The 114093-nt window shown below is 39.7% G+C and carries 133 protein-coding genes and 2 pseudogenes (2 of these 135 cut by a window edge); 128 read left to right on the top strand and 7 right to left on the bottom strand.

The window, feature by feature from the left end; all coding sequences use genetic code 11:
• The 57 genes and pseudogenes from ACI3ES_RS08295 to ACI3ES_RS08015 form a co-directional block, all read left to right on the top strand.
• Nucleotides 1–20: the 3' portion of a DNA N-6-adenine-methyltransferase gene (locus ACI3ES_RS08295; RefSeq protein WP_142511410.1), read on the top strand. It extends 439 nt beyond the left edge of the window; 20 of the gene's 459 nt are visible here — the last part of the coding sequence; its start codon lies beyond the left edge, outside the window; its stop codon occupies nucleotides 18–20.
• Nucleotides 21–176: a hypothetical protein gene (locus tag ACI3ES_RS08290; protein ID WP_407631968.1), complete on the top strand. Its 156-nt coding sequence runs from the start codon at nucleotides 21–23 to the stop codon at nucleotides 174–176.
• Nucleotides 177–257: 81 nt separating this feature from the next.
• Nucleotides 258–500 (top strand): hypothetical protein, encoded by a 243-nt coding sequence (locus ACI3ES_RS08285; protein WP_114667506.1) that lies wholly within the window; start codon nucleotides 258–260, stop codon nucleotides 498–500.
• A gap of 5 nt (nucleotides 501–505) precedes the next feature.
• Nucleotides 506–1237 (top strand): phage antirepressor KilAC domain-containing protein, encoded by a 732-nt coding sequence (locus ACI3ES_RS08280; RefSeq protein ID WP_142511411.1) that lies wholly within the window; start codon nucleotides 506–508, stop codon nucleotides 1235–1237.
• Nucleotides 1238–1246: 9 nt separating this feature from the next.
• Nucleotides 1247–1414: a hypothetical protein gene (locus tag ACI3ES_RS08275; RefSeq protein WP_181809871.1), complete on the top strand. Its 168-nt coding sequence runs from the start codon at nucleotides 1247–1249 to the stop codon at nucleotides 1412–1414.
• 1 nt (nucleotide 1415) lies between these two features.
• On the top strand, nucleotides 1416–1571 hold the full coding sequence (locus ACI3ES_RS08270) for a hypothetical protein (protein WP_181809872.1): 156 nt from the start codon (nucleotides 1416–1418) through the stop codon (nucleotides 1569–1571).
• A 108-nt stretch (nucleotides 1572–1679) separates the two neighbouring features.
• A complete protein-coding gene (locus ACI3ES_RS08265; RefSeq protein WP_114667510.1) occupies nucleotides 1680–1877 on the top strand; it encodes a helix-turn-helix transcriptional regulator in 198 nt (65 codons plus the stop codon).
• Nucleotides 1874–2083 (top strand): hypothetical protein, encoded by a 210-nt coding sequence (locus ACI3ES_RS08260; protein WP_142511412.1) that lies wholly within the window; start codon nucleotides 1874–1876, stop codon nucleotides 2081–2083. The genes ACI3ES_RS08265 and ACI3ES_RS08260 overlap by 4 nt, the downstream gene beginning before the upstream one ends.
• Nucleotides 2084–2085: 2 nt before the next feature.
• Nucleotides 2086–2991: pseudogene (locus ACI3ES_RS08255) on the top strand (DUF1351 domain-containing protein).
• The gene (locus ACI3ES_RS08250) at nucleotides 2991–3620 is read left to right on the top strand and encodes an ERF family protein (protein ID WP_242029681.1); all 630 of its coding nucleotides are present in this window, start codon (nucleotides 2991–2993) and stop codon (nucleotides 3618–3620) included. Before ACI3ES_RS08255 ends, ACI3ES_RS08250 begins: the two are co-directional and overlap by 1 nt.
• Nucleotides 3620–4066, top strand: coding sequence for a single-stranded DNA-binding protein (gene ssb / locus ACI3ES_RS08245; protein ID WP_114667516.1), 447 nt, complete (start codon nucleotides 3620–3622; stop codon nucleotides 4064–4066). Before ACI3ES_RS08250 ends, ssb begins: the two co-directional genes overlap by 1 nt.
• Before the next feature lie 11 nt (nucleotides 4067–4077).
• Complete coding sequence (locus ACI3ES_RS08240; protein ID WP_114667517.1) at nucleotides 4078–4383, top strand: hypothetical protein; 306 nt, start codon at nucleotides 4078–4080, stop codon at nucleotides 4381–4383.
• Between the two features lie 15 nt (nucleotides 4384–4398).
• Nucleotides 4399–5199, top strand: coding sequence for a helix-turn-helix domain-containing protein (locus ACI3ES_RS08235; protein WP_142511414.1), 801 nt, complete (start codon nucleotides 4399–4401; stop codon nucleotides 5197–5199).
• Nucleotides 5169–5435 carry a hypothetical protein gene (locus ACI3ES_RS08230; protein ID WP_142511415.1) on the top strand — a complete coding sequence of 89 codons (267 nt, stop codon included), beginning with the start codon at nucleotides 5169–5171 and terminating at the stop codon, nucleotides 5433–5435. The genes ACI3ES_RS08235 and ACI3ES_RS08230 overlap by 31 nt, the downstream gene beginning before the upstream one ends.
• A gap of 436 nt (nucleotides 5436–5871) precedes the next feature.
• Nucleotides 5872–6057 (top strand): helix-turn-helix domain-containing protein, encoded by a 186-nt coding sequence (locus ACI3ES_RS08225; protein ID WP_114667519.1) that lies wholly within the window; start codon nucleotides 5872–5874, stop codon nucleotides 6055–6057.
• A gap of 4 nt (nucleotides 6058–6061) precedes the next feature.
• Entirely contained in the window at nucleotides 6062–6763 is a 702-nt protein-coding gene (locus tag ACI3ES_RS08220) for a putative HNHc nuclease (RefSeq protein WP_114667520.1), read from the top strand.
• Nucleotides 6764–6765: 2 nt separating this feature from the next.
• Nucleotides 6766–6969, top strand: coding sequence for a hypothetical protein (locus tag ACI3ES_RS08215; RefSeq protein WP_114667522.1), 204 nt, complete (start codon nucleotides 6766–6768; stop codon nucleotides 6967–6969).
• Nucleotides 6970–7078: 109 nt separating this feature from the next.
• Nucleotides 7079–7492 carry a hypothetical protein gene (locus tag ACI3ES_RS08210; RefSeq protein WP_142511416.1) on the top strand — a complete coding sequence of 138 codons (414 nt, stop codon included), beginning with the start codon at nucleotides 7079–7081 and terminating at the stop codon, nucleotides 7490–7492.
• Complete coding sequence (locus ACI3ES_RS08205; RefSeq protein WP_114667523.1) at nucleotides 7489–7950, top strand: RusA family crossover junction endodeoxyribonuclease; 462 nt, start codon at nucleotides 7489–7491, stop codon at nucleotides 7948–7950. The genes ACI3ES_RS08210 and ACI3ES_RS08205 overlap by 4 nt, the downstream gene beginning before the upstream one ends.
• Nucleotides 7919–8077: a hypothetical protein gene (locus tag ACI3ES_RS08200; RefSeq protein ID WP_188353843.1), complete on the top strand. Its 159-nt coding sequence runs from the start codon at nucleotides 7919–7921 to the stop codon at nucleotides 8075–8077. The genes ACI3ES_RS08205 and ACI3ES_RS08200 overlap by 32 nt, the downstream gene beginning before the upstream one ends.
• Before the next feature lie 4 nt (nucleotides 8078–8081).
• A complete protein-coding gene (locus tag ACI3ES_RS08195; protein WP_114667525.1) occupies nucleotides 8082–8363 on the top strand; it encodes a hypothetical protein in 282 nt (93 codons plus the stop codon).
• Nucleotides 8360–8560, top strand: a complete 201-nt coding sequence (locus tag ACI3ES_RS08190; RefSeq protein ID WP_114667526.1) for a hypothetical protein — start codon at nucleotides 8360–8362, stop codon at nucleotides 8558–8560. The genes ACI3ES_RS08195 and ACI3ES_RS08190 overlap by 4 nt, the downstream gene beginning before the upstream one ends.
• Nucleotides 8557–8844 carry a hypothetical protein gene (locus ACI3ES_RS08185; protein WP_114667527.1) on the top strand — a complete coding sequence of 96 codons (288 nt, stop codon included), beginning with the start codon at nucleotides 8557–8559 and terminating at the stop codon, nucleotides 8842–8844. Before ACI3ES_RS08190 ends, ACI3ES_RS08185 begins: the two co-directional genes overlap by 4 nt.
• Nucleotides 8845–8846: 2 nt before the next feature.
• Nucleotides 8847–9209, top strand: a complete 363-nt coding sequence (locus ACI3ES_RS08180; RefSeq protein WP_242029683.1) for a YopX family protein — start codon at nucleotides 8847–8849, stop codon at nucleotides 9207–9209.
• Between the two features lie 378 nt (nucleotides 9210–9587).
• Nucleotides 9588–9986 carry a hypothetical protein gene (locus ACI3ES_RS08175; RefSeq protein ID WP_407631967.1) on the top strand — a complete coding sequence of 133 codons (399 nt, stop codon included), beginning with the start codon at nucleotides 9588–9590 and terminating at the stop codon, nucleotides 9984–9986.
• Between the two features lie 350 nt (nucleotides 9987–10336).
• The gene (locus tag ACI3ES_RS08170) at nucleotides 10337–10786 is read left to right on the top strand and encodes a hypothetical protein (RefSeq protein WP_242029685.1); all 450 of its coding nucleotides are present in this window, start codon (nucleotides 10337–10339) and stop codon (nucleotides 10784–10786) included.
• A gap of 360 nt (nucleotides 10787–11146) precedes the next feature.
• On the top strand, nucleotides 11147–11335 hold the full coding sequence (locus ACI3ES_RS08165) for a hypothetical protein (RefSeq protein ID WP_114667531.1): 189 nt from the start codon (nucleotides 11147–11149) through the stop codon (nucleotides 11333–11335).
• A 320-nt stretch (nucleotides 11336–11655) separates the two neighbouring features.
• The gene (locus ACI3ES_RS08160) at nucleotides 11656–11826 is read left to right on the top strand and encodes a hypothetical protein (protein ID WP_185912988.1); all 171 of its coding nucleotides are present in this window, start codon (nucleotides 11656–11658) and stop codon (nucleotides 11824–11826) included.
• A complete protein-coding gene (locus tag ACI3ES_RS08155) occupies nucleotides 11826–13037 on the top strand; it encodes a helix-turn-helix domain-containing protein (protein WP_142511770.1) in 1212 nt (403 codons plus the stop codon). Before ACI3ES_RS08160 ends, ACI3ES_RS08155 begins: the two co-directional genes overlap by 1 nt.
• A gap of 10 nt (nucleotides 13038–13047) precedes the next feature.
• The gene (locus tag ACI3ES_RS08150; RefSeq protein ID WP_114667533.1) at nucleotides 13048–13254 is read left to right on the top strand and encodes a hypothetical protein; all 207 of its coding nucleotides are present in this window, start codon (nucleotides 13048–13050) and stop codon (nucleotides 13252–13254) included.
• Nucleotides 13251–13430: a hypothetical protein gene (locus ACI3ES_RS08145; RefSeq protein ID WP_114667534.1), complete on the top strand. Its 180-nt coding sequence runs from the start codon at nucleotides 13251–13253 to the stop codon at nucleotides 13428–13430. The genes ACI3ES_RS08150 and ACI3ES_RS08145 overlap by 4 nt, the downstream gene beginning before the upstream one ends.
• Nucleotides 13431–13482: 52 nt before the next feature.
• Nucleotides 13483–14118 (top strand): hypothetical protein, encoded by a 636-nt coding sequence (locus tag ACI3ES_RS08140; protein ID WP_114667535.1) that lies wholly within the window; start codon nucleotides 13483–13485, stop codon nucleotides 14116–14118.
• A gap of 130 nt (nucleotides 14119–14248) precedes the next feature.
• Nucleotides 14249–14644: a hypothetical protein gene (locus tag ACI3ES_RS08135; RefSeq protein ID WP_114667536.1), complete on the top strand. Its 396-nt coding sequence runs from the start codon at nucleotides 14249–14251 to the stop codon at nucleotides 14642–14644.
• Nucleotides 14645–14679: 35 nt separating this feature from the next.
• Complete coding sequence (locus ACI3ES_RS08130; protein ID WP_114667537.1) at nucleotides 14680–15441, top strand: terminase small subunit; 762 nt, start codon at nucleotides 14680–14682, stop codon at nucleotides 15439–15441.
• Nucleotides 15431–16723: a PBSX family phage terminase large subunit gene (locus tag ACI3ES_RS08125; RefSeq protein ID WP_142511771.1), complete on the top strand. Its 1293-nt coding sequence runs from the start codon at nucleotides 15431–15433 to the stop codon at nucleotides 16721–16723. Before ACI3ES_RS08130 ends, ACI3ES_RS08125 begins: the two co-directional genes overlap by 11 nt.
• Before the next feature lie 10 nt (nucleotides 16724–16733).
• Nucleotides 16734–18239, top strand: a complete 1506-nt coding sequence (locus tag ACI3ES_RS08120) for a phage portal protein (RefSeq protein ID WP_188353844.1) — start codon at nucleotides 16734–16736, stop codon at nucleotides 18237–18239.
• Nucleotides 18220–19158, top strand: coding sequence for a minor capsid protein (locus ACI3ES_RS08115; RefSeq protein WP_142511773.1), 939 nt, complete (start codon nucleotides 18220–18222; stop codon nucleotides 19156–19158). Before ACI3ES_RS08120 ends, ACI3ES_RS08115 begins: the two co-directional genes overlap by 20 nt.
• Before the next feature lie 168 nt (nucleotides 19159–19326).
• Nucleotides 19327–19920: a DUF4355 domain-containing protein gene (locus tag ACI3ES_RS08110; RefSeq protein ID WP_142511774.1), complete on the top strand. Its 594-nt coding sequence runs from the start codon at nucleotides 19327–19329 to the stop codon at nucleotides 19918–19920.
• A gap of 4 nt (nucleotides 19921–19924) precedes the next feature.
• Nucleotides 19925–20755 carry a N4-gp56 family major capsid protein gene (locus ACI3ES_RS08105; protein ID WP_142511775.1) on the top strand — a complete coding sequence of 277 codons (831 nt, stop codon included), beginning with the start codon at nucleotides 19925–19927 and terminating at the stop codon, nucleotides 20753–20755.
• The gene (locus tag ACI3ES_RS08100) at nucleotides 20748–21008 is read left to right on the top strand and encodes an Ig-like domain-containing protein (RefSeq protein ID WP_242029688.1); all 261 of its coding nucleotides are present in this window, start codon (nucleotides 20748–20750) and stop codon (nucleotides 21006–21008) included. Before ACI3ES_RS08105 ends, ACI3ES_RS08100 begins: the two co-directional genes overlap by 8 nt.
• 63 nt (nucleotides 21009–21071) lie before the next feature.
• Nucleotides 21072–21410, top strand: a complete 339-nt coding sequence (locus ACI3ES_RS08095) for a phage head-tail connector protein (protein WP_114667753.1) — start codon at nucleotides 21072–21074, stop codon at nucleotides 21408–21410.
• Between the two features lie 8 nt (nucleotides 21411–21418).
• Nucleotides 21419–21730 (top strand): hypothetical protein, encoded by a 312-nt coding sequence (locus ACI3ES_RS08090; protein ID WP_142511776.1) that lies wholly within the window; start codon nucleotides 21419–21421, stop codon nucleotides 21728–21730.
• The gene (locus tag ACI3ES_RS08085; RefSeq protein WP_188353845.1) at nucleotides 21723–22082 is read left to right on the top strand and encodes an HK97-gp10 family putative phage morphogenesis protein; all 360 of its coding nucleotides are present in this window, start codon (nucleotides 21723–21725) and stop codon (nucleotides 22080–22082) included. Before ACI3ES_RS08090 ends, ACI3ES_RS08085 begins: the two co-directional genes overlap by 8 nt.
• A complete protein-coding gene (locus ACI3ES_RS08080) occupies nucleotides 22079–22474 on the top strand; it encodes a DUF3168 domain-containing protein (RefSeq protein ID WP_142511778.1) in 396 nt (131 codons plus the stop codon). The genes ACI3ES_RS08085 and ACI3ES_RS08080 overlap by 4 nt, the downstream gene beginning before the upstream one ends.
• A gap of 13 nt (nucleotides 22475–22487) precedes the next feature.
• Nucleotides 22488–23072: a phage major tail protein, TP901-1 family gene (locus ACI3ES_RS08075; protein WP_188353846.1), complete on the top strand. Its 585-nt coding sequence runs from the start codon at nucleotides 22488–22490 to the stop codon at nucleotides 23070–23072.
• A 53-nt stretch (nucleotides 23073–23125) separates the two neighbouring features.
• Entirely contained in the window at nucleotides 23126–23464 is a 339-nt protein-coding gene (locus ACI3ES_RS08070; protein WP_004912507.1) for a tail assembly chaperone, read from the top strand.
• A 95-nt stretch (nucleotides 23465–23559) separates the two neighbouring features.
• Nucleotides 23560–23892, top strand: coding sequence for a hypothetical protein (locus ACI3ES_RS08065; RefSeq protein WP_242029689.1), 333 nt, complete (start codon nucleotides 23560–23562; stop codon nucleotides 23890–23892).
• Nucleotides 23893–25701 (top strand): tape measure protein, encoded by a 1809-nt coding sequence (locus ACI3ES_RS08060; RefSeq protein ID WP_242029690.1) that lies wholly within the window; start codon nucleotides 23893–23895, stop codon nucleotides 25699–25701. It abuts the gene before it with no gap.
• A gap of 41 nt (nucleotides 25702–25742) precedes the next feature.
• Nucleotides 25743–27167, top strand: coding sequence for a hypothetical protein (locus ACI3ES_RS08055; protein ID WP_407631966.1), 1425 nt, complete (start codon nucleotides 25743–25745; stop codon nucleotides 27165–27167).
• A gap of 18 nt (nucleotides 27168–27185) precedes the next feature.
• Complete coding sequence (locus ACI3ES_RS08050; RefSeq protein WP_317211282.1) at nucleotides 27186–27992, top strand: distal tail protein Dit; 807 nt, start codon at nucleotides 27186–27188, stop codon at nucleotides 27990–27992.
• A complete protein-coding gene (locus ACI3ES_RS08045) occupies nucleotides 27989–33586 on the top strand; it encodes a phage tail spike protein (protein WP_407631965.1) in 5598 nt (1865 codons plus the stop codon). Before ACI3ES_RS08050 ends, ACI3ES_RS08045 begins: the two co-directional genes overlap by 4 nt.
• Before the next feature lies 1 nt (nucleotide 33587).
• Nucleotides 33588–33716 carry a hypothetical protein gene (locus ACI3ES_RS08040; RefSeq protein ID WP_258552057.1) on the top strand — a complete coding sequence of 43 codons (129 nt, stop codon included), beginning with the start codon at nucleotides 33588–33590 and terminating at the stop codon, nucleotides 33714–33716.
• Between the two features lie 2 nt (nucleotides 33717–33718).
• Nucleotides 33719–33955, top strand: coding sequence for a hypothetical protein (locus ACI3ES_RS08035; RefSeq protein ID WP_142511782.1), 237 nt, complete (start codon nucleotides 33719–33721; stop codon nucleotides 33953–33955).
• 4 nt (nucleotides 33956–33959) lie between these two features.
• Nucleotides 33960–34424: a phage holin family protein gene (locus ACI3ES_RS08030; RefSeq protein WP_114667106.1), complete on the top strand. Its 465-nt coding sequence runs from the start codon at nucleotides 33960–33962 to the stop codon at nucleotides 34422–34424.
• A complete protein-coding gene (locus ACI3ES_RS08025) occupies nucleotides 34421–35320 on the top strand; it encodes an N-acetylmuramoyl-L-alanine amidase (RefSeq protein ID WP_142511783.1) in 900 nt (299 codons plus the stop codon). The genes ACI3ES_RS08030 and ACI3ES_RS08025 overlap by 4 nt, the downstream gene beginning before the upstream one ends.
• Before the next feature lie 9 nt (nucleotides 35321–35329).
• The gene (locus ACI3ES_RS08020) at nucleotides 35330–35485 is read left to right on the top strand and encodes a hypothetical protein (RefSeq protein ID WP_181809846.1); all 156 of its coding nucleotides are present in this window, start codon (nucleotides 35330–35332) and stop codon (nucleotides 35483–35485) included.
• A gap of 270 nt (nucleotides 35486–35755) precedes the next feature.
• Nucleotides 35756–35956, top strand: coding sequence for a cold-shock protein (locus tag ACI3ES_RS08015; RefSeq protein ID WP_114667104.1), 201 nt, complete (start codon nucleotides 35756–35758; stop codon nucleotides 35954–35956).
• A gap of 977 nt (nucleotides 35957–36933) precedes the next feature.
• On the opposite strand, the gene rnjA is transcribed toward ACI3ES_RS08015, so the two are convergent.
• Together rnjA and ACI3ES_RS08005 are read right to left on the bottom strand one after the other, a co-directional pair.
• Nucleotides 36934–38616, bottom strand: a complete 1683-nt coding sequence (rnjA, locus tag ACI3ES_RS08010; protein WP_114667103.1) for a ribonuclease J1 — start codon at nucleotides 38614–38616, stop codon at nucleotides 36934–36936.
• Nucleotides 38616–38828, bottom strand: a complete 213-nt coding sequence (locus ACI3ES_RS08005) for a DNA-dependent RNA polymerase subunit epsilon (protein WP_010275590.1) — start codon at nucleotides 38826–38828, stop codon at nucleotides 38616–38618. Before ACI3ES_RS08005 ends, rnjA begins: the two co-directional genes overlap by 1 nt.
• A gap of 137 nt (nucleotides 38829–38965) precedes the next feature.
• Here ACI3ES_RS08005 and ACI3ES_RS08000 point away from each other — a divergent pair, with 137 nt between their 5' ends.
• The 15 genes from ACI3ES_RS08000 to ACI3ES_RS07930 all read left to right on the top strand — a co-directional run bounded on the left by ACI3ES_RS08000 (nucleotide 38966) and on the right by ACI3ES_RS07930 (nucleotide 49747).
• Nucleotides 38966–39511: a TIGR00730 family Rossman fold protein gene (locus tag ACI3ES_RS08000; RefSeq protein WP_114667102.1), complete on the top strand. Its 546-nt coding sequence runs from the start codon at nucleotides 38966–38968 to the stop codon at nucleotides 39509–39511.
• Nucleotides 39512–39520: 9 nt separating this feature from the next.
• On the top strand, nucleotides 39521–39979 hold the full coding sequence (locus tag ACI3ES_RS07995) for a MarR family winged helix-turn-helix transcriptional regulator (protein WP_080519501.1): 459 nt from the start codon (nucleotides 39521–39523) through the stop codon (nucleotides 39977–39979).
• A 106-nt stretch (nucleotides 39980–40085) separates the two neighbouring features.
• On the top strand, nucleotides 40086–40646 hold the full coding sequence (gene efp, locus ACI3ES_RS07990; RefSeq protein ID WP_036068044.1) for an elongation factor P: 561 nt from the start codon (nucleotides 40086–40088) through the stop codon (nucleotides 40644–40646).
• A 154-nt stretch (nucleotides 40647–40800) separates the two neighbouring features.
• Nucleotides 40801–41250 (top strand): Asp23/Gls24 family envelope stress response protein, encoded by a 450-nt coding sequence (locus ACI3ES_RS07985; RefSeq protein ID WP_114667101.1) that lies wholly within the window; start codon nucleotides 40801–40803, stop codon nucleotides 41248–41250.
• The gene (gene nusB / locus ACI3ES_RS07980) at nucleotides 41250–41654 is read left to right on the top strand and encodes a transcription antitermination factor NusB (RefSeq protein WP_010275609.1); all 405 of its coding nucleotides are present in this window, start codon (nucleotides 41250–41252) and stop codon (nucleotides 41652–41654) included. Before ACI3ES_RS07985 ends, nusB begins: the two co-directional genes overlap by 1 nt.
• A gap of 79 nt (nucleotides 41655–41733) precedes the next feature.
• Nucleotides 41734–42531: a TatD family hydrolase gene (locus tag ACI3ES_RS07975; protein WP_080519500.1), complete on the top strand. Its 798-nt coding sequence runs from the start codon at nucleotides 41734–41736 to the stop codon at nucleotides 42529–42531.
• A complete protein-coding gene (rnmV, locus tag ACI3ES_RS07970; RefSeq protein WP_114667100.1) occupies nucleotides 42524–43105 on the top strand; it encodes a ribonuclease M5 in 582 nt (193 codons plus the stop codon). The genes ACI3ES_RS07975 and rnmV overlap by 8 nt, the downstream gene beginning before the upstream one ends.
• Complete coding sequence (rsmA, locus tag ACI3ES_RS07965; protein WP_036068031.1) at nucleotides 43089–43976, top strand: 16S rRNA (adenine(1518)-N(6)/adenine(1519)-N(6))-dimethyltransferase RsmA; 888 nt, start codon at nucleotides 43089–43091, stop codon at nucleotides 43974–43976. The genes rnmV and rsmA overlap by 17 nt, the downstream gene beginning before the upstream one ends.
• Nucleotides 43977–44080: 104 nt before the next feature.
• Complete coding sequence (locus tag ACI3ES_RS07960) at nucleotides 44081–44314, top strand: Veg family protein (RefSeq protein WP_010275621.1); 234 nt, start codon at nucleotides 44081–44083, stop codon at nucleotides 44312–44314.
• 136 nt (nucleotides 44315–44450) lie between these two features.
• Nucleotides 44451–45290 carry a metal ABC transporter solute-binding protein, Zn/Mn family gene (locus tag ACI3ES_RS07955; RefSeq protein ID WP_114667099.1) on the top strand — a complete coding sequence of 280 codons (840 nt, stop codon included), beginning with the start codon at nucleotides 44451–44453 and terminating at the stop codon, nucleotides 45288–45290.
• Nucleotides 45287–45991: an ATP-binding cassette domain-containing protein gene (locus ACI3ES_RS07950; protein WP_114667098.1), complete on the top strand. Its 705-nt coding sequence runs from the start codon at nucleotides 45287–45289 to the stop codon at nucleotides 45989–45991. The genes ACI3ES_RS07955 and ACI3ES_RS07950 overlap by 4 nt, the downstream gene beginning before the upstream one ends.
• The gene (locus ACI3ES_RS07945; protein WP_407631964.1) at nucleotides 45984–46775 is read left to right on the top strand and encodes a metal ABC transporter permease; all 792 of its coding nucleotides are present in this window, start codon (nucleotides 45984–45986) and stop codon (nucleotides 46773–46775) included. The genes ACI3ES_RS07950 and ACI3ES_RS07945 overlap by 8 nt, the downstream gene beginning before the upstream one ends.
• Nucleotides 46776–46877: 102 nt before the next feature.
• Nucleotides 46878–47711 carry a pur operon repressor gene (gene purR, locus ACI3ES_RS07940; RefSeq protein ID WP_010275630.1) on the top strand — a complete coding sequence of 278 codons (834 nt, stop codon included), beginning with the start codon at nucleotides 46878–46880 and terminating at the stop codon, nucleotides 47709–47711.
• Between the two features lie 7 nt (nucleotides 47712–47718).
• Entirely contained in the window at nucleotides 47719–49098 is a 1380-nt protein-coding gene (gene glmU / locus ACI3ES_RS07935) for a bifunctional UDP-N-acetylglucosamine diphosphorylase/glucosamine-1-phosphate N-acetyltransferase GlmU (RefSeq protein ID WP_114667096.1), read from the top strand.
• 166 nt (nucleotides 49099–49264) lie between these two features.
• A complete protein-coding gene (locus ACI3ES_RS07930) occupies nucleotides 49265–49747 on the top strand; it encodes a hypothetical protein (RefSeq protein ID WP_114667095.1) in 483 nt (160 codons plus the stop codon).
• Between the two features lie 6 nt (nucleotides 49748–49753).
• On the opposite strand, the gene ACI3ES_RS07925 is transcribed toward ACI3ES_RS07930, so the two are convergent.
• Entirely contained in the window at nucleotides 49754–50011 is a 258-nt protein-coding gene (locus ACI3ES_RS07925; RefSeq protein WP_114667094.1) for a hypothetical protein, read from the bottom strand.
• Between the two features lie 406 nt (nucleotides 50012–50417).
• Between ACI3ES_RS07925 and xseA the strand changes: the two genes are divergently transcribed.
• From xseA to recN, 6 genes are read left to right on the top strand one after another with little or no spacing between them, the layout of a single operon-like run.
• Nucleotides 50418–51695, top strand: coding sequence for an exodeoxyribonuclease VII large subunit (xseA, locus tag ACI3ES_RS07920; RefSeq protein ID WP_114667093.1), 1278 nt, complete (start codon nucleotides 50418–50420; stop codon nucleotides 51693–51695).
• Entirely contained in the window at nucleotides 51688–51912 is a 225-nt protein-coding gene (locus tag ACI3ES_RS07915; protein ID WP_036068013.1) for an exodeoxyribonuclease VII small subunit, read from the top strand. Before xseA ends, ACI3ES_RS07915 begins: the two co-directional genes overlap by 8 nt.
• Complete coding sequence (locus ACI3ES_RS07910) at nucleotides 51905–52813, top strand: polyprenyl synthetase family protein (RefSeq protein ID WP_114667092.1); 909 nt, start codon at nucleotides 51905–51907, stop codon at nucleotides 52811–52813. Before ACI3ES_RS07915 ends, ACI3ES_RS07910 begins: the two co-directional genes overlap by 8 nt.
• Nucleotides 52810–53646, top strand: a complete 837-nt coding sequence (locus ACI3ES_RS07905) for a TlyA family RNA methyltransferase (RefSeq protein WP_181809845.1) — start codon at nucleotides 52810–52812, stop codon at nucleotides 53644–53646. The genes ACI3ES_RS07910 and ACI3ES_RS07905 overlap by 4 nt, the downstream gene beginning before the upstream one ends.
• Nucleotides 53639–54094 carry an arginine repressor gene (locus tag ACI3ES_RS07900; RefSeq protein ID WP_036068007.1) on the top strand — a complete coding sequence of 152 codons (456 nt, stop codon included), beginning with the start codon at nucleotides 53639–53641 and terminating at the stop codon, nucleotides 54092–54094. The genes ACI3ES_RS07905 and ACI3ES_RS07900 overlap by 8 nt, the downstream gene beginning before the upstream one ends.
• Nucleotides 54095–54129: 35 nt before the next feature.
• Nucleotides 54130–55803, top strand: coding sequence for a DNA repair protein RecN (recN, locus tag ACI3ES_RS07895; protein ID WP_114667091.1), 1674 nt, complete (start codon nucleotides 54130–54132; stop codon nucleotides 55801–55803).
• Nucleotides 55804–55897: 94 nt separating this feature from the next.
• On the opposite strand, the gene ACI3ES_RS07890 is transcribed toward recN, so the two are convergent.
• Both ACI3ES_RS07890 and ACI3ES_RS07885 read right to left on the bottom strand, forming a co-directional pair.
• Nucleotides 55898–57205, bottom strand: coding sequence for an NCS2 family permease (locus ACI3ES_RS07890; protein ID WP_114667090.1), 1308 nt, complete (start codon nucleotides 57203–57205; stop codon nucleotides 55898–55900).
• Nucleotides 57206–57362: 157 nt separating this feature from the next.
• Nucleotides 57363–58715, bottom strand: a complete 1353-nt coding sequence (locus ACI3ES_RS07885) for an MATE family efflux transporter (RefSeq protein WP_080519109.1) — start codon at nucleotides 58713–58715, stop codon at nucleotides 57363–57365.
• Between the two features lie 225 nt (nucleotides 58716–58940).
• Between ACI3ES_RS07885 and ACI3ES_RS07880 the strand changes: the two genes are divergently transcribed.
• The 13 genes from ACI3ES_RS07880 to ACI3ES_RS07820 all read left to right on the top strand — a co-directional run bounded on the left by ACI3ES_RS07880 (nucleotide 58941) and on the right by ACI3ES_RS07820 (nucleotide 71779).
• A complete protein-coding gene (locus ACI3ES_RS07880; RefSeq protein ID WP_114667089.1) occupies nucleotides 58941–59603 on the top strand; it encodes a 2,3-diphosphoglycerate-dependent phosphoglycerate mutase in 663 nt (220 codons plus the stop codon).
• A complete protein-coding gene (pepA, locus tag ACI3ES_RS07875) occupies nucleotides 59600–60667 on the top strand; it encodes a glutamyl aminopeptidase (protein ID WP_114667088.1) in 1068 nt (355 codons plus the stop codon). The genes ACI3ES_RS07880 and pepA overlap by 4 nt, the downstream gene beginning before the upstream one ends.
• Complete coding sequence (locus tag ACI3ES_RS07870; RefSeq protein ID WP_114667087.1) at nucleotides 60667–61839, top strand: FtsW/RodA/SpoVE family cell cycle protein; 1173 nt, start codon at nucleotides 60667–60669, stop codon at nucleotides 61837–61839. The genes pepA and ACI3ES_RS07870 overlap by 1 nt, the downstream gene beginning before the upstream one ends.
• Nucleotides 61836–62147, top strand: a complete 312-nt coding sequence (locus ACI3ES_RS07865; RefSeq protein ID WP_080519110.1) for a YlbG family protein — start codon at nucleotides 61836–61838, stop codon at nucleotides 62145–62147. Before ACI3ES_RS07870 ends, ACI3ES_RS07865 begins: the two co-directional genes overlap by 4 nt.
• Nucleotides 62148–62153: 6 nt before the next feature.
• Nucleotides 62154–62708 carry a 16S rRNA (guanine(966)-N(2))-methyltransferase RsmD gene (rsmD, locus tag ACI3ES_RS07860; protein WP_114667086.1) on the top strand — a complete coding sequence of 185 codons (555 nt, stop codon included), beginning with the start codon at nucleotides 62154–62156 and terminating at the stop codon, nucleotides 62706–62708.
• 3 nt (nucleotides 62709–62711) lie between these two features.
• A complete protein-coding gene (coaD, locus tag ACI3ES_RS07855) occupies nucleotides 62712–63200 on the top strand; it encodes a pantetheine-phosphate adenylyltransferase (protein WP_036067981.1) in 489 nt (162 codons plus the stop codon).
• The gene (locus ACI3ES_RS07850; RefSeq protein WP_080519111.1) at nucleotides 63184–64275 is read left to right on the top strand and encodes a SepM family pheromone-processing serine protease; all 1092 of its coding nucleotides are present in this window, start codon (nucleotides 63184–63186) and stop codon (nucleotides 64273–64275) included. The genes coaD and ACI3ES_RS07850 overlap by 17 nt, the downstream gene beginning before the upstream one ends.
• Nucleotides 64276–64355: 80 nt before the next feature.
• Nucleotides 64356–65000 (top strand): helix-hairpin-helix domain-containing protein, encoded by a 645-nt coding sequence (locus ACI3ES_RS07845; protein WP_114667085.1) that lies wholly within the window; start codon nucleotides 64356–64358, stop codon nucleotides 64998–65000.
• Entirely contained in the window at nucleotides 65000–67264 is a 2265-nt protein-coding gene (locus ACI3ES_RS07840) for a DNA internalization-related competence protein ComEC/Rec2 (protein WP_114667084.1), read from the top strand. The genes ACI3ES_RS07845 and ACI3ES_RS07840 overlap by 1 nt, the downstream gene beginning before the upstream one ends.
• Entirely contained in the window at nucleotides 67254–68246 is a 993-nt protein-coding gene (holA, locus tag ACI3ES_RS07835; RefSeq protein ID WP_114667083.1) for a DNA polymerase III subunit delta, read from the top strand. Before ACI3ES_RS07840 ends, holA begins: the two co-directional genes overlap by 11 nt.
• Nucleotides 68247–68305: 59 nt before the next feature.
• The gene (dinB, locus tag ACI3ES_RS07830) at nucleotides 68306–69391 is read left to right on the top strand and encodes a DNA polymerase IV (RefSeq protein WP_114667082.1); all 1086 of its coding nucleotides are present in this window, start codon (nucleotides 68306–68308) and stop codon (nucleotides 69389–69391) included.
• A 40-nt stretch (nucleotides 69392–69431) separates the two neighbouring features.
• Entirely contained in the window at nucleotides 69432–70412 is a 981-nt protein-coding gene (locus tag ACI3ES_RS07825; protein ID WP_114667081.1) for a bifunctional oligoribonuclease/PAP phosphatase NrnA, read from the top strand.
• Nucleotides 70412–71779 carry a DEAD/DEAH box helicase gene (locus ACI3ES_RS07820; protein ID WP_114667080.1) on the top strand — a complete coding sequence of 456 codons (1368 nt, stop codon included), beginning with the start codon at nucleotides 70412–70414 and terminating at the stop codon, nucleotides 71777–71779. The genes ACI3ES_RS07825 and ACI3ES_RS07820 overlap by 1 nt, the downstream gene beginning before the upstream one ends.
• 58 nt (nucleotides 71780–71837) lie before the next feature.
• Here ACI3ES_RS07820 and rpsT read toward each other — a convergent pair whose 3' ends face one another.
• Both rpsT and rpsO read right to left on the bottom strand, forming a co-directional pair.
• Nucleotides 71838–72089: a 30S ribosomal protein S20 gene (rpsT, locus tag ACI3ES_RS07815; protein ID WP_004910538.1), complete on the bottom strand. Its 252-nt coding sequence runs from the start codon at nucleotides 72087–72089 to the stop codon at nucleotides 71838–71840.
• Between the two features lie 49 nt (nucleotides 72090–72138).
• Complete coding sequence (rpsO, locus tag ACI3ES_RS07810) at nucleotides 72139–72408, bottom strand: 30S ribosomal protein S15 (protein ID WP_004902545.1); 270 nt, start codon at nucleotides 72406–72408, stop codon at nucleotides 72139–72141.
• 194 nt (nucleotides 72409–72602) lie between these two features.
• On the opposite strand from rpsO, the gene gatC reads away from it, so the two are divergent.
• From gatC to ACI3ES_RS07625, 37 genes and pseudogenes are all read left to right on the top strand, one after another.
• Entirely contained in the window at nucleotides 72603–72911 is a 309-nt protein-coding gene (gene gatC / locus ACI3ES_RS07805) for an Asp-tRNA(Asn)/Glu-tRNA(Gln) amidotransferase subunit GatC (RefSeq protein ID WP_080519115.1), read from the top strand.
• Nucleotides 72912–72913: 2 nt separating this feature from the next.
• Nucleotides 72914–74380 (top strand): Asp-tRNA(Asn)/Glu-tRNA(Gln) amidotransferase subunit GatA, encoded by a 1467-nt coding sequence (gene gatA, locus ACI3ES_RS07800; RefSeq protein WP_114667079.1) that lies wholly within the window; start codon nucleotides 72914–72916, stop codon nucleotides 74378–74380.
• A gap of 17 nt (nucleotides 74381–74397) precedes the next feature.
• Nucleotides 74398–75837, top strand: a complete 1440-nt coding sequence (gene gatB, locus ACI3ES_RS07795) for an Asp-tRNA(Asn)/Glu-tRNA(Gln) amidotransferase subunit GatB (protein ID WP_036067968.1) — start codon at nucleotides 74398–74400, stop codon at nucleotides 75835–75837.
• 104 nt (nucleotides 75838–75941) lie between these two features.
• Complete coding sequence (locus tag ACI3ES_RS07790) at nucleotides 75942–76925, top strand: diacylglycerol kinase family lipid kinase (protein ID WP_114667078.1); 984 nt, start codon at nucleotides 75942–75944, stop codon at nucleotides 76923–76925.
• A 75-nt stretch (nucleotides 76926–77000) separates the two neighbouring features.
• The gene (gene rlmD, locus ACI3ES_RS07785; RefSeq protein WP_114667077.1) at nucleotides 77001–78398 is read left to right on the top strand and encodes a 23S rRNA (uracil(1939)-C(5))-methyltransferase RlmD; all 1398 of its coding nucleotides are present in this window, start codon (nucleotides 77001–77003) and stop codon (nucleotides 78396–78398) included.
• Between the two features lie 116 nt (nucleotides 78399–78514).
• Nucleotides 78515–81079 carry a DNA mismatch repair protein MutS gene (gene mutS, locus ACI3ES_RS07780; RefSeq protein ID WP_407631963.1) on the top strand — a complete coding sequence of 855 codons (2565 nt, stop codon included), beginning with the start codon at nucleotides 78515–78517 and terminating at the stop codon, nucleotides 81077–81079.
• A gap of 3 nt (nucleotides 81080–81082) precedes the next feature.
• Complete coding sequence (gene mutL, locus ACI3ES_RS07775) at nucleotides 81083–83035, top strand: DNA mismatch repair endonuclease MutL (protein WP_114667075.1); 1953 nt, start codon at nucleotides 81083–81085, stop codon at nucleotides 83033–83035.
• A 12-nt stretch (nucleotides 83036–83047) separates the two neighbouring features.
• The gene (locus ACI3ES_RS07770) at nucleotides 83048–83566 is read left to right on the top strand and encodes a DUF1456 family protein (protein ID WP_114667074.1); all 519 of its coding nucleotides are present in this window, start codon (nucleotides 83048–83050) and stop codon (nucleotides 83564–83566) included.
• A 60-nt stretch (nucleotides 83567–83626) separates the two neighbouring features.
• Nucleotides 83627–84046: a nucleoside-diphosphate kinase gene (gene ndk / locus ACI3ES_RS07765; protein ID WP_407631962.1), complete on the top strand. Its 420-nt coding sequence runs from the start codon at nucleotides 83627–83629 to the stop codon at nucleotides 84044–84046.
• Nucleotides 84047–84076: 30 nt separating this feature from the next.
• Nucleotides 84077–84316 carry a CsbD family protein gene (locus ACI3ES_RS07760; protein ID WP_004910520.1) on the top strand — a complete coding sequence of 80 codons (240 nt, stop codon included), beginning with the start codon at nucleotides 84077–84079 and terminating at the stop codon, nucleotides 84314–84316.
• Nucleotides 84317–84485: 169 nt separating this feature from the next.
• Entirely contained in the window at nucleotides 84486–85364 is an 879-nt protein-coding gene (gene murB / locus ACI3ES_RS07755; protein WP_114667072.1) for a UDP-N-acetylmuramate dehydrogenase, read from the top strand.
• Between the two features lie 3 nt (nucleotides 85365–85367).
• The gene (locus tag ACI3ES_RS07750; RefSeq protein ID WP_114667071.1) at nucleotides 85368–87461 is read left to right on the top strand and encodes a Na+/H+ antiporter; all 2094 of its coding nucleotides are present in this window, start codon (nucleotides 85368–85370) and stop codon (nucleotides 87459–87461) included.
• Nucleotides 87462–87466: 5 nt separating this feature from the next.
• Nucleotides 87467–88291 carry a diadenylate cyclase CdaA gene (gene cdaA / locus ACI3ES_RS07745; RefSeq protein ID WP_004910513.1) on the top strand — a complete coding sequence of 275 codons (825 nt, stop codon included), beginning with the start codon at nucleotides 87467–87469 and terminating at the stop codon, nucleotides 88289–88291.
• Entirely contained in the window at nucleotides 88288–89352 is a 1065-nt protein-coding gene (locus ACI3ES_RS07740) for a YbbR-like domain-containing protein (RefSeq protein ID WP_114667070.1), read from the top strand. The genes cdaA and ACI3ES_RS07740 overlap by 4 nt, the downstream gene beginning before the upstream one ends.
• 18 nt (nucleotides 89353–89370) lie before the next feature.
• The gene (gene glmM / locus ACI3ES_RS07735; protein ID WP_114667069.1) at nucleotides 89371–90738 is read left to right on the top strand and encodes a phosphoglucosamine mutase; all 1368 of its coding nucleotides are present in this window, start codon (nucleotides 89371–89373) and stop codon (nucleotides 90736–90738) included.
• A 111-nt stretch (nucleotides 90739–90849) separates the two neighbouring features.
• Nucleotides 90850–91560, top strand: coding sequence for a ribonuclease III (rnc, locus tag ACI3ES_RS07730; RefSeq protein ID WP_080519121.1), 711 nt, complete (start codon nucleotides 90850–90852; stop codon nucleotides 91558–91560).
• Complete coding sequence (gene smc / locus ACI3ES_RS07725) at nucleotides 91557–95111, top strand: chromosome segregation protein SMC (protein ID WP_142511789.1); 3555 nt, start codon at nucleotides 91557–91559, stop codon at nucleotides 95109–95111. The genes rnc and smc overlap by 4 nt, the downstream gene beginning before the upstream one ends.
• Before the next feature lie 47 nt (nucleotides 95112–95158).
• Complete coding sequence (ftsY, locus tag ACI3ES_RS07720; RefSeq protein ID WP_407631961.1) at nucleotides 95159–96394, top strand: signal recognition particle-docking protein FtsY; 1236 nt, start codon at nucleotides 95159–95161, stop codon at nucleotides 96392–96394.
• Nucleotides 96394–96738, top strand: a complete 345-nt coding sequence (ylxM, locus tag ACI3ES_RS07715) for a YlxM family DNA-binding protein (protein ID WP_004910500.1) — start codon at nucleotides 96394–96396, stop codon at nucleotides 96736–96738. The genes ftsY and ylxM overlap by 1 nt, the downstream gene beginning before the upstream one ends.
• Nucleotides 96739–96791: 53 nt before the next feature.
• On the top strand, nucleotides 96792–98267 hold the full coding sequence (gene ffh / locus ACI3ES_RS07710; protein ID WP_142511791.1) for a signal recognition particle protein: 1476 nt from the start codon (nucleotides 96792–96794) through the stop codon (nucleotides 98265–98267).
• On the top strand, nucleotides 98267–98446 hold the full coding sequence (locus tag ACI3ES_RS07705) for a hypothetical protein (protein WP_114667065.1): 180 nt from the start codon (nucleotides 98267–98269) through the stop codon (nucleotides 98444–98446). Before ffh ends, ACI3ES_RS07705 begins: the two co-directional genes overlap by 1 nt.
• A 46-nt stretch (nucleotides 98447–98492) precedes the next feature.
• Nucleotides 98493–99302, top strand: a complete 810-nt coding sequence (locus ACI3ES_RS07700) for a Cof-type HAD-IIB family hydrolase (RefSeq protein ID WP_114667064.1) — start codon at nucleotides 98493–98495, stop codon at nucleotides 99300–99302.
• Between the two features lie 67 nt (nucleotides 99303–99369).
• The gene (gene hisJ / locus ACI3ES_RS07695; RefSeq protein ID WP_114667063.1) at nucleotides 99370–100221 is read left to right on the top strand and encodes a histidinol-phosphatase HisJ; all 852 of its coding nucleotides are present in this window, start codon (nucleotides 99370–99372) and stop codon (nucleotides 100219–100221) included.
• A gap of 322 nt (nucleotides 100222–100543) precedes the next feature.
• A complete protein-coding gene (gene hisG / locus ACI3ES_RS07690) occupies nucleotides 100544–102151 on the top strand; it encodes an ATP phosphoribosyltransferase (protein WP_114667062.1) in 1608 nt (535 codons plus the stop codon).
• Complete coding sequence (hisD, locus tag ACI3ES_RS07685) at nucleotides 102148–103425, top strand: histidinol dehydrogenase (protein WP_114667061.1); 1278 nt, start codon at nucleotides 102148–102150, stop codon at nucleotides 103423–103425. Before hisG ends, hisD begins: the two co-directional genes overlap by 4 nt.
• Before the next feature lies 1 nt (nucleotide 103426).
• A complete protein-coding gene (gene hisB, locus ACI3ES_RS07680) occupies nucleotides 103427–104014 on the top strand; it encodes an imidazoleglycerol-phosphate dehydratase HisB (protein ID WP_114667060.1) in 588 nt (195 codons plus the stop codon).
• Nucleotides 104015–104052: 38 nt separating this feature from the next.
• Complete coding sequence (hisH, locus tag ACI3ES_RS07675; protein WP_114667059.1) at nucleotides 104053–104676, top strand: imidazole glycerol phosphate synthase subunit HisH; 624 nt, start codon at nucleotides 104053–104055, stop codon at nucleotides 104674–104676.
• Nucleotides 104673–105389 carry a 1-(5-phosphoribosyl)-5-[(5-phosphoribosylamino)methylideneamino]imidazole-4-carboxamide isomerase gene (gene hisA, locus ACI3ES_RS07670; RefSeq protein ID WP_080519129.1) on the top strand — a complete coding sequence of 239 codons (717 nt, stop codon included), beginning with the start codon at nucleotides 104673–104675 and terminating at the stop codon, nucleotides 105387–105389. The genes hisH and hisA overlap by 4 nt, the downstream gene beginning before the upstream one ends.
• On the top strand, nucleotides 105386–106150 hold the full coding sequence (gene hisF, locus ACI3ES_RS07665) for an imidazole glycerol phosphate synthase subunit HisF (protein ID WP_407631960.1): 765 nt from the start codon (nucleotides 105386–105388) through the stop codon (nucleotides 106148–106150). The genes hisA and hisF overlap by 4 nt, the downstream gene beginning before the upstream one ends.
• Nucleotides 106147–106485, top strand: a complete 339-nt coding sequence (gene hisI, locus ACI3ES_RS07660; RefSeq protein ID WP_114667057.1) for a phosphoribosyl-AMP cyclohydrolase — start codon at nucleotides 106147–106149, stop codon at nucleotides 106483–106485. The genes hisF and hisI overlap by 4 nt, the downstream gene beginning before the upstream one ends.
• Nucleotides 106486–106502: 17 nt before the next feature.
• Nucleotides 106503–106835: a phosphoribosyl-ATP diphosphatase gene (hisE, locus tag ACI3ES_RS07655; RefSeq protein WP_004910475.1), complete on the top strand. Its 333-nt coding sequence runs from the start codon at nucleotides 106503–106505 to the stop codon at nucleotides 106833–106835.
• Nucleotides 106832–107905 carry a histidinol-phosphate transaminase gene (gene hisC / locus ACI3ES_RS07650; RefSeq protein ID WP_114667056.1) on the top strand — a complete coding sequence of 358 codons (1074 nt, stop codon included), beginning with the start codon at nucleotides 106832–106834 and terminating at the stop codon, nucleotides 107903–107905. The genes hisE and hisC overlap by 4 nt, the downstream gene beginning before the upstream one ends.
• 116 nt (nucleotides 107906–108021) lie before the next feature.
• Nucleotides 108022–109488 (top strand): 6-phospho-beta-glucosidase, encoded by a 1467-nt coding sequence (locus ACI3ES_RS07645; RefSeq protein WP_188353855.1) that lies wholly within the window; start codon nucleotides 108022–108024, stop codon nucleotides 109486–109488.
• Complete coding sequence (locus ACI3ES_RS07640; protein ID WP_114667054.1) at nucleotides 109485–110840, top strand: glycoside hydrolase family 1 protein; 1356 nt, start codon at nucleotides 109485–109487, stop codon at nucleotides 110838–110840. The genes ACI3ES_RS07645 and ACI3ES_RS07640 overlap by 4 nt, the downstream gene beginning before the upstream one ends.
• A 106-nt stretch (nucleotides 110841–110946) precedes the next feature.
• Nucleotides 110947–112274, top strand: a pseudogene (locus tag ACI3ES_RS07635) (PTS sugar transporter subunit IIC).
• A 53-nt stretch (nucleotides 112275–112327) separates the two neighbouring features.
• The gene (locus ACI3ES_RS07630; RefSeq protein WP_114667053.1) at nucleotides 112328–113218 is read left to right on the top strand and encodes an ROK family protein; all 891 of its coding nucleotides are present in this window, start codon (nucleotides 112328–112330) and stop codon (nucleotides 113216–113218) included.
• A 282-nt stretch (nucleotides 113219–113500) separates the two neighbouring features.
• Nucleotides 113501–114093 carry the beginning of a PTS sugar transporter subunit IIC gene (locus ACI3ES_RS07625; RefSeq protein ID WP_114667052.1) on the top strand. 796 nt of this gene lie beyond the right edge of the window, so only the first 593 of its 1389 coding nucleotides appear in the window; the start codon lies at nucleotides 113501–113503; its stop codon lies beyond the right edge, outside the window.

The following is a 114093-nucleotide window of genomic DNA, read 5'->3' as shown; positions in this document are numbered from 1 at the left end:
TCGGAAAGGAGGCGAGATAGATGGAAATGATTGATGAAGGTAATTCATTAATAATCGATGACAAGAAGTTTGCTTATGATGAACAACACGTTATAGATGTTCAGCCAATTAAAAACTCCCACGGTTACATGGAAGTTCAAGTTACTTTCTTGGTTGAAACATTTATCAAGAAATAGTTTTGCAATAGTTCTCGTGAGGTTCGATCAAAGGTTAGACAGTTGCTAGACATTCAGGATATTTAGAAAGGAGGCAAGCTAATGGTAAAACAGCTACTTGAAAAGTTAGATGAACTGATCAGGATATTCAAACGAAGTGAATTGCCAGAGGTGATGGATAAAACGGAGTTGGCTCGGTTTCTAGGGGTCGGCATAAACAGTGTCAATAATTACATCTACGCTGACGGGTTTCCTTATATCAAACAGCCAAACATGAAGAATGGTTATCCAAAAAAGGCGGTCCAACAGTGGTTAGATGAACAAACGAAATTTTACGGAAGGTAAGCAATATGCAAGAAATTATCAAGATTAATCAAAACGAGCAAGGCGAAACACGGGTCAGTGCTCGAGAGTTGCACAAGGAATTAGGCGTTAAGAAACGTTTCAGCGCATGGTTTGAACAATATCGGGAAATGTACGTTGAAGGCACAGATTTTACAGGCGTACCCGGAGGTACACCTGTTATTGGTGGAAATGGTAACGTTCAATATCTTCAAGATTATTCTCTCACAGTCGACATGGCAAAGAACGTAGCTATGATGTCGAAGACTGAAAAGAGTCAACAAATCAGAGATTACTTTATCCAAGTCGAAGACCGTTACAAGAAGTTAGCCAATGATCCATCTTATCAAATGGCGCTCGGTTTGAAAGCGTCACAGTTACTGCTTGAGCAGAAAGACCAAATCATTGCCGAAATGAAACCGAAAGCATTGTTTGCTGACGCAGTAGCAACCAGCCATACAAGTGTTCTGGTTGGTGAACTAGCTAAGATACTCAAACAAAACGGTGTCGATACAGGGGCTACACGGTTGTTCAGTTGGCTACGTGATAACGGCTACTTAATCCGGCGCAGGGGTACAGACTACAACATGCCAACACAGAAAAGCATGGAATTGGGACTGTTTGAAATCAAGGAAACATCAATCGCACGTAGTAACGGTAGTGTCACGGTATCCAAGACACCTAAAGTTACCGGAAAAGGTCAGCAATACTTTATTAACAAGTTTTTGCAAGCAGCATAGGAGGTCAACATGTCAAAGAGTGCAGATTTAGAAGACATCAGGCAGTCGTTGCTTGATTACGCACAGGCAGCAATTAGTAAAGGTCGTGAAGCAATCGAGAATGATACGACATTGAATTTTAATCCAATAGCACAAGCAAACGGCGCTTTGGATTTATTTGAAAGGGTAAGTAAATAACATGTGGTTTTTACAAGTAATAGCAACAATCGTAATTTTAGTTTTAGTTTTCGCACTAGGCTTATCACAAGGTGAAGCACAAGAACGTGAACGAATCGAAAAGCAACGCAGACTTGAAGCAATGGGCGGTAAGAATAGCTCAAACAAGTATTTCTAACAAAAGAAAAACGCTTAGCACAATTGGAGTTGGCTAAGCGCAGTAGGTATAAATTGTCTCTCAAAATAATTTATACCTCGATTATATCAAGAAATGAGGTAAAAGCAAATGAACAGATTACGTGAGCTTCGTAAAGAGCGCAACGTGACGCAACAAGAATTAGCAGATGAAATGTTGGTAACACAACGAACATTGGCTAGATACGAATCAGGAGAACACGAACCACGATTGCCAATCGTATTCGATCTAGCTGATTATTTCGAAGTCTCAATTGATTATCTGGTCGGAAGGAGTGATGTTAGATGATTGAACCGATAGACGCATTACACTTCGGAAGACCAGACGTTGAAGACGAACGTTGGCGTTACAAGCAAGAGCTATTGGATAAGTTGCATAGCGAACGTGACGATTGGTACACGAAGCGTGATGACCTCGAAAATCAAATGTTAGAGGTTGACAACGAAATATCGGAGTTAGATGCAACGATTAACAAGATTAAAAACGGAGATTAAACATGGCAAACGAAATAACACAACCAGAAATTGGTGTAAAAGACGGTCAAATCAACTTTAAGAATGTTGAACAGTTCAAATCAGACTTTGAACAAATCATCAGCCGCAACAGCAATTTTGTTGTCACTGATGAGACATTAAGTGGCTCGAAAAAAGCACGTGCAGAACTACGGAACGCAGCTAAAGAGTCAGCAGCATGACGAAGCAAAGTCAAAGCTCAACTGTTGAGACCGTTTGAAGAGGTATCAGAAATGGCAGTTAGCTTTGAAAAGAAAGCAAAAGCAGCCGCTGATGAAATTGATACTGATGTCAAGGTGTTTGATGAGGAAGAAAAGCAAAAGCGCCGTGACGGATTGAATGAGTATTTAGCGCAACGCTCATCTGAACTTGATATTGAACCAGACATTGAAATTAATGATAAATGGTTTATCAAAGGTAATTTTAATGGCACAAAGCCCAAGCAAACATTTATTGAGGAACACATTGAACCACAACTGAACCATTTAGTTGAATCGAAGCAACAACGAGTAGCCGACACAATAGCCGTTCGCAATTATGCAGAGAGTAAAGAATTTGATCCAGAGGGATATACTCACAGTCTCGACTTCAAATCATTAGCACAAATTATGGCGGATATTGACGGAGATGTCATCAAACGCCAAAAACGCGAAGAAGCAGAAAAAGCAATCGCGGAAATGCAAGCAAAGCAAGAACAGGAAAAAACCGTTACACATGTTGGCGAAAAAACCGTCACCGAAGATGGTGAAATCGTTGAACCTGTTAAGCCGGTTGGACCAGAACAACCTAAGACTTATACCAGAAAGCTAGTTGTCACTGGTACGTTGAAACAACTTCAATCGGTCGCTGATTTTATGAGAAACAATGGTATTCAATTTGGAGGAGAGTGATGACTGAATTTAAAACTCTATACGAAGCCTTGGCTGAGACGCAAAACAACATTGAACAGCCCAAAAAAGAAGCCAGCAACCCGATGTTCAAATCAAGTTATGTAACACTCGACGCAGTTATCAATTCGATTGTTAAAGCACGTAAGGCGGCAGGGGCAAAGTTTTTCTTCACAAATATTGTTAATGACGGTCTGATGATAACTAGAGTGATTGGATATGGTGAAACGCTGGATTTAACAGGCTCAAAGGTTGCCAATGATTTAGGCAATCGCGGTACAAATTCAGCACAAGCGGAGGGATCAGCTCTCACATACGCGCGCAGATATAGTTTATCGATGGCGTTTGGAATTGCCAGTGATGTTGACGATGATGGTAACGCAGCAAATAATGAGCAGCACGCTCAAACAAATTCAACCGGTGGCAAGCCAAAAGACGCTTTGAATAGTGAGTTCGGTAAATTGTCAAAGCAAATTCAAACAAAAAGAAATATAGACGAAGTAGCTTTCTTTCAAGGATTGTCAGGTTCAGTTGGATTAAATCTAAAACAGTTTATGGACTTCGCAAAGCTTAATCAGACACAAAAACAAATGATAGTAGAAACCCTTAGGGGTTGGGTAGGAGACAAATAATGATTAACAGAGTAGTGCTCATTGGTCGATTGACCAAAGATGTTGAAGTTAGATACACACAATCAGGTGTGGCAGTTGGAACATTAAGTTTAGCGGTTAATCGTCCATTTACGAATGCTAGTGGCGAACGTGAAGCGGACTTTATCAACGGTGTTATCTGGCGCAAAGCAGCCGAAAACTTCGCTAACTTCACACACAAAGGTGCGCTAGTGGCGATTGAGGGACGGTTGCAAACACGCAACTACGAAGACGGAAACGGCAAGCGTGTTTATGTCACAGAGGTTGTAGCTGATAATTTCAGTTTGTTGGAAAAGAAGAGTGATGGTCAGCAATCAGCACCGAAGTCACAGGCACCTGATCCATTCGCAAATCAAGGCAATCAAAATAAATTTGCTGGTAGTGGCAACACTGAAATTGACATTTCAGATGACGATTTACCATTTTAGGAGAAAAAGACATGACAGTAGAACATAAAATTTATAGTCCTTGGGCGTTTAAAACAGATGAAGATGAAAAAGCACGAATGAATATTCAAATTTACAACGAACTGTTTGATAAGTTCAAAATTTATTCACCAAGTCGTAGTAATTGCGAAAAAGACGAAGCACAAGTAGTTATCGTTGCAAAAGCACCAACCTACAATGAAATTCATTTCAGCGTTGAAAAGAATGAGGTCGAATTAACGTCAGATGAACTAGCGTTAATTTACGATCATGGCAACCTATGTTTCGGACACATGGGAACGACGATATTTACAGATTAGTTGATGAGGTGAGCTATGGAAAAAGAACAAGACATCAAGTATTTTACACAGATACCCGCATGGGTTGATGAACTTGATAACATCAGCGACTTTCAAGCCAGACTAATCGGGTACATCTACACTTTTGAAAACATCACAGGTACCGTGTTCACGAGCAATCAACGTTTAGCAAAGAGGTTTCACAAAAGTTCTAAGACCGTGCAAACTGCTTTAAGCGATTTGTACAACAAAGGTATCGTTCACAGCACTCTAGTTTATAAAGAAGATTCAAAGTTAGTTGATAAGCGTTATTTGGAAGTAGTGAAACCAACTGGCATACCTACCCCCAAAAACGAGGGTACCCTATACCAGAAAACGAGCATACCCTACCCTCAAAAACGAGCATACCCTATACCCGAAAACGGCGTAGATAATAAATCAATTAATAAATCAGTTAATAGATTAGTTAATAATAACGTCGCTTTTGATGAAATTTGGAAGTTATATCCAAAAAAGTCTGGCAAGACAAATGCGATGAAAGATTTCAATAAAGCGTTAAAAGCTGGTGTTAGTCCTGAATTGATTAAGTCAAAGCTGGAAGAGTATTTGAAACAAATCAAAATCAAGGGCACACCAAAGCAGTATATCAAGAACGGTTCAACATGGTTTCATCAAAAAGGTTGGGAAGATGAGTACGACTTCACACCTGATGTACAGCGTGGCTATGGCAACAAGAAACAGATTGTCGAGCCACAGTTAGCGAGCGTTTCAGAACCGGTTGATGAGCCAGAAAGGGAGTTACCAGAATGGCTGACGGACGCGGCAAGGGACCTTTAGATTTTGTACTCCTAGCAATCAGATTAAAGTCAATGGGCATATCGACATCTAGTAATAGTAAATCATTCCCAGCGGTTAATTTTGAAGAGCTAGGCAGACGATTAAAAGAAAATGGATCACTCACAAAAATGGTTAAATGCGCTAGTGCTAATTACGTTTCGATTTTAGAGGTTTGGCAGAGTGCACCAGAAGCGATTGCGGTATTGCAAGAGATGAGAAAGGAAGCAACAAAATGAAAAAGCAACCATCTCAACTTTATTGGTTCAAAGTCTTTGATAATTGCTTAGTACAGCTGATGAAAGATTACTTCAATTCTCTCATCTGCCTAATTCCGTTGTCTCAAGTTGAAGTGATTCTTGTTAGATGCTCTGCGATAGGCACTCGCTGATTATATCTGGGCATCTATGATAAACGATTCATAAAAACGTTCCGAAAATTAATCCACATCCATTGAATTTTCCGAGTTCCAAGCTGCCAACTCACAACTCACCCAAATCTCTGGAAACAGATTAATCTTGGCTATCGTAATAGTAAAAATGTCTCAGTCAATCTTCAACGCAGAAAAGTTCAACATTTGGGTCAAAATACAGCCCCCCATTGTTGATTTATTTGTACCCGAAAGTACACAAATATTTTATAACCTTTCAAGGACATAATCAAGGAGTCTAATTTATGAATACAGAATTGGTCAAAGAAATAATCAGTAAAGAAAACCACACTTTATATTGGCTATCGAAGCAGTCGGGAATACCATACACAACACTTCATCCAATTGTGGCAGGAAAACGAAAACCGATGTTTGAAACGGTCATTAAGATAGCTGCGGCGCTTGATGTAACAACTGATAGTTTGAGGTAATTAATTGACAGAGCTATTCGCAAAACTGAATAAGGTTGACCCAAACAAAGGTCTAATCACGTTGCAGTTGAGCACTGATGATATTCACACGCTAGAAAAGTATCACGCCAACGGACAGCAACAGATGGTGTCATTGATAGCGAGTGATGAAAACGGTGTATCAGCACAACAGCGAAAGTTTGCGTTTGCATTGTTGCATGACATCTGGTGGTCACAGGTTGGTGGCCTATGGATTGAAACCCCTGAAACGGTGAAACAGCACTTCTATGCCATGTATGAGTATTACAACAGCTTAGACTTTGGAGAATTTAGTTTGAGTGCTGCTAAAGGTACTAAGACTGATACAAACCAGTTCATCAACATGTTGCTAGATTATGCAGCGATACATGACATTAGTTTGAGTGTGAAGCCGTTGAACGAGTTAGAGCCGCAGGAAATTGCACGGTGGGAGTACAGGTGTCTCATGGAAAAGATGTGTGTTGTTTGTGGCAAGAAGCCAAGCGATCTACACCATTTAGATACAGTTGGGTCAGGAATGAACCGCCAGCATACCAATCATTTGGGACACAGAGCGGTGCAACTATGTAGGGAACACCACAATTTGGCTCATTCACTTGGTATCGAAACATTCATGCAGCGTTTCAAGATTAACGGCATCAAGATTGACGAAAAAATAGCCATGGCACATGGACTGAATATGAGGTAATTATGGAAAAGTCACACGAAGAACGAGTGAAGGAAGCATGCGCAATTTACATGACGTATAGCTTAGCACTTTATTACGACACTATTTTTGACATTGAGAACTTTCAACTACATGATGATGTGTTTGCTTTCTTAGATGAGTTCCAAAAAGAATTCAATATTACGAGCGAAGAAATCAATAATGAAATTGAAAGCTCTAGCAAGTGATTTAAGCGTTTAAAAACAGTTTTTGTGTTAATTATACCAAACTGATGTTTGCACAGCAAAAACAGGCGTTTTGGTACGAATAAGAGCAAATTAGCAGAAAGGAAACGATATGGATTTAGTGGCAGGTTTGGTAGCACGAGAAAGACAGTATGGCTATATGTCCGACGAGGCGATTTCTTGGTTCAGGAAAGAAATGTCTAAAAGCACATACAATGACGGCAATGTTGAGTATGATTCAACAGGTCGTAGGCTACCAGCAATTGAACAGTTTCCCAAAGGCGTACAGGAAGATATTGTCGAGATGTATCGGTTGGGCTATACACAGACTGAGGTGGCTAACTATTTTGATTTATCAACTAGAAAACTATCGACGTTTTATAACAAGATGTTCAAGACTGGTGTTTTGGTTAAAAATACAGCAAAAGAGCGGTTTCAAATGCACGAAGAGTTGATACGTCAAGAAGACAGAGGACGTTTCAACAGCGCAAAGTTAAGTATCGCTCACGGTCGAAGAAAAGCATGACGATATTTAAATTTGACATTGAACCAGTGGCACAAGCCAGACCGAGAGCTGCACGTATTGGTAACAGCATCAGAATGTATGACCCGAAAAAGACAGCGAATTTCAAAACAGATCTACGCATGATGGCGCAAATAGCTGCAAGAGGAAAGCACTACAAATTATTAGATGGTGGATTAGATGTCAGCATTAACGTGTTCAGACCTATTCCAAAATCGTGGTCACTCAAAAAGCGCACAGAGGCGGCTAGTGGTTTGATTTTACCCACAACAAAGCCAGACATTAGCAATTACATCAAAAGTATCGAAGACGCATTGAACGGCGTTTTATGGCATGACGACAACGCCACTGTTGATATACACGGTAAAAAAAGATATGCAGAAACAGGTTATTTGACAGTTGAAATTAAAAAAATAGAGGTATCAAACAATGAAAACATATTACAACATTTATGTGAATGATGATTTCTGGAGAGCTTTTGATACAGAACGTGAAGCTAAGAAATATTTATATGAATTTAAAAAGACACATCATGTTAAGACAGAAATTATTGCAACAGGTGGCAAGAAAAGCAATGTCAGTAGGTGAATAAATGACAATCGAAGAATACAAAAGACAGTCAATTGACCGTGTCAATAAGCAAGCAGCAGTTTCAGGAGCGTTTACACATTGTTTTGACACACGCGCGCAATCAGAACGTCAACGAACGTCAGAACGCAAGCGCAGGTTAAAAGCGTTGGTAAGAAGTAACATCATTGATGTTGATGTGCTTGCACAGTATTTTATGATCAGCGCGAACACGATTATAAAGATAGCCTATTCTGCTGGTTATCATATCAGCAATGGTCGAGTTGTGGAAAGTGTGATGAGATGAAAATAGTTAGCTTTGATTGGTTAGTAGATTCAAATGGCAGGCAAGCAGGTATTTTGGTCAAAGAATACCCAGACGGCTATGAATTAAAAATGATTAGTGCAATGCACGCAGGACAAGTTGCAATATTTCTAAAAAACTGCATGAAAAATATTGAAGTCAAAGAATTGAAGTTTGTACTACCAGAGGTAAAAAAATGAAAATAGTTAGCTTACAGAGCGTTGGATTGGGAGCATTTTATGTTGAACGTACTATCGATGAGGCTGTATATGTACCCTACTATATTGGTGTTGGTGCAATGGTAGACGATTTGCGAGGCGGTTATGAAGGTGTAATTGGCGAAGACAAGATTACTGTTACTGAAATAAATTATCAACAGGGTGACTTTGATGCGTATGGTTTTGAAATATACACCGTCCACACATCAGACGGACACATCAGAGTGTTGCCGGCAGATAAGTACATTGCAGAATGGAGCGAATAGTTATGCGAGATATTAAGTTTAGAGTTTGGGATAACGATGAGAACAATTTTTGGGGAGAAGGTAGAAACCTATCAATGATTTCGCTTGTATCAGACAGTGTGGTTAATGACGATAGTACAGTCCTTGAACAGTACACAGGTCTCAAAGACAAAAACGGTGTTGATGTGTATGAAAATGATATTGTCAGATGTTCCAGAGGTTGTCCTCATAAAGTAGTTTGGGATGAAGAAAGAGGCGGTATGTTCGGCGGTGGTATGCCCGGTTGGTACTTGTCTGGATTGGACGAGGGATATGCTTGGACGAACAGTGAAGAAGTCGTTGGAAACATTCACGAGAACGCAGATTTATTGGAGGGACAGTCATGAAATACCAGAAAAAACCAGTAACAGTTGAGGCGTGGAAATCATATGATTTTAATTTAGATGACAAGTTGCCTGTCTGGGTTACTAATGCATTCATTAGTCGAGAAGTTGACGAATAGTTAAAGGAGCAAAGCGTGACTCAACTCAATAATGATTTATAAAGACAAGTATCAACACTTGTACAGTTATACCAAAAATAGAAATTACTTTCGTGCCACGGCTATGTATTAAAAAGCCGATTAGAAGAGTGATCAGCAATAGAAAAATCATAAAGTAAATTAAAGCGTGAAGTAGTAATAAGGTCATAATACCTCCTAACGTTTTTAATATTATAACATGTAGAAAGAAGAGCGGAAATTAGCGGATAGAGTTGATAAACTGTTGTACGATTATTATTCTGGTCGATTACAACGCAAGGTTAATGACAGGATAAGGGAAATTGAGACGCCAACCAATAATGATGAAAATATTGGAGGTGGTCGTGCTCAAAACAAACACACTCGACCTGTTGACGATATGATTATCAGAAAAGAGCAGGACGTTGTGCTCAATAAATGTCGTGCAGATCTAACCTATGCCACGAGATTAGTTACAAGAATTGAAAGGTCTTTCGAGGCGGAAATATGTAATGTCGTTAAATTACATTTTGATAAACGGTTAGGTCAAGACTGGTTGGCAATTGAGTCCGTGACTGGAATTAGCACGAGGCAGGGACAACGATATGTAAACTGGTTTAAAAGAGAAGTTGGCAACATATTCTGGTACGACAAAGGTAAGTAACAAACCACAAATTTTATCAAGAAAGAGGCAACGATAAATGATTTAGCTGAAATAACATCGCTCATCAAGCAAAGACTAGAAACTGTGGATAACTAAGAACATCAAAATGGTGTCGCTTTTATGTCGTAAAATGACTTAAAAACGGTGCTATATTTGTATCATCAGATAATTGATAAGTCAATGATGTGGTATCATCTTTCTTGTAAAAGGAGAGATGGTTTATGAGCGAAAAAGAAAAAATGTGGCCTAAAGTTGTAACGTGGATTTTATCAATTTTTTCGATAATTATATCTGTTGCCGTATTTTGATATCAATTGAATCAAAGCGACAGGTACAGTGATAACACAAAAATGATTCTGATTAATTCAGCAAAACTGGCTGAATATGATTTGAATTTGATGATTTATAAAATTGACAATGGTACAGATGAAACACTCGATTATGGACAATTTAGATTTCAACTTGATAGTCTTCAGCAAAACTTCAAAACTATTGAAGCTATAAATCCGACTAGTTTGCCTAAAAATCAAGCTATGAATTATCAAGTTTATCGTCAAAACCTTAACGCTGTGATTTACAAGGCAACGTCATATGTGAATGCGTTGAGGGTGAACCAAGCAGAAGCTCCAAAAGACATAGACAAGCTTCACGTAGATTTGGGAGTGAGACAAAATTTTTACCAAGGTGTTGGTAGTTCGTTGGATGTAATTAAAGGAGATTTAAGTGCGCTAGAAAATAATACATCATTGTATGATCAAGACTATAAGAAAAATTCTAAAATTTTGGAGGAACATAAATGAGTGAAATTTATATATATGGGCCAATAGTTCTATCTTTAATTACGTTGGTGATATCAACTTTTCAAATTGGCTATACAATTGGTAAAAACAAAAGAACTAAATAATTAACAAACAGGGTTATTGCTCATCCATTAAAAGAAACGTTGCACACGCTTTGGAAAAAGCCACTGTGTATGTAAAAATACGATAGGTTGGGATATCTATCATTATGACAGGTCGCGGAACAGACCGCTCCAGTACCTTACATGAGCAACTGGGTTAGAAATATCGTTTGTAAGGTGCAAATCCTTACCCTGTCAATTAGTTTGGTGGTATTATTTAGTTAGGCTATGTGCCAAAAAATAAGGACGGTAACTGACCATGAATAAAGATGAGATTGTTGAAAAAGTAAAGTCATTGCTGAGTGAAGGTAATCTCGACAAAGCTAAAGATTTTATAGAAGAACACAAAGAAGATTTGGGCGAAAACTTTGATAAGCTGAAAGACATGATTGGTGATAATGCTGAAGGTATAATTGGTAAAATCAAAGGGTTATTTGATAAGAAGTAACACGATGTGTTATAAAGCTGTTTGATGAAATAAACAGCTATGAAAAAATCCAACACGAAATTGTCAATGAAAATTATCTTACCTTTGCAATGAAAGCAGTCGCTTGCCTGTGATTGCGTACATAGTGTTGTATGGCGTTGTTATAGTGAATATGATAACATGTTACATGGTGGTTACATGAAAACCGTTTGCTCAGTTTTTCTTTACAAAACATCACAGTAGCCACTGTACATAAATTCTAAACTGGTCGAAATCGACCTGTTTTACATATGTGACATACACGCACCTTAACGGGTGCTTTTTTATTGAAAAGAGAAACTATGAAAATAGATCGCGATTATGGACTTGTCGCCAGTGATGATGAATTAAACATCTACCGCAGGCTAGACAGGCAACAAAAATATAACAAGAAGCACAGCAAGGCATCTAAACGTAAGTCGAATACAGACAAGCGCAAAGATGCCTTTTATGATGATAGGAAGTGGCGATAATGGGCTACACAAAATGGACTGATGAATTAAAGAAGCGTGTTCAAGAATTGAGTGAGCAAGGACTTGATTCAAGAAATATAGTTGAAAAACTTTATGAAGAAACAGGTGTTTACTATGCGCAACGCTCCGTTCAACGATATGCAAGTGTAAAAACGCCACAAAACCACAATAGTGAAAACGACCATTTTAGTATCGAGCCTAAATATAGCTATGGTAGTGACGGTAAGGTTGATGATATTAAAATCACAGCCAAGTATCTATTACTGAATGAGCAGACACAAAAGACACCAGAAGATATTCTTGAGTATCTTAATCTTGATGTCAACGAATGGCGCATCGTGTCAGCAATTCCAAACCAATGGACGACACCGACAGATAATGGGCCAAAGTGGAACTTCCAGTTAAAGGTCAATGTTAAGCCAAAGTCAGATGATGAATTAACGTTTGAAGATATTACCGAAATACTAAAGCAGGAAATTGAACCGTACACGGTGAAGCAAGTAGCGCACAGCGCTCACAATTTAGTGATTCCACTTCCCGATTTGCACTTTGGTGTGACTAAGAGGCAAGACGTTCAAAACCACTTAGACAGAATGCTAGATGTCATTAACAAGGGTTACAAAACGATTGTGATTGAACAGTTGGGCGATCTATTCCATTCTAGTCAGATGTGGTCGTCACAAACGCTTAAATCAACAATACTCCAAGATGTCGATATGGTAGCTGCTTGGAATGATGCCAAATGGTTGTTTGATGTGTTAGTTACAGCGACACTAAAAAACAGCACCAAAGTATACGTTAAGCAAATGGCAGGTAACCATTCCGGCAACATGGAGTTTGCGTTTATGGAGTACCTACAAGCTAAATATCCACAGGTAGTCGTTCATAACAATATCAAGTTCCGTGACGCCTATTTATTGGATAATGTTGGTATCATGTTGGCTCATGGTGACTTAGCACCTAAGAACTTGCCTATGCTATTTGCTAATGAGTTCGGTGGTGTCTGGTCACTATCGCACAGTCGTGAAATCCATAAAGGTCACTTCCACAAGGAAAAGATAGTTGATGAGGGTGGTGTGATTAGTCGACAGCTTGGAACAGTCAAACCAAATGACAATTATGAAATCATGAACGGTTGGACATTATCCAAGAAAGAACTATATGCACTTGAATATGATAGCGATAAGTTAGTTGCCGAGTGGCACGTTTAGGAGAAGGATTATGAAAACAGCAGTCTTCATTATTGTATATTCAATAGTAAATGCCCTTATTATTTCTAATGGCGGTGACAACTTCTGGGCTGGTTGGTACATGGGACTGTCAGTTATTTTTGTCTATCGAACCTTAGATATAATTTCTGAAAGAAAAGCCAAACACGATAAATACAAAGATTGGGCTGATAAGTTGAACCGAGGAGAAAAATTATGATTAACACATTATTGATTATTGGAATTATTTTTGGGTTGCTTTGGTTGTTTGCGCTCGTGTTCTTAATTACCTTTGTAATTAGATATATGATGAGAATGAATGATCGTCGCAAGAAGTTTGAAAAAGATTTCGACAAGGAATTTGATAAGATGTCTAAGCGTTTCAATAATTTCTAATCCAACCTACGTCTCTCTAGTAGTATAATTACTGCTATTGGAGGAGATAACATTGAAGGAAAAGACTAAGCAAGTAGGCATAGGTGTATGCTATGGATTAGTAGGCGGTGGAGTTGGATTAATAATCTTAGCCGTGGCATCAAAGAATCAAAATGTCTATGGTACAGTTGCGGATTGGGTTAGTGGAATTGGTACAATTGCAACTGTTGTAGCTGCAATAATTATAGCCAAGAAAACAACGCAGGATAATATGGCGCAGGCCATGTTAAACAAAAGCATTGAATTATATATAGAGGATTTGAGGGCAATTGTTGGATGTCTGTCTGAGTTAGAACACAATTCATTACTCGATACAATTTATAGAGGAGATGTTCTTGAGCTCACCGAAACTGAAAGGGAAGAGGCAGAAAAGGGCATAATTGAAAGAAACAAAAGTTATGTAGAAATAATTGGTTATCACAAAATGAGTACTATTATCTATCGTATGCCTGAAAAAAAGCAAGAATTATTCAAGCCGTTTATGGATGAAATTAGCAAAGACTTAAACGTTGTAATGAGAATGAATCTTGAAGATGAAAAATTCAACGTTAAAATGTTCTTGAATTTGCTGAAAAAATCAGTAGATAATTACAGTAAAATAAGGGACAAAGTTTCTAGTGAAATATCAGAGTATTCAGTTTTCGAGTAAGCGCATAGGCGCTTTTTATTTTGCAGTGAATGAGGAGAAAAAATATTTAAACTTGAGACTTTTTTGAGACTCATAATATTGAATATAGTGAGATAATAATATTATTATAAACTGATAGGAAAAATTAATTATGACAGAAAAGCTTCAAAATATAGGATTTGATATGGGACCTATGGAATTTGACACCTATCTATACCCAAAAGAATATTTAGTTAATCGAATTGAATGGTACATCAGCCAGGCAGACGAGTCTGACAAAATAGCTAATTCATCCGATAAGAAAAAGGCTTTACCATTCTTTAGACATTTCAACGATATTTTGAGAAAAGAATATCATGAATATTCATTAAAAAGAGTACAAACAATTTTTTCGAAACGTTCAAAAGATGAACAAATAATGGCGGAATACGAATACTACTTATGGGTGCGCGATGTCGTAGAAAACCAAACTCATAGGACTACGTTGGATAATTTGCACAGTCGTACGTTTGATTATCGCAATTATAGAATCTATAGAGATATTTAAAGTGTTTAATGTTTGAAAGGAGGTGACACAATGACATGAAGAAATACGAAGAAGCCGAGCAGGATTATTTGTCTGGTTTGAAGTATAAAGATATTGCTGATAAGTACGATGTTTCTTTGTCAACTGTTAAACAGTGGAAGAGACGCTATTGGAATACTGAAAATGTAACCACTGATAAAAAGGTTACAAAAAAAGTTACAAAAGTTACACAGCCAAAACCAATTCAAAAAGCTATTGATGAACTTAGCGATAGTGAATTAACAGATAAGCAAAAAGCCTTTGTACTGGAGTATCTTCGTATTTCTAATGCCACGCAAGCCTACATAAATGTTTATGATGTCACTTATGAAATTGCAAACAAAACAGGTCCACGATTGTTGGTAAATGTTGGTATTCAAAACGAAATAGAACGTCTGCGTAAAGCTAAATTACAAGAGCTTAGCGTGGGCGTTTTTGATTTGATGGAAGATATGGTTGTTGAGGCACGTGCTGATATTGGTGATTACATAGACTTTGGTAAATACGATATGTTACACGTTGATGCGGAAGGTGATGTGAAACTTGATACCGAAGATAATCCGGAAGTATTTAGAAAGTCTTGGGTGCAATTCAAGGATAAAGAAAAGGTTGATACACGACCTATCAAGTCGATAAAAATGGGTAAAGATGGTCCGGTGGTTGAACTGTATGACAGGAACAAGGCTCGTGACAAACTGATTGATATGTTGAAGAGCGAACAAAACAGCAACGTCAATGTGAATATTGTGATACCGCAGGAGGACAACAATGGCGAATGATTTAGTGATTGATGTTCCTGAAATGGTTGATAAGGCATATTACAAGCTGTACACATCAAAACAGCAATACATTGCATTGAAAGGCGCACGTGCCAGTGGTAAGTCCGTAGCGACTGCGTTCAAGGTTGTAATTGATATACTGCGTTATCCGTATGTTAATTGGTTAGTTGTTAGACAATTCCAGAATACACAGAAAGATAGTACGTTTGCCATTATCAAGTGGGCTGTTCATAACATGGGACTTGATGATTACTTCAAATTCACAGTCAGTCCGCTTGAAATAACCTACAAACCAACACAGCAAAAAGTGTTCTTTCGTTCAATGGACGACCCTTTGAAAATCACATCAATTACAACAACGGTTGGCAAGATATGCCGTAGCTGGTGGGAAGAAGCCTATGAGTTAAAAAGTGACGATTCATTCCAGACTGTGATTGAATCTATGCGTGGAGAATTGCCTATTGGTGGATTTTATCAGCATGTCATTACATTTAACCCATGGAGTGACAGACATTGGTTAAAGCGTGAGTTCTTTGATGTTGATACAAGGCGCAACAATACATTAGCGTTCACAACCACATATAAGAATAATCACCACCTGAACGACGACTTTATCGAAGCTATGAAAGAAATGGTGGTGCGCAACCCTAATCGTGCAAAAGTTGCTGTGTTTGGTGACTGGGGTATATCAGAGGGACTTGTGTTCGATGGTTTGTTTGAACAACGAGATTTCAGCATGGAAGAGATTGCTAAGTTTCCTAAGTCAATTGGACTAGACTTTGGATTTAAACACGATCCAACCGCTGGTGAGTTCATGGCAATAGACCAAACAAACAGAGTTGTGTATGTCTATGATGAGTTCTATCAACAAGGTATGCTCACACAAATGATTGCACAGGCATTAGCACAACACAAGGCTTATGGCTTGCCAATCATAGCAGATAGCGCAGAACAGCGTTTAACAACTGAATTAGCCAGTGTCTACGGTGTACCCAATCTACGTACGGCTGGTAAGGGTAAAGACAGTGTGATTCAAGGCGTGCAGTACATGCAGAGCTATCACTATGTTATCCACCCAAGAGTTAAAGGACTATTAAGTGAGATGAACACTTATGTGTATGACAAAGACAAGCTGGGTAACTGGTTGAACAAGCCGAAAGATGAAAATAACCACGCTATTGATGCCCTACGATACGCAATGGAACAATACATGTTCGTTGCAAATAATCACTACATGAGCTATCAAGAACGTGCGCAAGCAGTCAAGAATTTAGGACTATAAAGGAGTTACAATGCAAAAGATTTTTAGTGATAATCAAAAAGCTAATTTAATCTATCAAGACAGCTTGGATAATCTGACGCCACAACGTGTTATGCAGTTTGTCAAACATCATAATCAGTATCAGAGACCGCGACTTGAAAGGTTAGACGAGTATTACAAAGGGTTGAATGTTGGTATTTTAGAACAAGAGAGCCGCCGTGTTGATGAAGACAAGGCAGACCACAGAGCTGTACACTCATTTGGTAAATACATTGCTGATTTCCAAACCTCATTCAGCGTGGGTAATGCCATTTCTGTTCAACATGATGATGACGCGAGACTTGATACAGTTGAAAACATCAACAACTTTGATGAGATTAACAGTGATCTATTCCTAGATATGACACGTTTTGGACGTGCCTATGAGTATGTTTACCGAGGACATGATGACATTGAACATAGTGTGGCACTAAGCCCACTAGAAACGTTTATCATCTACTCACTAGACGTTGAGCCGCAACCAATCATGGCGGTGCGCTATCACTTGATTGATACCATTGATGATGATGTTATCTCAAACGAGTACCGTGTTGAGACGTGGACTTCAACAGAATACACAAGCTACCAACCAACCTCAATTAATGGCACACCTGTACAAGATGAGGCAAGTGAACTGTACGTGTTCCCAATGATTGAGTATAAGAACAATAAGTTTAGAATTGGTGACTTTGAAAACGTTATCCCACTAATTGATTTATATGACGCAGCACAATCAGATACAGCCAACTACATGACTGATTTGAATGACGCTATGCTTGTCATCAAGGGTGATATTGATACATTGTTGCAAGGTTCAAGCATGATGAGTGGTATTGACCCAACAGACGAGAGCGCAGCAATGCAGTTAGCTAAAGACAAGATGGAAATGTTGAAGTCTATGAAGTCAGCTAACATGTTGCTATTGAAGTCTGGCGTATCAATGACAGGACAACAGACGAACGTTGACGCAGGATATATCCACAAAGAATATGATGTAAATGGTACAGAAGCGTACAAGGATAGACTCGCACATGATATTCATAAGTTTTCACACACACCTGATTTAACAGATGAAAACTTTGCAGGTAACGCTAGTGGTGTAGCTATGAAGTATAAGGTTTTGGGAACCATTGAGTTGGCAAGTACCAAACGCAAGGCTTTTGAAGTCGGTTTGTATCAACGCTATAACATCATCAAAGCATTAGAAAATCTGTCAGCAAGTGGCATGAGTGTAGATCCTAACGAGATTAGCTTTGTGTTTACAGATAACATGCCGGTTGATGACGTCGCAACCATTGCACAAGTGGTTAGTGCAGGCGCTAGAGTGCCACAAGAGTATCTGTATCAGTTCCTACCAAACGTGACTGATCCTAGTGAAATTACTGATTTGTTAGCGCAAAAACAGGCTGATATGACTTATCAATCACGAAAAAATAGCGGTGTTTTGACTGATGAAGAATTAGCAAACGAGGCAACAAATGAGACCAAAACAAACTAATAAATATTGGGAAAAGCGTCTCAAACAAGAGCAAGCCTACATGAATAAGGCGACCAACACTGATGATATTGTCAGACGGTATGATTTAGTCATTGATGACATTACACGCAAGATTGAATCCGAATATGCAAGACTTGAATTACGTGGCTTTGAACGTAACATTGTTGAAACTGCCGATATTGAAGCTTATGAACGTGAAGCTAAGGAGTTAGTGGCATACGCTAACAAATTGCGTGATAAGCTAGGTAGAAATGCCGCTAAAACGGACTTTACAGCCGAAGTGAACAGACGAATGAAAATCTATAATGCTACAATGCGTATCAATAGACTGGAATATCTCAAATCACAGGTTGCATTATCGCTGATTAAGGCTGGTGTTGATACTGATGTTGACCTACAACAAGAATTATCAGACAAGTATGTATCTGAAAAGGCACGTCAGGCTGGTATTCTAGCTTCAACAGTCGTACCAATGTCACATACTAAGCTATTTAAGATAGTTGCTGCACAAGTTGATGGCGCTAACTTTAGTCAAAGAATATGGCAGAACACAGACAGTTTAAAAGCTGAATTAGACGTGTTACTGACTAACAATATCATTCAAGGACAGAACTCTAATGTAATTGCAAGGCGTTTGCGAAGTTTGTTAAACGGTCAATACAAAGATAACGCTAGGTATATCACCGAACGGCTAGCACGAACAGAGTTTACACGAGTAATAGGGCAAGCGCAGAAAGACAGCTACCGTGAAAATGACATTGAATATGTCAAGTGGATGGCTGAATCAGGTGCGTGTCGCTATTGTGTCGCTGCGTCAGAGGGTGGTTTACGAGGTGAAGGTATCTACAAAATAGATCATGAACCAAATTACCCAATGCACCCCAATTGCCGCTGCAGTTTAGCAGCTTATTATGAATAACTTGAACACTGACGAAAGTTGGTGTTTTTATTTTGTCCTAAGTATGACATTAAAAGGCTGTTACATAGCGTGTATGGGTTGTTAGCGTGTCGTGTGTGGGTTTAATCGTGCATGGGGCAATATAAGCGCTAATCAACGTGTATGGACTAATACAAAGGAGAAATTATCATGACAGAACCAATCGAATCAACGCAACCAGTTGAGCCAAATCAACCGGAAACTGAAGAGACTAAGACATTAACGCAGAGTGAACTCGACAGCTTGATGGATAAGCACACTGCAAAAGTCTTGGAAAAACAAAAGGCTGACTTTGAAAAACAGTTGGCTGACGCAATTCAACAAGGCAAGACAGAGGGTGAGAAGTTGGCTACAATGTCCGCTAAAGAAAAGGCGGAAGAAGAGGCAAAACAACGCCTTGCAGACCTTGAAGCACGTGAAAAAGAATTAAACCAACGTGAATTAACGGTCAACGTGTCAAGCCTGTTGAAAGAGCGTGAATTGCCTACTGATTTAGCTGAATCGTTGGTTAAACTTGGCAATGCTGATGAAATCTCAACCGTTGTTGACAGCTTACAACAAGCAATTCAACAGGGTATCAACGATGGTGTTAAAGACCGTCTACGTCAAGACCCACCAAAGAATGACGCAACAAAAATCAGCGGTGATATTGGCAATGTGGAATTTAACGCTATGACCGCAGCAGAACGTGTTGCTTTCTCAAAGAGCAACCCAGAACAATTTAAACAGATTACAGGAGAATAAATAAATGGTTAACACATTAACACAACTAGCAGATTTGGTAAACCCAGAAGTATTGGCACCAATCGTATCATACGAATTTAAGCAAGCGATGCGCTTCACACCATTGGCAAGTGTTGACTCAACACTGCAAGGACGTTCAGGTGACACATTGAAGTTCCCAGCATTCACTTACATTGGTGATGCACAAGACGTTGCAGAAGGTGCACCAATTCCATTGGACAAGCTTGGTACAACGACCAAGAGTGTGACTATCAAGAAAGCTGCCAAAGGTACAGAAATTACAGATGAAGCAGTATTGTCTGGATATGGTGACCCTGTTGGCGAATCTACAAAGCAATTAGGCTTGGCAATCGCTAACAAGGTTGATAATGACATCTTGGCGGCAGCATTGACTTCTACACAAACAGTTAACTTCGCTGCAACATCAGACGGTGTTCAAGCAGCGTTGACAGTATTTGCAACTAATAGTGATCAAGACGATTCACCTGTTGTTGGTTTGTTTAACCCAGCAGATGCAGCAGCATTGCGCAAGGCAGCACGTGCAGAGGGTACAGGTTCAGACGTTGCACTAAACGCCTTGGTAAACGGTACTAAGTTTGAAGTGCTTGGCGTGCAAATTATCGAATCTAACAAGGTTACAGCAGGACAAGCTATCTTCATCAAGGTGAACCCAAGTGTTCCAGCTTTGAAATTGGTTATGAAGCGTTCAGCGGAGGTGGAAAACCAACGCAACATCATCAACAAGACTACCGTTTTGACTGCTGATGAACATTACACAGCTTACTTGTACGACCCAACAAAGGTTGTTGTTGCAAAAGCGAGTAGTGGTGTCTAATGGTATTACATTAAGTCAAAAGACAGCAACAATTAAAGTTGGTGCAACTAAGCAAGTGACTGTTTCAGCAAACCCAACCAACGCATCAGACGCTAGTGCTGTGGTTTCAGCAACTACTTTCTCATCAAGCGATGAGGCTGTGGCAACCGTAACAAATGACGGTACTATTACTGGTGTCGCTATTGGTTCGGCAACTATTACAGCTACTAGCGGAACATTCACCGCAGGAGTTGCTGTTACGGTGACAGAATAGTCGCATGGTGTCGCTTAATAAATAAACAATACTGCAAAGGGCGGCTATTAAGGAGGTGATGATTTGGAACTTAGCGATTTAAAAACTATGCTACAAATCAAAGATAATAAGCGTGACGATATTCTCAATCTTATTATCAAAAACACAACGCAAGCATTGTCGTTTAAATTAGGTTTAAAGGCTGGTGTCTCTATCCCTGATGTCTTAGACTATATCGCACTTGAAGTGTCTGTAAAGCGCTACAATCGGCTTGCTAACGAGGGTATGAGTTCGTATACACAAGAGGGACAAAGCATTACATTTAGCGCAAATGATTTTGATGAGTTTGCAAATGATATTGATGCTTGGAAAGATGAAAACGGCGTGAAAGATAATAATTCAGGTCGTTTTTTGTTTTTGTAGGTGACGATATGAGATTTCCAGACAATATTCAATTTTATTCAGAGGTCAAAGAACACTATGACCCAAAGGTTGGTGATTATGTGGGCGGACCCGAATTGGTTGGTGAAGCAATAGCCAATGTTACTGAAACAGGCACAAACACAAGTGTGCAGGACTTTGGCGACATTACCACCAAAAACCTTGTTATACGGCTTGTAAATGATATTGACTATAAGTGGTCATATCTCACTGTAAACGGCTTAGAGCAGAAATATAAGCCTATTACAACGAGGAAACCATTGAAGAATAACACGTTGATTGTAGGTGAGATGAATGAGTAATATAAGTTTTTCTGTTACCGGAGTTGATAAGTTAAGTAAAGCGCTGTTGTCTCGTGCATCGGCTGGTGACATCAAGAGTGTTGTCAAACGTAACACCACACAAATGCAACAACAGGCGATGTCTAATGCTTCAAGCGTATTTACAAAGGGGTATTCTACCGGAGATACAAAGAAAAGCATTGGTGTTTCATTCAAGGATAGCGCCATGAGTGGTGTAACTGGTTTGGGTATGGATTATAACCAATATACCGAATTAGGAACTCGTTTCATGTCAGCTGAACCATTGCTAAAACCTGTTTTCAATAAACAAAAGACGGTATTTAAGTCAGATTTGGAGAAGTTACTCAAATGATTAGTCCGCAAAAAATACTGTTCGATACTTACTACGACTTGTTACAGAGTGACGGCTACAATGTCTATGATTATTTACCGCTTGAAAATGAACCGGTTGATTATCCAATTGTGGTGATAGGTAACATACAACAAACTAGTGCAACAACTAAGTATTCACGCAATGACCATGTGTTCTTAACAATCGACGTATGGGGCAGTAAGAAACAACGCAAAAAAGTTAGTGAAATAGCTGATTACATTTATAATCTGGCGATTGGATATATTCAAACAGACAGCTACACGTTTTATGGGCAAGCAAACCAACAAAACATGCAGATGTCTATTGATACATCAGTGCCAAACACAACGTATCAGCGCGCTAACATACAACTAGAATTTACAGTAGATTAAAGGAGATTATTTAATGGCATTATCAACATTAAAAGGTGTCAACGCAGTAGCGTTCGCACGCAAATTGAGTAACGCTTCAACAAAAGAAGCCGAACTTATCCCATGGCAAACATCATTGTCATTTGACCCATCACGAGACAGTGATTCAACCGTGACTAAAGACGGCAACGTCAATACACAATCAAGTGTTTCAACAGATCTTGAAATTGAGTTTATTAACAACACATCAGCGATTGCAGACGCATTCTATGACAGTTTGCTAGATGGCGACAAGATGGAATTTTGGATCGTACACAAAGACCGCAAGAATGCAGAGGGCAAGTATTTCTCGTGGTATGTACAAACATCTGTATCAGAAGACAGTAACGACAACGATGCTGATGATAACTCAACTCGTGATGTCACATTCTCTGTTGACGGCACACCAAAGCGTGGCTGGACTGCACTATCAGACCAACAGTCAAGTGACGTTGACTATGTATTCCGTGGTTTGGATAAAGTTACAGGAACAGGTAGTACAGAAACCAACGGCGGTACGGCTTGGAATAAAGCGACTGACGGTGGTGCGAATGGCGGCACTGCTCCAGCTGGCGAATAATTAAATAACACAAAGACAGAGACGATTGAAGTGAGACGATAAAAGGAGAAATCATGCAAGTTAAAATCAACAATAAAGAAGTAGAATTGAAGTTCGGTGTGAAGTTTGTTCGTGAATTGGATAAGGTGGCAGGTCTGGACGTGAATGGTGCTTCATTTGGTATGGGACTTACAAAGTCTATCCCAGCACTTAACACAGCAGACCCGGCCGTATTGGCAGATGTTATTTATTCAGCTGCTTCAACTAATAAAGCATTCCGTCCATCACAAGATGATGTCGATAACTTTATTGATGACTATGATGGTGACCTTGAGAAACTGTTTGATGATGTAACTAAAGAAATGTCAGCAGCCAATGCAATCAAGGTGGCTTTAAAAAACGCACAAGCCTAGATGATGAGGACACAGGAGGATACAAAACTAGTGAGCAAACATATCATGAAATTGTATTGAACAGCCTTACTCGTCTAGGCTTTTCTGTGTATCAAATGTACGAAATCGAGACTATGACGTTACCTGATTATCAACTAGCTATGGAAGCATACGCAATTAAACAGGCTTTGAGACGTGAAGACATAGCTTTACACGCTTGGTATAACCAAACTGTACAGGCTACCACAGGGGGCGACAAACACCCTAAACCACGTTATAAAAAGTTTAGTGATTTCTACAATACAGCAGAACAAGAAGATGAAATACGTGCAAGTTTTGAAAGTGATTATACTTCCGAATTGACACGTAAACGAGAAGAAGAGGCGCTTATTCAACAGCGTTTCGCAAAGCTGCAAGAATTAAAACAAAAGAGGAAAGGAGGACAATAAATGGAAAGTTATTCAGTGCAGGCTGTGTTGTCTGCGGTTGATAAGAATTTTAGCAAGACTTTTGAATCAGCGACTAAAGCAGCAGATTCATTTGGTAACAATACAACCAAGTCAACAGGTCTTGGCGGAAAGGGCATGATTAAATTTGGTGCTGTGGCTGGTGCTGCAACGGCCGTCGTTAGCAAAGCGCTGTCTGTGGTTACAAGCAATGTTGGTAATGCTGTAGATCGTTTCGATACCTTAAACAAATATCCTGTCGTGATGAAAGCGTTGGGATATTCGACACAAGATACTGGAAAATCAATGAAGTTGTTGAGTAACGGAATTGATGGACTGCCAACATCATTGAATGAAATTACAAGTGCTGCTCAACAGTTTGCACCATTAACAGGTAGCGCTACATCAGGCGCTAAAGCAGCATTAGCTTTAAATGACGCATTCCTTGCTTCAGGTGCAAGCGTTGCAGACACATCACGTGGAATGCAACAGTACACGCAGATGTTAGCTACTGGCAAGGTTGATATGCAATCATGGCGTACATTACAAGAAACAATGCCTATTGCGCTTAGAAAAACAGCCAACGCATTTGGTTTCACAGGTAAAGCAGCCGAGCAAGACCTATATAAAGCTTTGCAAAGCGGCAGTATCACAATTGATGACTTGAATAAGAAATTTGTTGAGTTGGATAAAGGACAAAATGGGTTCGCAACACTAGCAAGAAAAAACAGTGTTGGAATTAAAACCTCATTCACTAACTTAGGAACGGCTGTCACAAAAGGTTTAGCTGGAACGTTAACAGCTATTGATAACGGGCTAAAAAACGCCAAGCTAGGTGGGATTGCTGATTTAGTCAATAGTATGAAAGGTGGTATCAACACAGCGTTTGACACTATAAACAGCACGATAACTACGTATATACCAATCATTGTAAATGCAATTAAGTCAATGGTCGACTTCGTTAAAAAGAATAAAGGGTGGATTATGCCGCTTACAGCTGGTATATCTGGTTTTGTCGCCTCATTCGTAGCGATGAATAAGGTTATATCAATTGTCAAATCGGTCGGAAGCGCAATGTCTGGTCTGTTTAGTATTCTGACAGCAAACCCATTCGTATTGGTGATTGCTTTAATTGCGGCGTTGGTTGCTGGTTTATATTACTTTTTTACACAAACTAAAACCGGAAAGAAACTTTGGGAAAGTTTTTCAAAGGCTGTTGGTGGTTCTGGCAATGCTATAAAAATCGCAGGACTGGCTGTGGTAGCTTTAGGAACTGGATTGCTTGGATTAGTGTTAGCATTTAAGAAACCATTGGGAATGGTAAAACAATTCACAGGATCAGCTATGGCTGCAGGTAAGTACGCTGGCATATCGGGCGGACAGCTTGCTGGTATGGGTGTTAAAGCAGCGGGAATTGGTATCGGAATAGGTGCCGCCGCTGCTGGTATTGGTGTACTAGCATTTGGTATTGCTGCATTAGCTAAAACAGGCACTCAAGGAATTATTACATTGGTTGCAATTACCGTTGCTGTTGGCGCACTTGCAGGAGTATTTGCATTGTTAGCACCCGCATTGACTGCTGGTTCTGTTGGAATTGGTGTCTTTGGGGCGGCTGTACTCGCAATTGGAATTGCTATCGGAATTGCTTCTGCGGGATTAGCATTATTAGCCACTCAATTGCCAGTGATTTCACAATACGGAACAAGCGCTGCAGTAGGAATATTAGCATTAGCAGGTGCGATAACGGTATTCGGAGGGGCTTCTATATTAGCTAGTGTTGGAGTTATAGCCCTGTCCGCAAGTGTGTTGTAGCATTAGGTATTGCAGTAGGCGTATCAGCTGTAGCTGCTGGTTTGTTAGCAATTAGCATTGGAGCGCTTGGATTAGCAATGGGACTAGTCGCTGTATCAACAACAGCATTTGGAGTTGCGTTAAATATAGTTGCACTGGCTTTGCCCACTATTTCATCTTATGGTCTATCGGCATCAGTTTCGATATTGGCTCTTTCTGGTTCAGCTATTGCTGCCGGTGCTTCGCTAGTTGTCCTAGCTGCTGGATTAACTGCTGCTGGAATTGGAGCCGTAGCTTTTGGAATTGGTGCAACAGGTGCTGCATTGGGATTAGGTCTTCTTTCGGCTGCCGGTTTATTAGCGGGAGTTGCTATTAATTCTATAGCAATTGGGATTGTTATAGCGGCTACCGGTATATCATTGTTTGGTACCGCAGCTACTGGGGCTTCTAAACCAACAGGCACATTAGCTGCTAACTTAGCTAAACTAGCTGCAGCTGGGGTGGCAATGGTCGCCGGTGCGGTTGGTATTGCAGCTGGTACTGTGGCTTTAACGGCATTGGGTATAGCAGTAGCGTTAGTAGGCGGAAAAATTAAATCTTTGTCATCAGCTGTTGTTGCGATGGATAACAATTTTGCAACTATGAGTGGTCATGCTAATTCAGCCAAGAGTTCTGTTTCAAGTTTTGCTTCAACAGCAAGTTCAGCTAGAAGTACAATATCTAGTTTTACATCTAGTGCAAATGCTAGTTTCTCTAGTTTGCAAACCAGAGTATCTTCATCAATGAGCGGCATAAAGTCATCAATTTCTAGTGGCTTCAATAATGTCGGTTCATCTATTAGAAGTTCAATATCCTCTGCGAAATCATCTGTTACAAGTGGCTTTAATAGTATGAAATCTGCAGCATCATCTGCAGCCAGTGGTATGGTTTCGGCTGTTCGTTCAAGAATGGCCAGTTTGCGTTCTGCTGTTAGTTCTGCAATGAGGAGTGCTGCAAGTTCAGCTAGAAGTGCTAGAGGTGAATTTTCATCAGCTGGTGGTTATGCAGCAGCTGGAATGATTAACGGTATCTTGGCACAACGTGGTTCAGTAATGGCTGCCGCTGCATCTGTAGCTGCATCTGCCGCTGCCGCTGTACGTAGAAATTTGAAGATACATTCACCATCACGAGTGTTCTTTGGAATAGGTGGTTATGTAACAGAAGGGTTTGTCAATGGTATTGGATCTATGAATAGGTCTGTTATAAGCGCTGCAAACGGAATTGGTAATTTGGCTACCGATGCAATTAGTGCACCTATTAATTCGTTAAATAGTAATTTATCAGGTTCATACAGCGGTGTAATGACACTAGATCAAACTAACAACACACAACCAGCTAATATCACAATCGCCTTTGATAAGCACGGTTACACTGCTTATGTTGATGACATTAACAATCAACAGGGCAAGACAGCGCTATTAAAGAGAAATAATAGTGTTCAACTATAACAGAAAGGAGGGCACGCATTGAGCTTATATGAATTTACAGACCTGACCGTTGGAACATCTGCTGTTTCATTGCCAAGCGAATCTATCACGTTCAACGGTCATAAATTGGATAGTGAGCTAGTGGGCTACCAAACTCTAAACGTTGAGGGGCGGTCAAGCTTCACAAGGTCATTATCCACAGCTACTGGACTAGCAGACGGTGACTTATTTTTATCGTCAAGGATAGAATCAAACAAAATCAGTGTGAAGTATATGGTTTCAGCTAAAACAAATAGCGATTTCAATACCTTAAACGATACCTTAAACAAGTATCTACAAGGCAATGAAGTCGCTTTTAATTTTGCTGATGAACCTAATTACACGAGATACGGCACGGTAACTGCCAACAATTTGGATAATGCTGGTCAATTATCAACAACTGGCGTGTTTGAGCTAAAAATGTCAGACCCATACAAGTACGGCGCTGCAAAGAATGCGTCTGGTACAACGTCTATAAACGTTTCTGACGCGTCTTTAAGCTTTGCACAAGGCTTTGACACGATTGTCTTAACCAATAGCGCAGATGTCTCTAAAATCGTTCTAACGGTTGATAGTTACACGTTGACATTGGTTGGCTCGTTTAAGGCAGCTAATGTATACACAATCGACTACACAAAAAAGACGGTCACAGAATTTACACCAAGTACTAATGTTAAAAAGTCAGTTAATGCAACAATCGACATCAACAACAGTAATATTTTTGAAGCCAAGATTAAAAATGGTACGAAAATTGCTAGTACACAGGCAAGTTCAATTGTGTTGTCTTATCGGGTGAAAGCACTATGATTTATATTTTTGATAAAAAACAAGCAATTATAAAGGCGCTGACCAATGATGATTTCACGGCAGCACATCTAAACTTTAAAATTAACACGGCAACAACGTTTGAGTTCTCGCTACCTGCAAGCAAGGCGTTGCCAAGCGGTTCAAAGTATGTGGCGACACCTCACCCATTAAACGACAGCAAGTTTATTATGTTGCGTTTGACCGAACGTGTTGATAACACAGAAACAATCGACTATTCAGCCTACGAGTTGGCTTATCAAGAGCTGGCTACTGATGGTTATATTGAAGATAAGCGACCACAAAATCAGAGTGCATTGAATCTGATGAAAATTGCACTTGATGGTTCAAATTGGGGGCTCAACAACGTCAATGTTTCTGGCGCAGCGACAACTAATTTCTATTACGTTGACCGATTAAGCGCAATCAGCAGAGTTGTAGACCTGCTAGGCGGTGAGATTGTATTTTATATTGAGATACAAGGAAACGCCATCAGCGGTCGTTATATGGACTATCTAGCACGTCAGGGGGCAGATACATCAAAGGTATTTGCAAGTGGTTCAAACTTGCTAACAGTTGAACGTCAAAGCGATACATCAAACATTTACACAGCTATATTGCCACGTGGTAAAGGTGAAGAGATTGACAACGGAGAAGCTGATACACCTGATGGCTATGGTCGCAGAATTAACATTGCTGACGTTGAATGGAAAAAGTCCGCAGGTAAACCATTAGATAAGCCAAAAGGCTCAATCGTTCTATCAGACCCAGACGCTACGGCCGAATGGGGACAGATTAACGGAAACGCTAGGCTGTTGCTACAAACGTATGATGATATTGATGATGTCAATGTTTTAATCAATTCAGCATATAAAACTCTGCAATCTGTTAATCACCCACAAATTCAGTATTCGGCTACGGTTGCTGATGTTGGTGGGCTATCACTTGGCGACACGGCCTTAATCATGCACGGTGATAGAGATTTGAGCTATAAGACACGTGTGTTTGAAGTGAAGTATGATCTGTTATCGCCAGACCAAACAGAATTGTCACTTGGTGATGATTTAAGTTCAAACAGTATCACTTCGCAACTCAACAGCTTGAATGCTGTTGCAGACACTACTAGTAGTCAAACACAGTGGACGATTAACCAGATTGGCAGACCGGGAACAACCTATGGCGCAACAGCTCCCAATAGTCCAAAAGTTGGTGACATCTGGTTTAAATACTTAGCAGATGGCGGTACTGAAATATACCGCTGGAATGGTGATATATGGGAGTTGCTCGCTTCACCAACCACCGCTGATGACATAGCCGCCGCTGTCACTGACGCAGTCACACAAGCCAACTCACACACTGACGAAGTGAAGCAAGGCCTTTCAAGTGATATTGCAACAGCAAAGTCACAGGCGGCTTCACAAGCTAGTACAGCAGAGGCGAACGCTAAGAGTGCGGCAACGTCTCAATTCAATCAAGCACAGAGCGCTTTGTCTGCTGCTAAAACAGACTTAACGAACAGCATTGCCAGTGAAGCGTCAGCACGTAACGCTGCGGTAGCTGCTGCTAATTCACAAGCGCAAACTTATGCTAATCAAGCTAAGGCTGACGCACTAAACACAATAGCCAAAGAGGTTACAGACCGACAGAATGCAGTTAGTGCATTAGATACTAAAGCCACTAATGCAGTTAATCAAGCTAAGAGTGATATTAATGATACCATCAAAGCACTTAGCGTTGGTGGCAGAAACCTTTATATAACCGAAACACAAGTAACTGGTTACATCAACGGCTCAAATGGTACTTTAGCTGCCCCAAACAGTATCAACAATGAAATGGCATCTGATTATATTGCTGTGCTACCTAATACGGAATACACGTTCCAAGCATGGGGCTCCTTATTATCAGGGCAAAATTACTGGGCAGGTATAGGACAGTACGATTCAAATAAATCGTTTTTAGATCGATCAGCTAGTATATATGGTCCAATAGCAACCACTGACATACCAAATGACTATGAAAAAAGAACTTTTACAACTTCCGCTAATACTTACTTTGTTCGTGTGTCTAGTAGAACGTACGGTAACTATAGGGTTAAATTTGAACAAGGCAACCTGCCTACTGATTGGACTAATGCACCAGAAGATGTTGTACTAGACTACACAACCAAAGATAACCAAATTAAAGCAACCATTACACAGTATCAAACGACTAACGATGGTAAGGTAAGCAAGGCACAAACGGACGCTACAACTGCTTTGGGGCAAGTTGCAACAAAGGTATCACAGACTGATTATGATACTAAGACAGGTGACTTGACAACAAAATATACAGAGGTTAAACAAACTGCTGATTCACAGGCTGCGGATATTGTTGACATTAAGAAAACAGCCACGAGCCAAGCCTCTAAGATTAACAGTATATCAAGTGATGTTGATGGAACTAAGCAAAGCATAAGTGACATCGAGACAACGCAAGATAGTCAATCTGATAAGATTAACCAAATTACAACTGATGTGAATGGTACAAAACAGTCAATCACTGATATTCAAACTAGAGATGACAAGCAAGACACTAGAATGGGGACTATTGAAACATCTGTGTCTGGAGTAAAGTCTGACTTTAGTAGTTATAAGACCACTAATGATGGTGTTGTTAAAACAGCTCAAGCAACTGCACAAACTGCAGTAGATGGTTTGAAGACTAAAGTTAGCCAAACCGATTATAATACTAAGACTGGTCAACTTCAGACAGACTTAACAACTACAACGCAGACAGCAAATCAAGCGAAGACAGATATTGCATCTATCAAGCAAAAAGATGGTGACCAAGACGCAAAAATGAACACGATTGTGTTTGACGCTAATGGAACTAAACAGACCATCAGTGATTTGCAAACTGCACAAGGCAAGCAGTCTGGGTACATTAGCACACTACAACAGAGGGCTGATGGCTTTGATGCAACAGTTACTAAGGTTGATAGCCTAGGACAAATTAACCAATTGTTCAACACAGAGTTTAGTCCTGATTTTCAGGGTTGGTATGACAGAGGTCTTTATGGAAAAGGCATTACCACTAGCTTAGGAGCTCCTGTGAATGGATCAAATGTATTTATGAAAGTTGATGGTGGACCAACCAGACTTCAATCAGCACCAATTGCAGTCATACCAGGAACTAAAATGTCATATTCTATTCAAAAACTAGCTTCATCTAGTGTATGGTCGTATATCAATAATGTGGACGCTAATGGAAATATGGTTAATGTTCCAGGAACATCATCACCAGAATTTGGTGCCAAAAATTCTGTTGGCTACACAAAAGTAGAAAATATTACAATTCCAAGTGGCGTTGTGTATATATCTTTTGGAATTTTATTAAGCGGTATATCTAACGGAAATGTATTTTCACAGCCTATGCTAGTATTTTCAGACCACGTTGGCACATACGTTCAGGGGAACTACAACAACAACGGTTCCACAGCAAAAGCACAACTAACAGCTGATAATGCAGCATTGGCAATTAGTGATTATAAAACCAATGCAGACGGACGAATCAGTCAAGCGCAGGCTGACATAAAAGCCAATGCTACTGCTATCACTACAAGGGTTAGTCAAACCGACTATGATAAGAAAACCGGTGATTTAACCACAGCTGTTTCAAAAGCCCAAACAACAGCCGATGGTGTAGTTACTACGGTTGGTAATTATCAGACAAGCAATGATAAACGAGTTAAAGCAGCAGAATCAGCAATCTCACAAAATGCTGACGCTATTGCATTAAAAGTTGCGAAGACTGATTATGATAGCAATAACTCACAACTAAATACAAGGTTTACTAAGGTAGAGGCAACGGCTAATGGAACTGCTACGACAGTTAGTGAGTTAAAGTCAACAGTAAATAGTTTGGGACAAATTAACCAGTTGTTCAACACAGAGTTTAGTCCTGATTTTGCTGGTTGGATAAACGGGAATTACGCTCCATTTGTAGTAGATGGTTCTTATAACGGGTCTACTCGCATTAGGAACACCGCAACAGTTTCTGGTAACAGGTTATACTCGGGACTAATATCTGTGCAAGGTGTATCAGTGGTATCAACTTCTGTTTATAATGATGATTGGTCATTTGTTAGAGGGTATGACGAGAACAAGAAGCTGATAGGTGAATTAAAATCACACATCATATCCAGTCAAGGACTAAATGTTATGAATGGTATATCAATACCATCAACTGTTTACTATATCAACTTTGGAGTACAGTCTGGCGTCAACTCTTATGTTTCACAACCAATGTTGGTATTTGCCTCAACCATTGGCACATACGTTCAAGGTAACTACAATAACAACGCAGCACTTGCGCAAGTAAAAATAACCGCAGACAGCATTTCTAACTTCGTACGTGATTCAAGTGGTAACATCTCATCTGAATTCCAAACAGCGTTGAGCAGAACGTCTATCATCACAGGTAGCACATTAGCCACAAGTATTCAGACACAGACGGCGACACAGATAAGTTCAGCTATCACAGACAACAACGGCAAGATTATTAGTTTAATCAATCAGGATAGTTCTGGTATTCAAATTGCTGGTAAGAATATTGTGCTTAACGGTGACACAACGGTCACTGGTGCATTTAAAGTCAGCCAAGCTAATATCGCTAATGGTGCGATTGGAACGGCGCAGATTGGTGATGCATCGATTACCTCTGCAAAGATAGCAACAATTGATGCCGGCAAAATAACCACCGGTGTTTTAAATTCTATCACTGCTAATTCGATGACATTAAACGCTGGGACAATTAACGGTGCTGCTATTTACGTCACGAGTATGCAGAATCAAATCGACGGCACGACGCAGAACGTTCGCTTGGGTATTAACCCAAATTGGCAACATCAGTTGCATATCGAGCCAGTCAACCAATCATCTGGTTGGCATCACTATCTATATGCTGGAAATGACCATCTGTTTTTAGGTGCATGGGACGGAAGTAACTCTAACACATACGATAACAGGGTTGCGTTATTCACCGAGGGCGGTTCATCCGAAATAGATGTCGGTACTATAAGACTACGCTCAAGCGGTTCAGCTATTTATGATAACGGCTGGGGCTCTATTGATGGTGTTACTAGTATATCCATGAAAGGTAGTGACCCGTCATATACAAGTATGTATGTAGGTGTAGGAAATAATGGTACTGGTGAGTTGCGTGTGGTAACGAATGCCACTATTGGAACTTCCAATTTGAACTATGCAGATGCACGAGCAGCACACTGGTATACATCTTCGTTAGCAAAGTATAAGACTAATATTTCAGAGATGGAAGACGGTTCAGCTTTAGAAATGATTAATCGAGCTGGAATTTATAGGTATCAATTCAAGACGGACGCGGAAGCTGGCAACGATAAGTATACATTCGGTCCTGTTATTGGTGCTGATTACCTAAATAATCCAATCGATTTTTTGGATTCTTTGCAAGAGGGAACAGATGACCACTCTGCTTCATGGATAACTATGAAAGCCTTGCAGGAAGAAGATTCTAAGGTCGAAGCACTAATTGCACGCATTGAAGAACTAGAAGAAAAATTAGAAAGTGTAGGTAAATAAAATGAAACCAGATATTAATTCAGTAGTACAAACGTTATTGCAAGAAAATGCTAACTTGACTTTGCAAGTAGCACAGTACAAGTCACTTGTTGAGCAATACGAGAAGCAAGCAAAAGAAGAGGAGAAATAATCATGAATATGACAGTTGGAGATTTACAATTTAGTTTCGTTGATGGTAAGTTGACATTGAAGTACGCGTCGGTTTCATTTAACGCCGGCACGTTCCCAAATAGCCTGAACGGTAATTTGCAGGTGACGCCAGAAGACGGCGTTAGTTTTACATCATCAGAAGATGACATCAAAGCAGCAGCTAAGAAGAAAATTCAAGCGCTTATCGCAGAAGCTCCGGCAGAAACAACGGAGGGATAAGATAGTGGAAGACATCTTAAAATATTTGTTTGCTAATTTAAACGGGGCTACCGAAACGGCAGTCCTATTTATTTTGGTCTTTTTTGACACATTTCTAGGTGCATTATGGCGTAAACGTCAAGGTGTTGCGCGTACGAGCGGTGGCGGATTAGGTGGGTTAATCACATCAATTCCACTAGCTTTAATGCCTGTGGTGATATGGGGCTTCACAATCCTAATTTCAGTTGTGCCTACACATTTAGGAGGACGTGATTTCTATTTTGACCCACTAATCTTTGATGTCATTTCATTTATTGTAACGGTGATTATTGGGGCTTATATGCTCAAGTCTATCTACGCCAACATGCAGTTAGCAGGTATTGAAATTCCGGACTTTCTATCTAAATGGGTTGAAGATGAATACCATGTCAAATTGAAAAAGATTGAAACAGAGCCAGAAGCCGCTAATATAAAGGAGACACAAGAATGACAAAGAACATCAACGGTGATTTATATAGTGATTTAATTACCAGCGCAGACAGTCGTACGATGGCAAGTGGTGTGATTCCGCGAGCAAAAATTGACCGAATCGTGATCCACCACAACGCCACAACAAATAAAGATGTGGCAATCAACACATGGTTAGCCAATGGCAGCGCACAAACATCAGCACATTATGAAGTGGCTGGCAAGCAGATTATTGGGATTGTTGGTGAAGGCACCACAGCTTGGCATGCTGGAAATGGTGATATGAACGCCCGCTCAATCGGGATTGAAAACGTGAACGCCACAGGTGCGCCCAACTGGACGATTAGCAATGATACGTTTGAAAGCTTGTCAAAACTGGTAGCTGATATTGCAAAACGGTATGGCTTTCCAATTGACGCGACACATGTTATCCCACATAAGGCCGTTGTATCAACAGCTTGCCCGGGTGGTATTGATGTCGCAAGGGTGATTAATCGCGCTAATGAAATTGCGGTCGGAAAAGTGACTAATACGTCATCGAAAGCTAGCTCAACATCAAAACTAGCAACTAGTTCATCAGCTATCCAACAATTCAAGAACGCAGGCAATCACTTTACAAATACCAAGACTTTCAAGGTTGATAAAATTGCAAAAGTTAACGGTATCTGGCAGATGATTAACTACGCATTAGCAGGTGGAACTGATGCAAATTGGACGAACAATGGTATTCCATTGGATATTGTCGATAATGTCACACGTGGTATGTCGCCAACACAGGTAGGTGATGTGATGAAATTTAGCCGTGGTTATGACAACGGCACGATTGATAAATACGACACAGCGACCAATGGTGTTGGTATTGTATTTGGTAAGTACGGTATAATCTGGTTCAACGCAGACGCGTTTATCAAATTGTAGGAGCGTAATATGAAAGACAAAATAATTTCATGTGCTAGAACAGGTAGTGATGAGGACAAAATCACCACAGCTAAAATAAATGACTGTCAGATTGAAAGTGGTGTACTTGAGGCTAGTCAAATACCCATGGGAAATCTTACGTCATTAAAGATAACAACTAAATAATAAAAAGCCGCTCAACTAGATTAAATTCCGGTTGAGCCTTTTTTATTTTCCCTCAACCAGCACAAGTGATACCATTAAATAGCCCAACAAACACGGTAGTAAGTAAACATTACCGTTTGTTGGGTTTTTATTTGCTATTCTGAGTGAATGATGTTAGTGTTAAGGAGTAATAAAGTTTTTGATTTTGATTTGTTTTTCTCGGAGGACTCTCAGTACCAATTATTTAAAATTACAAATAAATTGGTGATTGCACCAAAGGAGAAACATATAATGGAAACAGGAACGGTAAAGTGGTTTAATGGCGATAAGGGTTTCGGATTCATCACACGTGAAAGCGGTGAAGATGTATTCGCACACTTCTCAGCTATTCAAGGTGATGGCTTTAAGACACTTGATGAAGGTCAGTCAGTGACTTTCGGTGTTGAAAAGGGCGATCGTGGATTGCAAGCGGTTAATATCGTTAAAGCTTAATAAGATATAAACGCTCACTCGTGTGGGCTTTTTATTTGCTATAAATTAGTAAGTACGTTACACTTGGTGTGTAGTTTTGAGTGAACGAGACTACAGCTATGATGATTAGTGCACACTCCGTGATGATGGTGTGCACTTTTGTTTGCATTAGTATGTGAATAATTGTACAATGTAGATAAATGCAATAGCATTTTCCCCAACAGCACACCAGTGCATTTATATTCTGTAACCTTTGAAGACAAATATACCTGTTGGGGTTTTTATTTGCATTCAAAAAGTAAGAGTGATACCATTAAATAGCCCAACAACATCATGATGAGTTACTCCCAATTTCGAATCTGATATGGTTGTTGGGTTTTAATTTGTGATAAAATAGAGTTGTAGTTCTTTCAAGGGTGGACTACATGCTCGACAGGATAATTCATGTTACACTGTTGAGCTTTTAATTTGCTTTCAAAAAGTAAGAGTGATAACATGTAGTCAGCCCAACAATCGCTATCAGAGTTTAACGTCCATCCTTCTGATATCAGCGCAGATTGTTGGGTTTTTGTTTGCTATTCTAAAGTAAGTGATATACAATAAATACGTGATTAGGTACCCAAATTATACTCACCCCCCAAGTGTACGTCTCCCCAAGATGTGCACTTTTAATTTGCTTTATTTTAGTAAGTGCGTTATGCTTGCACCAAACACGGAATGTGTTTTACCCCAAAGGATCACAATTATTCTTCTCTCACTGTTCATAAGGCAGCAGTTAATCCCTATAATCAAAATCAATCCCTTTGGGGGTTTTTATATTTATAGATAAAAACGCCGACTAGAAATTAATCTGGTCGGCGTTTTTTTGTGTAGCAAATTTGTAGCAAATGTAGCAAATTTTAAGTGAATTTCAGTGAAAAATAGTGAATAATCGTAATTTTCAAAATATTAAAACCGCTAATCAACAATCGTTAAACGTTGATATAAAGCGGTTTTTATTACATCATAATTAACATAGGTAAAATCATTGGCTTTCGAGAAGTCTCTTTGTACAAAAAGCGTGATAATTCATCAATAACAGCTTGACGAATATCTGATTCACTTGCGTTGGCATTGTTCATTACACGACGAATTGTACCGAAAATAACACGACGGCCTTCATTGATTAAGTCGCCAGATTCACGCATATAAACGAACCCACGTGATAAAATATCTGGACCGGAAAGGATTTCCTTTTTGCTGAGATTGATGGTTGCAGTGACGACGACTAACCCATCTTGTGATAGTTTCTGACGATCATGCAAAACAACCGACCCAATATCACCAATTCCAGACCCATCAATATAAGTATCTTCACCTGGAAAATGACCTGCAACACGGGCATTTTCACCATCTAATGCCAGAACGTCACCGTTTTCAAGGATGAAAGTGTGATCATCAGGAATATCTAATTCATGCGCTAAAGAAGCGTGAACTTTTAACATACGATATTCACCGTGAACAGGCATGAAAAACTTGGGCTTCATTAGTGCTAGCATCAGCTTTTCTTCTTCTTGACCACCGTGACCAGAAGTGTGAATGTTATTGACTTTACCATAAATAACATTTGCGCCACCTTCTTCTAATTTATTAATAACAGCGTTGACAGAAGCGGTATTACCAGGAATGGGTGACGATGAAAATATGACATTATCTTTAGGCTTCAGGCGAATTTGTTTATGAGTACCTTCAGCAATTCGCGCTAATGCAGCCATTGGTTCACCTTGAGAACCAGTTGATAAAATCAAAAGCTCGTCATCAGGAATATGTTTAATGTCTGATTGCTCAACGAGCATGTCATCAGGAATATTGAGATAACCCAGTGCACGGCCGTTTGTCACGGCAGATTCCATAGAACGACCAAATACTGCAATTTTGCGACCACGCGCAATAGCGGCATCTGTTGCCATTCGTACACGATTCATATTTGAGGCAAAAGTAGCAAAGATAATACGACCATGTTCAATTTTGTCAAAAATACGATTAACAGACTTTGCTACCCAAGCTTCTGATTTGGTCCATTCTGGACGCTCAGCATTGGTTGAGTCACTCATCATGAGCAAAACACCATTTTCACCAATGCGTGCCATTGACCAAAGGTTAGGTGGCTGCTTAGTAGTTGGGGTGAGATCAAATTTAAAATCACCAGTTTCCACAATTGTGCCAACTGGTGTGTGAACCGCAACACCAAACACATCGGGAATTGAGTGGGTTGTTCGGAAAAATTCGACACTCATTTTATCAAATTCTAATACGGAACCATCGGTAATTTCGTGTAACTCGACACGGTTAAGTAGTTGTTTCTCTTCGAGTTTGTTTTTGATGAGTGCCATGGCTAATGGGCCAGCATAAACTGGTACATTAACAGCTTGTAAAAAGTAGGCGATAGCACCGATATGGTCTTCGTGTCCGTGAGTGATTACCAGTGCCTTAACGCGATCGATATTATCCACTAGGTAAGTATAGTCTGGGATAACATAGTCGATACCAAGTAATTCGTCTTCGGGGAACTTAATGCCTGCGTCGACGACAACGATTTCATCTTGATACTCAATACCGTACGTATTTTTACCGATTTCGCCTAAACCGCCTAGCGCATAAACTGCGACTTCATTAGGTTTAATATCTACTGAATATGTCATTAGAATGTTGTGATTTCGAAGTGAGGGTAGGCCTTTTCGTATGTTACAGCCTTATCTGACAATTCTTCGATATACTCCACGTTGTATTGCGTGTTTTCCTCAATTAACTCACGCGCTTGAGGTAAACTTTCAGCCTCTAAATACAGTGACTGTGTTGTTTCGCGCTTTGGATTGCGCTCAGGGTGTTCTTGATAGTAAACTTTAAAAATCATAAATGCCTCCAAAAAATAGTATTTTAATTTGTCACGAACGAAAACCTTAACTACTAGTTTACCACATGGACTGATTTTAAGATACTTCACTTGATTATTAATACTATAATTGGTAAATTGGTGTAAGGGATAAACAAATGACGATAAAGACAATTGGCGTTTTTTTGGGATCACAATTCGGTAGCAATCCCAAATTTAAGATGCAAACACAAGCGCTTGGTAAACAAATAGCCGATCGTGGGCTGCACCTTGTATATGGTGGCGGAAAAGATGGGCTAATGGGGACCTTGGCGACGAGTGTTATGGCTAATCATGGTGAGGTTTTAGGTATTTCACCACGAAATTTGGCTGAGGATGCCATTGATGCAGATAAAATAACGCAATTGATTGAAGTAGAATCAATGACAGAGCGGAAACAGCTACTAATTGATTATTCAGATGTATTTGTTGTTTTACCAGGTGGTCTTGGTACATTAGAAGAATTAGCGCAAGTTATTAGCTGGGGCAAGTTAGGATTGCACCACAAGCCACTTATTTTGTACAGCATCAACGGTTTTTATGATTATTTTGAAAAGTGGTTGAATCAAATGGTTGACGATCATTTTGTTAACACTAGCGACATGAAATGGGTGCATGTTTACGATAATCTCGAAGAAGTGATGGCCATGATTGACAGCATGTGAGGAAATAAAATGAAAAATTCAGATCTATTGAGTGAGTTTGTAAGTGTTTATATGTCAGCACTTAAAAATCTAGAAAAATTAATTTCACAACCAGCTAATCCGTATGGTGCATCATTTGAACAATGGTTAATCATGGCAGCTGTTTCCCAAAGTGAGGAACCCTTGACTATGACCGAAATCGCTAAAGATCGTGGTGTAACTAAGGGAGCAATTGCCCGGCAACTCAAACCATTGTTTGACCGAGGTTATTTAAACCAAGAAAAAGATCCAGATGACCGGCGCCGTGTGCTGTTAGTCTTAACGCCTAAAGGCGTCGAAGTTGAAGCAATTATTGCACAAAGTGTTCGCCAACGTTTCAATAAGTGGTTAGATATTTTTGGTATATCTGAAGGAAAAGAATTCTTAAAAACGCTTCGTCGCCTAGACGCATTGATTGTGCAGCCGGAGCTAAATAGCAAAAAAGATTGAAAATAACATGTAAATGTGGTAAAATTTTTACCTGTTTGAAATCCCTACTATTAAGAGGGGATTTCTGTTATAATAATCATATTACTGAATAAAGAGGATACTAATCATGGCAATCGGCATGAATGACTTAAAGACGGGTTTGACAATCGAATATTCAAACTCAATTTGGCGCGTTTTGGATTTTCAACACGTTAAGCCTGGAAAAGGTGGTGCCTTTGTACGTTCAAAGTTAAAGAATTTGCGTACTGGTGCAGTTAACGAAGTGACATTCCGACCAGGTGATAAGTTTGAACAAGCAGACATCACGACACGTCCAATGTCATATTTGTACGCTGAAAATGACGGTCGTGTGTTCATGGATGTTGAATCTTACGAACAAGTGAACATTCCTGATGAACATTTGACTAATGCTTTGAAGTTTTTGCTTGAAGGTATGGAAGTTAAGATCACAATGTACGGTAACGAAATTTTGGGAGCTGAATTACCATCAACTGTTCAATTGAAAGTTACTGAAACACAACCAGGTATCAAAGGTGCAACTGCTACCGGTTCAGGTAAGCCTGCAACAGTTGAAACTGGTGCTACAATCACAGTTCCTGACTTCGTTAACGAAGGTGAAACAATTATTGTTAATACTGAAGACGGTTCATATAAGGGCCGCGCGTGATTACAGTTTAGTTCGAATGAATTGTCTTTTGATAGCATTAAGCAAGTGATTAAAGTCAAAACACAGTCATTACGATTAAATGCAACTGTACACGGTAACCCTGAAAGTTCCCTTGTGGAACTTTTTATTTTAAATAGCTTGTCGAGGAGTAACTATGGCCAGAGAAATCAAGCAAGGCAAAACGGCAAATAAAAATTTATTGTTAGCAACTAAAAGTGAGGTGTCAGGTACGACACAAGTAACACCTGAAGTTGTTGAAATTATCGCGCAAATTGCTGCTCAGGAAGTTAGCGGTGTTTATTCGATGCGTGGTAAATTATCTGATCGCTTTACAAGCGTTTTTGGTTCTAATGCGCGTGGTAAAGGTGTTGAATTACAACAAACGACTGATGGATTGGTGATTGATGCCTATGTTTTCGTACAATATGGCGTGGCGGTGCCAAAAGTTGCTTTGAATATTCAGAACGCCATCAAATCACAAATTGCATCTATGACGGATTTGCATGTTGAAAGAATCAATGTTCACGTCAGCGGTATTGTACCAGAAAAAGCGGACAGTGCAATTGATCCCAATAATTTATTTGGTGACGAGGTAACTAATTAATGGCAAGTTTAACGCGACATGAGTCTCGCCAAGCTGCATTTCAAATTCTTTTTGCACTTGAAAAGGATCCGCAAGACAGCAAAATTGATGATTTATACGACATTGTTTTGAATGGTAAAACATTTGATGATTACTTGCCAAGATTAATTAATGGTGTGTTGGGATCAAAAAATGACTTGGATGAGCAAATTTCGGCTCATTTAGCTGATGGTTGGGCAATAAACCGAATCAACAAAGCTGATCTCGTTATACTACGTTTAGCCATTTATGAACTAGTTTCAATCAAAGCAACACCTTATAAGGTTGCCATCGATGAGGCAGTGGAATTAACTAAGACGTTTGCTGATGATGATGATCGTAAGTTTGTTAATGGTGTACTAAAAAACTTTGCACCAACTAATTAAACCGCAAAAAGCGGTTTTTTTATTGACGTAGAACCATGATATACTTAGTATTAGCTTAAATAATAATTTGGAGGCCAAAATGGCAATTTATGATCCAACCAAGACACCGGCAGATAGTTACGATACACATACACATTTAAATGATGACAAATTATATCATGATGTAGACGCCTATATTGGGCGAGCAAACGAATTTCGAGTAATGGAAATGAATATTGTTGGTTATGATGCAGTTGCTAATCAACGTGCTTTGTCAATTGCGCAGTCGCATGAAAATGTATACGCCGTTTTAGGATTTCAACCAGAAGATACAGATGGCTTTGACGAGACAGCAGCCACTACGTTGGCGGAGCAGTTGCAACAGGACAAAGTCGTGGGTGTTGGTGAGACAGGCTTAGATTATTATTGGGAAAGTACTTCTCATGAAACTCAGAAAGAAGCTTTTTTGACGCATTTGGCATTAGCAAAAAAATATGATTTACCTGTTATCATTCATAATCGAGATGCGTTTGAGGATGTTTATCAAATTCTAAAAGCGTCTGGTGTCACAAAAGGTGTGATGCATAGCTTTTCCGGCACACCAGAACAGGCGCTAGCTTTTGTTGATCTGGGGATGTCAATTTCGTTTAGTGGTGTTGTTAGCTTTAAAAAAGCTCAAGAAGTACGAGACGCCGCAAAGGTTGTACCATTAGACCGTATTTTAGTTGAAACTGACGCGCCTTATTTGGCACCTACGCCTTATCGTGGCAAAACTAACGAGCCGGCTTTTGTTAAGTATGTCATTGATAGTTTAGCAGAAACGTTAGACATGTCTCCAAAGGCGTTATCTGATTTAACACGTCAAAATGCGCATCGCTTGTTTTTAAATCATGATTAATAGACAACGCATCAATGAAGTTATTATTGTTGAAGGTCGTTCAGATACGCAAAGCATTGCTCGGGCGGTGATTGCTGATACGATTGAAACTGGCGGGAGTGCCGTTAATCAAGATGCAATTGATAGGGCAAAATTAGCTGCCAAACAGCGAGGCGTCATTATTTTTACCGATCCTGATTTTAATGGACAGCGGATTCGCCATATTATGTCAGAAGCTATTCCAACGGCTAAACAAGCATACATCACACAAGATCAAGCTCGTGCGAGTCATGATAATCCTCACAAATCATTAGGAATTGAACATGCTAGTCCTGACGACATTATAAATGCTTTGCGACATATCATAACACCACGCTTGACTGTATCAAGTGACATCGATCAATCATTTTTATTGCAACAAGGCCTTTTAAGTGGGCCAAATGCGCGTGAACGTCGGGTTGTGGTAGGTGAAAAGCTACACATTGGTTATACAAATGGCAAACAGTTGATTAAACGTTTAAATGCCTTTGGTATCAAACGTACACAGGTCGAAGAAGCGTTGAAAGGACAAATGCAAAGTGGGAAAAACAATTGATATTGCCAATCCAACAAGAACACAAGCAATTTTAAATGAATATGGATTAAGGGCTAAGAAAAAATTTGGGCAAAATTTTTTGACTGATCTAAATGTATTGCATGGTATTGTGGCAGCCTCTGACATTACAGCTGAGGACAATGTGATTGAAATTGGGCCCGGTATCGGGGCCCTAACAGAACAACTAGCTAAATCAGCAAAAAAAGTGGTTGCATTTGAAATTGATCCTCAAATGGTCGCAGTTCTTTCGGATACGTTGTCGCCATATCAGAATATTCACGTCATTGAAAATGACATTTTAAAGGTAGATTTAAAACGTGTAATCGCAGAAGAATTTGGTGAAAATGCCGATGTGAAAATTGTTGCCAATTTACCTTACTATATTACAACACCAATTTTGATGCAGTTATTGCGGGCGGATATTTCTTGGGATAACATCGTGGTCATGATGCAACGTGAGGTGGCAGATCGTTTAAATGCTCAGGTAGGTACAAAAGAATATGGCGTTTTAACTTTGACCATACAGTATTTTGCGACTGCACAGTTAGCAATTAAAGTGCCAGCAACATCGTTCAATCCTGCGCCAAATGTTGATAGTGCGGTTGTTAAATTAACACCCTCGATTCCTGACACACCTGTTGAACAGCCAAATCAACTCTTTGGGGTCATTAAAGGTACTTTTTCGCATAGACGCAAGAGTTTGTGGAACAATTTATTGCAAACTTATGGCAAAGAAGCTGAAACAAAAACCAAATTAGAACAGGCTTTGCTAGAAGCCAATATTGAACCTTCAATCAGAGCGGAACGACTGGATTTAGCTAATTTTACTGAACTATACTTGGCATTACGCACCCAAAAATTAGTGAAATAGCCGAATATTTATACTAAAAAAAGCTGAAATATTCAGTTATCCTTGCAAAAAAGGGTTATTTGTAGTATAATAAAATAAGCTTTTACACGAAAGGTGGTATAAAAATGCCAAGTAGTTTGCAAGAGATTAAGGTTCAACTCGATTCACATGTTGGACAAGAAGTAACCGTAGTTGCCCAAGCTGGTCGAAAAAAAATTACGGAACGGTCAGGCATTTTAAGATCAACATTTCCATCACTATTCGTTGTTGAATTAGATGAAGATGCTAATTTTGAGCGTGCTTCTTATAGCTATACTGACATATTAACAAAAAATATCGACATTACATTTGCTGATTAATTGCCCGATTGTGGGCTTTTTTTGTATCAACAAATGGTTTTTGTCTGTTTTAAATCGTGTTATTATAGTATAGTACGTCCTAAAAAATACAGATTGTCAGCAGATGATAGGCATCTGCAATATGAAATAAATCACTATGAACAAACAAGTAATTTATGCTATTTTAACGATTCTTTTAATTCCAATCGGGATTTTTTTAGTGTTCGCTAATATGGCTGGTGAAACAAGCGTGCCTGATAGTAAGCCGGTTGTAATCACTACTGATAATATCGCATACCAGCAGATTGCAAAGGCTATTGCTGGTAAGCATGGCAAAACCGAGCTGATTTCGAATGTCACTGACACAGCGCAAAAAGCAAAATTCAAAAAGTCCGAATTGATTATCACTGATACTCATGAAAGTCAGTTATTAACACGGGCCAAGCAATGGCGCTTATCTGCGAGATTAGTGATTGCCAGCGACTATATTACTGATGGTAAAAGCTACCGCAATATTTATTTGAGCCCTCAAACGACTTTGAACATGGCGACCAAGATCACGGATCAACTGAGTGATATGGACCCACGTAATCGCAATAGTTATGTTGCCAATAAGCAAAATCTTTTGACAAAAACGGCTAAATTAGCAACAATATTTCAGAATTTGAAGAAAAATAAAAATGTAACCTATTTAGCTACTAATCAATCGCAAGAATTAATGATGACGCAGTTGGGTTATCAATCTGCAAGTAATGATGTTGACAAGCTTGACGATGCTGCCATGACGTCATTAGAGAAAAAAATGAGCGACAAAAAAATTGATTTTGTATTGACGGCGACACAGGATCAGACAAGTCATGATAAACAACTAATCACAGCAGCAAAAAAAGATAATATACCCGTTGTGACATTTAATCAGGTTTTACCGCAAGACACTTATATTTGGTCTTGGCAATTATTACAATTACGACTAATACAAAAGGCGCTTGCACAATGAATGCAATGATAGATACACACCAACTAACAATCCGTTATGGCGATAAGGCCATTGCGTCTGAAATAAACGTTGATGTGCCAGCAGGCAGTTTTTACGCCATTTTGGGCGAAAACGGTGCTGGTAAAACAACGTTTGTGAAAACTCTGATTGGAAAACATCATAATTATGTTGGTAATTTGAAAGTTAATACACAGGCTATTGGCTTCGTACCACAGTTTAGAGATATTTCGAGAGATTATCCACTCAGTATTGCTGAATTTGTTGGTCTGGCTTTTAACCGTGGCTGGCATTTATTTAACAATCAATTAGAAAAATCGGCCATTCATGACGCACTGGAAAAGATGGACTTAGTCGATATTGCTGATCAACGATTGGGTTTGGTATCCGGTGGGCAAAGGCAAAGAGCATTTGTCGCACAAGCCTTAGTTAAGCGGCCAGAACTACTGATATTAGATGAATCAACAGCCAGTTTAGACCATGAACACAAGATACAATTGTTGACAACAATTGTACGGCTACAAAAAGAAACTGGATTAACTGTTTTATTCATCACACATGAGTTGAACTTAGTTGCTGACTTTGCTGATGGCTTTTTACTTTTTGCTAATGGTAGCGTAACGCAAGGAAATGCTCAAGCGTTAAAAAAACTAACTGTTGATATGACAGTTACACATCCTGAGAATGAGGTTCATCATGTTTGAGTATAGTTTTATGCAGAATGCTTTTGTCGCTGGTACAATTGTCAGTATTGTTGCTGGTGTTATTGGCACATTTGTGGTTGCCCGAAATTACGCTTTTTTAACCCATTCTCTCAGTGAAATTGGATTTGCTGGTGCTGCTTTTGGTCTGTGGATTGGATGGCCGGCTTTATTAGGCATGATGTTAACAACAGTTGTCTCGTCAGTTGCTATTGGTGCATTGGAGTCAACATATACTAAACGTGACAATGTGACAAGTGCCATTTCTGCATTAGCGATTGGCTTAGGTATTTTATTTCTAGCATTGGGGCACACGTCATCGAGCGCTGCAACAGGCATTTTATTTGGTTCAGTTTTAGGAATTAGTCATCGTGATTTGTATCTATTGTTGATGCTGGCTGCGGTTGTCTTAGTAACACTGTTATTTAATTACCGAACACTACGTCAGTTGTCTTTTGATGAACAGGGGATGTTCATGCAAACACAACGACAACAAGGGGTACGTTATGTATTTCTTGTCATGATTGCTTTGTCTGTTAGTATTTCATCTCAATTGGTAGGTTCGCTGTTAATATTTGTTTTGGTCACTTTACCAGCCGCCAGTGCAAAATACTATGCCACCACTACCGTACAACTGATGGGAATGGCAATCATTTTTGCATTGTTTGGAACTTGGGTGGGTTTGAGTATCGCCTATCTAACAGAACTGCCCACAAGTTTTTTTATCGCAATTATTGAGGTCTTGATCTATTTAGAATCTGTATGGCAGTTTAAAGGGAAGGCTTAATTTCCGAACTATTACTGGAAAACAATGCTATAATTATAGGTAATTATTAATAAAATTCAAGGAGGAAACGGACTAGTCTAGTACTTGAGTCCGTCACATATTATGAAAACACGTCGCTCAGATCGTTTGGTCGATATGGCGCGCTACATGCTTGAGCGCCCACGCAAGCTAATCTCACTATCTTATTTTGCTAAACGCTATGAATCTGCTAAGTCATCTATTTCTGAGGATTTATCCATCCTTAAAAGGACTTTTCAAGAGCGAGGCACTGGTTTGCTTGAAACAGTGCCTGGTGCTGCCGGAGGAGCACGTTTTGTGCCTTCAATGTCTGAAGCAGAAGCTAAAACATTTATTGAAGAAATAAGACAATTGGTCAACGATGAAACACGTGTTTTGCCTGGTGGGTATGTGTATTTGTCTGATTTGTTGGGAAGACCAGACATTCTACGTCAAGCTGGTCGTTTGATTGCGACACAGTATCTTCGCGATGATATTGATGCTGTTATGACAGCAGCCACAAAGGGTGTGCCACTAGCCCAAGCGGTTGCTGAACAGCTTAATGTACCATTTGTGATTGTGCGTGATGATGCCAAAGTCACGGAAGGACCAACAGTTTCTGTTAATTATTTGACTGGTTCTTCAAAGCGGGTTGAAAAAATGGAATTATCCCGTCGCTCGCTCAGAACTGGTTCGCGTGTTTTGGTGGTTGATGACTTCATGAAAGCCGGTGGAACAATTCAAGGGATGCAGACATTGGTCGGAGAATTCGACGGCACAGTTGTTGGTACAGCTGTTTTTGCTGAAGGTCGCTCAACTACAAGATTGTTAGATCATTTTACGTCACTATTGCATGTTGATACTAATCTAAAAAATGGCGACCCAATTCTAGTAACGGCGGGCAATTATTTAGAAGAAATCTATAGTCATAAGGATTAATTTGAACATGAGTAAAGATGAAATTAACGTACTGATACTAGCTGCTGGACAAGGTTCACGTATGAAATCTACCACGCCCAAAGTATTGCATCAGGTGGCAGGACAGACGATGATTGATTGGGTACTTGAGTCTGTCTCAGGACTGCATGCTAGTCAATTAATAACAGTAATTGGTGTCGGTGCGCAGCGCGTGCAAGAACATGTTGGTAATCGTAGTAAATTTGTTTTGCAAACGGAGCAACTGGGTACGGGTCACGCAGTGCAACAAGCACAAACGGAATTAAAAGATAGTGACGGTGTGACATTAATTATGTCAGGTGATACACCACTGTTTCGTCGCGAAACGCTCTCAGAATTGGTCGTTGAGCATCAGCATAGCAATAATGCCGTGACCGTATTGACGGCAATTGCAGATGATCCAACTGGCTACGGCCGAATCGTGCGTGGTGATGACAATACTGTTGTTAAAATTGTTGAACAAAAAGATGCCAGTGTAACAGAACGACATATTAAAGAAATTAACACTGGTGTTTATGTTTTTAACAATCAATTATTGTTTGATGCTTTGTCAAAAGTAAAAAATAATAACGCCCAGGGGGAATATTATTTACCAGACACATTAGACATTTTGCGACATGATGGTCAGCAAATCGGCGCACACACTTTACATGATTTTACAGAGTCATTGGGTGTGAATGATCGTGTCGCTTTAGCTTCTGCTAATCAAATTATGCATGACCGTATTAATCATGATTTAATGGTTACAGGTGTTGAATTAATTGATCCTACGAGTACTTACATTGATAAAACAGTGAAAATTGCTGCAGATACAGTGATAGAGGGTGGCGTGACAATTCTAGGAGACACAGTTATTGGAACGCGGAACCTAATTACCCAAGGGTCACGAATTGAAAATAGCATTATTGGTGACAGTAATGTCATTACTGCTTCTCATTTGGAATCAGCGCGATTGGCAAATGGTGTTACTATTGGGCCATACGCTCATTTAAGACCACAAGCTGATTTGGCTGACAATGTTCATGTCGGTAACTTCGTTGAAGTGAAAGATGCTAAATTAGGACGCGGTACAAAGTCCGGTCATTTAACGTATATTGGCAATGCCACAGTTGGCGAAGATGTCAACATTGGTGCAGGAACAGTTTTTGTCAACTATGATGGTGTCAATAAGTTCTACACGTCAGTGGGGAATCATGCATTTATTGGATCAAACACAAAAATAGTAGCGCCTGTAACGATAGCCGATGAGGCGATTACTGCAGCGGGTTCAACAATTACAGAAGATGTCCCAAAACATGCAATGGCTATTGCGCGTGAAAGGCAGACGAATAAAGCTGATTTTTGGGCACGCATGCCACACAAACAATAAAAAAGAGCTCATGAGCTCTTTTTTATTTGAAATACTCCCTCAAAATATAAACTTTTGTGATTCTGAGGTAATACATGAAGATAATTAAAGTATCTCGTTTTGACAGAAAATGAATTTTAATCAGTAAATTGAGTAGATATGTTAATATTATACATGAGGAAATTTTATGCAAATAACAGGTGAGCGTGCGTTGGCTAACATTGCTGATGCAACATTTTATAACAAATCAATAACTGTCGAAGATGGACAAACTGTGCCAATTGATGAGCTTATGAGCGAGTTAGCTCAGCATGTAGCTGATGAAAACTTTATGCAAATTACACTTAACATTAATGGCGGGATCGAAGCAGATGGGACAACACTAAGTGTTGAGACAAATGTTATCAACTTACCTTTGCGTTATCAAAATCAGTTACGAAAAATGATTTTGCCAGACAGTGAAGCACTAGGTGTTAATCTATACATGATTGCTGAAAATCCATTTGTTAGTCAATCAAAACTGAAAATTACGTTAGTGAGTTCGGTTTCAACTTATGAGGATGATACTGACAGTGCACAGGCAAAGATTGCAAGTTGGTTTGATGAACAGTTGGCACATATTGTCTCAGAGCAAGCATCTGCAGAAGCCCAAGCTGATGTTGAAATATAAACGGTGTCAGTCCACTATGGCGACTTCAGCCACAACTCGTCCAGTTTGCTCATTGTGACGATAAGTAAAGTCGAGAATGTGATCGGCAACATTAAATTTTACACTGATAAGTTGCCCAAGGCTGTATGTCTCAATCACATAAGCAGCTAATGCTTTTTTGTCTTTCAAATCAGTATTTGAAACGAACAAATCATCTAAACTAGTGTTTTTAGGTGCAATGTGATGGTGGATGAAATGTTGCGTTATTTTAGTTATTTTTATCATGCCTATAAGTATAATGATTTCATAACTAACTGTAAATATTGCAGCATTAAGGACGTAAGATGATCATCTTAAGTTGACTATCATGAACATATTTGGTATCATTAAATTATGCGATGAGTCGAAGCGCTTGAAAAATTAGCGCCGAAGGCGGTCTGCCGTGTTAAGTCACAAATCTCGTATAGATGCAGATGATGAGTGTGTTGTGGAACTATCTCATCTCACCATGACTAACAGTGTTAACACTGAGGTGACGCGACTTTATTATTAGTGTGACAACTAGTAATCGCCCGTCAGAGCGCATCTGGCATGCCAAACTAAACAACTAGCCTTCAGGTTAGTTGTTTTTTTATGCATTTTTTCAGGTATAATTATTATATATAATCACTATGCACAATCGAGAGGTACCATGTCAGAAACAAATAATAAATATTTAACAGTAGCAGCGCTTTCTGCGTATTTAAAACGCAAGTTTGATGCGGATCCTTATCTCGCAAAAGTCTATGTTACAGGTGAGATTTCCAACATGGGACGACGACGTGGCCCGCATCTGTATTTCTCAATCAAAGATTCTGAGGGGAAGGCGGTCATTAGTGCTTCCATGTTTGGCTATCAGAAGCGAATCAAATTTCAACCTGAAGAGGGCATGAAAATTAACGCTGTGGGTCGTGTGGAACTTTATGAACCACGTGGTTCATACTCCTTAATTTTGGAGTCAATGTCGCCAGATGGTGTGGGAGAATTATTTTTAGCCTATGAACAATTGAAAAAGCGGCTGCAGTTAGAGGGATTATTTGATTTACAAAAAAAGAGTATTCCATTATTTCCTAAAAAAATAGCAGTCGTTACATCACCGACTGGTGCAGTTATTGAAGACATTGCCCGTACTGTACAACGTCGATTTCCCACAGCACAAGTTATTTTATTTCCAGCAGTAGTGCAGGGAGATAAAGCTGCGCCAACAATTATTCGGCAGCTTAACAGAATTGATGATATGGCATTTGACACTATTATTGTGGGTCGTGGTGGTGGTTCCATTGAGGATTTGTGGGCCTTTAATGATGAACAGCTAGCACGTACTATTGCCGCACTTAAAACACCGGTTATTAGTTCTGTTGGACACGAGACAGATAATACGCTGGCTGACTTTGTGGCGGATCGCCGTGCGGCAACACCGACAGCGGCGGCTGAACTATCAACGCCCATTACACTTGCACAAATACAATCTCGATTACAAGAATTACAAGTACGCCAGTTGACAAGAATACAGCAAATCATCAACACCCAAAAGCAACGTTTAACTAGAATGACTGATCATGTCATTTTCAAACAACCAGATCGATTATATACAGGACATAATCAACGTGTCGATCAAGCTGCTAGGTCATTAGTGCAACTCACGCATCAACGACTAACTAATGCACAACACGACTACACCACGATTGTGCAAAGACAGCAACAACTTCAAAAACATTTATTGCAACCGGCCCAAGAAAGGTTGCAGCTATTGAGTGCCAAGTTAGATCTTGTAAGCCCATTGAAAATTTTGACGCGTGGCTATACGATTGTGACTCAAAATGAAAAAGTAGTTCGGAGTGTAACGTTATTAGATAAAAACGATGAAATCAATGTACGCTTTGCTGACGGTAGTGTAGTTGCAAATATAACAGGAGTAAAACATGAGTGAACAATTGACATTTGAAGAAAAATTACAACAATTAGAAACAATCGTAAGTCAACTAGAAAAAGGTGATCGACCATTAGAAACTGCCTTGGTTGATTTTCAAACTGGTGTTGGTTTGGTTAAAGATTTGCAAAAAACGCTAAAAAATGCTGAAGAAACATTAGCTAAAGTAATGGATGATAATGGGGAATTATCGGATTTGGAATTAACAAATGACTAATTTAAAGGGATTTCAAAATGAATGGTTGCCAAAAATTAATGCGCAACTGGAAAATGACTTATCTCAAGCTAGCTCAGATGATGATTTAGTTGCGATGATGAAATATGCTGTGTTGAATGGTGGCAAACGTTTGAGACCATTAATAACCTTGATTGTTATAGATAGCTTTGAACAATTGATAACACCTAGCCAACTCAAAATTGCGACGGCAGTGGAATGGGTTCACTCATATTCATTAGTGCATGATGATCTACCGGCAATGGATAATGATTTGATAAGACGAGGTAAACCTAGTGTGCATGCCTTGTATGGCGAGGCAAATGCTATTTTGGTAGGGGATGCTTTGTTAACAGGTGCATTCAGCGTCATTCCGCGGGCGTTGACAGTGTCTGACGCACCCACGATGGCGTCAATTGTGTCAATTACGCAGTATTTATCGGAAGCGGCAGGGGCAGATGGTATGGTGCTTGGCCAAATACATGATATGCAAAATCATGATGGTGCTGAGAGTGATTTTGACCAAGAAAGTCTATTATCATTAATTTATCAACCTAAAACCGCGGCTTTATTGCGTTACGCTGCGCAAGCAGGCGCGCTTTTGGTTAAAGGTAGCGCAAATGATGAGACTTTTAATCCTGACTTGGTAACGAAAATAGCTGACTTTGGAGAAAAGCTTGGATTGGCCTTTCAAATTCAGGATGATCTGGATGATTTTCAGCAAGATACAACTGAATCAGTCAATGCGTTACCACATCTAGTAGGTGTTAACGCAGCTGAGAGAATACGCGATAATTATCTGAATGATGCCCAGACGATTTTGAATGACATTGCACGGGAGAATCATCGTTTTCACCCAGAGTTGTTATCAGAATTAATCACTTTTATTGGAGATAAATCATGAGTGTTGATAAAGAACGTGTCGATGTATTATTAGTCCAACAAGGCCTTTTTGAGTCGCGCGAACAGGCAAAGCGTGCTGTTATGGCTGGCGAAATTCTTGGCGAAAATGAAGAACGTTTAGATAAAGCTGGACAAAAAATACCAGTGACAACTGAATTACATTTTAAGGGTGAGAAACTCAAGTATGTATCCCGAGGTGGTCTAAAATTAGAAAAAGCTTTGAACACCTATGAATTATCTGTAAAAGATAAGATTGTATTGGATATCGGTTCATCAACTGGTGGTTTCACGGATGTTGCGTTGCAAAATGGCGCTAAATTAGTTTATGCTTTGGACGTTGGTACAAATCAGTTGGTGTGGAAATTACGTCGTGATGCGCGTGTTAAAGTAATGGAGAATACCAACTTTCGTTATGCCAAACTAACTGATTTTACATTTGGGCAACCAACTTTTGCTACAATTGACGTTTCCTTTATTTCATTGGGACTCATTTTACCACCTCTTGCTGACATTATTGCGAAGAACGGGCATGTTGTCGCACTCATTAAACCACAATTTGAGGCTGGCCGTGAACATGTGGGCAAAAATGGTATTATCAAGGACCCAGCAGTTCATCGCGAAGTGTTAAACCAGACAATTAACATGATGGTGCGTGAAGGATTTGCAGTTGAACAATTGACTTTTTCACCAATTAAGGGTGGTCAGGGAAATATCGAGTTTTTAGCTGTATTACAACGGGTAGAAGACCCAAAGATAGCTGATGATATTGATGTTGATCAACTGTTGACATCAACCTACCAACAGCTAAATCACACAGGAGATGCCAATGAATAAAAAAGCTCGCCAAAAAGCATTGGTTCAACTCATTCAAGAACATGCTATCGGTCGTCAAGAGGATATTGTTGCTCACTTTGAAACGTTAGGAGAAATGGTCACACAAGCGACTATTTCGCGTGATATTAATGAATTAGGGTTGATTAAGGTGCCAAATTCACATGGTGGTTTTTTATATCACTTGCCGAAACAAGATGATCGTCCTCATTTGCAACGATTACGTCGTATACTACAACAAGCTTTTTTAAGCCAAAGTGCGCAGCGTGGCATGGTCATGATAAAAGTACAACCCGGAAATGGCCAGTTGGTAGCCAATTTATTTGAACAGGTTCAGTTTCCAGAAATATTTGGAACTTTAAGCGATGATGGTTCTGTCCTCGTATTATTAAAGGACGGGGTGCCATCAATCCAAGTTACCAGCATGGTTCAAAAATTATTAGAAAAATAGTAGAAAGGAAATGTATCATCGATACAAATTAACTTATGCTAGAAGATCTTATTATTGAAAATTTTGCCATTATAGAAAAAATTGAATTACAGTTTGAGACTGGTATGAGTGTTTTGACCGGCGAAACAGGCGCCGGAAAATCAATTATTATTGATGCGCTGTCAATGCTAACCGGTGGCCGAGCAAGCTCTGAGATGGTGAGACATGGGAGTAAAAAAGCCACCTTACAAGCTGTATTTAGCTTGCCAAATAACGAACAGCTATACAAACTATTGACTGAAGCGGGCATTGATTTTGATGATAATGAATTAATTATTTATCGAGAATTAACGCAAAATGGTCGTAGCACGATTCGCGTTAACAGTGTTCTTGTCAACTTAAAAACATTGGCAATGATTGGTAGCTTTTTAGTTGATATTCAAGGTCAAAATGATACACAACAGTTGCTCAATCAAGATGAACATTTGCCATTATTGGATGCATTTGGCGGCGAAAAATTGTCTCAAGTACGATCAGATTATCGCCACACTTTTCAGGAGTTCAGAGTAATTACGTCGCGTATTCGAAAAATACAATCATCACAGCGTGAAATTACACAACGACTCGATTTATTAAAATTTCAACAAGATGAACTCCATGAAGCAAATCTACAACCTGATGAAGAAAATCAATTACTTGATTCACGAGGTAAATTGAACAATTTCAAAAAAATAGCCGATCATTTACAAAATGTTCAAACTGCACTTAATGACGAACAAGGTGGTGCAGTTGATTTATTGGCGGAAGCAATGCAACAGTTACAGGCTATTTCAGCGTATGATGCTGTCTATGCAGAGCTATCTGAAACTATTTCAGATGCTTATTATACTGCACAAGAAGTTGCACGAGATGTGACAGAACAATTTAATGATTTAACTTATGATGAGTCTGAATTGATTCGGATAGATGATCGTTTGCAACTCATTCATACACTTGAGCGTAAATATGGTGCTACTGTCAGTGATGTGTTAGCATTTCAAGCTAAAATTGAACAAGAACTAAGTGTTGTGAATGATGACGGTTACAATGTGGAAGAATTGCAGATTAAACAAAATGATTTGCGCCAGGTCTTAAGACAGAAGGCAATAAAGCTTCACGAAGTTCGTCAGCAAACAGCTCGTCGATTAGAGCATGATGTCAACCAACAGTTACAAGATTTATTAATGAATGGGGCAGAATTTGCGGTTCATTTTGAGCCGATTGAAGGTTTTATTGCCTCTGGGAGTGACAAGGTTGCTTTTTATGTTCAAACCAATAAAGGCGAAGGCATGGCACCACTGGTCAAAATTGCATCTGGTGGTGAAGCTGCGCGGTTAATGCTAGCGTTGAAAACAACATTTACAAAACAACAGCGAATTGTTTCGATTGTATTTGACGAAGCTGATACCGGTGTTTCTGGTCGTGTTGCACAAGCCATTGCCAAGAAAATGCAAACAATTGCTCAAGGTTCACAAGTGTTAGCAATTACCCATTTGCCACAGGTAGCAGCGGCTGCAACTCACCATTTTTTGATTGCAAAAACAACAGAACAAGATCGCACGATTACACAGGTGACACCGCTCGATGAAGAGGGACGTATACATGCCATCGCAATGATGCTATCGGGAGATAACGTGACTGATACTGCCTTGGCTAATGCGCGCGACTTACGAGAGAAAATCTCAAATTAATTTTGGTAGCTGTCACATGAATTGAAAATAAAATATGAAAAAAGACCACCCTGTTAGATCTATTCATCTAACAGGGTGGTCTTTTAAATCGTTGTTAACTAGCAATAATAAGTAGGAAAGCAATGAAAATGACTGCTAAAATGTACATTAGTGGGTGAACTTTCTTAGCACGACCAGTTGCGATCATTGTAATAGGGTATAAGATAAATCCTAGTGCAATACCATCTGAAATCGAGTAAGTCAGTGGCATACCAATGACAATCAGAAATGCTGGTGCAGCAATCGCTAAGTCTTCCCAATCAATTTCTCTCAAATTTTCAGCCATTAACACACCGACAACAACCAAGGCTGGCGCAGTGACTTGTGAAGTGACCACAGAAAGCAATGGCGAAAATAGCAATGCAAACAAGAAAAATATGCCTGTAAATACAGATGTCAAACCTGATCGACCGCCTACGGCAATTCCGGCAGACGATTCAACATATGCTGAGGTAGGTGAGGTCCCAATGACTGCACCCACAGTCATACCAACGGCATCCGCCATTAAAGCGCGACCAACGCGAGGCATTTTGTTATTTTCCATAAAACCGGCTTGCGTTGCTAAACCAATCATTGTGCCGGCTGTGTCGAAAAATGTCACGAGTAGAAAAGTGATGACGACAGTAATTAACTGAATTGAATTGATATCACCAATATGCATGACACCTTCACCAAAAGTTGGTGCCAAAGATGGTGCTGGTGAGATAATAGCTGACGGTAATTTGATTAAGCCAGTTAAAATACCTGCAATTGAAGTTATAATCATACCAAAGAAAATTGCCGCAGGTGTTTTGCGACTCATTAAGACAAAAGTGACAATGATGCCAAAAATTGATAGCAATGATGTAGGTGCGGTCAAATGGCCTAAAGCAACCATAGTATCTTTATTGGCAACGATTAATCCAGCGTCATGTAAACCAATAAAGGCAATGAACAGTCCAATACCAGAGGCAATGGCTAATTTTAGGTTTTTGGGAATAATATTAATAATTTTCTCGCGAATCTTGAATAATGTCAAAATAACAAAGATGATTGCTGCAACAAAGACACCTGCCATTGCAGTTTGCCATTTAATGCCCATACCAATTACAACTGAATAAGCAAAGAAGGCATTGACACCTAACCCCGGTGCTATTGCAATTGGATAAAGTGCAACAACACCCATGAAAATAGTTGCCACGGCTGAAGCAATAGCAGTAGCTGTGAAAACTGCGCCTTTATCCATACCTGCAGCCCCCAAAACAGTGGGGTTGACGAATAAAATATATGCCATGGACGCAAAAGTAGTGAGACCTGCGATGAATTCAGTACGGAAACTCGTATTGAGTTCATCAAACTTGAAATAATGTGCAATCGTTGACATGATTGCCTCCCAAATAATTAGTTACGTAAAACGTACTGTCTTATTCTAGCAGTCATTAGCGCACAATTAAAGTGTAAAAGACTATGAAATAATAAAAAAAAGCGAACATTCTAAATAGAAAACGAATGAAAGCGCTTTGAAAACGAATGTTGTCAATTTATTGTTCGGAAATGATGATTTTTGTTTGTTGCTTTAAATTTTTAACGATTTTGCGATAGGCTGGAATCATAACGACCAGTGAACCCACCCAAGCCAAAACGTTTGCGAGACTAGCACCAAAGAAGCCAAATGGTCCTACTAGAACAACGGCGGCTACGGTGCGCATAATTAATTCTGCAATACCAGCGTAGGTGGGGGTTTTTGCATCGTTCAGGCCTTGCAATACATAGCGGATAATAAACAAAGCCGAGAGGATGTAATAAAAGGCACCATTTGCCCAGAAATATTGTTGCGCTAAGTTCAAAACTTCATGCTGCCCTGAACCAACAAACAACATTACTGCGAGATCACCAAATAGAATTTCAATGATACCCATGAACAGACCAAATCCCATACTCATGACTAAAGCTTGTTTAACACCAATTAAAATACGGTCAAACTGTCTAGCGCCGTAATTTTGAGCTGCAAAAGTTGCCATTGTAATACCAAAAGACATGAGCGGCAGCGTGGCTACTTGATCAATGCGCTGTGCGGCAGTTGTTGCGGCAACAGCATCTGTTCCCAAAGTATTGAGAGCACCTTGTAGTACGAGCGCGCCAATTGCAATGATGGAACTTTGAAAGCCCATGGGCAATCCTGCATGAAGATGAATACGAATATCTTTACTGTCCCACTTGAGATCAGAGCGCGTAACTTGTAGTAGTGGTGAGTACTTATAGATATGCCAAAAGCTAAATACCGTAGAAATTAATTGTGCTAAAACGGTTGCTAGTGCTGCGCCACCGACACCTAATTTAAGCCCCAAAATAAACCACAATTCTAAAATAATGTTAGCAACCATGCCAATAATTAGATAGATGAGAGGAGAACGCGAGTCGCCGACAGCGCGCAATGCGTTGGCAGTAACGTTATAGCCCATTGTGGCAAAAATACCTGCCAAAATAATAGCAATAAAAACAAAAGCTTGGTTCAAAATTTCTGCAGGCGTTTGCATTAACTTGAGTAAGGGATAAACAATCACCAAACTAGTAATAGTGACTACCACAGTTGTAATACCTGAAACTAGTAAAGTTGATGCCATGCTTTTTCGTACGCCAGCAATATCACGAGCCCCATAGCGTTGTGCTGTAATAATTGATAAACCAGCTGTGAATCCTTGTACGAATCCTAATATTAAAAACATGATTGAGCCAGTGGCACCAACGGCGGCTAAGGCTTTAACACCAAGTGTTTGACCAACAATTAGTGTGTCAGAAAAATTATAGAGTTGTTGAAACAGATTTCCAATAACCAAAGGAATTGTAAAAAATAAAATTTGTTTAGCTGGTGAGCCCTGTGTTAGATCTCTCATTCTAAATTACTCCAAAAAATTGATATATGTTCTGAATATCTATTCTAACGGAATCATTGTTTATTAGCTAGCATTTTGCACGTTGTTTTTTAATTTTTAACAGTGTTTATTTTGCATTAAAAATAGATATAATATCAAAGGTTGAGCTTGGTAATATGGATAGCTGTGTAGCGACGTCAACTTAAAAACGTTATAATATAGAAAGCGCATAAAAAGGAGTTCAGGATGGTAGCTAAATTAGTGCTGGTACGCCACGGAGAATCAACGGCTAATCGTGATAATGAATTTACCGGTTGGACGGATGTACCACTAACTGAAAAAGGGAAACGTCAGGCACATCAAGTGGGGCATGTTCTGTCTCGTTATGATTTGACATTTGATAGTGTCTATACTTCTTATTTACAGCGAGCAATTATTACAGCTTATATTATCATGGATGAAATGCAGCAGGCGTGGGTACCAATTAACAAAACTTGGCGTTTGAATGAACGCCATTATGGTGCCTTACGTGGACTTAACAAAGACGCTGCGCGTGAAAAGTACGGTGTTAATCAGGTTGCTCTATGGCGGCGAAGTTATACGGCTGTTCCGCCACTATTAGAAAAAGTTAGTCCGAATCGCCGTTATCCAATAAATATCGAACCTCGCGGTGAAAGTTTGAAAATGGCTAGTGACCGCTTAATTCCTTACTGGACTTCCGAAATGTTGCCACAACTTAAAAATGGTGAAAATGTTTTGATGGTAGCGCATGGTAGTACTTTACGAGCGCTGATTAAATATATTGAGCACATTAGTGACGACGATATTGATGGCTTAGAAATTGGTAATGGTGAGCCGATATTATATGAATATGAAACGAATTTTAGTGAAAGGCATTATCTCAAATGAAAACAGCAACATGGGAACGAATTAAAAAGTATACAGAATTACAAGGCACGTCTGGGCAAGAACACGCAATTAGAAAAGCGTTTCGAGCAGAATTGGCACCATTGGTTGACGAAATAGCGCAAGAAGGATTGGGCGGCATATTCGGTGTTAAAAAAGGTGAAGGACCACGAGTTATGTTTGCGGCTCATTTAGATGAAGTCGGATTCATTGTAACTGAAATCCTGCCATCTGGTGCTCTAAAAGTTGCTGCAGTTGGTGGCTGGAATCCAGCAGTGATTAGTTCTCAACGTTTTACGCTGTTTACCATCAAGGGACAATATCCGGTTGTTTCTAGTTCAGTATCGCCACATTTATTGCGTGGCAGTGCCAATGGTCCACAGTTACCAACGATTGATGATATTTTGTTTGATGCTGGGTTTGTTGACGACAATGAAGCATTAGCGTTTGGTGTCCGTCCAGGTGATTTTATCGTACCACGTGTTGAGACAGTTATGGCTGCGAATCATAAACGAGTGATGTCAAAGTCATGGGATAATCGGTTTGGTGTGGTAACAGTTTTGGAGGCCTTGGAAGACTTAAGAAGTGTTCAGACACCAAACACATTAATTATGGGCGCAGATGTACAAGAAGAAGTTGGCCTGCGAGGCGCCCACGGTGCCGTTAATTTGATGAAGCCAGACATTTTCTTTGCAGTTGATTCTAGTGCTGCTGACGATGTAGCAGGTTCATTGGGACATCAGGGTGTATTGGATCAAGGGACTTTGTTACGGGTGTTTGATCCAACAGTTGTTATGCCACTGCGGTTAAAAGAGTTTTTGCTCTCTACTGCTGAAGACAATCACATTCCATATCAGTATTTTGTTTCTAAAGGTGGGACAGATGCAGCAGCTGCACAAAGCGAATTAAGCGGTATACCATCAGTTGCCTTGGGTGTCGCCTCACGATATATTCACACACATCAAACAGTATGGTCAATTAAAGATTTTGAAGCAGCTAAAGCGTTTGTTGTTGCAATAGCTCAAAATCTAGATGCAACTAACATGAAGACAATTATGGGCGATTGATGTTTAAAAAATTAAGACAATTAGATTATTGGATTGCTGTCCCATTTGGTATTTTAAGTGCGTTAGGTGTCGTGATGGTTTTTTCAGCGAGCTTAACTAATTCAGCAATGCTTAATTTTTATAAGCAATTAGTTTTTGTTATTATTGGCTGGATTGGTGCGTTTACATTATTTCATCTTAATCTTAATAATTGGCGTAGACCACAGTGGCTTAAAATACTGATGTATGGCATTATTGCGTTACTTGTCGTAGCTCGTATCATGCCAGCAGTCAATGGTGCGCACGGTTGGATTCCTTTAGGTTTTATGACATTACAACCGGCTGAATTTCTGAAACTGATTTTAATTTTATATTGTGCCCATATTCTGACACGAGTGCCTTGGCAAGCAGGGGTGAAAATTTCACGTCAGCCGTTAGCTCAGCTGAAAATATGGGGGCCACCTGTGCTATCTTTGATTTTGTTATTTTTTATGCCGGATAATGGTAATATGCTCATTGCGATTGCAATCGTTTTTGTAATGGTCTTAGCGTCCGGTGTTTCTCGGAAAATAATGGTTGTCTGGTTCATTGCTATCAGCGCGCTATTTGCACTGTTGCAACCAATTATTAATCTTGTTAATAAAGTATTTCATCTTACTGGTAGCACGCATTACAGTATTTTGCGTTTAATTAATTTCGTAAATCCTTGGGCAGACCCAGATCAGAGTCGACAACTTTTGTATGGTTATTATGCTATTGCTCATGGGGGACTATTTGGCGTAGGATTGGGTAATTCACTCATTAAACCTTACTTACCTGAGTCAAACACCGACTTTATTATGGCTGTGATGACAGAAGAATTAGGGGCTGTTGTTACCGTTATTGTATTGATGTTAATTCTGATATTGGTAACGCGACTGATTCTCTTGGGTATTCGCCAAAAAAATCAGTATCAACGTTTGATTCTTTACGGTGTGGCAATGCTGTTATTTGTACAAGCATTCGTTAATTTAGGTGGTGTGATTGGTGTTTTGCCAATTACCGGAGTGGTTTTTCCTTTCATTTCTGGTGGTGGATCATCTTATATTGCCTTTAGTGCAGCTATCGGACTCACACTTAATATTGCTGCCCATCAGAAAAAGGCAATCGACATTCATCCAAATGATATGGTTGCTAGAAAGGATTATCAATGACATTTCAAATACAAGCTCGACGTGCTGTTTATGTTTATTTAAGCCATGTACGTCACGCACAACAACTTAAAAAGTTTGGCCAAATTACCTATGTTTCGAGAAAGATGTCTTTTGTCGGACTATATTTGAATGAAGAAAATGTTACTGAAGTTGTCAGTAAGTTACAACAATACAAATTTGTGAAGCATGTTGTTACGTCACCACGGCCAGATATTGATCCTGAACTAGGTGATATGCATGATGATATTTTCTTTGAAAATTATGATGAGGGAGGAATCACGGATGACGCACAACCAGTCCGTGACTGATAAATTATGCGAGTAATTTCAGGTAATTTTCGTGGCACACGACTAGATGCGGTTAGTGGTGATAAAACAAGACCCACAACAGATAAAGTCAAAGAGGCGATGTTTAGCATGTTGATGCCTTACCTAAATGAAGGGGAAGTTTTAGATCTGTATGCTGGTACTGGTGGATTAAGTATTGAAGCAGTATCACGTGGGATGACACATGCCACATTAGTTGACCGTCAGTATCAGGCTATCAAGATTATGACTGACAATGTCAAAAAAACACACCATGAAAATCAATTCACAATCTTAAAATTGCCAGCTCAACAAGCGCTGTCAAAATTTGATACTGAAAATAAACAATTTGATTTAGTTTTTTTGGATCCACCTTATGCCAAAGAAACGATTGCGTCTGATATGGCAAAAATGGTTGAGATGGGATTACTTAATACGGGTGCTGTTATTTTAGCTGAAAGCAATGATGCGGCCAACTTGCCAGAAGCAGATAAAAAGTTTAGAATTATTCAACAAAAGCATTATGGTATTACCGTCGTGACAATCTATCAATATGAGGGATAAGATATGAGTATCGCACTGTTTCCAGGTAGTTTTGATCCATTAACGAATGGACATTTGAACATCATTACACGAGCAAGTTATTTATTTGAAAAAGTTGTCGTAGGGGTTGGCAACAATACTAGTAAGTCAGCATTGTTCACACCAGCAGAAAAAAAAGCCTTGATTACCGAGGCGGTCAAAGATTTACCCAATGTTGAAGTGGCTATTATGTCTGGATTAACGGTACAATTTATGGCTGAAATTGGTGCTAAATATATTGTTCGTGGTCTGCGTAATGGTAAGGATTTTGAGTATGAGCGTGACATTGCAGGTGTGAATAGTGCTTTAGCCGATGTTGAAACAGTGCTATTGTTAGCTAAGCCAGAAAACCAAAATATATCCAGCTCAATGGTCAAAGAGATTGGGAGTATGGGTGCCGAAAATATGGCAAAATTTGTGCCACCTGTTGTTGTGGCAGCTTTGAAGGAGCGACTGAATGCGCAAAAAGAATAAAATAATTGTTGCCGTCGTTTCTGTTCTAGTTTTAGCTGGTATTGTTGCTGGTGTGTGGCCATTGAATGGTTATATAGAGTCACCAGGTGAAGCAGATGATTTGTCTCGTTTTGTGACCATTGATGGCAAGAAAGATACAGCCAAAGGACAATATAGAATTACGTCGGTCTTCTTGACTCAAGCTAATGGTTTTAAGTTTTTACAAACCAAAATTAATCCGCATCTGTCATATGCAAGTGAAGCGGATGTGACAGGTGGTGAATCTTCTGCTACTTTCAGTAAAGTTCAGGATTTTTACATGCAAAGTGCGATAGCAAATGCTGAGCAAGTTGCTTTCAATAAAGCAAATAAGCCAATTACTACGCAATACCGTGGTATATATGTTTTGAGTGTATCAGACACATCACATTTCAAAAAAACGATCAAAGTTGGTGACACGATTACGGCAATTGATGGTCACCATTATGAAAATTCAGATGGTTTTATTAAGTATTTGGCTAATAAGAAAAAAGGCACAACCGTCACGGTTTCATATACGCGTGATGATAAAAGTGGTCAGGCAAAAGGCACCACAATCAAGCTTCCAGGTACCAAGACACCAGAATATCCTAACGGACGAGCTGGTATTGGCATTGTCCTAACGGACAACGTAGCTGTCACAACTACACCTAAAGTGAGTGTTGATCCTGGTCAAATCGGTGGACCATCTGGCGGCCTTATGTTCACGCTACAAATTTATGATCAGCTGACAGGTGATAAGTTGGCGAACGGTCGTAATATTTCTGGTACAGGTACAATGAACGCTAATGGTTATGTTGGCGAAATTGGTGGTATTGATAAGAAGATTATGGCTGCTAAGGCAGCAGGCTCAACTGTTTTCTTTGCACCATACGTTAAACCCACTAAAGAATTGCTGAAATATGAAGAACAGCACAAAACCAATTATATGTTAGCACGTGATACAGCGAAAAAGTATGCACCAAAGTTGAAAGTTATTCCGGTTCAAACATTTGATGATGCTGTCAACTATCTTAAATCAGGTACAATTATCAAAACAACAGACAGTACTAATTAAAAGCTTAGTGTTCTTGGATGTTTACCAAGTTCATTAAGCTTTTTTATTTTGATTTCGTACTATAAAGTACGAGGTGAAAAATGTTAGATATATTCGACTTGATTAAGGGAAAAAGCACACTTGTTAAACAAATAGGTGCGGCCATTCTTATTATTATGATAGGAGCAGTTTATTTACTGTGGCCACGGCATGAACAGTCTGAAAAGGGAATTCAGAGCATTCCTAGCACTCAGACATCTCAGTCAATTCTGCACTCTGAGAGTCGAGAAAAATCGACGAGCAAACAAACATCAGCAGTTATTATGGTAGATGTCAAAGGTGCGGTTAATAAACCAGGTGTTTATCAGGTAGACACATCGGAAAGGGTACAAACTGCTATTTTGAAGGCTGGTGGTCAGCGGGCAGAAGCAGATATGAACCAGGTTAATTTGGCACAAAGATTGACTGATGGGCAGGTTTTGTATGTACCTGTTAAAGGAGAGCAAGTGCCGACAAACTATGGTACTGAGGCTTTGAGTTCAGGTCAAACTAAAATAGCTATTAATCTTAACACTGCAACTAAAGAAGAACTTCAAAACTTAGAAGGAATTGGCGAAAAGAAGGCTGATCAGATTCTTGATTATCGTCAGGAACATGGTGGGTTTAAATCGATTGAAGAGCTTAAATCAATTTCTGGTATTGGTGTAAAGCGTTTTGAAGCTATTAAAGATCAGCTGGCGATTTAATGAAAAATGCGAAGCTATTATTATTCTCGCTGATAGTGGCGGCTCTATCTGGGGTTATCTATCGACCATGTTTGGCAAGTTGGTCATTGTTTTTTGGTATTTTGATTATAATATTGTGGCAACGTCATGTACGTTTTTTTCTGATAGGCATTATTTTGATACTGCCTTTTATGATTTACTTTTTCAGTGATGTTACAGATTTGAAAAAGCAAGCAGCAATAGTCGACCAAAAAAACGTGCAATTAACAGGTATGATATTACCGGATAATGTTAGCATTGACGGTGATGGCTTAAGTGCGATTGCTACTTTAGATAGTGGTATTATCGTTAAGTTGTATTGGACACTTCCTACTCAACAAATTAAGTGCGAGTGGCTCAAGCGTGATAATGTTTTTAAGTTTAACGCGACAGGTGACCTTACACGTATTCGCTCAGCAACGAATTTTAATCAATTTGATTCGCAACAATTCTATGCAACAAAAAACATCACACACCAATTTAGTGTGACGTCTTGGCAGGTTGAAAAAATAGTATCACCTGATATATTCAGTTGTATACGATATCAGCTTCACTCTTGGCACAGTCGGGCAATACATAACACTGATTTGTTGCCCAAGCCACTTCGTGAATATTCACAGGCATTGATTTTAGGCGTGACTCCACAAGCATTATATGATGATAACCCTGGTGTACAGACATTGGGATTAATTCATCTATTTAGTGTTTCTGGGTTTCATGTATCATTTTTAATTATGATGATCATAGGTTTAGCAAAGCGGTTATGGATTCCACAAGAAGTTACGATTGTTTCCTTGTCAGGCATTTTAATTATTTATTTTATTTTTGCTGGCGAGCCATCTGTTTTGATACGCGCCATTGTTGCTGGTGAACTAATATTATGGCAAAAAATTCATCATAGTAAATTTAAATCGTATGATATTTGGGCGATTAGTTTATTAATTAGTTTGATTTTTTCACCGCAAATATTATTAACTTTGGGCGGACAACTTTCGTTTTTGCTCACTTTTTGTTTAGCTTTTGCAAAAAAATTATCTTTTTGGCAAACTAATCTTTTGATGAGCATCGTTAGTTTTCCTTTGATTATTCAGCAACAATTTACTTGGCATATATTGCAAACAGTTGTTAACATTTTGGCTATTCCTGTTTTTGGAACCATTATTGTACCATTAGTCATGTTAGGATATTTTGGACAGAGTTTCTCAATAATTGTAGATAGTGCCAATGCAATAATTCATTTTTTTGCAATGTTGATTGATTGGCTGGCAATTTTACCTGGTAATATTGTCATTGGAAAAATGCCAGAATGGATCGCAACATTATTAGTTGTGTTAGGCTTTTGCATGTTTTGTCGAGAGAAAATAATTGTTTCGTATGTGCGAATATTGTGGCTGCTATTATTAATATTGACGATTGTTAGCATCAGGAGACCGTTCACGGGTGAATTTACGACGTTTGATATCGGTCAAGGTGACGCAGCTTTAATTCGAACACCATTTAACCATACGGTGACGATTATTGATACTGGGGGTCAGGTGACATTTGGTTCGAAACAATCTTGGCAAATCAAGCAATATGAAAGAACAAAAGGAGAAACTGTTATTGTTAATTATCTGCATAGCTTAGGAATTAATACGATTGATCATTTAGTATTAACACATCACGATCAAGACCACATTGGTGATGCTAAAGACATTTTACGTCTCATGCATGTCAAAAAAGTTTTGATGCCCGCAGGTATGCAATCGCAGCAAAGTTTTAAAACCCAAATTTTGCCATATCTAAAAAAAGCAGAGGTGATTGAGGTTACTGAAAATAATCAAGTTAATGATTTGCCGTTGAAAATATATCATCCTCTAACAGCAGGACAAGCTGCTAATGAAGATTCAGTTGCACTATACGGCGTTTTAGGTGGTATGAGCGTTCTAACTGCGGGAGATTTGGACAGGGCAGGTGAGCGATTACTTGCAGAAAGACATCCTGAAATGAAGGTTGATTTGATAAAACTAGGACATCATGGTTCCAAAACAGCGACCGATCCAATAACATTTTCCAAATGGCAACCAAGCATTGGCATTATTTCTGCTGGTAGAAATAATCGTTATCATCACCCACATCAGGAAACGTTAGATACATTGCAAAAAAACCAAATGTCAGTTTTTAATACCCAAATACATGGTATGATTAAGTATATTTATAAAGGTGAAAAAGGATATTTTAAGGTGAAATTACCGCATGAATTTTAAGCAGCTGCAACAACAAATTGACAATAACGCTATGGCAAATTTCTATGTTGTCACAGGAGAAGAAGAAATTCTGTTACGCAGGACGGCTTTTGCTTTTAAACAATTGGTAGTACCTGAAGATCGCGATATGAATTATTCACAATTTGATTTATCTGATCAACCACTCGATATGGTTATCAATGACGCGATGTCGGCGCCTTTTTTTGGTGAACGTCGTGTTATTATTGTGAGTAAACCATTGTTTTTAACAGCAACAGGAAAAATATCTGATCATGACAGTGACCTATTATTGCAACTCCTTGAGAAGCCTTTGTCGGAGAACATTGTTGTTTTTTTTGCAAATAACATTAAGTTGGATAAACGAAAAAAAATAACAAAATCATTACTGAAAACGTCTGAATTGGTTGAATTACCTGTCCTAGATGAGCGGCAATCAAAACAAGCAGTCGTGGCTGAATTAACTCAGCGTGATTATCAAATTATGCCAGATGCACTTAATGAACTTGTCATGCGAACCAATGCCCATTATTCTGATATGCAAAATGAATTACCTAAGCTAATAGCGTATGCCAATAAGACTAAAAAAATAGATTTACAGGCGGTTAGCAGTCTTGTGCCAAATACGTTAACTGCAACGGCTTTTACATTAGTCGAGGCAGTCATAAAAAATCAACAAAAAGCAGCGGTTACAATATATCGGGAGCTGTTACAAAATAATGAAATACCTTTACGTATCAACGCTGTATTAATTGGTCAATTTCGATTATTATTGCAGGTCGCTGGTTTGTCTGGCAATGAGGCAACGATTGCCTCACAACTCAAAGTACACCCTTACCGTGTTAAATTAGCAAAGCAAATCTTAAAAAATCACCAATTAACAAATATACGCTCGGGTTATTTAGGTATGCTAAATATGGAAAGACTCTTGAAATCGACACAACAAGACCCAGAAATTTTGTTTGAACGTTTTGTGTTGAACTAAGCATAAAGATTGTACTAAATAAGCTGCAAGAACAAGCGTTCCCATGATAAAATATAGTCATGGTAGAGTTCTTGACAACAATTGATAAACGCAAAATATTGCATGTTGATTTGGATGCATTCTATGCACAAATTGAAATGAGAGATCAGCCAGAATTGCGTTCAAAACCCTTAATCATTGCAAGAGATCCGACTCAAAATAACGGGCATGGTGTTGTTGCTACTGCCAACTATGCTGCACGCCAATTGGGAATCCACTCTGCAATGAGTGCTTTTGAAGCCAAGCGTTTAGCGCCCAATGGTATATTCCTCTCACCAAATTTTACAAAATATAAAGTCGTTTCCGCACAAATCCATGACATCTTTCGTCGTTTTACCAATAAGGTTGAACCTGTTGCCTTTGATGAAGCTTATTTGGATGTAACGGCAAATGTTTTAAGCGGTGCAACTTTGGCTGCTGAAATAAGGCACCAGATCTTAAAAGAAACACATTTAACAAGTTCTATTGGAGTTTCTCATAATAAGTTATTAGCTAAATTAGGGTCAGAATACAATAAACCTAATGGTGTCACCGTGATTAATCATGAAAATCAATTGCAATTTTTAGACTGTTTATCCATAAGTGCTTTCCGTGGCGTTGGTAGAAAAACGAAAGAGAAGTTCGACAAATTAGGCATTACAAATGGTTTGGAGTTACGTCAGATGTCACGCGAAGAACTCAAAACTGAATTTGGTAAAATGGGCGAACATTTATATTGGCAGGCACGCGGCGTGCATTTTGGTGCAGTTGAATGGCAAAGACAGCGACAATCGGTTGGTAAAGAAGAAACTTTTGACCGTGCATTGCGTGAAACTAATGCCGTTCAAATTGAATTTAAAAGGTTAGTAAATAGCTTAGTTATGAGCATGAATCGTCAAAAAATTGTTGGCCGTACTTTGAATATCAAAATTAGAGATGAGCAGTTTAACACGATAACACGTGCCATTACGCAAGATGATCCTTGGACACTGAATGAAGCAACACTTGTCATGGCTGCACAAACAATGTTTGACGACAATATTGGTCCCGACTTTTCAGTTCGATTGCTGGGGGTTTCAATGAGTAATTTACAATCTGCGACTTTTGAGGAAATGTCGCTATTTTAATGATACAATTGTAGGAAATAGTATTTGAGAAAGAATAGACATGGCAAGTATTGAAGAGCAAATATTAGAACAAATTAAACGTTACGAAACCATTATTATTCATCGGCATCAACGACCAGATCCCGATGCCTTTGGTTCACAATTAGGCCTGAAAGCTATATTACAAGCCAGTTTTCCTGAAAAAAAGATATATGCTGTTGGAAAATCTGTGCCAGGATTGGCTTGGATGAGTGAAACTGAGCCTTTTATGGATACAATTCCTGATGCCGCTTATAATAAAGCTTTGGTGATTGTTACGGATACAGCAAATGCGCCGCGTGTTGATGATCAACGTTGGCCCAATGGTTTGGAAATTATCAAAATTGATCATCATCCAAATGATGATCAGTATGGTGATTGGCAATGGGTTAAGGAAGGTCATTCTGCTACAAGCACGATGATTTATGAGTTCTACGAGTTGCTAAAGGACCAAGGACTTGTAATGACAAAAGAAGCGGCCAGATTATTATATATTGGCATTGTTGGTGATACTGGTCGCTTTATGTACGGCATGGATTCTGAAACGTTCCGCGTTGTATCCGAGTTATTTAAATATCATTTTGACTATGAGACTGTTCATCATCACATGGAGACGATTTCCGAAAATGCGGCAAAGTTGTCTGGTTATGTGTTACAAAATTTGACCATTTTGCCTTCAGGTTTTGCTTATATTGTCATGACTAAAGAATTGGTTAAAAAATTTAATTTGCAAGAGTCAGGAACAGCTTTTGTCGTACCACTACCTTCAAAAATTGACCGCGTGAGGGCTTGGGCAATTTTTGAGGAACAAGATGAAGGCAATTTCCGAGTACGTTTAAGATCAAAAACGATTGTAATTAATCAAATCGCTAATCAATTTGATGGTGGTGGACATCCAATGGCCTCTGGTGCATGGGCTCAGGATAAAAATGATATTACGCGATTAGTAAAAATTTTAGATAATGCGCTTATAGAAAAATATGGTGTAGAAAAGGAAGATTGATGGCTGAAAAAGCAAACCAATTTGGACAATTTAATTTAAAACCCGAAATTATTACAGCATTAAGTGCGATTGGGTTTTACGAACCAACGCCAGTTCAGGCAAAGTTAATACCTGACGTGTTGCAAGGACGTGATGTTGTTGGACAATCACAAACAGGTTCTGGTAAAACACATACATTTTTGATTCCAATTCTCAACGCATTGGAACAGAAACAAAAATATGTTCAAGCTGTGATTACGACACCTTCGCGTGAATTAGCAGCTCAAATTACACAAGCAACAAAAATATTTGCTGAACAGTTTGATCCGGATATTACCATTTCTGAATTTGTGGGTGGTACTGATAAACAACGGCAAATTAAGCATTTAGAACATCAACAGCCACAAATTGTGATTGGGACACCCGGCCGTATTAAAGATTTGGTTGAATCAGGTGCATTAAAGTTACACGCGGTTCATACTTTAGTTGTCGATGAAGCAGACATGACGCTTGATATGGGTTTTTTGAGTGAGGTTGATTATATTGCGGGTGCAATGCCAGAATCATTGCAAACACTCGTTTTTAGTGCGACAATGCCAGAAAAACTAAAACCATTTTTAAAAAAGTATCTCGACAATCCACATTTTGAAGCTATTCCGGTTTCGACAGTAATTGCTGATACAATAGATAATTGGTTATTAGCGACAAAATCAAAAGATAAAAATGATGTATTGTTACAAGTTCTCACGGTAGGTAATCCATATTTGGCATTAGTGTTTGCAAACACGAAAGAGCGCGCAAAGGAAATTGCAAGTTATTTGCGTGGACACGGTTTGAAAATAGCTGAAATTCATGGTGATATCGAACCACGTGAACGTCGCCGTGTAATGAAAGCCATTCAAAATTTAGAGTATCAGTATGTTGTAGCTACTGATTTGGCAGCTCGTGGCATTGATATCGAAGGTGTGTCGCATGTCATTAATGATGATATTCCAGATGAACTAGAATTTTTCGTCCATCGCGTTGGTCGTACTGGTCGAAATGGGTTGCCTGGTTTGGCAATCACATTATATGGTCCAGATGAAGAAGATGAAGTAGCGGAGTTGGAGTCACTTGGCATCGACTTTAAAGCAAAACAAATTAAAGACAATGAAATTGTTGACGTGAAAGACCGTCGTGCCCGTACGCAACGTGTTGCAACCACAAAGAAATTAGATCCAACTCTGGTTGGTATGGTTAAGAAAAAGAAAAAAGTAGTTAAGCCTGGTTATAAAAGACGTATTAAAAATGCAATCAAGCGTCAAGATCAAATGGATCGGCGTATTGCACAACGTCAGGAAATGCGTGCAACACGCAAAGCCAATAAAAAGCGTGGGGATGCACGTTAACCAAAGTAAAAAAGACATGACATTATTCAATGTCATGTCTTTTTTGACTGGTTGTTAATTACTTAACGTACTTAGCTAGACGTGACTTTTCACGTGAAGCCTTGTTCTTCTTAATCAAACCTTTTGAGTAGGCGTGATCAATTGCTGAAGAAGCAGCCTTATATAGTTCTGCCAAATTATCTGCTCCGGCAACTGAAGCTTTTTCAAACTTTTTAACAGCTGTACGGTAAGCACTGATTTGGGGTTCGTTACGATCATGTTGCTTTTTCGTAAGACGAACACGTTGAATTGCTGATTCAATAACAGGCATATGTCTTTTCTCCTTAAATTTGATACGAGGCTTTCAAGTAATCCGAAGATTAACGACGCAAGCCTAAGCGTTGGATTAATTCACGATAACGTTGAATATCAGTATTGCGGAGGTAACGTAATAAGTTACGACGGCTACCAATTTTCTTCATCAAACCACGTTGTGAGTGGAAATCATGTTTGTGAGCTGCCATGTGTACGTTCAACTCGTTAATATCAGCAGTCAAAACTGCGATTTGTACTTCTGCTGAACCTGTATCGCCTTCGTGGCGGGCATATTCCTTAATGATTTCGTTCTTACGTTCTTGTGTAAGGGCCATAATCATATCCACCTTTCTAAAATGTCACCAAAAACTGTGTAAAACGACGGTGAGACGTCAAACAAAGTATTTGGTCGTGTTGTTTATACAACGTATTCAATTATACATGAAATGTCTTGAAATGCAAGGGCAATGACCTGATAGAGTGTGGTAAAATAATACAGTATATAAATTTGGAAGGAACTATCTCACACATGGCTGAAACAACAATAACACGTGACGAAGTTGCTCATGTTGCCGGTCTAGCAAAATTAGCGTTTAACGACGCAGAACTAGATCAATTTACAACACAATTGAGTGACATTTTAAATATTTTTGATACCTTGAGCGAAGTTGATACGGATAATGTCGATCCAACTTATTCTGTAACCGAGACAGTCAATCATTTGCGAGATGATGTCGCAGATAATTGGGGACAAAAGCAAGAACTATTGGATAATGCGCCTTTGGCAGCAGCTGGATTAATTAAAGTTCCAGCAATTCTAGATGGTGAGGGTGAGTAAATATGACATTTAATTATTTTGAGCATGATTTAGCATCATTGCATGATCAGTTGGTTAATAAAGAAATCACGGCAACGGAACTGACTGAAGCCACGATTGACAATATTGCCAACACGGACGAACAATTACAAGCGTTTATTTCAACTAACCCTGATGAGGCGTTAGCACAAGCAAAATTAATTGACGAAAAAGGTAATTTTGACAATGTGTTGACCGGCATTCCAGTTGGGCTAAAAGATAACTTAGCTACAAAAGGCATTCAAACAACGGGCGCTTCACATATTTTAGAAGGCTTTAGACCAATCTATAATGCCACAGTGGTTGAAAAGTTATCCAATAGTGGTGCGGTTTCAGTTGGTAAAACCAATATGGATGAGTTTGCGATGGGTGGCTCAACAGAAACTTCTTATTACAAAAAAACGACGAACGCATGGGACCACAGTAAGGTGCCTGGTGGTTCATCAGGTGGTTCTGCATCTGCTGTTGCGGGTGGACAAGTACCATTTGCTTTAGGCTCTGACACTGGTGGTTCAATTCGCCAGCCAGCTGCCTTTAATGGTATTGTTGGCATGAAACCAACTTATGGTCGTGTATCACGTTGGGGATTGTTTGCAATGGCATCATCGTTGGACCAAATTGGTCCTTTCACACGGACGGTTAAGGACAATGCTACTGTTTTGAGTGCAATTGCTGGTTTTGATGCGCACGATTCAACAGCATCTCAACGTGAAGTACCTGACTTTTCGGCGAAATTAACGGGTGATGTTAAGGGCTTGAAAATTGCTGTACCAAAAGAATATTTTGGAGAAGGTATTGATCCTAAAGTGGCAAAGCAAGTTAAAGCTGCCATCGCTCAATTGGAAGTTTTAGGTGCTACGGTGGATGAAGTCAGCCTGCCACACACAAAATATGGTGTTGCAGCCTATTATATTATTATGTCTTCAGAAGCTTCGTCTAACTTACAGCGCTATGATGGTGTACGTTATGGTTTCCGAGCTGATGATGTCAAAAATTTGGAAGATTTATATGTTAAAACACGTTCAGAAGGATTTGGGGACGAGGTGAAGCGCCGTATCATGTTAGGAACTTTCTCTCTGTCAGCTGGTGCTTATGACGCCTTCTTCAAAAAAGCTGCCAAGATTAGAACGTTATTAATTGAAGACTTTAACAAAGTCTTTGAAAAATATGATGTTATCGTTGGACCAACTGCGCCCACTGTTGCCTATGGATTGGGTGAAGAAGTCGATGATCCAACAGCTATGTATTTGGCAGATGTGTTAACAATTCCGGTTAATTTGGCAGGATTACCAGGATTGTCAGTTAATGCAGGTTTTGTTGATGGACTCCCAGTTGGTTTGCAAATCATTGGTAAGCCGTTTGACGAAGAGACTGTTTACCAAACAGGATATGCTTACGAGCAAGCAAGCCACTTGTTTGCTCAGCATCCAGACATTGCAAAAAAGTATTAAAAAGGAGGGGCACACAAATGGGAACTGGAAATTTTGAAACAACAATTGGACTTGAAGTCCACGTTGAAATGCAAACAAACTCTAAGCTGTTGTCACCTTCGCCGGTGCATTATGGCGACGAGCCTAACGAAAATACAAATGTGATTGATTTTGGTTATCCCGGCGTTTTACCGGTCGCCAATAAAGGCGCACTTGAATATGGAATGCGCGTGGCATTGGCTTTGCACGCAACTGTTTCACCCTTTATTCGTTGGGACCGTAAGAACTATTTTTACCCTGATAATCCTAAGGCCTATCAGACAACACAATCACAAACGCCAATTGGTACGAATGGCTATTTGGATGTGACATTGGAAGATGGTACAGTGAAACGTGTTCGTATTAAAGAAATGCACGTTGAAGAAGATGCTGGTAAAAACACGCACGGTAGCGACGGTTATTCGTATGTCGATTTGAATCGTCAAGGCACACCGTTGATTGAAATTGTGTCTGAACCGGACATTGCCTCACCAGAAGAGGCATATGCTTACCTTGAACAATTACGTCAAGCCGTTTTGTTCACAGGGGTGTCTGAAGCCAAAATGCAAGAAGGGCAAATGCGTGCTGATGTCAATATCTCAATTCGACCATACGGATCAGATACTTTCGGAACCAAGGTTGAAATGAAAAATATCAACTCGTTTAACTATGTTCGCAACGCGTTGATATTTGAAGAAAAACGTCAAGCTGAAGTACTTCGCGCTGGTGGTGAAATTCGTCAAGAAACACGACGCTACGATGAACCTACGAAGTCAACGATTTTAATGCGTGTCAAAGAAGGCGCTGATGATTACCGTTATTTTCCAGAACCTGATTTGTCACCAGTTGTTATCGATCAAACATGGATTGATGAAGTTGCAGCGAGTCTACCTAAATCAGCTGGGGATCGTCGTAATCATTACGTTAACGACCTTGGTATCGAACCATATGATGCTGAAGTATTGACACAGACACTAGCAATGGCTAATTTTTACGATGATACAATTGCTGCCGGTGCCGATCCTAAGCGTGCAGCAAATTATTTGATTGGTGATGTCAATGCGTATATGAACAAACACCAAGTAGAATTGCAAGATACAGAGCTGACGCCTGAACATTTGGCAGGCATGGTGAAATTGATTGAAGATGGTACAATTTCAACCAAACAAGCTAAACAAGTTTTTGAAGCAATTATGACAGGGGAGGAACCTGAAACGTTCGCAAAAGCACATGGCCTCGTGCAGCTTAGCGACCCCGATGTATTGCTAGCGTGGATTACTGAAGTATTGGATAACAATCCACAATCAATTGAAGACTTTAAGGGTGGAAAAGATCGTGCTACTGGTTATTTGATTGGTCAATTGATGAAAATGTCAAAAGGTCAAGCAAACCCTAGTGTTTTGAACAAATTGTTGTTAGCAGAGTTAAACAAACGCTAAACCAATTGTTAATTTAGTGAAGCAAATTCATTGCTTCATGTACATATATTTCTCAGAAAGGAAACATGCGACTGACGTTACTATGTCAGTTAACATGCTTAACTATGAAACGAGCAAGAATTATCTATAATCCAACTTCTGGTCGAGAAGCAATTAAACGTGAAATGCTTGATATTTTATCTGTCTACGAAAAGGCTGGTTACGAAACATCTGCTTTTGCGACAACACCTGAGCCAATGAGTGCTGCTAAAGAAGCTAAGCGGGCTGCCGAAGAAGGTTTTGATTTAATTGTTGCAGCTGGTGGTGACGGCACGATTAACGAGGTTGTTAATGGATTGTCACCTTTGAAGGAACGCCCTATGATGGCTGTCATTCCAGCGGGAACAACTAATGATTATGCACGTGCTTTAAAATTACCTCGTGACGAACCTCTAGAAGCCGCCAAGGTGATTTTACAAAATGAGACCATTAAAATGGATATTGGTCAAATTGATAAAGATGACAAAACCAAATATTTCATGAATATTGCCGCATTGGGGACCATTAGTGAAGTGACTTATGCAGTGCCATCATTGATGAAGTCTTTGTATGGTTATCTTGCTTATTTGGTCAAAGGTGCAGAATTGTTGACTCGCATCAAGCCGGTCAATGCGACGGTTCAATATGACGACGGTGAATATTCTGGTAGTATTTCCATGATTTTTTTGGCATTAACCAATTCGGTCGGTGGATTTGAATCAATTGTACCTGATGCACAACTCGACGATGGTCGGTTCACATTACTCATTATTAAAGAGTCCAATTTGGGACAAATACTACAAATGGTTGCCCAAATGATCAATGGTGGCAAGCATATTAACAACCCAAATTTGATTTATAAAAAGACCAATAAAGTTGAAATTTTGCCATTAAATAATGCACAAATGAAGGTCAATATTGATGGTGAATATGGTGGCGATGCACCAATGGTATTTACTGATTTGCAGCAACATATCGAGTTTGTGGCTAATCGTTCAGGCATGTCTGAGACAGTTGTTAGTGATGCTAAACGCAAGTTTGTTGAAGCTGCAGAAAAATTAGAAAATTGATTATTTAGCAAACGTGTTCCTGTTGCAATTTTTATTTAAGTGCGTATCAAAAGACGCGAGAAAGTAGTTATTATCATGGCGAAAGCTAATCGAGTTTATCCAACAAAAGCACCAGTTAGTAAGAACCAAGAAGTTGAAGCGGAAGTGATTGATATCACCTATCAAGGAATGGGTGTCATCAAAATTGATAATTTTCCAATTTTTGTTGTTGACGCAATTCCTGGTGAAATTGTTCGTGTTATCATTACAAAAGTTTTAAAAAGTTATGCATTTGGACGTGTTACCAAACGTGTGACTATCTCACCTGATCGCATGTCCGATGTTGATCAAGTTGCGATTACCACAGGGATTGCACCATTAGCCAATTTAAAATATGACGCGCAACTTAAGTTTAAACAACATCAAATTGAACAATTATTCAAAAAGGTTAACGTACCAGTTACTGTTGCACCAACCATTGGAATGACCAATCCTACGGCTTATCGTAATAAGGCGCAGGTTCCGGTGCAAATGATTAATGGTCAACTGACAACCGGATTTTATCGTCGAGGGTCACATAAGCTTGTACCAGTCGACAATTTTTATATCCAAGATCCAAAAGTTGATGAAGCAGTTCGTGTCACACGAGATATTTTGCGAGACTACAATTTGTCTGCTTATGATGAACATACCAAAAAAGGTGTCGTCCGGCACATTATGGCTCGCCGTGGTTATTACTCACACGAATTGATGGTCGTTATTGTTACTAATACCAAACGTTTGCCTGAAGCCGAAGAAATTGCCGACAAATTACGAGCAAAGTTACCAGAACTAAAGAGTTTTATTCACAATATTAATAACCATGATACTAATGTGATTATGGGTGATTGGAATGAAACAATCTGGGGCGCGGATGATATTCACGATCAGTTAATGGGTAAAGATTTTGTGATTGGACCAAATTCATTTTATCAAGTGAACCCACAGACAACATCTGTACTTTATACATTAGCTGCAAAAAAAGCTGGATTGAAACCCACAGATACAGTAGTTGATGCTTACTCTGGTATTGGAACCATTACTTTGTCAGTTGCTGATCAGGTGAAAAAAGTTTATGGTGTTGAAGTGATTGAAGGTGCTGTTGCTGACGCAGAAAAGAATGCACATAATAATCACATTGATAATGTTGAGTTTGTGTTAGCCGATGCACCAGAGCAAATGGAGAAGTGGGCAGATGAGGGATTAAAACCCAACGTTGTGTTTGTTGATCCACCACGAAAAGGGCTAACTTCTGAGTTGATTGAAGCAGTTAGTACCATGGCACCTGAAACGTTTGTTTACATCAGTTGCAATCCAGCTACGTTGGCGCGTGATGCTGTCGAAATTTTAGCAAATGGTTACGTGATTGATGGTGACATTCAACCACTCGACCAATTTCCACAGACCACGCATATTGAGAGTGTTACTGTCTTTAAGCGCGGTGAAAAATCATAATTTGGCAAGATAGGTTAATCGTTCACGTGACATCATTTGGTGTATGTGAACGTTTTTATTAGCAAGTTGTAAAATAGCGTATGGTAAAATGATAAGTATGAAAAGAGGCATTGATTATGGGCAAAACCGCTGACACACCAATGATGGTACAGTATCACGAAATCAAAAAGCAATATCCCGACGCGTTCGTGTTTTATCGTTTGGGAGATTTTTACGAGTTGTTTGAAGATGATGCCATTTTAGGTGCAAAATTATTAGAATTAACATTGACGGCACGTAATAAAAATGCTGAAAATCCAGTGCCGATGGCTGGCATTCCCCATCATGCCGCACAAAATTATATTGATATTTTAGTAGACCAAGGCTATAAAGTTGCTATTGTTGAGCAAATGGAAGACCCAGCGGTTGCACAAGGCATGGTAAAACGTGATGTTGTCCAACTGATAACACCCGGTACTAAAATGCTTGGAGGTGCTGGAAATGACAAGCAAAATAATTATTTAGCAGCAATTTTGCCAGATGACAAACGCTTCAGTCTCAGCTATATTGATTTATCAACTGGTGAATTAAAAGTAACAACGATTAAGCGTTTTAGTGATGTAATTGATGAATTACGTTCTCTTGAAGTTAAAGAAGTGGTGCTGTTAAAAAATGATGAACAAACAATCACCTTACAGCTGGCTAATCAATTAGGTGAAGAAGGGTTGGTAGTATCAACTCAAGAATCGGCTGAAGCGAATGCTACTGTGAGCTTTTTAACTCAGGGATTAGCCAATGCAAGTGAGGCAAGCGTTACAGCACTTTTGTTGAACTACTTATTTGATACACAACGTCGTAATCTCGAACACATTGTTCCGGCTGAAAGTTACGAGCGTCTTGCTTACCTTAAATTCAATCAAGACACACGTACTAATCTTGATTTAGTCGAAAATTCTCGAACACATAAAAAATCTGGCTCACTATTAGGGTTGATTGATGAAACCAAAACGGCAATGGGCGGGCGATTGTTAAAACAATGGTTACTGAAGCCATTGCGTGATGTTGATGACATTAACCATCGATTAGATGTTGTTGCGGCCTTTCAATCTGCCTTTTTTGTTCGTGGTGCACTACAAGACCATTTAAAATCAGTTTATGATTTGGAACGGTTGGCGGCACGTGCGGCAATGGGAACAATGAATCCCCGTGAATTGGTGCAGTTGAAGCGATCGTTATCTGCTATTCCGGGGATGAAATCAGTTTTGGCTGAGGGTGATCGTATTTTGAGCGCAGCCGGTGGTGAATTAGATGCAATGGCTGACTTAGCAGGGTTAATTGATGAAGCGATCGTTGATGATCCGCCAGTTAGTGTTCGCGAGGGTGATCTGATTAACACAGGCTTTGACCAGAAGATTGATGAATATCGTCGTGTTTTAACAGAAAACCAACAATGGTTAGCACAGTTAGAAACTGATGAACGTGCTGCAACGGGTATTAACACACTAAAAGTGAAATACAATAAAAATTTTGGTTTCTTCATTGAAGTGTCGCGAGCCAACGTTGCCAAGCTACCTGAAGGGCGCTACGAACGGCGGCAAACATTGACAAATGCAGAACGCTTTGTCACACCTGAATTAAAAGAACATGAAAGCCTGATTAATGAGGCTCAGCTCAAGCGAACGGAGCGCGAATACGAGTTGTTTGTCACGGTACGAGAACGGGTCAAGGCTAACATCAATCGCCTTCAGACCTTAGCGCGACACGTAGCGCGTTTAGATGTATTAGCAAGCTTAGCAGATGTGGCGGATAGTCATCGTTTTGTGCGGCCGACGTTTACGAATAACAATATCATTGATATCAAACAAGGCCGTCATCCTGTCGTCGAATCGTTATTAGCTACTGGTGAATTTGTTGCTAACGATGTTTTTCTGGATCAAGATACCAGTATGCAGTTAATTACAGGACCAAATATGGCCGGAAAATCAACGTACATGAGAGAATTAGCGTTAATTGTGATGTTAGCACAAATGGGGAGTTTCGTACCCGCAGATAGCGCGATATTGCCGGTGTTTGATCAAATCTTTACCCGAATTGGGGCCAACGATGATATGGCAATGGGGCAATCAACATTCATGGTGGAAATGGCAGAAGCAAATTTGGCGTTGCAAGAAGCCACTGCACATTCCTTGATTTTATTTGACGAGTTAGGTCGTGGAACTGCTACTTATGATGGTATGGCACTTGCGCAAGCAATTATTGAATATTTGGATGCTCATGTCCATGCCAAGACGCTTTTTTCTACTCATTATCATGAACTAACAGCATTAGCAAATCAACACGAAAGCATTGATAATGTTCATGTTGGTGCGGTTGAAGATGAAACAGGTAATCTTCATTTTCTACATCAAATTCAAGCAGGACCAGCCGACAAATCCTACGGAATTCACGTGGCAGCTTTGGCTGGGTTACCCGAAACATTGATTGCAAATGCGACCAACATTTTGGCTGATTTGGAGCAAGAAGGTAAAACTAAACAAGCAATTGAAGAACCCACGAGTCAACAGGTGGCACTATTTAATGTGGACGCGGTAGATCAGAACACTGAAAAGTTGTTAGCAAAATTAGATCAGATTACAATTGCCACAGTGACGCCACTAGACGCATTGAATTTGTTAGCAGATTTGAAGAAATTGAGGTCATAAATAATGGCACGAATACATGAATTATCTAATCTTTTAGCCAACCAAATTGCAGCGGGTGAAGTGATTGAGAGACCAGCTAGTGTTGTCAAAGAGCTGGTTGAAAATGCCATAGATGCGGGTGCCACTCAAATTGAAATTTTAGTGGCAGATGCTGGTGAATCAATGATTCGCGTCGTTGATAACGGTGATGGCATTGACCCTGAAGATGTGCCGTTGGCATTTACCAGACATGCAACGAGCAAAATTAATGATCGCCATGATTTATTTAATATTATGTCTTTGGGATTTCGAGGTGAAGCCTTACCATCAATTGCTGCAATTGCAGACGTTACATTGAATACAACCACTGCGACTTCAAACACTGGTCTGATGTATCATATCAAGGGCGGGAAGCAAGTATCAGCGACACCCGCTAATGGTCGTCGAGGAACTGTGGTAACGGTTAGAGATTTATTTTACAACACACCAGCTCGTTTAAAATATCTCAAGCGCCCGCAAACAGAAATGTCGCGGATTGCAGATATTATGAATCGTATTGCCTTGTCTTATGCCAATATTGCGTTCACTGTGACAGCTGATGGTCGGAATTTATTGCAAACGACTGGCAATGGTAACCAGCAACAGGTGGTTGCTGCTATTTATGGTCGTGATGTTGCGCAAAAAATGATAGAAATCAGTGGTGAAGATGATGATTTCAACGTGATTGGCTTCATTTCACTACCAGAATTGACACGAGGCTCACGAGATTATTTAACCATTTTAATAAATGGTCGATTCATTAAAAATTTTGCTGTTTCAAACGCTGTGATTCGCGGCTACGGTTCTAAATTAATGGTTGGTCGTTTTCCAATGGGTGTGGTTAATGTTAGTACTAGTCCGTTATTAATCGATGTTAACGTTCACCCGCAAAAATCCGAAGTACGATTATCAAAAGAGACCGAACTGGCTGATTTAATCATCAAAACGATTAAAGATCGACTGGCCGATGAAAATTTAATTCCCGATGCCTATGAAAATTTGTATGGTAAACCCCAAGAGACTCATCAGCCGGCGCCCAAAGCTAAACAATTAGCACCGTGGACGTCAAGTGAAAAGCCACCAGTAGTTGCACCAACAACAATAGATGAAGACGCGGTTGTGTCGCTAACGGATAAAGGTCAATTAGCTGATTCAGCAGTAAAGTCTTTTGCTAATAAGTATCAACATGAAGACGCGATATCGGCCTTTGACGATGAACAACCAGTCAATCAGGTTGCCGAAGAGATACCGAATTATCATGCCAAAATGATTGCTGACCAACAAATCCTAGATGTCGCGCCCAAAAACCAAAGTGGATTTCCAGAATTAGATTATATTGGACAAATGCACGGTACATTTCTATTTGCTCAAAGTAGTGAAGGGTTGTATCTTATTGATCAACATGCTGCTCAAGAGCGTGTTAAATATGAATATTATCGAGAAGAAATTGGGCTTGTGGGGCAGGATAAGCAACGTTTGTTAGTACCAATTACGATTACATATTCGGCAGCAGATATGTTGAAAATTGCTGATCATGAAGCCGATTTAGAACAGGTTGGATTACATCTAGAACCTTTTGGGGCGACAACAGTGATTATTCGTGAACATCCAACGTGGTTTGTCAAAGGTCAAGAAGAAGATACGATTAAAGAGATGGTAGACTGGATTTTAAGGGATGGTCATTTAACCGTTGCAGAATTTCGTGAACGAACAGCCATTATGATGAGTTGCAAACGTTCAATTCGGGCCAATATGCATCTGAGTGATTTGCAGGCACGTACACTTTTGCAATCATTGACGCAGACAGAGAACCCTTATAATTGCCCGCACGGACGTCCAGTATTGACAAGTTTCACATTAAATGAAATGGAAAAAATGTTTAAGCGCATTCAAGACGCGCATGAGGCTTGGGAAGAATATGATAATCATCCCTACTAATTTGGAGAAATAATGAATAACAACGATATTATTATTCGATTGCGGTACGCACTTAATATCAAAAATGCTGATATGATCACGATTTTTGATTTGGGCGGTGTCACAATTGATGAGCAACAATTACATGATTTGTTAACTAAACAGACACCAGAAGCTAAGCGAGATGAAAAAGTTTCAATCATAATGTTGGAATCTTTTATGAATGGTTTAATCATTTCGCAGCGCGGTCATAAAACTGGTGCTGATTTGAAGCCAATTCCACCGACATTTGATATGACCAATGATGATCGTATTAATAATGTGGTCATTAAAAAACTGAAAATTGCAATGGGTTACACTAGCGATGATTTAATGAGCTTTATGAAGACAGCTGGCATTACTATTTCTAAAAGTGAATTAAGTGCCATATTACGACGACCAGACCACCGTAATTACAAGGTCGCTGGTGATCGTTACTTGCGTAATTTGTTGAAAGGCATGGCAATGACATATCGCCCAGAAGATGTCAAGCGAACTGCCCGAAAGCATTAACTTGTAACCGCTTTCTTTATTAGGTAAAATAGAAGTACAAGCTAATCAAAGGAGCTCACGATGACTGAACGAACATTTATGATGATTAAACCAGATGGTGTGAAACGCGCTAAAATCGGCGAAATTATTCGGCGAATTGAGAATAAAGGTTACCATATTACCAAAATGAAAATGGTATTGCCAGATGAAACGTTGTTAGCACAACATTATGCCGAACATGTTGGCAAGTCATTTTATCCATCTTTGTTACGCTATATGACCTCTGGACCGGTTATTGCAATGGTGAGTGAAGGCACGAACATCGTCGCTGGTTGGCGCACGCTGATGGGAACGACTAACCCAACAAAGGCCGCACCGGGAACGATTCGTTGTGATTTGGGTCGTGAATGGGATGTTGAAGCGATGATGAACATTGTCCATGGTTCTGACTCAGTTGAAGCTGCCGAGCGTGAAATTGCGCTATGGTTTGATGAAGATTAGCTAAAGTATTGTCAATAAAGGAGAAAAAGCATGGCAGAAGACAACAAATTACAAAACGCTACTGATAAATTGATTGGTAAAGCAAAAGAACTTGAAGGTCGGTTGACAGGTGATAAAGAGCGTGAAGTTGAAGGAAAGACCCAGTCACTAAAAGGTCAAGCAAAAGATGATGTGCAAAAAGTACGTGATACGGCACATGACGCTGTTGATGCTGCCAAAGGTTTTGTCAAAGGCCTCAAGGGTGACAGTGACGACAAAGACGCCCAGTAATTAAGAGAAAATCACTTCTAACAAGTGATTTTTTTTATGAATTAAATAATTAATGTTATCAATTTCGTAAAAATGATTGAAAAATATGGTAAACAAATTCCGTCTACCATCGAAGAATGTCTTAAAGTTTGGTAAAATGGTATATATGGCCTTTGGAGACGAAAAAAACATGCATTTTGAGCAAATAGAAATACTAGAACAACAATCGCTGGCGCCTTATGCTTATACGCAAGCCGGAGGTGTTGTTGATTACCTCGCAGTACCAAAATCACAAAGTGATTTAAAAAAATTACTCGTTTGGGCAAAAAATAAATCAATTCCGGTGCAAGTGTTTGGTCGACTATCAAATTTAGTGGTTCGAGATGGTGGCCTACGTGGATTAACTATTTTATTGCACGATCTGCATGACGTTGAGGTTAGTCATAATGTGATTATTGCGGATGCCGGTGCAGATCTTATTTGGGTCGCTGAACAGGCTTTTGAACATGGGCTGACTGGTCTCGAGTGGGGAGCAGGAATACCGGGTACTGTTGGTGGTGCAGTATTTATGAACGCTGGTGCGTATGGTGGGCAAACTGATATGGTCGTAAGTTCAGTAGATGCTTTGTTACCTAGTGGCGAAATAAAGACATTTAGTAATGAAGCAATTGACTTTGATTACCGCCACTCGATTTTTCAAGATAATCATGGCATTATCTTACGAGCAACATTTACCCTGCAATCAGGGAAACCTGAAATGATTAAAGCTCGTATGGATGAGAATAATTTTAAGCGTGCGAACAAGCAACCCCTAAATTATCCATCCAATGGTTCGGTGTTCAAACGACCAACTGGATACTTTGCTGGGAAGCTAATCATGGATTCCGGTTTGCAAGGTGTCAGAGTTGGTGGTGTTGAAGTGTCGCAGAAACATGCGGGATTTATGGTCAATGTGGCGCATGGTACAGGCAACGACTACGAAGATTTGATCAAGCTTGTCCAGCAAACAGTGCGAGATAAATATGGTGTGACATTGGAAGCAGAAGTTAGAATTATGGGAGAAAGATAACACATGGCAATATTAGAATTAATCGTTATATTAATTATTGCTGTTACGGTTTCAAATGTTATCTCTCATTTTATTCCCGAAATCCCAGTTAGTTTGTTCCAAATTGTGATTGGGTTATTTTTGGCTTTTACATTTGGTATTTATGTTGATGTCGATTCGCATTGGTTTATGTTGTTATTTATTGCGCCATTGCTGTTTAATGATGCTTGGCGCTTCCCAAAACGGGAATTATGGGAATTACGTGGTCCAATTTTAGGCAATGCTATCATATTAGTTCTATTGACTACGTTAGTGGGTGGTTTCTTCATTCATTTATTAATTCCACAGTTTCCTAGATCGGTTGCCTTGGCATTAGCGGCAGTTGTATCACCAACTGATCCAGTTGCTGTGCAAGCTATTGCTAGACGTGTCAAATTACCAGCTAACGTGATGCATGTTGTTTCTGGGGAAAGTCTAATCAACGATGCCAGTGGTTTGGTGAGCTTCAATACTGCCATTAAAGCCACTGTTGCAGGTACTTTTTTGATTGGTAGTGCGATTGGTAACTTTTTCTGGATGACCATCGTTGGTTTGATTGTTGGTTTGGTGATTGGTAGTTTTGTAAGTTGGTTACGAGATTCATTTGATCGTGCTGGTTTAAATGATGTGGTTTTTCACACTGTTGTGACATTAGTAATGCCTTTTATTATTTATTGGATTGCAGAAGGTGTGTTTCATTCATCTGGGGTTATTGCTGTTGTAGCTGGTGGTGTCTTGTCCAAAATTTTAAGCGACCAGCATATTAATGCGCGGTCCCCAGAAATTAGCGTGGTAGCCGTTCGAACATGGGAAATTTTTGTTTATTTACTTAATGGCACAATCTTTGTGTTACTAGGAATTGAGTTACCAGCTGCTATGACTAGTATTTTTCGTAGTACCCAAATACATACTGGCATGGCAATTTTCTACGGTGTTACTGTCTGGTTCATTGTATTTGCTATCAGGACGGTTTGGGCGTACGGAACGCAAATTACTTACCATTTACAACATAGAGAACGACGTGTTTCATTTCGAACAGCTGTCACGTCTGGTTTGACGGGCGTGCGTGGCGCCGTTACGATGGCAGCGGTGTTGACAGTGCCGTCCGTTATTGATGACGGTAGTGCATTTCCACAGCGTAATTTGCTCATTTTTGTGGCAGCAGTTGTTGTGATTATGAGTTTGTTAGTCGCCACTGTGATGCTTCCGATTGTGACTAAAGAGCGGGCAACTCATGATTTTACGCAACCTGAAATTGCTGAAGTTGAGCCAACTGCACAAAAAAAGAGTAAAGTTGATTTAACAGAAGCACAGGCTCGTATTTTTGCGATTCAAATTGGGATACAAGTGTTACGCGAACAACAAAATGATGATAATCGTACTATCGTTTACGAGCTGATTAGTCGCAAACAACAAACTATGGCACAAATCAGACGGCAACTTGATAAGAAAAATCCATCCCACAATGTTGAAAATGACCGAGAACTACGTTTTGTGGCTTTAGAGGCACAGCGTGATCGTTTGCGGCAGTTATTGGCAGATGAAATGATTTCCGTGCTTACTTATTCTGCACAAACGAGGCGATTAGATCGTCTGGAAAATTTAATTAATTCTGACCAACATTATCATATTTCAACGCAATGGTTATTGATTCTGATTAGACGTGGACTACGAAGCATTAGAATTTGGCTTTCAGATGAGTCAACAGACAAATTTAGACAAGAAACATCGCTAGCCATCACAGAAACTTCTAAAGCAGCAATTAAGGCGTTATCTGAATACATGGAAAAGTATAACGGTGATACTGTTTCACATCGAATGGAACGGCAAGCTGCTTATAATTTAATTGTTGGTTATCGCAATCGGATTGAAAATGAAAAGCATGATGATACACCTGAGCAGCGCGATTTGGACGATAAAAATCGTATGGAACTTGAAGTTAAAGCGTTGAATGTTCAGCGTGAAACAATCCAGCAACTTTATGAACAAGGTAGAATTACCCGTCAGGCGGGTATTAACATTCGTCAATTTATTAACTATGCTGAAACAGCAGCTTTAGCAGGAAGGGATGAAGAGTAACAACCATGGATATTTTATCTTATTTTACTTTGAATAATCTGATGCATCTTGTGGATATTGCCATCATTTGGTTTCTGCTCTATAAAGTAATTCAATTTGTTGAAGGCACGCGTGCGCTACAAATTTTATTTGGTGTCGGTGTCGTTATTTTAATTAAAGTTGTGAGTTGGTATATTGGCTTGACGACTTTGTCTTGGTTGATGGATCAACTCATTACGTGGGCACCAATTGCGTTGGTCGTTATTTTCCAGCAAGAAATTCGACGAGGTCTTGAGACTTTGGGACGACGTTTAACATGGCGTCGTCAGCATATTGATAATGCCAAGGAACAGCAGCTTATCAAGAGCCTTGACGAAGCCTTACAGTATATGTCAAAGCGTCGAATTGGTGCACTAATCACGATTAAACGCGACACGAGTTTAGATGAATATATTAAAACTGGTATTAAGTTAGATGCTTATATTACCAGCCAACTCTTGATTAATACATTTATTCCTAACACTCCGTTGCATGATGGAGCGGTCATCATTGATGATGATCGTGTTGCCGTAGCAGCGGCCTATTTGCCACTTTCAGAAAGCACGCGTATTCCAAAAGAATTGGGAACGCGTCACCGTGCTGCCGTCGGTATTAGTGAGGCAAGTGATGCGATTACGGTAGTTGTTTCTGAAGAGACTGGTGAAATTTCCATTACACAAGATGGTGATTTATTGCGACACATGGCACGTGATGCCTACATGAATTTCTTTGAGCGCCAGTTCATTGCACCGGTTAATGAGGCTGCTGCAAAACATTGGTGGCAAAGGAGTGGTAGGGGGTTAGCAAAATGAAAATGATTGGTCATTCAAAAACTGTTAACTTAGTGGTCTCTTTGGTCATGGCAATTCTTTTGTCAGCCTACGTCTTAAGCACCCGTTCCGCAACAACGAATGGTAGTGGCTCAGGTAATTTTTCAACGCTCGTCCCTGAAAAAAGAGCAACCTTGAGTGTTCCCCTTAATTTACAATTTAATTCCGATAAATATGTTGTGGTCGGCGCGCCATCAACAGTGAAGGTTGGTATTGAAGGTTCCATAGCGTTGGTGGCAGCTGCCCAAAATCGTAACGATATCCAAGCTAGCGCTGATTTAAGAGGGCTAGGTGTTGGTAAACACACTGTTAAACTAGCACTTCGCGGTGTTAACGCTTCTCTAACATCAACTGTGACACCCCAAACAATTACTGTCACAATTGCGCGACGGAAAACCGCCACCGTGCCAGTCAAAGTAACTTATGATCATACTAAAATTGCTACGGGTTATGCTGTTAGTGGGACATCAGTAGACCCCAAATCGGTCAAAATTTCAGGACCTAAAGCTAATGTTGAGGCGGTGACATCGCTTGAAGCTGCTGTCTCGTTAGATAATAATACTAAAAGTACGATTACTAAGTCTGCCAAACTTGTTGCACGCGATAAAAATGGTGCAGTAGTTGAAGTTAACATTGATGTTAGTTCTGCCAGTGTTACTTTAAATGTTGGACCTGAAGACAGTAAAAAATTGTCTCTTTCAGCTACTCTTGAAAATGCCAATGGGGCTAACTATACAGTCACTTTTGATCCAAAAACTGTGACAGCGTATGGGGCATCTGATATACTGAATTCGATTAGCACGTTATCTGTTCCGGTTGATGTGACTAATATTACGAGCAAAACAACTGTGTCGGTTGACTTACCTGATCAAACAGGAATTGATCATTATAGTGTGACCAAAGTACAGGCGACGGTGACACCTGCAACTGATAGCAGCACATCATCAAGTAGTAGTTCAAGCTCTTCTTCCGATTCCGCCAGCACTTCCTCATCAAGCAGTAGTTCTAGTGCCAGTAGCAGTCAAAGTAGCTCATCATCATAAAAGTAAAGGACGATAATTATGTCAGATATTAAATTAAAATATTTTGGAACAGACGGTGTTCGTGGCGTTGCTAATCAAAGCTTGACACCAGAATTAGCTTTTCGATTGGGTCGAACCGGCGGTGCAATTTTAACAAAACATGCACAAAACTCTGATAAGCGACCGGTAGTTATTGTCGGTCGTGACACACGTATTTCAGGTGAAATGTTGCAGCAAGCGATTGTAGCAGGATTTTTATCAGTGGGTATTGACGTCCTACGTTTGGGTGTTATTACAACGCCAGCGGTTGCCTTTTTAGTTGAAAACTTGGAAGCGGACGCGGGTGTTCAAATTACTGCTTCGCATAATCCGGCGGCTGATAATGGAATTAAATTTTTTGGTAATGATGGTTTTAAATTGTCCGATGAACTGGAATATGAGATTGAGCAACTACTTGATGATCCTGAAGATAATTTACCTCGCCCTAGCGCTGCAGGTATCGGAATTGCTAACAATTATCCTGAAGGCGTACAAAAGTACTTGGAGTTTTTACAAAAGACAATTCCAAGTAATTTAGAAGGTATGCGCGTTGCATTGGATGGCGCTAATGGTGCAACTAGTGGCCTGTTGGCCAGATTATTTGCTGACTTAGGAACTGATTTTATTACACTGGGCACTGAGCCAAATGGCATTAATATTAATGATGGCGTTGGGTCAACACATCCAGAAGCATTAGCTGAACTGGTGAAAGCTAGTGAAGTTGATGCAGGATTGGCTTTTGATGGTGATGGTGATCGCTTGATTGCCGTAACAGAAGATGGTGAAATTGTGGATGGTGATAAAATCATGTTTATCACAGGAAAGTTTTTAAATGAACAAGGCCGGCTTAAGCATAATACTGTTGTGTCAACTGTAATGAGCAATATTGGTTTTTATAAAGCATTAGCTGAAAATGATATGCAAAGTGTTAAAACAGCAGTTGGTGATCGTTATGTTATGGCTGAAATGCTGGCAAATGATTATAATCTTGGCGGCGAGCAATCAGGTCATATTATTTTCAGAGACTGGGCTACCACCGGTGATGGCTTGCTGACTGCTTTGCAGTTGCTCTACGTGATGCACGAAACTGGTAAAAAGCTGTCTGAATTAGCTGCTGAGGTTTCAATTTATCCGCAGAAATTAGTGAATGTCAAAGTTGCTGATAAATTTGCGTTGCAACATGATGCTGATGTTGTCGCAAAAATTGCTGAAGTAGAAACACAAATGTCTGGCGATGGTCGTGTATTGGTGAGACCTTCTGGCACTGAACCATTACTACGTGTGATGGTTGAAGCGGCGACACCAGAGTTGGTCGAACAATATACATCAGAAATTGTTGACGTTGTTCGTGAAAAAGCTGAGATTTAAAGTGAGTAGCGTTTTTATCGCATTATATTTTTTGACGACTGTAATTTATCAAATTATACAGTCGTTTTTTGATATAATAGACTGTATACTATGCTTTAAAAGGACGAGAACGTGTCACAAGACAGTTTTAAAAAACACATATTAACACAATATGGTATTCGTTTTAATGACGAATCACTATTAACCGAAGCGCTAACTCAGCGCAATTATCTCAATGAACATCCAGAAGATAAAGGACATGACTATCAACGATTAGAATTTTTAGGTGATTCTGTTATGCAAGTGACAGTGGCAGAATATTTATTCAAACGCTATCCTAATTGGCATGAAGGCCAATTAACTGAAATGCGGATTGCAATGGTGCAAACACGATCTTTTGCACACTTTGCGCGCTTGGTTCATTTGAACGAAGGTATTCGGTTAGGTAAAGGCGAAGAAATGAGTGGCGCCCGCGATCGTGATTCATTACTGGAAGATATTTGGGAAGCATTTATCGGTGCCTTATACTTAGATCAAGGACCAAAAGAAGTGAACCAATTTCTTGATAAAACATTGTTTGCAGCGATTGATACGGATTTCTTTGACAGATTCATTGACTTTAAAAGTCGATTGCAAGAACGTTTGCAAGTAAAAGGAACGGTCGATATTGCTTATCGCACTGAAAGGGAAGAACAGTTAGCAGACAATACACAATTATTTGAGGCGAGTGTATCTGTTGATGATAAAGAACTGGCGCGTGGAACTGGTAAGTCAATTAAAGATGCTGAAAAAGCAGCAGCGCGAACTGCCTTAAAATTATTGGAAGATAATGTCAGCCTATGAAATTAAAATCACTTGAGATTAGCGGATTTAAGTCATTCGCCGACAAAACAATGATTGAATTTATGCCAGGGATGACTGGTATTGTTGGTCCAAATGGATCGGGAAAATCAAACATTATTGAAGCAATTCGCTGGGTAATGGGAGAACAAAGTGCTAAAGATTTGCGTGGGACAAAAATGTCCGACGTTATTTTTGGTGGCACTAATAAGCGGGGGGCTCTCAACCGTGCCGAAGTAGCTATCACATTTGATAACAGTGATCATTACATTAATTCAGATTTTAACGAAATTCGTGTAGCTCGCAAATTATATAGAACTGGCGAAAGTGTATACCAAATTAATGGTGTTGAAAGCCGCTTACGAGATATTCATGATTTGTTTATGGATACTGGGTTAGGACGAGAGAGTTTCTCCATTATTTCTCAAGGTCGTGTGGAAAGCATTTTTAATGCCAAGCCAGAGGATCGTCGCGGCATCATTGAAGAAGTAGCTGGTGTATATAAATATAAACAAAATAAAGAAAAAGCCCAGAAAGAATTATCACAAACGAGTGATAATTTGTCACGCGTTGCTGATATTATCCACGAAATTGAGGATAGAATTGAGCCTTTAGCTGAACAATCTGCCCAAGCCACTGATTATTTATCTCAAAAAGAGCGGTTTGATACTTTAGATAAGGCGCGTTTAGCTTTAACGATTCACGATGTTGAAATGCAAGCTGAGCAGGTCAAAGCAAAATTTACAGATCAGCAGAAACAAGTGACAACTGAAAAATCAACGCTATCACACATCAACGAAGCATTATCACAGAAAAGGCAGGAACGTGTTAGTCAGCAGTTAAAACGCGATCAACTGCAAGCCGACATTTTGGCATTAACTCAAACACATGAGCGCATGGTTGGTGCTCAAAACTTGAGTCAACAACAAACTGCTACTTTGGAGCGCGATATTGACGAGACGACAAGATCGACTGCTGAGGTAAATGAGAAAATATCAGCATTAACATCACAAATTGCACCGCTACAACAGCAAGAATCAGAACTTAAACAACAAAAATCAACACTAAAAAAGCAATTGACACAGTTTGATGATTTGACACAATCAGAACTCAAATCCAAACTGCAAGCCGATATCGAAAAAAATCGTCACGCTTATATTCAAACAATGCAAGATATTGCGGCTTTGCACAATGCGAAAGTTAATGACGATAAGCAATTGGCTCAAATAACAAGTCGTTATCAGACATTATCTGAACGGTTAAAAAATGAGACAAAGATTATGTCGCAAGCCCAGCAAGAATTGGCGAATTACCAGCCCAATGTTTCGGCGCAACACGATGTCTCAGCATTGAAAACAGCAGTTGATAAAAGACAAGAACAGTTTGATCATGCTGCAAGAGCATATAAACAATCTGAAACGAATTGGTATAATACCTTAAATGACCTCAACAAAATTCGTAGTCAACATGATGCCTTAGCGGCGATGGATGACTATGCAGGCTTTTACCAAGGTGTTCGTGCCTTAATGAAACCGCAAGTTAGAAACCAATTTGTTGGTATTAAAGGTGTTGTGGCAGAATTACTGACAGTGCCAGCAGATTACACTTTAGCTATTGAGACGGTATTAGGCGGTATTTTGCAGCAAATTGTGGTTGATAATACCAGTACGGCGAAGGCAGTAATTGCTTACCTGACAAAAAATCGGGCTGGCCGCGTGACAATTTTACCGGTTGATACAATTAAGCCTCGTCATTTAAATGGTTTAGAACAAGCACGCAGAATGGCTGGATTTGTTGGCATTGCTGCCGATTTAGTGACCATGCCTGAAGAAATGACAGCCATTAAAGCAAACATTTTGGGACACATTGTTGTGGCTAAAGATTTGAGCAGTGCCACGGAAATTGCAAAGGCTAATCAGTATCGTTTCCGAATTGTGACGCTTGATGGGCAACTAGTCAATGCCGGCGGTTCAATGACAGGTGGTGCGACACAAAAAAGAGGCACAACAATTTTGAGCCGCCAAACGGAAATTGCAACACTGACGCAGAAAATCACTGATTTAACAGAATTATCAAAATCTCAAGAACTTGAGTTGCAATCACAACGACGTGATGGCGAAGTAATTAGAGAGTCTCTGGTTGAAGCGCAAACGAAACTAAAATCAGCTAACGATGAGACGCAAAAGGTTGACTATGAATTGCAACGCAAGCAAGATACATTGCAACAACAAAAACGCGTTGTTCAGGCACTTGAATTTGAGTTAAAAGATATTGTGACGCAACAAGAGGAATTAACAACACAACTAGAAAGTTGTGAGTCACAATTAAATGACAAGCAAGCACAAAAAAATGCGCAAGAACTTGAGTCTCAAGAATTGTCACGAGCGCTGGAATCGGCATCTAACAAAGCGCAAAGTCATAATGATGACAAAGTTGCCATTCAAACAGAATATGTGACACTAACTGGTAAGTTAGAAACAGTGACAAGTCAACTTGCTATTCTGAGACAACAGCAAAAAGAGTTGGAATCTCAAGCTGCAGGTCTGACTGTTAAACGCAATGATTTACAAGCAAAATTAACGGCAACGCAAAATGACATTGCGACGCAACAGCAGGTTTCAGATATTGTTGAAAAACTTACGAGCGTGCAAAAAGAACATGATAATATTAGTCAAGATTTAACAACTATCAGCGATGATTTATCTGTTTTGGAAACACAGTTTGCAGCACAACAAGAAACCCTGCGCTCAGTTATGGCTTTAGAAAGCGACCTTGCGGCACAACAAGCTAGACTAACAACACAAAATGAGAACTTACTGGCACAACTAGCATCACAATATGATATTAGTGACAGTCAAGACCTTTATCAGAAACTGACCGATTTAAACTTAGAAACAGTCACTGATCAATTGAAACTTATCAAACGTAGCTTGGATGAAATTGGTAATGTTAATATTGGTGCCATTGAAGAATATGAAGCGGTTAAGCAACGTTTTGATTTTTTAACACAGCAGCGTGATGATTTATTATCTGCAAAAGATAATCTGCTACAAACAATTGATGAAATGGATGAGGAAGTTCAAATTCGCTTCAAACATACATTTGACGCTGTTGTGGAGCATTTTGGACGCATTTTCACACAAATGTTTGGAGGTGGTCGGGCAGAAATTAAACTAACGGATCCAGACCACCTCTTAACGACGGGAATTGACATTACAGCGCAACCACCAGGCAAAAAATTCCAACAAATGAGTTTACTGTCTGGTGGCGAAAAGGCGTTGACAGCTATTACGTTATTGTTTGCCATTTTGCAAGTACGTCCAGTGCCGTTTGTAGTACTTGACGAGGCCGAAGCAGCGCTAGATGAAGCAAACGTGGCGAGATTTGCACGTTATTTGCACGAATTTTCTGGTGAAACACAATTTATTGTGATTACACATCGAAAAGGTACGATGATGAATGCCAACTTATTATATGGTGTGACCATGCAAGAAGCTGGCGTATCAAAAATGGTGGCTGTTGATTTGGATAATATGGCTGAAACGGCGTCCTAAATATGTCGTGCTAATTTAATTACCAGTAATGAATAAAGGAGAAACAAATGGGATTATTTGATATTTTCCGTAAAAAGAAGAATAACGTTGAACCGGAATCAACGACTACTTCAGAGAGTTTGTCTGAATTGCAATCTGAAAGTTTATCACAATCAAACAGCGAAACAACGACGAGTAGTGCTTTAACACAACCGGTTATGGAACAAGTTGGTTTAGTTGATGAACATGAAGCTGATGAATGGTCAAAAGCGCTTGACAAAAAGAGTGAAGCGATTCATGATCTGCCAGAATCAGAATCAGAATCAGAATCAGAATCAGAATCAGAATCAGAGATTGAAGTTGAACGAAACGAGCAGCAGGTTTATGACGAAGGCTTGAAAAAATCACGAACAGGTTTTGCTGAAAGATTTAATCGCTTTTTAGCTAATTTTCGTACCGTAGATGAGGATTTTTTCGAAGATTTGGAAGAAACTTTAGTCGGAGCTGATGTTGGTTTTGATATGGCGATTAAAATCAGTGACGAATTACGGGAAGAAGTTAAATTAGCCAATGCTAAACGCAAAGAAGATGTGCGTGATGTGATTATCAAAAAAATGGTTGATTTATACGAAGCAGATGGTGTGAATGAAGATACACAAATGCATTTTGCACCAAATGGTAGTACTACCGTGATTTTGTTTGTTGGTGTTAATGGTGTTGGTAAAACAACAACAATTGGTAAGCTTGCCAGCAAGTACCAACAAGCAGGGAAATCTGTTTTGCTGGCGGCTGCGGACACATTCCGAGCTGGCGCTACCAAGCAATTACAAGAGTGGGGCGAGCGAGCAAATGTGCCTGTGGTTGCTGGTAAAGAAAAAGCTGATCCGGCTTCTGTTGTCTTTGAAGCTGTTGCTAAAGCCCGTGATGAACATTATGACATTTTATTTGTCGACACGGCTGGCCGTTTGCAGAATAATGTCAATTTAATGCAAGAACTAGAAAAAATGAAGCGTATTATTCAACGCGAAATTCCTGACGCACCACATGAAGTTTTGTTAGTGCTTGACGCGACAACTGGTCAAAACGCATTACAACAAGCTAAATTATTCAAAGATTCGTCTGATGTGACTGGCATCGTTTTGACTAAAATGGATGGCACAGCAAAGGGTGGTATCGTCTTTGCCATTCGGAATGAAATGCATTTGCCAGTCAAATGGATTGGATTTGGTGAAAAAGCCAGTGACCTGCGCGAGTTTAAGCCAGACGAGTTTGTCTACGGATTGTTTAAAGAGTTGGTATCGTGATGGATTTAACCAAAAAAAATCATATTAATGCGCTATTTGGCTTTTATGATCAGTTGCTGACTGAAAAACAACAACAATATTTACAATATTATTTTGAAGATGATTTTTCAATTGTAGAAATTGCAAATGCAGAAGCTGTTAGTCGACAAGCGGTGTCCGATAACATCAATCGGGCAATTGAATTATTAGAAAAATATGAAAGTATTTTGCATCTACAAGCTAATTTTGAATCACGACAAGTGATTGAAAATGAAGTGCAACAATACATTAACACCCATTATCAAAGTGATGATGTGTTAAAATTATTGGTGCAGAAGCTTTTAAATACAGAAATGGATAACTAGAAGGGAAACGTGTCGCCTGTGAATATATCGCAGAAAGGACATACTCTAAAATTATGGCATTTGAAAATCTAACTGAACGCCTCTCAAAGGCGATGAAAAATTTAACCGGTCGCGGCCGTGTTAGTGAAGAAGATCTTCGTGCGACGATGCGCGAAATTCGTTTGGCATTACTGGAAGCCGATGTCAACTACGACACAGTGAAAAAGTTTGTCGCTAATGTACGTGAAAAAGCCAGCGGTGCTGATATTATGTCAGGATTGGATTCAGCGCAACAAGTCGTTAAGATTGTTAATGATGAGTTGACCGCAACGATGGGTGATGAGGCGGTACCACTTAATAAGTCGCCTAAAATTCCAACCATCATCATGATGGCTGGCCTGCAAGGTGCTGGTAAAACAACCACAGTTGCTAAGTTAGCTTATAAATTAAAGAATGAAGAAAAAGCCCGTCCACTTTTGATTGCAGCCGATATTTATCGACCAGCTGCCATTGATCAATTGGAAATTTTGGGGCGCGATCTTGAAATTCCCGTATTTTCAATGGGGACGGATGTTAATCCTCGCGATATTGTCCGCGCTGGTTTGGCTAAGGCGGCTGAGAATAAAAATGACTATGTCTTTATTGATACAGCTGGTCGTTTACAAATTGATGAAGAATTGATGCAAGAGTTGAAAGACATTGCAGAGATTGCTCAGCCAGATGAGATTTTGTTGACAGTTGATGCAATGACTGGACAAAATGCTGCTGAAACAGCTAAGGGATTTTCAGCGTCACTTGACTTAACTGGTGTTGTCCTGACTAAACTTGATGGTGACACACGTGGCGGTGCTGCCTTGTCAATTCGTGACGTAACTGGTAAGCCAATTAAGTTTGTTGGTCAAGGTGAAAAGCCAACTGATTTGGATGTTTTCTATCCCGACCGTATGGCATCTCGTATTTTGGGCATGGGTGATGTGCTGACGCTGATTGAAAAAGCACAGCGTGACTTTGATGCTGAAGCCCAAGAAAAGCAACTTGAAAAAATGCGACAAAATACATTTGATTTCAACGATTTTGTGGCGCAGCTCAAGCAAGTTCAAAGTATGGGACCAATGGAAGATTTGTTAAAAATGATTCCGGGAATGGCGAACAATCCGGCATTGGCGAATGTTAACATTGATGCAAAACAATTTGCCCATTTAGAGGCTATTGTTGGTTCAATGACACCTCAAGAACGTGAAAATCCTGATTTAATCAATCCTTCGCGCCGTCGTCGTTTGGCCGCTGGTGCAGGACGACCAATTGTGGAAGTCAACCGCATGATTAAGCAATTTGATCAAATGCGTAAAATGATGAATCAAGCCACAAATGGTAATTTTGGTGGTATTGATAAAATGATGGGTGGTTCTGGTATGGACATGTCATCTATGATGGGTGGCATGGGCGGTGGCATGCCAAAAGGTAACTTTGGTCAGAAAGTTCAAAATTTTGCAATTAAGCAAGCGGCGCGCCGATTACAAAAAGCTAAGAAGAAGCGCGGTCGTAAGTAATGAAAAGTTTAGAGCGTATTTTACCAATTTTTGTGTTTGTAGTCATGTTGAGCGCTAACTTGCTTAATATGCCAGACAACCACTGGCAGTCAATCATCATGGCTGTCATTTTGGCAGCGTTTTCTGGTTTGATTGTGTTTGGGCTCATCAGATTTTTGTGGTGGTGGGTACAACGATAAATTCGAAGTTAAAGCGATAGTCGACATTTTAAGGAGAAAAGTGAACATGACGTTAAAATTAATTGCATCCGACCTTGACGCAACATTCTTGCGTGCCGATAAAACCTTCAATGAGCCACTTTTTCAGCAAGTGCTAGATATTATGGCTGAAAAAGACATGCAATTCGTTGTGGCAACAGGGAATCATATGCAAAAAGTACTGGCTTATTTCAAAAACTTTGCTGGTCAATATCAAACCATTGCTAACAATGGCGCTGAAGTCATGCTTAATGGTCGTGTTCAAAATGAAAAATCTGTGTCACCGGCAGCTTTAGAAACTATCGTGAGAATTGCTGAGGGATATCATGATCATATCTTTGTTGGTTTGGCTTTCACCGGTCAATCTCAAACATTTATGTTAAAATCTCAAGCAGCAATCGCTGATACGTTTAAATTAGCATCAGCGTATTTTCAAGATATCCATCTAATTGACACGCTAGCGGAAATTGATGCGCCAATTTTAAAAGTGTCAACAGTTATTTCTGATGTGGAAGATCAATTCATGCGTGAAGTCAAACAGGTTTTGGGTAACCAAGTGCATGTGACAACATCGGGCTATGGTGCTGTCGATATTGTTAATCCTGAGGTTAACAAAGCAAACGCACTCACATTTATAGCGGACAGTTTGGATGTGTTGCCTGAAGAAATCATGGCCTTTGGTGATGGCTTAAACGACTTAGAAATGTTAGAATACGTTGGTCATCCAGTGGCAATGAAGAATAGTGACACAGAATTGTTCAAACATGATTTTGATGTCACAGAAGATGACAATGATCATGATGGCGTGTTGAAAAAAATATTATCTGTTATTGCTTAAAGCACGCTTTAGCGTGTTTTTTTATTGTCGTTTATGTTAAGATGAATGGCAAAAAGGAGTCCTGATAATGCAGAAAAAAGATGGTCACACGCACACGATGTATTCACATCATGGTAGCCAAGAGGTACTCGATGCGTATATTGAACGCGCAATTGCTTTAGGTTTTGACACTTATGTTGTCACAGAACATGCGCCTTTACCTGAGAAGTTTTTAGCTAATTTTGTGGGGCCCCAAGAATCGCGTGATAGTTCAGCTATGGCACTATCTGAACTAGAGGATTATCAAGCTCAGGTGGCACATGTACAAGAAAAATATGGCAACCAAATAAACATTAAACGTGGTTTTGAAGTAGATTATTTGCTTGGATATGAACCGGAAACAAAACAATTTTTGCAGCAACATAATGATTGGATTGATGAAATTGTACTGTCGGTTCATTTTTTACCAGATCGCCATGGCAATCTTATACCAATTGACTACGATCCAGAGACTCTGTCGCAATATTATGCAACTGAATTACTGACGCCGCAAGTATTGTTTGCAAAATATTTTGACGCGGTTAAACAGAGTGTTAATTTTGAGACGGGATTAGATGTACCGGTGCGAATCGGGCATATCACATTGATTCGCAAGTATCAAAAATATTTTGATTTGCCACCATTTGATGATAGTGTTCACCGTCAAATTACTGAGCTGTTGACATTGATTTTAGAAAAAGGCTTTGAATTAGATTTTAATGCCGCTGGTTTTAGTAAACCTTTTAATGGCGAAAGTTATCCTACATTTGATATTGTAGCGGAAGCATATCAACTTGGATTGCCCTTGGTTTATGGCTCTGATGCCCACAGTGTTGATGCTTTGGGTTTGCATTTTCCTGAAATGGCAGAATTTCTAGAAAATATAAGTGTTGACAAATAAAAAGATGGCGTTATAATTAAACTAATCTAATAAATAATTCGCTGAAGTTGGAAAAGTAATTAAATTTTCGCAGTACAGGAAGCGCTTAAGCTAACGCATTGAGATGAGCGCCTGTGACCTTAATGAAAACACACCAACGAGCTGAACAATCAAAAATTGTTCCGGATATTTCCGATACCAAGTACGCCTGTGATTGCAGGTGAATGAGTTCTTTTGTGCAAACAAAAGGAGAATCAAGGTGGGAACACGTGAAAGCGTCCTTGCAAACTAAAAATTTTTAGTTTGTAAGGACGCTTTTTTAGCGAAGTGGTAGGAGTAAGAAATGAATAAAGTATTAGCTGGCGGTTCACGTGACGAATTTGGTGAACGACTTAAGCAAAAACAGAAAATTACATCATTGATCAGTAATGTGCTAAATGAGAAAGGCTTTATGCCAATTAATACGCCGTTCATTGAAAAAGAAAGCACTTTTGAACAATATCGTGATCAAAACATTTTTCATTTGTACGATCAAGCCGGCGATAATTTAATCCTAAGACCAGATTTGACCTTGCCGGTCGCACGATTTTTGTCTTCTCACCACCAAGAAAATGATATGTCGCAATTATATTATATTGGTGACGTGTTTCGACGTACCGATTACCTATCGGGTGAGTACAATCAAGAAACGCAGGCAGGGATTGAATTAATTGGTGATGATAGCTTTGAAGCAGAAATTCAAGCACTAGATATTATGTTGAATTTTGCCAAAAAGTTCAATATTACTGATGTTCAAGTGGTGTTGAGTGATGCGCGCTTAATTGATATTATTTTGGACACGTTGCAGCTAGACGGTGAATTACATCAAGCACTTAAACGGGCCATTGAACAAAAAAATATTTCCGAGTTTGAAAAGTTGAGAGCTGAGATTGTTGACTTTCCAGAATTTCTGAATGAGTGGCCGTTATCTTATGGCGAAGATGGCGAAAATGTGATGTGGCAATTACAACACATGACAGCGGTGGCAACGATTACGCAAGGCTGGTTACGCCTAGCTAATCATGCACATCAATATTATCCAAATGTCAAAGTCACCGTTGATTTAGCGGCGGCTTCACCACAACCATACTATACGGGAACAATCATACGTGGTTTTATCCCAACATTGGGTCGCTATTTGTTTAGTGGTGGCCGTTATGATCGTTTACTAGAAAACTTTCAAAAAAAATTATTACCAGCTGTCGGTATTGGTCTAAATATAGAAACCATTCAAGCTGATTGGGAGCAGAATGCGTACGATTTAGCTACAACACAACCAATTGTGATGGTACTTGGCAAAGGACGGGTTGAAAAAGGTGTACGACCATTATTGAAAGCTGCAGGTATTGATACAACCCCGTTAGATAACCCTGAACGAAAGCTCATCTTTGACACCGCTGATGGTCGATACCGTTTTATTTTAGTGAAACCCAATGATGTCGTTAAGTATTTGGATCGTGGGATTGGCGATGTTGGCATTGTTGGTTCAGACACCATTGCTGAACAACGACAAAATCATTATGATGTATTAGATTTGAAAACAGGACGCGCACAATTTGTCGTTGCAGCGCCGGCAAATTTTCAACTTAATTTACAGCGTCGACAACGTATCGCGACGAAATATCCCAAAGTTGCCACTAAGTATTTCACCGATCGCGGCGAAGACGTTGCCTTGATTAAACTAGAAGGCTCAGTCGAACTGGGACCATTAACAGGGTTAGCTGATGCCATTATTGATATTACGCAAACAGGTAATACGTTACGAGAAAACCATTTGCAAGTTCATGACGTTGTTGGCGATGTCTCAACACACATGCTAGTCAGAGCCGGTGCCTTGTTACGTTATCAAACAGAACTCACCCAAGTCATTCAAAATTTGACCAAACTATTGAAAGAAGCGACTAACAAATGAAAATTATTAAAAATGAATCTTTGTCAGCAATCAAAACACAAATTCGTCAACAAACGGCACAAACCACTAATCCGCAAGTGGCAATTAGTGTGGCAAACATTATATCTGACGTTCGCCAGCGGGGTGATGCGGCTTTAAGAGATTATAGTGTCCGTTTTGATGGGGTGGCATTGAATAATTTGAAAGTTTCTGAATTAGATATTGATTCTGCAATTGCTCAAGTTCCAGATGAAGTCATTGCAGCGCTTAAAAAAGCAGCTGCCAATATTACATCATTTCATCAGTTAGAAGTAGCGCAGTCTTTTGAAGATACGACACGTTCTGGCGTGATTCGTGGTACTAAGGTCACGCCACTCTCAGCTGTGGGGATTTATGTGCCGGGTGGGACAGCTGCCTATCCATCTTCAGTCTTAATGAATGCCATTCCTGCTAAAATTGCCGGCGTTGCCAATATTGTCATGGTCACACCACCACAACCAGATGGCTTAAATCCTGCCGTTTTGGCGGCAGCTAAAATTGCTGGTGTTGATAATATTTACCAAATTGGTGGTGCACAAGCAATTGCTGCTTTAGCTTATGGTACTGAAACAGTACCACAAGTGGATAAAATTACCGGACCCGGCAATGCTTATGTTGCCGCAGCCAAACGAGCCGTTTATGGACAAGTTGACATAGATATGATTGCCGGTCCATCTGAAATTGGTATTTTGGCTGATGATACGGCACGAGCAGAAGACGTGGCCGCTGACTTATTGTCCCAAGCGGAACACGATGTGAATGCGAGAGCAATTTTGATTACAGACTCATCCAATTTGGCGACGGCAGTGTCGGCGGCTGTTGAACAGCAACTTGAAACTTTGCCACGTGAAGCGATTGCTAGAAGTGCCATTGACAAAAACGGATACATTTATCTTGTTGACACGATTGATGACATGATTGAATTGATGAATGCTGTCGCACCAGAACATTTGGAAATCCAATTGGCGAATGCTTATGATTATATGGCCAAAATACAAAACGCTGGTTCTGTCTTTTTAGGCAAATACGCATCAGAACCGCTTGGTGATTACCTTGCGGGACCAAATCATATTTTACCAACTGGCGGTACAGCTCGCTTCAGTTCTGCACTAGGTGTTTGGGATTTTCAAAAGCGAATTCAGTATCTACAATACAATGCTGCTGCATTGGCAGAGGACGCCAATGATGTGACTGCATTAGCACGAATCGAGGGACTGGAAGGTCACGCTAGAGCGATTGAAAGTCGAGGAAAATAACATGACAAGACAGGCTATGATAAAACGCGAAACATTTGAAACACAAATCGCTGTTAACCTTAATTTAGATGATCAATCAGTCATCAATATTGACACAGGTATTGGTTATCTTGATCACATGCTGACCTTATTTGCTAAACATGGTCGCTTCGGGTTGTCTGTCGACGCTAAAGGCGATTTAAATGTTGACAGTCATCATACAACCGAAGATATCGGTATTGTATTAGGTGAGGCTTTCGTCAAGGCACTTGGTGACAAAATTGGCATTGAACGTTATGGCGCCCAGTTTGTGCCGATGGATGAAACCTTATCTCGGGTTGTGATTGATTTATCCGGTCGTGCTTATCTTGTTTTTCAAGCAGAGTTAACAGCACCACGTCTAGGTGACTTTGAAACGGAAGTCGTCGAGGACTTTTGGCAGGGCTTTGCCAATGCGGCGCAAGCAAATGTGCATATTTCAGTTTTGTATGGTCGTAATACCCATCATAAAATCGAAAGTATTTTTAAAGCGGCTGGTCGGGCAATGCGACAAGCAGTGACAGTTAATCCTGACATTCAGGGCGTTAATTCGACTAAAGGTCGTATCTGAAAATTAAGACGACAAATAACGTCGTTAGGAGATGACAAATGACAATTATTATTATTGATTATGGCGCGGGTAACATTGCCAATGTGATGAAAGCAATTGCCAGCACAGGATTATCTGCTAAATTATCACATGACCCAGCTGAAATTTTATCAGCTGACGGGGTAGTCTTACCGGGGGTCGGTGCGTATGGTGCTGCTATGTCGGCTTTAAACGAACGGCAGTTAATTGGACCACTGCAAGCATACGCAAAATCAGGCAAACCGTTTCTAGGTGTTTGTTTGGGGATGCAACTATTATTTGAACGATCAACTGAATTTGGTGAAACAGCAGGACTTGGCATTATTCCGGGAGATGTCGTCACTTTACCCCAACAACAAGGTTATAAAGTCCCACAAATGGGTTGGAATCAAAACCAAGTTCGTCAGTTAAATCCGATCACGTCGACTTTAAACGATACTTACACTTACTTTGTTCATAGTTTCTATGTCCGAACAGCGCCCCAATATATTGCGGCAACGGTTGATTACGGTCAGATTGAAATTCCAAGTGTCGTTGTTAATGATTCGGGTAACGTTATTGGCGCGCAATTTCATCCAGAAAAATCGGGTAAAGACGGCCTGCTAGTGTGGCAGAGTTTTAAAGAAATGGTGGACGATAAATGATTTTTCCAGCAATTGATCTTAGAAATGGACAATCAGTGCGGCTTTATCAAGGAGATTACAATAAAGAGACAGTAATTAATTCAGATCCTATTTCACAAGCGCAACAAATTCAAGCAGCCGGCTTAACGCATTTACATTTGGTAGATTTGGATGGTGCTAAGTCAGGCAAACCTATTAATCTCGACATCATTACCGCCTTGCGACAAAATACCCAACTATTTATTGAACTCGGTGGTGGTATTCGAAGTTTGGCACAAATTAAACAATATTTATCATTAGGCATTAATCGTGTGATTATTGGTTCAGCGGCTTTGACTCATCCTGAATTAGTGACAGAAGCAGTGGCGCAATTCGGAGCGGAAAGCATTGTCGTTGGTGTTGATGGTCGTCAGGAACAAGTAGCAACAGACGGCTGGTTGACAGCATCAAGTACGACATTTTCTGAAATCATTCAGGCAATGCAAGCAGTTGGTGTGATTAATTTTATCGTGACAGACATTGAACGTGATGGCACGCTTAGTGGTCCCAACATTGCATTATTGTCACGATTACAACAAAAATTTCCTGAAACAAATATTATTGCTAGTGGCGGCATTAGTACGATAACGGACATAGAGGATTTGCAAACAGCCGGTATCAAAGATATTATTGTTGGTCGTGCGCTATATGACGGCAACGTGACACTCTCAGCACTCAAGGAGGTGATGAAATGACTTTAGCCAAACGAATTGTCCCAGCTTTAGACATTAAAAATGGACAAGTTGTTAAGGGTGTTCAATTTGAAAATCTACGCAGTGTTGGTGATCCAGTGACAGTTGCTAAAGCTTATGAACAAGCGGGTGCTGATGAACTGGTTTTGCTAGATATCACGGCTACTTTGGAAGAACGAGATACGATGATGACCATCGTCAATGCGATTTCGTCAGTAGTATTTATCCCCCTAACAGTAGGCGGTGGTATTCGTTCCACGCAAGATATGACGCGTCTCATCAAAGCAGGCGCTGATAAAATATTTGTCAATTCAGCAGCGGTTAAGCAACCTGAACTCATTACGAAGGGAGCAGCTATTTTTGGGTCACAGGCCATTGTAGGTGCCATTGACGTGAAATGGGAGCCTAAATCAAAATTTTATCAAGTTTACGTTGCAGGTGGAACACAACCTACTGGGTTAAATGCCATTTCATGGGCCAAAGAGATGGTGGCGCTAGGTGCCGGCGAACTATTAGTTACTAGCATGGATGCTGATGGTACAAAAAATGGTCATGATATTGATTTGTATCAACAATTAACTGAGGCTGTGTCAGTGCCAATTGTTGCTTCAGGTGGTGCTGGAAAAATTGAAGATTTTACGGCACTTTTAAAACAAACCACGGTTGATGCAGCCTTAGCGGCTTCAGTTTTTCATCTCGGTGAAATTGCGTTACCGCAACTCAAGCAAACGTTAAAAAAAGAGGGAGTGGCAATACGTATATGACAATGATTGCACCAGATTTTAAGAAACAAGGGCAAGACGGTCTCATTCCGGCAGTGGTGGTTGACATCAAAACTAAGGCTGTATTAATGTTGGCTTACATGAACGAAACGAGTTACCAATTAACTAAAACAACAATGGAAACATGGTTTTGGTCGCGTGAGCGCCAAACCCTGTGGCACAAAGGTGCGACGAGTGGCAATACACAGCGCGTTATCAGTATGTCATTGGATTGCGACAGAGATACACTATTAGTCGAGGTGGAACCAAACGGTCCAGCCTGTCATACTGGCGCGTATTCATGTTTTTTCAATCCGGTTGCAGATGTTAGCGTATAGTTGGAAAGGAATAGATTATGGCACAACAATCAATTGAAGCGCTCTACGCAGCAGCCTTGGCGCGTAAAAATAACCCACAAGAAGGTTCTTACACAGATTATTTATACCAAAAAGGACTCGATAAAATTTTAAAAAAAGTTGGTGAAGAATCAACAGAGGTCATTCTAGGCGCTAAAAATAACAACGATGAACTAATTTATGAAACGGCGGATTTATTTTTTCATCTAATGGTTCTCTTAGTTGAAAAAAATGTTACACTTGATGATATTAAGAACGAACTGGGGTCGCGCATTGGCCAACAATCTCAGTTGCATGAACGCCAAGATTGGCGAGGAGATGAGCAAAAATGAAGGAAACAGTTAAAAAGTTAGCGGCTTATCAAGCGGAACTACCAGAAGAAGTGGTTAAAGCCAAGTATGGATTACAACATTTAGCACGTCTGTCGGCTAATGAATCAGTTTATGGACCATCACCAAAAGTCGGAGAGGCTGTGCGCGCGGTGTCTGATGATGTGTTAGGCTATTACCCTGATGGTCAAGCAACGCCTTTGCGTGAAGCAGTAGCAGACTTAACACAAGTTAATCCTGAAAACTTAGTATTTGGTGTAGGTGCTGACGAACTCATTCAACTGTTGACACGTACCATTTTGACGCCAGAATCTGAAATGATTGTGCCTGACCCAACATTTGGTGAGTATGCACTTCACGCCGAAATTGAACAAGCGACAACAGTTAAAGTCCCAGTTAACCCAGCCGATGGGCATGTTGATTTTGAGGCCATGTTAGCTGCTATCACTGATCAAACAACGATGATTTGGTTGGCCAATCCTAATAATCCAACAGGTGTTTTTGAAAAAACTGCCGATATTGAAGCATTTTTGACAAAATTACCAAGCACGGTGACGCTAGTTGTTGATGAAGCTTATTATGATTTTGTGGATGAACCAGATGCCGCAGTGGCACCACTTGTCTCACAATATAAAAATTTAGTTGTACTACGCACGTTGTCTAAAGCCTATGGATTAGCTAATTTGCGCATTGGCTATGGTATCATGCAGGATCCCCTATATACAGCGATGCAAGCTGTGCGTTTGCCATATAATTTGTCAACTTACCAAATTGTTGGTGGTACGGCTGCAATTTTGGATCAAGATTATTTGGCAAAAAACGTGGCGGCGTTTCAATCAGAACGTACCAAATTCCAAAACTTTTTACGTGATGAGGGGCTCACATTTTATGAGTCACAGGCCAATTTCATTTGGATTAAAGTGGGTGAGACTAAGAAAGTCGGTCAAGCGTTGTTGCAATCGGGCTATCAAGTCAACGATCGCTTAAATTCCGAGTGGATTCGTATTGCTTTAGGAACCCCGGATGATAATGAAGGGTTAAAAGAAGCCTTTCTAGCAGCATTAAAGGACTAACACAGGTTAGTTCTTTTTTAGTGCAAAAAGTAACGACTTTTAGGACATTCTTGTGTTTTGTAATGTAAACGCTTACAATTATAGTTAAATAGTGACTAAACATAGGAGAATTAAACATGACAGGATTAAAAATGCCAAAAGATTTTCTCTGGGGCGGTGCGATTGCTGCTCACCAAGCTGAGGGTGCTTGGGACGTTGATGGTAAAGGCGTTTCGATTGCCGATGTATTGACTGCCGGCAATGCCACGACGCCACGAACCATAACTGATGGCGTGATTGCAGGGGAAAATTACCCCAATCATCACGGCATTTATTTTCATGACACTTACAAAGAAGATTTGGCATTGATGGCAGAAATGGGGTTCATGGCTTTCCGAACATCTATTGCATGGACAAGAATCTTTCCAAATGGTGATGATGCAGAGCCCAATGAAGCTGGACTTCAGTTTTACGATGACATGTTTGATGAGATGAATCGTCTTGGTATTGAACCGGTCATTACACTCAACCACTTTGAAATGCCGTACCATTTGGTAACGGAATATGGCGGTTGGCGCAATCGTCGTTTGATCGACTTTTTCGTGAAATACTCAGAGACGGTTCTTAAGCGTTATCGCAATAAGGTTAAATATTGGATTACGCATAATGAAATATCCAACCAAGCTAATATTAGTGAAGCATCAACGGTACAAGATTTTCTTGTTTGGACAAATTCTGGTTTGCGGTATGACGAAACGGCTACAATCGCAGAACGTATGGCAGATATGTACCAAGCTGGCCATTATGAATTAGTAGCTAGTGCCAAAGTGGTACAACTTGCGCACAAAATTAATCCGGACTTCCAAATTGGTGCGATGCTAAATGTGTCACCAATTTATCCAGCTACGCCATTACCAGCAGATATGTTAGCAGCTCAGAAAGCTGAACAATTGCGCAAGTGGTTTAGTGATGTGCATATTCGTGGAGCATATCCATCAGAGTTGGAAGCTTTATTTGAGCGAACGGGTTATCGTCCAGATATTACAGATGAGGATCGACAAATTTTAAAAGAGGGTACTGTCGATTATTTGAGTATTTCATATTATGCAACGTTTGCGGTTAAAGCAGCTGATGGTAAAACACCGGCTTTAGATGATCCAAGTAGCATTGAAAGTGTCAAAAACACGCTGATTCCTGCGTCTGATTGGGGCTGGACAATTGATCCTGAGGGATTGCGCTACACATTAAATCAACTGAATAATTTGTATCCAAATTTGCCTATTATGATCGTGGAAAATGGTTTTGGTGCCTATGATACCGTGACAGCAGACGGCAGTATTCATGATGATTATCGTATTGCTTATCTGAGTGCACATATCGCTGAAGCGGAAAAGGCTACCATTATTGATGGTGTGAACCTGATTGGCTACTTGTCATGGGGACCAATTGATATTGTCTCAGCTGGTACGGGTGAGATGAGTAAGCGCTATGGCTACATTTACGTCGATCTAGATGATGAGGGGCATGGCAGCGGTAAGCGCTTAAAGAAAGATAGTTTCAACTGGTATCAAAATGTAATTAAAACACAAGGGGAAAATTTATGACAACAATGCCGACCGGCTTTTTCTGGGGAAACTCGACATCTAGTATGCAAACTGAGGGTTTTCAAGGTGTGCGTGGTAAATCCACATATGACTTGAAAAAAGAGGCTACTTGGGAAAAGACGATTGACGAGTACCATCGTTATCCTGAAGACTTTGATCTTATGGCTGAAATGGGCGTCAATATGTATCGCTTTGAAATTTCTTGGGCGCGCGTCGTTCCAGATGGTGATGGTGAATTCAACGAGGCAGGCATTCAGTTTTATTCAGATATGATTGATGCCTTGCTGGCACGTGGGATTCAGCCAATGATAGCGCTGTACCATTTTGATATGCCACTGGCGCTCGCAGAGAAATATAATGGTTTTTTGAGTCGCCACGTTGTCGACGCTTATGTGCGTTATGCCAAGGAAATCATTAGCCGTTTTGCTGATCGGGTGACGTATTGGCTGACATTTAATGAACACAATCTATATTTTACAAATATGGCTTATGATATTGGTGGTGCCATCGATGTAGAACATTCGTTAGACAATCTTTATCAAATTTTTCATCATACGATGTTGGCGCATGCGCATGTTGCAAATTTCGTGCATGAACAGTTTGATCAATTACAAATTGGTGGTATGTTGGCGTATCAAGTGACGTATCCAGCCACATCTAAACCGACTGACGTTTTTGCAGCTCGTCGAGTTGACACATTTTTGAATGATAACTTGCTAACGATGTTTACTGCTGGCCACTATTTGCCGGAAGTGTTAGCCTTTGTGGCAACGCACAATATTGATATGGACTATCAACCTAAGGATGACGCAGTATTATCAAAGCAAACCAGTGATTTTATAGCGTTTAGTTATTATCGGACAGACATGTTGAATGCGGATAAAATTCCAGATGGCACAGCACCAAATCGCTATTTAGATATTGCCAATGAAACAAACCCTTATTTAACAGCAAATGAATGGTCATGGACGATTGATCCTTTGGGCTTTAGAAACGCCTTAACATCAATTTATTCTCGCTATCAGTTACCGGTCTTTCCTGTTGAAAATGGTTTGGGTTGGCGTGAAGAAATGACTGGCGATCAAATGATTCAAGATGATTACCGTATTCAATATCACCGTGATCATATTGACGCAATGAAGCAAGCTATGATTGAAGATGGAACCGACGTTATCGGCTATCTTGGCTGGGGATTGATTGATATTCCTAGCTCGAGTGGTGATATGAACAAGCGTTATGGTGCCGTTTACGTTAATCGAACTAATGAAGAGGAACGTGATATGCGCCGTTCAAAGAAAGCATCGTTTGAGTATTTGCGTGACGTATTTAAGTCTAATGGTCTCAACAGTTAACTAATCACACACCATGGTCAATCACTTGCATTGTCAAATGAGGATCATGGTGTTATACTTACCTTAAAATGTAAGCGCTTACAAATTTTAAACGAGGAGAATCATTATGAATGATTTTATTAACAAAAAGTTGCTGCCACCAGTGATGAAGTTTGTTAATCTAAAACCAATGGTTGCCATCAAAAACGGTATGCTTTATCCAATTCCATTTATTGTGATTGGTGCCATATTCCTGATTTTAGGTAATTTTCCTTATACACCAATTGCTGATGCCATTTCAAAATCTGGTTTGGCTGCTATCTTTATGCAGGCCTATAATGGATCAATGGCTTTGATGGCGGTATTTGCTGTATTTGGTATTGCATATTCTTGGGTGCATGATGCTGGTTACGAAGGTGTTCCGGCAGGATTATTAGCAATTGTGGTTGATGTTATTTTGCAACCAGACACGGTGACCAATGTTACCAATTCAGCCGGCAAAACGTCTACGGCATGGGTTGCTAGTAATGTGATTGACAAAAACTGGCTCGGTGGTAAGGGCATGATTGTTGCCATTATTGTTGGTTTGTTAGTCGGTTGGATATACACTTGGTTTATGAAAAAAGGATTTACCATCAAGTTACCAGAACAAGTACCAGCCAACGTTGCGGCTTCATTTACGGCCTTAGTACCCGGTGCTGTGATTGTGTCAGGGGCCACAGCTGTTTATGCTTTCTTTAAATTGGGACTGAGCACAACATTTGTTGAGTGGATTTATAAAGTGATTCAAACGCCACTTCAACATGCCACTGACGGTCCAATGGGCGTTTTCATCGTTGCCTTTTTGCCAGTGTTCCTTTGGTTCTTCGGTGTACATGGCGCAACAATTATTGGTGGTATTATGACACCACTTTTGCTAGCCAATAATGCTGATAATAATGCTTTGTATAAAGCTGGTAAATTAACGATTGATAATGGCCCCACATTGTGACGCAATCATTTATGGATCAATATATTACTGTGACAGGTTCTGGATTGACGATTGGTTTAGTTGTGTTCATGCTCTGGCGTGCCAAGTCAACTCAGATGAAGACACTTGGTAAATTGGAAATTGTGCCTGCGCTATTTAACATCAATGAGCCAATTTTATTTGGTGTTCCATTGGTGCTTAATCCATTGCTTGCAGTACCATTTATTTTGACACCGTTGCTTTCAGGAATTTTGACTTATTTGGTGATTAAATTTGGCATTATTCCGCCGTTTAATGGAATTTATGTTCCTTGGACAACCCCGCCTATTATTTCAGGATTGATTATTGGTGGCTGGCAAGGTGCTGTTTGGCAGGCTATCATGCTATTGATGACCATTGCAAGTTATTGGCCATTTGCTAAGAAGTATGATCAAATATTGCTGAAGCAAGAAAATAGTGACAGCACTGCAAAAGTTTTGCAATAACGTTTATTTATAATCGGCAGCTTCGGCTGCTTTTTCATTCGGAGGAAGACAACATGATTTTAACAATAGATATTGGTGGGACTAGTGTGAAATATGCCACAGTCATAGATGATAATTTGGGTGAAATTTCATCATTTGAGACACCCAAAACTTGGGATGAAATGGTTAATAAATTGCGTGATGTCGCGCAAAATTTCACTAATATTGATGGCGTGGCAATTAGTGCTCCGGGGGTTGTGAAATTCAAAGATGGGTTCATTAGTGGCAACTCAGCAGTACCCTATATTCATCATTTTCCCATTGTCGACAGCTTGGAAAAGCTATTTAAAGCGCCTGTCACAATTGAAAATGATGCTAACGCCGCGGGCTTAGCAGAAGTCAAACAAGGTGTTGCTGTTGGGGCAAATTCAGCAATATTTGTGGTCGTTGGTACAGGTGTGGGTGGTGCTGTTTACCTTAATGGACAACTCGTGCGCGGCGCACATGGCTATGGTGGTGAGTTTGGTTATAGCTTTTTTGATGGCGTTAACTCTCAGTGGAGTGTCAAAGCATCGGCGGTTGAAATGGCTAGACGTTACAACGTGAAGCACGACACCTCACTGTCTGGTAAAGATTTGTATGATTTGGCTAAGAAGGGTGATGGCGTGGCAAAAATAAACGTGTCGCGTCAATTGGATAGTTTGGCTCGTGGTATTTTTAATCTGATGTTCATCGTTGATCCAGAAATCATTGTGATTGGTGGTGGTCTCTCACAAAATGACGATATTTTAAATGAATTGAATCAACGCGTTTCAATTTTGATTGCTGATGTCAAAGGACATATTACTGATATGCCTGTCAACATCAAAGCAGCCCAATTTGGCAATTCAGCAAATTTGATTGGCGCCTATGAAGTTTTCAAATCTTATTATCCTAATGTAAATGAAATGAAAACGAATCAATAACAACAAAATTATAACATTTAATTACGATAATAATATTAAGTTGGAATAGTCAAACAACAAACACATTTACACCAAACAATTCACAATTAAATCCTTGTTAATTCACTGTTTTGCCACATTTATACTGCATACTAAAAAAGTACATTAAGTCATTTCTTTCATAAGTTGTAACCGTTTACAAAAAAGTGTTGACATTTTCAAATAATGGGTTATGATATTAGTGTAACCGCTTACAAAAAGCGGAATTACGTAAACAGGGAGTTTACAAAAGGAGAAATACTTATGCAGAATAGTGCAAAGAGTAGTTGGGTAACCGACAAATTGATGCCACCTATCATGAAGTTTATCAACACTAAAGCAGTTACAGCGTTGAAAAATGGTATGGTGTATAGTTTGCCATTTATCATTATTGGATCTGTCTTTCTGATTTTGGCTAACGTACCGTATGTACCAGTTGCCACATGGCTGGCGGATCATGGTTGGTCGGCGGTGTTTGCTCAGGCTAACAATGCTAGCTTTGGTATGATTTCAATTTTCACAGTCGTTGGTATTGCGTATGTTTATGTACGTGATGAAGGGCAAGAGGCCTTGCCTGCTGGGTTCACCGCATTAGTAGCATTCCTATTGCTACAAACCATGTCGGTGCCGAACCCTGTCAATGAAGCAGCCTACAAGAATATTGATAAGTTGCCACATGCTGTACAAGAATTGTTGAGCAGTCCAGTGGCCGGCGTTTTGAACACAGCCAACATGGGCGGACAAGGTATGATTGCTGCTATTATTGTTGGTTTGCTAGTTGGTTGGTCTTACTCAGCAATGATTAAGGCAGGTTGGAAGGTAACTTTACCTGAACAAGTACCTGCAAACGTTGCTGG

The sequence above is a fragment of the Leuconostoc falkenbergense genome (assembly GCF_045801155.1).
Taxonomy (GTDB): domain Bacteria; phylum Bacillota; class Bacilli; order Lactobacillales; family Lactobacillaceae; genus Leuconostoc; species Leuconostoc falkenbergense.
Note: the sequence above shows the minus strand (reverse complement) of the source record. Positions and strands in the feature narration are given on the sequence as shown.

Excerpts from the sequence above, each read along its gene's own strand:
- ACI3ES_RS08290 (WP_407631968.1), top strand. The coding sequence starts at position 21 with ATGGAAATGATTGATGAAGGTAATTCATTAATAATCGATGACAAGAAG.
- ACI3ES_RS08285 (WP_114667506.1), top strand. The coding sequence starts at position 258 with ATGGTAAAACAGCTACTTGAAAAGTTAGATGAACTGATCAGGATATTC.
- ACI3ES_RS08280 (WP_142511411.1), top strand. The coding sequence starts at position 506 with ATGCAAGAAATTATCAAGATTAATCAAAACGAGCAAGGCGAAACACGG.
- ACI3ES_RS08275 (WP_181809871.1), top strand. The coding sequence starts at position 1,247 with ATGTCAAAGAGTGCAGATTTAGAAGACATCAGGCAGTCGTTGCTTGAT.
- ACI3ES_RS08270 (WP_181809872.1), top strand. The coding sequence starts at position 1,416 with ATGTGGTTTTTACAAGTAATAGCAACAATCGTAATTTTAGTTTTAGTT.
- ACI3ES_RS08265 (WP_114667510.1), top strand. The coding sequence starts at position 1,680 with ATGAACAGATTACGTGAGCTTCGTAAAGAGCGCAACGTGACGCAACAA.
- ACI3ES_RS08260 (WP_142511412.1), top strand. The coding sequence starts at position 1,874 with ATGATTGAACCGATAGACGCATTACACTTCGGAAGACCAGACGTTGAA.
- ACI3ES_RS08250 (WP_242029681.1), top strand. The coding sequence starts at position 2,991 with ATGACTGAATTTAAAACTCTATACGAAGCCTTGGCTGAGACGCAAAAC.
- ssb (WP_114667516.1), top strand. The coding sequence starts at position 3,620 with ATGATTAACAGAGTAGTGCTCATTGGTCGATTGACCAAAGATGTTGAA.
- ACI3ES_RS08240 (WP_114667517.1), top strand. The coding sequence starts at position 4,078 with ATGACAGTAGAACATAAAATTTATAGTCCTTGGGCGTTTAAAACAGAT.
- ACI3ES_RS08235 (WP_142511414.1), top strand. The coding sequence starts at position 4,399 with ATGGAAAAAGAACAAGACATCAAGTATTTTACACAGATACCCGCATGG.
- ACI3ES_RS08230 (WP_142511415.1), top strand. The coding sequence starts at position 5,169 with ATGGCTGACGGACGCGGCAAGGGACCTTTAGATTTTGTACTCCTAGCA.
- ACI3ES_RS08225 (WP_114667519.1), top strand. The coding sequence starts at position 5,872 with ATGAATACAGAATTGGTCAAAGAAATAATCAGTAAAGAAAACCACACT.
- ACI3ES_RS08215 (WP_114667522.1), top strand. The coding sequence starts at position 6,766 with ATGGAAAAGTCACACGAAGAACGAGTGAAGGAAGCATGCGCAATTTAC.
- ACI3ES_RS08210 (WP_142511416.1), top strand. The coding sequence starts at position 7,079 with ATGGATTTAGTGGCAGGTTTGGTAGCACGAGAAAGACAGTATGGCTAT.
- ACI3ES_RS08205 (WP_114667523.1), top strand. The coding sequence starts at position 7,489 with ATGACGATATTTAAATTTGACATTGAACCAGTGGCACAAGCCAGACCG.
- ACI3ES_RS08200 (WP_188353843.1), top strand. The coding sequence starts at position 7,919 with ATGAAAACATATTACAACATTTATGTGAATGATGATTTCTGGAGAGCT.
- ACI3ES_RS08195 (WP_114667525.1), top strand. The coding sequence starts at position 8,082 with ATGACAATCGAAGAATACAAAAGACAGTCAATTGACCGTGTCAATAAG.
- ACI3ES_RS08190 (WP_114667526.1), top strand. The coding sequence starts at position 8,360 with ATGAAAATAGTTAGCTTTGATTGGTTAGTAGATTCAAATGGCAGGCAA.
- ACI3ES_RS08185 (WP_114667527.1), top strand. The coding sequence starts at position 8,557 with ATGAAAATAGTTAGCTTACAGAGCGTTGGATTGGGAGCATTTTATGTT.
- ACI3ES_RS08180 (WP_242029683.1), top strand. The coding sequence starts at position 8,847 with ATGCGAGATATTAAGTTTAGAGTTTGGGATAACGATGAGAACAATTTT.
- ACI3ES_RS08170 (WP_242029685.1), top strand. The coding sequence starts at position 10,337 with ATGATTCTGATTAATTCAGCAAAACTGGCTGAATATGATTTGAATTTG.
- ACI3ES_RS08165 (WP_114667531.1), top strand. The coding sequence starts at position 11,147 with ATGAATAAAGATGAGATTGTTGAAAAAGTAAAGTCATTGCTGAGTGAA.
- ACI3ES_RS08160 (WP_185912988.1), top strand. The coding sequence starts at position 11,656 with ATGAAAATAGATCGCGATTATGGACTTGTCGCCAGTGATGATGAATTA.
- ACI3ES_RS08155 (WP_142511770.1), top strand. The coding sequence starts at position 11,826 with ATGGGCTACACAAAATGGACTGATGAATTAAAGAAGCGTGTTCAAGAA.
- ACI3ES_RS08150 (WP_114667533.1), top strand. The coding sequence starts at position 13,048 with ATGAAAACAGCAGTCTTCATTATTGTATATTCAATAGTAAATGCCCTT.
- ACI3ES_RS08145 (WP_114667534.1), top strand. The coding sequence starts at position 13,251 with ATGATTAACACATTATTGATTATTGGAATTATTTTTGGGTTGCTTTGG.
- ACI3ES_RS08135 (WP_114667536.1), top strand. The coding sequence starts at position 14,249 with ATGACAGAAAAGCTTCAAAATATAGGATTTGATATGGGACCTATGGAA.
- ACI3ES_RS08130 (WP_114667537.1), top strand. The coding sequence starts at position 14,680 with ATGAAGAAATACGAAGAAGCCGAGCAGGATTATTTGTCTGGTTTGAAG.
- ACI3ES_RS08125 (WP_142511771.1), top strand. The coding sequence starts at position 15,431 with ATGGCGAATGATTTAGTGATTGATGTTCCTGAAATGGTTGATAAGGCA.
- ACI3ES_RS08120 (WP_188353844.1), top strand. The coding sequence starts at position 16,734 with ATGCAAAAGATTTTTAGTGATAATCAAAAAGCTAATTTAATCTATCAA.
- ACI3ES_RS08115 (WP_142511773.1), top strand. The coding sequence starts at position 18,220 with ATGAGACCAAAACAAACTAATAAATATTGGGAAAAGCGTCTCAAACAA.
- ACI3ES_RS08110 (WP_142511774.1), top strand. The coding sequence starts at position 19,327 with ATGACAGAACCAATCGAATCAACGCAACCAGTTGAGCCAAATCAACCG.
- ACI3ES_RS08105 (WP_142511775.1), top strand. The coding sequence starts at position 19,925 with ATGGTTAACACATTAACACAACTAGCAGATTTGGTAAACCCAGAAGTA.
- ACI3ES_RS08090 (WP_142511776.1), top strand. The coding sequence starts at position 21,419 with ATGAGATTTCCAGACAATATTCAATTTTATTCAGAGGTCAAAGAACAC.
- ACI3ES_RS08085 (WP_188353845.1), top strand. The coding sequence starts at position 21,723 with ATGAGTAATATAAGTTTTTCTGTTACCGGAGTTGATAAGTTAAGTAAA.
- ACI3ES_RS08080 (WP_142511778.1), top strand. The coding sequence starts at position 22,079 with ATGATTAGTCCGCAAAAAATACTGTTCGATACTTACTACGACTTGTTA.
- ACI3ES_RS08075 (WP_188353846.1), top strand. The coding sequence starts at position 22,488 with ATGGCATTATCAACATTAAAAGGTGTCAACGCAGTAGCGTTCGCACGC.
- ACI3ES_RS08070 (WP_004912507.1), top strand. The coding sequence starts at position 23,126 with ATGCAAGTTAAAATCAACAATAAAGAAGTAGAATTGAAGTTCGGTGTG.
- ACI3ES_RS08065 (WP_242029689.1), top strand. The coding sequence starts at position 23,560 with ATGTACGAAATCGAGACTATGACGTTACCTGATTATCAACTAGCTATG.
- ACI3ES_RS08060 (WP_242029690.1), top strand. The coding sequence starts at position 23,893 with ATGGAAAGTTATTCAGTGCAGGCTGTGTTGTCTGCGGTTGATAAGAAT.
- ACI3ES_RS08045 (WP_407631965.1), top strand. The coding sequence starts at position 27,989 with ATGATTTATATTTTTGATAAAAAACAAGCAATTATAAAGGCGCTGACC.
- ACI3ES_RS08040 (WP_258552057.1), top strand. The coding sequence starts at position 33,588 with ATGAAACCAGATATTAATTCAGTAGTACAAACGTTATTGCAAGAAAAT.
- ACI3ES_RS08035 (WP_142511782.1), top strand. The coding sequence starts at position 33,719 with ATGAATATGACAGTTGGAGATTTACAATTTAGTTTCGTTGATGGTAAG.
- ACI3ES_RS08025 (WP_142511783.1), top strand. The coding sequence starts at position 34,421 with ATGACAAAGAACATCAACGGTGATTTATATAGTGATTTAATTACCAGC.
- ACI3ES_RS08020 (WP_181809846.1), top strand. The coding sequence starts at position 35,330 with ATGAAAGACAAAATAATTTCATGTGCTAGAACAGGTAGTGATGAGGAC.
- ACI3ES_RS08015 (WP_114667104.1), top strand. The coding sequence starts at position 35,756 with ATGGAAACAGGAACGGTAAAGTGGTTTAATGGCGATAAGGGTTTCGGA.
- rnjA (WP_114667103.1), bottom strand. The coding sequence starts at position 38,616 with ATGACATATTCAGTAGATATTAAACCTAATGAAGTCGCAGTTTATGCG.
- ACI3ES_RS08005 (WP_010275590.1), bottom strand. The coding sequence starts at position 38,828 with ATGATTTTTAAAGTTTACTATCAAGAACACCCTGAGCGCAATCCAAAG.
- ACI3ES_RS08000 (WP_114667102.1), top strand. The coding sequence starts at position 38,966 with ATGACGATAAAGACAATTGGCGTTTTTTTGGGATCACAATTCGGTAGC.
- ACI3ES_RS07995 (WP_080519501.1), top strand. The coding sequence starts at position 39,521 with ATGAAAAATTCAGATCTATTGAGTGAGTTTGTAAGTGTTTATATGTCA.
- efp (WP_036068044.1), top strand. The coding sequence starts at position 40,086 with ATGGCAATCGGCATGAATGACTTAAAGACGGGTTTGACAATCGAATAT.
- ACI3ES_RS07985 (WP_114667101.1), top strand. The coding sequence starts at position 40,801 with ATGGCCAGAGAAATCAAGCAAGGCAAAACGGCAAATAAAAATTTATTG.
- nusB (WP_010275609.1), top strand. The coding sequence starts at position 41,250 with ATGGCAAGTTTAACGCGACATGAGTCTCGCCAAGCTGCATTTCAAATT.
- ACI3ES_RS07975 (WP_080519500.1), top strand. The coding sequence starts at position 41,734 with ATGGCAATTTATGATCCAACCAAGACACCGGCAGATAGTTACGATACA.
- rnmV (WP_114667100.1), top strand. The coding sequence starts at position 42,524 with ATGATTAATAGACAACGCATCAATGAAGTTATTATTGTTGAAGGTCGT.
- ACI3ES_RS07960 (WP_010275621.1), top strand. The coding sequence starts at position 44,081 with ATGCCAAGTAGTTTGCAAGAGATTAAGGTTCAACTCGATTCACATGTT.
- ACI3ES_RS07955 (WP_114667099.1), top strand. The coding sequence starts at position 44,451 with ATGAACAAACAAGTAATTTATGCTATTTTAACGATTCTTTTAATTCCA.
- ACI3ES_RS07950 (WP_114667098.1), top strand. The coding sequence starts at position 45,287 with ATGAATGCAATGATAGATACACACCAACTAACAATCCGTTATGGCGAT.
- ACI3ES_RS07945 (WP_407631964.1), top strand. The coding sequence starts at position 45,984 with ATGTTTGAGTATAGTTTTATGCAGAATGCTTTTGTCGCTGGTACAATT.
- purR (WP_010275630.1), top strand. The coding sequence starts at position 46,878 with ATGAAAACACGTCGCTCAGATCGTTTGGTCGATATGGCGCGCTACATG.
- glmU (WP_114667096.1), top strand. The coding sequence starts at position 47,719 with ATGAGTAAAGATGAAATTAACGTACTGATACTAGCTGCTGGACAAGGT.
- ACI3ES_RS07930 (WP_114667095.1), top strand. The coding sequence starts at position 49,265 with ATGCAAATAACAGGTGAGCGTGCGTTGGCTAACATTGCTGATGCAACA.
- ACI3ES_RS07925 (WP_114667094.1), bottom strand. The coding sequence starts at position 50,011 with ATGATAAAAATAACTAAAATAACGCAACATTTCATCCACCATCACATT.
- xseA (WP_114667093.1), top strand. The coding sequence starts at position 50,418 with ATGTCAGAAACAAATAATAAATATTTAACAGTAGCAGCGCTTTCTGCG.
- ACI3ES_RS07915 (WP_036068013.1), top strand. The coding sequence starts at position 51,688 with ATGAGTGAACAATTGACATTTGAAGAAAAATTACAACAATTAGAAACA.
- ACI3ES_RS07910 (WP_114667092.1), top strand. The coding sequence starts at position 51,905 with ATGACTAATTTAAAGGGATTTCAAAATGAATGGTTGCCAAAAATTAAT.
- ACI3ES_RS07905 (WP_181809845.1), top strand. The coding sequence starts at position 52,810 with ATGAGTGTTGATAAAGAACGTGTCGATGTATTATTAGTCCAACAAGGC.
- ACI3ES_RS07900 (WP_036068007.1), top strand. The coding sequence starts at position 53,639 with ATGAATAAAAAAGCTCGCCAAAAAGCATTGGTTCAACTCATTCAAGAA.
- recN (WP_114667091.1), top strand. The coding sequence starts at position 54,130 with ATGCTAGAAGATCTTATTATTGAAAATTTTGCCATTATAGAAAAAATT.
- ACI3ES_RS07890 (WP_114667090.1), bottom strand. The coding sequence starts at position 57,205 with ATGTCAACGATTGCACATTATTTCAAGTTTGATGAACTCAATACGAGT.
- ACI3ES_RS07885 (WP_080519109.1), bottom strand. The coding sequence starts at position 58,715 with ATGAGAGATCTAACACAGGGCTCACCAGCTAAACAAATTTTATTTTTT.
- ACI3ES_RS07880 (WP_114667089.1), top strand. The coding sequence starts at position 58,941 with ATGGTAGCTAAATTAGTGCTGGTACGCCACGGAGAATCAACGGCTAAT.
- pepA (WP_114667088.1), top strand. The coding sequence starts at position 59,600 with ATGAAAACAGCAACATGGGAACGAATTAAAAAGTATACAGAATTACAA.
- ACI3ES_RS07870 (WP_114667087.1), top strand. The coding sequence starts at position 60,667 with ATGTTTAAAAAATTAAGACAATTAGATTATTGGATTGCTGTCCCATTT.
- ACI3ES_RS07865 (WP_080519110.1), top strand. The coding sequence starts at position 61,836 with ATGACATTTCAAATACAAGCTCGACGTGCTGTTTATGTTTATTTAAGC.
- rsmD (WP_114667086.1), top strand. The coding sequence starts at position 62,154 with ATGCGAGTAATTTCAGGTAATTTTCGTGGCACACGACTAGATGCGGTT.
- coaD (WP_036067981.1), top strand. The coding sequence starts at position 62,712 with ATGAGTATCGCACTGTTTCCAGGTAGTTTTGATCCATTAACGAATGGA.
- ACI3ES_RS07850 (WP_080519111.1), top strand. The coding sequence starts at position 63,184 with ATGCGCAAAAAGAATAAAATAATTGTTGCCGTCGTTTCTGTTCTAGTT.
- ACI3ES_RS07845 (WP_114667085.1), top strand. The coding sequence starts at position 64,356 with ATGTTAGATATATTCGACTTGATTAAGGGAAAAAGCACACTTGTTAAA.
- ACI3ES_RS07840 (WP_114667084.1), top strand. The coding sequence starts at position 65,000 with ATGAAAAATGCGAAGCTATTATTATTCTCGCTGATAGTGGCGGCTCTA.
- holA (WP_114667083.1), top strand. The coding sequence starts at position 67,254 with ATGAATTTTAAGCAGCTGCAACAACAAATTGACAATAACGCTATGGCA.
- dinB (WP_114667082.1), top strand. The coding sequence starts at position 68,306 with ATGGTAGAGTTCTTGACAACAATTGATAAACGCAAAATATTGCATGTT.
- ACI3ES_RS07825 (WP_114667081.1), top strand. The coding sequence starts at position 69,432 with ATGGCAAGTATTGAAGAGCAAATATTAGAACAAATTAAACGTTACGAA.
- ACI3ES_RS07820 (WP_114667080.1), top strand. The coding sequence starts at position 70,412 with ATGGCTGAAAAAGCAAACCAATTTGGACAATTTAATTTAAAACCCGAA.
- rpsT (WP_004910538.1), bottom strand. The coding sequence starts at position 72,089 with ATGCCTGTTATTGAATCAGCAATTCAACGTGTTCGTCTTACGAAAAAG.
- rpsO (WP_004902545.1), bottom strand. The coding sequence starts at position 72,408 with ATGGCCCTTACACAAGAACGTAAGAACGAAATCATTAAGGAATATGCC.
- gatC (WP_080519115.1), top strand. The coding sequence starts at position 72,603 with ATGGCTGAAACAACAATAACACGTGACGAAGTTGCTCATGTTGCCGGT.
- gatA (WP_114667079.1), top strand. The coding sequence starts at position 72,914 with ATGACATTTAATTATTTTGAGCATGATTTAGCATCATTGCATGATCAG.
- gatB (WP_036067968.1), top strand. The coding sequence starts at position 74,398 with ATGGGAACTGGAAATTTTGAAACAACAATTGGACTTGAAGTCCACGTT.
- ACI3ES_RS07790 (WP_114667078.1), top strand. The coding sequence starts at position 75,942 with ATGAAACGAGCAAGAATTATCTATAATCCAACTTCTGGTCGAGAAGCA.
- rlmD (WP_114667077.1), top strand. The coding sequence starts at position 77,001 with ATGGCGAAAGCTAATCGAGTTTATCCAACAAAAGCACCAGTTAGTAAG.
- mutS (WP_407631963.1), top strand. The coding sequence starts at position 78,515 with ATGGGCAAAACCGCTGACACACCAATGATGGTACAGTATCACGAAATC.
- mutL (WP_114667075.1), top strand. The coding sequence starts at position 81,083 with ATGGCACGAATACATGAATTATCTAATCTTTTAGCCAACCAAATTGCA.
- ACI3ES_RS07770 (WP_114667074.1), top strand. The coding sequence starts at position 83,048 with ATGAATAACAACGATATTATTATTCGATTGCGGTACGCACTTAATATC.
- ndk (WP_407631962.1), top strand. The coding sequence starts at position 83,627 with ATGACTGAACGAACATTTATGATGATTAAACCAGATGGTGTGAAACGC.
- ACI3ES_RS07760 (WP_004910520.1), top strand. The coding sequence starts at position 84,077 with ATGGCAGAAGACAACAAATTACAAAACGCTACTGATAAATTGATTGGT.
- murB (WP_114667072.1), top strand. The coding sequence starts at position 84,486 with ATGCATTTTGAGCAAATAGAAATACTAGAACAACAATCGCTGGCGCCT.
- ACI3ES_RS07750 (WP_114667071.1), top strand. The coding sequence starts at position 85,368 with ATGGCAATATTAGAATTAATCGTTATATTAATTATTGCTGTTACGGTT.
- cdaA (WP_004910513.1), top strand. The coding sequence starts at position 87,467 with ATGGATATTTTATCTTATTTTACTTTGAATAATCTGATGCATCTTGTG.
- ACI3ES_RS07740 (WP_114667070.1), top strand. The coding sequence starts at position 88,288 with ATGAAAATGATTGGTCATTCAAAAACTGTTAACTTAGTGGTCTCTTTG.
- glmM (WP_114667069.1), top strand. The coding sequence starts at position 89,371 with ATGTCAGATATTAAATTAAAATATTTTGGAACAGACGGTGTTCGTGGC.
- smc (WP_142511789.1), top strand. The coding sequence starts at position 91,557 with ATGAAATTAAAATCACTTGAGATTAGCGGATTTAAGTCATTCGCCGAC.
- ftsY (WP_407631961.1), top strand. The coding sequence starts at position 95,159 with ATGGGATTATTTGATATTTTCCGTAAAAAGAAGAATAACGTTGAACCG.
- ylxM (WP_004910500.1), top strand. The coding sequence starts at position 96,394 with ATGGATTTAACCAAAAAAAATCATATTAATGCGCTATTTGGCTTTTAT.
- ffh (WP_142511791.1), top strand. The coding sequence starts at position 96,792 with ATGGCATTTGAAAATCTAACTGAACGCCTCTCAAAGGCGATGAAAAAT.
- ACI3ES_RS07705 (WP_114667065.1), top strand. The coding sequence starts at position 98,267 with ATGAAAAGTTTAGAGCGTATTTTACCAATTTTTGTGTTTGTAGTCATG.
- ACI3ES_RS07700 (WP_114667064.1), top strand. The coding sequence starts at position 98,493 with ATGACGTTAAAATTAATTGCATCCGACCTTGACGCAACATTCTTGCGT.
- hisJ (WP_114667063.1), top strand. The coding sequence starts at position 99,370 with ATGCAGAAAAAAGATGGTCACACGCACACGATGTATTCACATCATGGT.
- hisG (WP_114667062.1), top strand. The coding sequence starts at position 100,544 with ATGAATAAAGTATTAGCTGGCGGTTCACGTGACGAATTTGGTGAACGA.
- hisD (WP_114667061.1), top strand. The coding sequence starts at position 102,148 with ATGAAAATTATTAAAAATGAATCTTTGTCAGCAATCAAAACACAAATT.
- hisB (WP_114667060.1), top strand. The coding sequence starts at position 103,427 with ATGACAAGACAGGCTATGATAAAACGCGAAACATTTGAAACACAAATC.
- hisH (WP_114667059.1), top strand. The coding sequence starts at position 104,053 with ATGACAATTATTATTATTGATTATGGCGCGGGTAACATTGCCAATGTG.
- hisA (WP_080519129.1), top strand. The coding sequence starts at position 104,673 with ATGATTTTTCCAGCAATTGATCTTAGAAATGGACAATCAGTGCGGCTT.
- hisF (WP_407631960.1), top strand. The coding sequence starts at position 105,386 with ATGACTTTAGCCAAACGAATTGTCCCAGCTTTAGACATTAAAAATGGA.
- hisI (WP_114667057.1), top strand. The coding sequence starts at position 106,147 with ATGACAATGATTGCACCAGATTTTAAGAAACAAGGGCAAGACGGTCTC.
- hisE (WP_004910475.1), top strand. The coding sequence starts at position 106,503 with ATGGCACAACAATCAATTGAAGCGCTCTACGCAGCAGCCTTGGCGCGT.
- hisC (WP_114667056.1), top strand. The coding sequence starts at position 106,832 with ATGAAGGAAACAGTTAAAAAGTTAGCGGCTTATCAAGCGGAACTACCA.
- ACI3ES_RS07645 (WP_188353855.1), top strand. The coding sequence starts at position 108,022 with ATGACAGGATTAAAAATGCCAAAAGATTTTCTCTGGGGCGGTGCGATT.
- ACI3ES_RS07640 (WP_114667054.1), top strand. The coding sequence starts at position 109,485 with ATGACAACAATGCCGACCGGCTTTTTCTGGGGAAACTCGACATCTAGT.
- ACI3ES_RS07630 (WP_114667053.1), top strand. The coding sequence starts at position 112,328 with ATGATTTTAACAATAGATATTGGTGGGACTAGTGTGAAATATGCCACA.